This is a genomic window from Mesorhizobium sp. LCM 4576, assembly GCF_001854815.1.
Classification (GTDB): Bacteria; Pseudomonadota; Alphaproteobacteria; order Rhizobiales; family Rhizobiaceae; genus Mesorhizobium; species Mesorhizobium plurifarium.
The window spans coordinates 1-115,343 of record NZ_MDDT01000004.1 but is presented as its reverse complement, the minus strand read 5'-3'; the positions used below and the strand labels follow the sequence as shown (position 1 = coordinate 115,343).

Annotated in this window: 105 protein-coding genes, 1 tRNA gene and 3 pseudogenes (1 of these 109 running past the window's edge); 43 read left to right on the top strand and 66 right to left on the bottom strand. The window is 63.9% G+C overall.

The annotated features are described in order from the left end of the window. The 4 genes from LCM4576_RS00765 to dprA all read left to right on the top strand — a co-directional run. Window positions 1–101, top strand: the 3' portion of a protein-coding gene (locus tag LCM4576_RS00765; protein WP_071029752.1) for an aspartate carbamoyltransferase catalytic subunit. 880 nt of this gene lie to the left of the window's left edge; only the last 101 of its 981 coding nucleotides appear in the window; its start codon lies off the left edge, out of view; it ends in the stop codon at window positions 99–101. Further along, window positions 98–1,384, top strand: coding sequence for a dihydroorotase (locus tag LCM4576_RS00760; protein ID WP_071029750.1), 1,287 nt, complete (start codon window positions 98–100; stop codon window positions 1,382–1,384). Before LCM4576_RS00765 ends, LCM4576_RS00760 begins: the two co-directional genes overlap by 4 nt. 186 nt (window positions 1,385–1,570) lie before the next feature. Continuing rightward, window positions 1,571–2,152 (top strand): glycerol-3-phosphate 1-O-acyltransferase PlsY, encoded by a 582-nt coding sequence (plsY, locus tag LCM4576_RS00755; protein WP_116397854.1) that lies wholly within the window; start codon window positions 1,571–1,573, stop codon window positions 2,150–2,152. Next, on the top strand, window positions 2,149–3,276 hold the full coding sequence (dprA, locus tag LCM4576_RS00750) for a DNA-processing protein DprA (protein WP_071029746.1): 1,128 nt from the start codon (window positions 2,149–2,151) through the stop codon (window positions 3,274–3,276). Before plsY ends, dprA begins: the two co-directional genes overlap by 4 nt. A gap of 32 nt (window positions 3,277–3,308) precedes the next feature. Here dprA and LCM4576_RS00745 read toward each other — a convergent pair whose 3' ends face one another. The 3 genes from LCM4576_RS00745 to LCM4576_RS00730 form a co-directional block, all read right to left on the bottom strand. After that, on the bottom strand, window positions 3,309–4,451 hold the full coding sequence (locus LCM4576_RS00745) for a hypothetical protein (RefSeq protein WP_071029744.1): 1,143 nt from the start codon (window positions 4,449–4,451) through the stop codon (window positions 3,309–3,311). Window positions 4,452–4,863: 412 nt separating this feature from the next. Beyond that, on the bottom strand, window positions 4,864–5,775 hold the full coding sequence (locus tag LCM4576_RS00735; protein WP_071029742.1) for a DUF535 family protein: 912 nt from the start codon (window positions 5,773–5,775) through the stop codon (window positions 4,864–4,866). A gap of 276 nt (window positions 5,776–6,051) precedes the next feature. Further along, a tRNA-Lys gene (locus LCM4576_RS00730) sits at window positions 6,052–6,127 on the bottom strand. A 303-nt stretch (window positions 6,128–6,430) separates the two neighbouring features. Here LCM4576_RS00730 and LCM4576_RS36450 point away from each other — a divergent pair. Then, entirely contained in the window at window positions 6,431–6,883 is a 453-nt protein-coding gene (locus tag LCM4576_RS36450) for a BA14K family protein (protein ID WP_071029740.1), read from the top strand. A 91-nt stretch (window positions 6,884–6,974) separates the two neighbouring features. Here the strand turns inward: LCM4576_RS36450 and LCM4576_RS00720 are convergent, their stop codons facing one another. From LCM4576_RS00720 to LCM4576_RS00640, 17 genes and pseudogenes are all read right to left on the bottom strand, one after another. Next, window positions 6,975–7,451: a DUF6882 domain-containing protein gene (locus LCM4576_RS00720; protein ID WP_041000603.1), complete on the bottom strand. Its 477-nt coding sequence runs from the start codon at window positions 7,449–7,451 to the stop codon at window positions 6,975–6,977. Window positions 7,452–7,477: 26 nt separating this feature from the next. Continuing rightward, window positions 7,478–8,971, bottom strand: a complete 1,494-nt coding sequence (gene glpK, locus LCM4576_RS00715) for a glycerol kinase GlpK (protein ID WP_071029738.1) — start codon at window positions 8,969–8,971, stop codon at window positions 7,478–7,480. Between the two features lie 90 nt (window positions 8,972–9,061). Beyond that, window positions 9,062–10,789 (bottom strand): ABC transporter substrate-binding protein, encoded by a 1,728-nt coding sequence (locus LCM4576_RS00710; protein WP_071029736.1) that lies wholly within the window; start codon window positions 10,787–10,789, stop codon window positions 9,062–9,064. Between the two features lie 77 nt (window positions 10,790–10,866). Beyond that, entirely contained in the window at window positions 10,867–11,154 is a 288-nt protein-coding gene (locus LCM4576_RS00705; RefSeq protein ID WP_040987196.1) for a DUF2160 domain-containing protein, read from the bottom strand. Window positions 11,155–11,156: 2 nt separating this feature from the next. Further along, on the bottom strand, window positions 11,157–12,065 hold the full coding sequence (locus tag LCM4576_RS00700; protein ID WP_071029734.1) for a carbohydrate ABC transporter permease: 909 nt from the start codon (window positions 12,063–12,065) through the stop codon (window positions 11,157–11,159). Between the two features lies 1 nt (window position 12,066). Then, the gene (locus LCM4576_RS00695) at window positions 12,067–12,933 is read right to left on the bottom strand and encodes a carbohydrate ABC transporter permease (protein ID WP_071029732.1); all 867 of its coding nucleotides are present in this window, start codon (window positions 12,931–12,933) and stop codon (window positions 12,067–12,069) included. After that, window positions 12,934–14,001 carry an ABC transporter ATP-binding protein gene (locus tag LCM4576_RS00690; RefSeq protein WP_071029730.1) on the bottom strand — a complete coding sequence of 356 codons (1,068 nt, stop codon included), beginning with the start codon at window positions 13,999–14,001 and terminating at the stop codon, window positions 12,934–12,936. A 10-nt stretch (window positions 14,002–14,011) separates the two neighbouring features. Further along, window positions 14,012–15,091, bottom strand: coding sequence for an ABC transporter ATP-binding protein (locus tag LCM4576_RS00685; RefSeq protein ID WP_071029728.1), 1,080 nt, complete (start codon window positions 15,089–15,091; stop codon window positions 14,012–14,014). Window positions 15,092–15,130: 39 nt separating this feature from the next. Then, complete coding sequence (glpD, locus tag LCM4576_RS00680) at window positions 15,131–16,657, bottom strand: glycerol-3-phosphate dehydrogenase (RefSeq protein WP_071029726.1); 1,527 nt, start codon at window positions 16,655–16,657, stop codon at window positions 15,131–15,133. 126 nt (window positions 16,658–16,783) lie between these two features. After that, a complete protein-coding gene (locus LCM4576_RS00675) occupies window positions 16,784–17,551 on the bottom strand; it encodes a DeoR/GlpR family DNA-binding transcription regulator (RefSeq protein WP_071029724.1) in 768 nt (255 codons plus the stop codon). Window positions 17,552–17,676: 125 nt separating this feature from the next. Beyond that, complete coding sequence (locus tag LCM4576_RS00670) at window positions 17,677–19,089, bottom strand: aspartate aminotransferase family protein (protein WP_071029722.1); 1,413 nt, start codon at window positions 19,087–19,089, stop codon at window positions 17,677–17,679. A 93-nt stretch (window positions 19,090–19,182) separates the two neighbouring features. Next, on the bottom strand, window positions 19,183–19,914 hold the full coding sequence (locus LCM4576_RS00665; RefSeq protein ID WP_071029721.1) for a peptidase: 732 nt from the start codon (window positions 19,912–19,914) through the stop codon (window positions 19,183–19,185). A 134-nt stretch (window positions 19,915–20,048) separates the two neighbouring features. Then, window positions 20,049–20,843: a transglutaminase family protein gene (locus LCM4576_RS00660; RefSeq protein WP_071029719.1), complete on the bottom strand. Its 795-nt coding sequence runs from the start codon at window positions 20,841–20,843 to the stop codon at window positions 20,049–20,051. 21 nt (window positions 20,844–20,864) lie between these two features. Then, complete coding sequence (locus tag LCM4576_RS00655; RefSeq protein WP_040987177.1) at window positions 20,865–21,806, bottom strand: alpha-E domain-containing protein; 942 nt, start codon at window positions 21,804–21,806, stop codon at window positions 20,865–20,867. A gap of 63 nt (window positions 21,807–21,869) precedes the next feature. Then, a pseudogene (locus LCM4576_RS00650) lies at window positions 21,870–22,189 on the bottom strand (four helix bundle protein). 111 nt (window positions 22,190–22,300) lie between these two features. Continuing rightward, window positions 22,301–23,713, bottom strand: a complete 1,413-nt coding sequence (locus LCM4576_RS00645; protein WP_071029717.1) for a circularly permuted type 2 ATP-grasp protein — start codon at window positions 23,711–23,713, stop codon at window positions 22,301–22,303. Between the two features lie 170 nt (window positions 23,714–23,883). Beyond that, the gene (locus LCM4576_RS00640) at window positions 23,884–24,120 is read right to left on the bottom strand and encodes an Lrp/AsnC family transcriptional regulator (RefSeq protein ID WP_027166286.1); all 237 of its coding nucleotides are present in this window, start codon (window positions 24,118–24,120) and stop codon (window positions 23,884–23,886) included. 320 nt (window positions 24,121–24,440) lie between these two features. On the opposite strand from LCM4576_RS00640, the gene LCM4576_RS00635 reads away from it, so the two are divergent. After that, window positions 24,441–24,860, top strand: coding sequence for a DUF4864 domain-containing protein (locus LCM4576_RS00635; RefSeq protein ID WP_041000623.1), 420 nt, complete (start codon window positions 24,441–24,443; stop codon window positions 24,858–24,860). A 49-nt stretch (window positions 24,861–24,909) separates the two neighbouring features. Here LCM4576_RS00635 and LCM4576_RS00630 read toward each other — a convergent pair whose 3' ends face one another. The 8 genes from LCM4576_RS00630 to coaD all read right to left on the bottom strand — a co-directional run bounded on the left by LCM4576_RS00630 (window position 24,910) and on the right by coaD (window position 31,067). After that, entirely contained in the window at window positions 24,910–26,376 is a 1,467-nt protein-coding gene (locus LCM4576_RS00630) for a hypothetical protein (RefSeq protein ID WP_131803199.1), read from the bottom strand. Between the two features lie 93 nt (window positions 26,377–26,469). Next, window positions 26,470–27,600 (bottom strand): tRNA guanosine(34) transglycosylase Tgt, encoded by a 1,131-nt coding sequence (tgt, locus tag LCM4576_RS00625; RefSeq protein WP_071029713.1) that lies wholly within the window; start codon window positions 27,598–27,600, stop codon window positions 26,470–26,472. Beyond that, on the bottom strand, window positions 27,593–27,862 hold the full coding sequence (locus LCM4576_RS00620) for a hypothetical protein (protein WP_071029710.1): 270 nt from the start codon (window positions 27,860–27,862) through the stop codon (window positions 27,593–27,595). Before LCM4576_RS00620 ends, tgt begins: the two co-directional genes overlap by 8 nt. After that, window positions 27,852–28,940 carry a tRNA preQ1(34) S-adenosylmethionine ribosyltransferase-isomerase QueA gene (gene queA, locus LCM4576_RS00615; protein ID WP_071029708.1) on the bottom strand — a complete coding sequence of 363 codons (1,089 nt, stop codon included), beginning with the start codon at window positions 28,938–28,940 and terminating at the stop codon, window positions 27,852–27,854. Before queA ends, LCM4576_RS00620 begins: the two co-directional genes overlap by 11 nt. Next, window positions 28,940–29,389, bottom strand: a complete 450-nt coding sequence (locus LCM4576_RS00610) for a DMT family transporter (RefSeq protein WP_071029706.1) — start codon at window positions 29,387–29,389, stop codon at window positions 28,940–28,942. The genes queA and LCM4576_RS00610 overlap by 1 nt, the downstream gene beginning before the upstream one ends. Window positions 29,390–29,399: 10 nt before the next feature. Further along, entirely contained in the window at window positions 29,400–29,912 is a 513-nt protein-coding gene (locus LCM4576_RS00605; RefSeq protein ID WP_071029704.1) for a peptidylprolyl isomerase, read from the bottom strand. A gap of 30 nt (window positions 29,913–29,942) precedes the next feature. Beyond that, a complete protein-coding gene (locus LCM4576_RS00600) occupies window positions 29,943–30,548 on the bottom strand; it encodes a peptidylprolyl isomerase (RefSeq protein WP_071029702.1) in 606 nt (201 codons plus the stop codon). An 18-nt stretch (window positions 30,549–30,566) separates the two neighbouring features. Beyond that, window positions 30,567–31,067: a pantetheine-phosphate adenylyltransferase gene (coaD, locus tag LCM4576_RS00595; protein WP_071029700.1), complete on the bottom strand. Its 501-nt coding sequence runs from the start codon at window positions 31,065–31,067 to the stop codon at window positions 30,567–30,569. A 208-nt stretch (window positions 31,068–31,275) separates the two neighbouring features. On the opposite strand from coaD, the gene LCM4576_RS35545 reads away from it, so the two are divergent. Beyond that, the gene (locus LCM4576_RS35545) at window positions 31,276–31,428 is read left to right on the top strand and encodes a hypothetical protein (RefSeq protein ID WP_095765297.1); all 153 of its coding nucleotides are present in this window, start codon (window positions 31,276–31,278) and stop codon (window positions 31,426–31,428) included. 50 nt (window positions 31,429–31,478) lie between these two features. On the opposite strand, the gene gyrA is transcribed toward LCM4576_RS35545, so the two are convergent. Then, window positions 31,479–34,265, bottom strand: coding sequence for a DNA gyrase subunit A (gene gyrA / locus LCM4576_RS00590; protein ID WP_071029698.1), 2,787 nt, complete (start codon window positions 34,263–34,265; stop codon window positions 31,479–31,481). 224 nt (window positions 34,266–34,489) lie between these two features. On the opposite strand from gyrA, the gene LCM4576_RS00585 reads away from it, so the two are divergent. Both LCM4576_RS00585 and LCM4576_RS00580 read left to right on the top strand, forming a co-directional pair. Continuing rightward, the gene (locus tag LCM4576_RS00585; RefSeq protein WP_407067351.1) at window positions 34,490–36,166 is read left to right on the top strand and encodes a SulP family inorganic anion transporter; all 1,677 of its coding nucleotides are present in this window, start codon (window positions 34,490–34,492) and stop codon (window positions 36,164–36,166) included. Further along, on the top strand, window positions 36,163–36,786 hold the full coding sequence (locus LCM4576_RS00580) for a ParB-like protein (RefSeq protein WP_071029694.1): 624 nt from the start codon (window positions 36,163–36,165) through the stop codon (window positions 36,784–36,786). Before LCM4576_RS00585 ends, LCM4576_RS00580 begins: the two co-directional genes overlap by 4 nt. An 8-nt stretch (window positions 36,787–36,794) precedes the next feature. Here LCM4576_RS00580 and LCM4576_RS00575 read toward each other — a convergent pair whose 3' ends face one another. After that, window positions 36,795–37,625 (bottom strand): AraC family transcriptional regulator, encoded by an 831-nt coding sequence (locus LCM4576_RS00575; protein WP_071029692.1) that lies wholly within the window; start codon window positions 37,623–37,625, stop codon window positions 36,795–36,797. An 84-nt stretch (window positions 37,626–37,709) separates the two neighbouring features. On the opposite strand from LCM4576_RS00575, the gene LCM4576_RS00570 reads away from it, so the two are divergent. The 3 genes from LCM4576_RS00570 (at window position 37,710) to LCM4576_RS00560 (ending at window position 39,373) form a co-directional block, all read left to right on the top strand. Continuing rightward, entirely contained in the window at window positions 37,710–38,240 is a 531-nt protein-coding gene (locus tag LCM4576_RS00570; protein WP_071029690.1) for a hypothetical protein, read from the top strand. Window positions 38,241–38,272: 32 nt separating this feature from the next. Then, window positions 38,273–38,650: a VOC family protein gene (locus tag LCM4576_RS00565; protein ID WP_041000639.1), complete on the top strand. Its 378-nt coding sequence runs from the start codon at window positions 38,273–38,275 to the stop codon at window positions 38,648–38,650. Window positions 38,651–38,743: 93 nt separating this feature from the next. Next, on the top strand, window positions 38,744–39,373 hold the full coding sequence (locus LCM4576_RS00560; RefSeq protein WP_041000641.1) for a MarC family protein: 630 nt from the start codon (window positions 38,744–38,746) through the stop codon (window positions 39,371–39,373). Between the two features lie 44 nt (window positions 39,374–39,417). Here LCM4576_RS00560 and LCM4576_RS00555 read toward each other — a convergent pair. From LCM4576_RS00555 to ssb, 3 genes and pseudogenes are all read right to left on the bottom strand, one after another. After that, window positions 39,418–39,844: pseudogene (locus LCM4576_RS00555) on the bottom strand (OsmC family protein). Between the two features lie 32 nt (window positions 39,845–39,876). Beyond that, window positions 39,877–40,275, bottom strand: a complete 399-nt coding sequence (locus LCM4576_RS00550) for a DUF2306 domain-containing protein (protein WP_071030110.1) — start codon at window positions 40,273–40,275, stop codon at window positions 39,877–39,879. A 33-nt stretch (window positions 40,276–40,308) separates the two neighbouring features. After that, on the bottom strand, window positions 40,309–40,830 hold the full coding sequence (gene ssb / locus LCM4576_RS00545; RefSeq protein ID WP_071029688.1) for a single-stranded DNA-binding protein: 522 nt from the start codon (window positions 40,828–40,830) through the stop codon (window positions 40,309–40,311). Between the two features lie 237 nt (window positions 40,831–41,067). On the opposite strand from ssb, the gene LCM4576_RS00540 reads away from it, so the two are divergent. The 9 genes from LCM4576_RS00540 to LCM4576_RS00500 all read left to right on the top strand — a co-directional run bounded on the left by LCM4576_RS00540 (window position 41,068) and on the right by LCM4576_RS00500 (window position 49,784). Next, on the top strand, window positions 41,068–41,382 hold the full coding sequence (locus tag LCM4576_RS00540) for a helix-turn-helix transcriptional regulator (RefSeq protein ID WP_040987153.1): 315 nt from the start codon (window positions 41,068–41,070) through the stop codon (window positions 41,380–41,382). Further along, on the top strand, window positions 41,379–41,855 hold the full coding sequence (locus tag LCM4576_RS00535; protein ID WP_071029686.1) for an SRPBCC domain-containing protein: 477 nt from the start codon (window positions 41,379–41,381) through the stop codon (window positions 41,853–41,855). The genes LCM4576_RS00540 and LCM4576_RS00535 overlap by 4 nt, the downstream gene beginning before the upstream one ends. 25 nt (window positions 41,856–41,880) lie before the next feature. Next, entirely contained in the window at window positions 41,881–42,483 is a 603-nt protein-coding gene (locus LCM4576_RS00530) for an ATP-dependent Clp protease proteolytic subunit (protein ID WP_071029684.1), read from the top strand. Between the two features lie 76 nt (window positions 42,484–42,559). Further along, window positions 42,560–42,841: a hypothetical protein gene (locus LCM4576_RS00525; protein ID WP_083354825.1), complete on the top strand. Its 282-nt coding sequence runs from the start codon at window positions 42,560–42,562 to the stop codon at window positions 42,839–42,841. A gap of 1,072 nt (window positions 42,842–43,913) precedes the next feature. Next, window positions 43,914–46,835: an excinuclease ABC subunit UvrA gene (gene uvrA, locus LCM4576_RS00520; protein WP_071029682.1), complete on the top strand. Its 2,922-nt coding sequence runs from the start codon at window positions 43,914–43,916 to the stop codon at window positions 46,833–46,835. Further along, window positions 46,835–47,245, top strand: coding sequence for a DUF302 domain-containing protein (locus LCM4576_RS00515; RefSeq protein WP_198540185.1), 411 nt, complete (start codon window positions 46,835–46,837; stop codon window positions 47,243–47,245). The genes uvrA and LCM4576_RS00515 overlap by 1 nt, the downstream gene beginning before the upstream one ends. Continuing rightward, the gene (locus LCM4576_RS00510) at window positions 47,242–47,703 is read left to right on the top strand and encodes a GNAT family N-acetyltransferase (protein WP_071029678.1); all 462 of its coding nucleotides are present in this window, start codon (window positions 47,242–47,244) and stop codon (window positions 47,701–47,703) included. The genes LCM4576_RS00515 and LCM4576_RS00510 overlap by 4 nt, the downstream gene beginning before the upstream one ends. A 16-nt stretch (window positions 47,704–47,719) precedes the next feature. Next, window positions 47,720–48,526: a DUF72 domain-containing protein gene (locus tag LCM4576_RS00505; RefSeq protein WP_071029676.1), complete on the top strand. Its 807-nt coding sequence runs from the start codon at window positions 47,720–47,722 to the stop codon at window positions 48,524–48,526. A gap of 112 nt (window positions 48,527–48,638) precedes the next feature. Continuing rightward, window positions 48,639–49,784 (top strand): diguanylate cyclase, encoded by a 1,146-nt coding sequence (locus LCM4576_RS00500; RefSeq protein WP_071030106.1) that lies wholly within the window; start codon window positions 48,639–48,641, stop codon window positions 49,782–49,784. 23 nt (window positions 49,785–49,807) lie between these two features. Here the strand turns inward: LCM4576_RS00500 and LCM4576_RS36710 are convergent, their stop codons facing one another. The 6 genes from LCM4576_RS36710 to urtA all read right to left on the bottom strand — a co-directional run bounded on the left by LCM4576_RS36710 (window position 49,808) and on the right by urtA (window position 56,159). Further along, complete coding sequence (locus LCM4576_RS36710) at window positions 49,808–49,984, bottom strand: hypothetical protein (RefSeq protein ID WP_164772243.1); 177 nt, start codon at window positions 49,982–49,984, stop codon at window positions 49,808–49,810. Between the two features lie 312 nt (window positions 49,985–50,296). Then, window positions 50,297–50,992, bottom strand: a complete 696-nt coding sequence (gene urtE, locus LCM4576_RS00495; protein ID WP_071029674.1) for an urea ABC transporter ATP-binding subunit UrtE — start codon at window positions 50,990–50,992, stop codon at window positions 50,297–50,299. 71 nt (window positions 50,993–51,063) lie between these two features. After that, entirely contained in the window at window positions 51,064–51,810 is a 747-nt protein-coding gene (gene urtD / locus LCM4576_RS00490) for an urea ABC transporter ATP-binding protein UrtD (protein ID WP_071029672.1), read from the bottom strand. 6 nt (window positions 51,811–51,816) lie between these two features. Then, window positions 51,817–53,040, bottom strand: coding sequence for an urea ABC transporter permease subunit UrtC (gene urtC, locus LCM4576_RS00485; protein WP_071029670.1), 1,224 nt, complete (start codon window positions 53,038–53,040; stop codon window positions 51,817–51,819). Further along, complete coding sequence (urtB, locus tag LCM4576_RS00480; RefSeq protein ID WP_071029668.1) at window positions 53,037–54,653, bottom strand: urea ABC transporter permease subunit UrtB; 1,617 nt, start codon at window positions 54,651–54,653, stop codon at window positions 53,037–53,039. Before urtB ends, urtC begins: the two co-directional genes overlap by 4 nt. A 195-nt stretch (window positions 54,654–54,848) precedes the next feature. Further along, window positions 54,849–56,159 (bottom strand): urea ABC transporter substrate-binding protein, encoded by a 1,311-nt coding sequence (urtA, locus tag LCM4576_RS00475; protein WP_071029666.1) that lies wholly within the window; start codon window positions 56,157–56,159, stop codon window positions 54,849–54,851. A gap of 307 nt (window positions 56,160–56,466) precedes the next feature. Between urtA and LCM4576_RS00470 the strand changes: the two genes are divergently transcribed. Continuing rightward, window positions 56,467–56,856 (top strand): hypothetical protein, encoded by a 390-nt coding sequence (locus LCM4576_RS00470; protein ID WP_071030104.1) that lies wholly within the window; start codon window positions 56,467–56,469, stop codon window positions 56,854–56,856. A 66-nt stretch (window positions 56,857–56,922) separates the two neighbouring features. Here the strand turns inward: LCM4576_RS00470 and LCM4576_RS00465 are convergent, their stop codons facing one another. From LCM4576_RS00465 to LCM4576_RS00455, 3 genes are all read right to left on the bottom strand, one after another. After that, a complete protein-coding gene (locus LCM4576_RS00465; RefSeq protein WP_071029664.1) occupies window positions 56,923–58,494 on the bottom strand; it encodes a GMC family oxidoreductase in 1,572 nt (523 codons plus the stop codon). 107 nt (window positions 58,495–58,601) lie between these two features. Beyond that, entirely contained in the window at window positions 58,602–59,150 is a 549-nt protein-coding gene (locus LCM4576_RS00460) for a Twin-arginine translocation pathway signal (protein ID WP_071029662.1), read from the bottom strand. Window positions 59,151–59,228: 78 nt separating this feature from the next. Next, window positions 59,229–59,624: a VOC family protein gene (locus LCM4576_RS00455; RefSeq protein ID WP_040987135.1), complete on the bottom strand. Its 396-nt coding sequence runs from the start codon at window positions 59,622–59,624 to the stop codon at window positions 59,229–59,231. On the opposite strand from LCM4576_RS00455, the gene LCM4576_RS36215 reads away from it, so the two are divergent. Both LCM4576_RS36215 and LCM4576_RS00450 read left to right on the top strand, forming a co-directional pair. Next, entirely contained in the window at window positions 59,602–59,805 is a 204-nt protein-coding gene (locus LCM4576_RS36215; protein ID WP_041000670.1) for a hypothetical protein, read from the top strand. The genes LCM4576_RS00455 and LCM4576_RS36215 overlap by 23 nt on opposite strands. A 57-nt stretch (window positions 59,806–59,862) precedes the next feature. After that, window positions 59,863–60,168 carry a ribbon-helix-helix domain-containing protein gene (locus LCM4576_RS00450; protein ID WP_040987133.1) on the top strand — a complete coding sequence of 102 codons (306 nt, stop codon included), beginning with the start codon at window positions 59,863–59,865 and terminating at the stop codon, window positions 60,166–60,168. Here the strand turns inward: LCM4576_RS00450 and LCM4576_RS00445 are convergent. Then, entirely contained in the window at window positions 60,165–60,875 is a 711-nt protein-coding gene (locus LCM4576_RS00445; protein WP_071029660.1) for a purine-nucleoside phosphorylase, read from the bottom strand. The genes LCM4576_RS00450 and LCM4576_RS00445 overlap by 4 nt on opposite strands. A 107-nt stretch (window positions 60,876–60,982) precedes the next feature. Continuing rightward, a complete protein-coding gene (gene cckA, locus LCM4576_RS00440; RefSeq protein ID WP_071029658.1) occupies window positions 60,983–63,565 on the bottom strand; it encodes a cell cycle histidine kinase CckA in 2,583 nt (860 codons plus the stop codon). Window positions 63,566–63,773: 208 nt separating this feature from the next. Here cckA and LCM4576_RS00435 point away from each other — a divergent pair, with 208 nt between their 5' ends. Continuing rightward, window positions 63,774–64,499, top strand: a complete 726-nt coding sequence (locus LCM4576_RS00435; protein WP_071029656.1) for a flagellar biosynthetic protein FliO — start codon at window positions 63,774–63,776, stop codon at window positions 64,497–64,499. Window positions 64,500–64,606: 107 nt separating this feature from the next. Here the strand turns inward: LCM4576_RS00435 and dksA are convergent, their stop codons facing one another. After that, window positions 64,607–65,023: an RNA polymerase-binding protein DksA gene (gene dksA / locus LCM4576_RS00430; protein ID WP_071029653.1), complete on the bottom strand. Its 417-nt coding sequence runs from the start codon at window positions 65,021–65,023 to the stop codon at window positions 64,607–64,609. A gap of 246 nt (window positions 65,024–65,269) precedes the next feature. Between dksA and LCM4576_RS00425 the strand changes: the two genes are divergently transcribed. The 4 genes from LCM4576_RS00425 to LCM4576_RS00410 all read left to right on the top strand — a co-directional run bounded on the left by LCM4576_RS00425 (window position 65,270) and on the right by LCM4576_RS00410 (window position 69,156). Next, entirely contained in the window at window positions 65,270–65,773 is a 504-nt protein-coding gene (locus LCM4576_RS00425; RefSeq protein WP_071029651.1) for a histidine phosphatase family protein, read from the top strand. Window positions 65,774–65,836: 63 nt separating this feature from the next. Next, window positions 65,837–67,309 (top strand): YcjX family protein, encoded by a 1,473-nt coding sequence (locus LCM4576_RS00420; RefSeq protein WP_071029649.1) that lies wholly within the window; start codon window positions 65,837–65,839, stop codon window positions 67,307–67,309. Continuing rightward, window positions 67,306–68,388 (top strand): YcjF family protein, encoded by a 1,083-nt coding sequence (locus tag LCM4576_RS00415; protein ID WP_071029647.1) that lies wholly within the window; start codon window positions 67,306–67,308, stop codon window positions 68,386–68,388. The genes LCM4576_RS00420 and LCM4576_RS00415 overlap by 4 nt, the downstream gene beginning before the upstream one ends. A 213-nt stretch (window positions 68,389–68,601) precedes the next feature. Beyond that, window positions 68,602–69,156 (top strand): hypothetical protein, encoded by a 555-nt coding sequence (locus LCM4576_RS00410; protein ID WP_040981131.1) that lies wholly within the window; start codon window positions 68,602–68,604, stop codon window positions 69,154–69,156. Window positions 69,157–69,202: 46 nt separating this feature from the next. Here LCM4576_RS00410 and LCM4576_RS00405 read toward each other — a convergent pair whose 3' ends face one another. From LCM4576_RS00405 to LCM4576_RS00375, 7 genes are all read right to left on the bottom strand, one after another. Then, window positions 69,203–70,192 carry an ABC transporter ATP-binding protein gene (locus LCM4576_RS00405; RefSeq protein ID WP_071030102.1) on the bottom strand — a complete coding sequence of 330 codons (990 nt, stop codon included), beginning with the start codon at window positions 70,190–70,192 and terminating at the stop codon, window positions 69,203–69,205. Between the two features lie 8 nt (window positions 70,193–70,200). Continuing rightward, window positions 70,201–71,160, bottom strand: a complete 960-nt coding sequence (locus tag LCM4576_RS00400) for an ABC transporter ATP-binding protein (protein WP_071029645.1) — start codon at window positions 71,158–71,160, stop codon at window positions 70,201–70,203. Next, window positions 71,157–72,128: an ABC transporter permease gene (locus LCM4576_RS00395; protein ID WP_071029643.1), complete on the bottom strand. Its 972-nt coding sequence runs from the start codon at window positions 72,126–72,128 to the stop codon at window positions 71,157–71,159. The genes LCM4576_RS00400 and LCM4576_RS00395 overlap by 4 nt, the downstream gene beginning before the upstream one ends. Then, the gene (locus LCM4576_RS00390) at window positions 72,128–73,123 is read right to left on the bottom strand and encodes an ABC transporter permease (protein WP_071029642.1); all 996 of its coding nucleotides are present in this window, start codon (window positions 73,121–73,123) and stop codon (window positions 72,128–72,130) included. The genes LCM4576_RS00395 and LCM4576_RS00390 overlap by 1 nt, the downstream gene beginning before the upstream one ends. A 76-nt stretch (window positions 73,124–73,199) precedes the next feature. Next, window positions 73,200–74,861, bottom strand: a complete 1,662-nt coding sequence (locus LCM4576_RS00385; protein WP_071029640.1) for an ABC transporter substrate-binding protein — start codon at window positions 74,859–74,861, stop codon at window positions 73,200–73,202. 15 nt (window positions 74,862–74,876) lie between these two features. Then, window positions 74,877–75,782 (bottom strand): proline iminopeptidase-family hydrolase, encoded by a 906-nt coding sequence (locus tag LCM4576_RS00380; protein WP_071029638.1) that lies wholly within the window; start codon window positions 75,780–75,782, stop codon window positions 74,877–74,879. A 39-nt stretch (window positions 75,783–75,821) separates the two neighbouring features. Then, on the bottom strand, window positions 75,822–77,336 hold the full coding sequence (locus LCM4576_RS00375) for a leucyl aminopeptidase (RefSeq protein ID WP_071029636.1): 1,515 nt from the start codon (window positions 77,334–77,336) through the stop codon (window positions 75,822–75,824). A 260-nt stretch (window positions 77,337–77,596) separates the two neighbouring features. On the opposite strand from LCM4576_RS00375, the gene LCM4576_RS00370 reads away from it, so the two are divergent. Beyond that, the gene (locus tag LCM4576_RS00370; RefSeq protein WP_071029634.1) at window positions 77,597–78,499 is read left to right on the top strand and encodes a LysR substrate-binding domain-containing protein; all 903 of its coding nucleotides are present in this window, start codon (window positions 77,597–77,599) and stop codon (window positions 78,497–78,499) included. 93 nt (window positions 78,500–78,592) lie between these two features. Here LCM4576_RS00370 and LCM4576_RS00365 read toward each other — a convergent pair whose 3' ends face one another. Continuing rightward, window positions 78,593–78,859, bottom strand: coding sequence for a hypothetical protein (locus tag LCM4576_RS00365; protein WP_071029632.1), 267 nt, complete (start codon window positions 78,857–78,859; stop codon window positions 78,593–78,595). A gap of 276 nt (window positions 78,860–79,135) precedes the next feature. Here LCM4576_RS00365 and LCM4576_RS00360 point away from each other — a divergent pair, with 276 nt between their 5' ends. Further along, entirely contained in the window at window positions 79,136–80,971 is a 1,836-nt protein-coding gene (locus LCM4576_RS00360; protein WP_071030100.1) for a monovalent cation:proton antiporter-2 (CPA2) family protein, read from the top strand. Between the two features lie 10 nt (window positions 80,972–80,981). Continuing rightward, window positions 80,982–81,530: a DUF924 family protein gene (locus tag LCM4576_RS00355; RefSeq protein WP_071029630.1), complete on the top strand. Its 549-nt coding sequence runs from the start codon at window positions 80,982–80,984 to the stop codon at window positions 81,528–81,530. A gap of 69 nt (window positions 81,531–81,599) precedes the next feature. Here the strand turns inward: LCM4576_RS00355 and folK are convergent, their stop codons facing one another. Genes folK through folP form a run of 3 tightly spaced genes read right to left on the bottom strand, consistent with a single transcriptional unit; the run spans window position 81,600 to window position 83,312 of the window. Next, window positions 81,600–82,112: a 2-amino-4-hydroxy-6-hydroxymethyldihydropteridine diphosphokinase gene (gene folK, locus LCM4576_RS00350; protein ID WP_071029628.1), complete on the bottom strand. Its 513-nt coding sequence runs from the start codon at window positions 82,110–82,112 to the stop codon at window positions 81,600–81,602. Continuing rightward, the gene (gene folB / locus LCM4576_RS00345; protein WP_071029626.1) at window positions 82,096–82,455 is read right to left on the bottom strand and encodes a dihydroneopterin aldolase; all 360 of its coding nucleotides are present in this window, start codon (window positions 82,453–82,455) and stop codon (window positions 82,096–82,098) included. Before folB ends, folK begins: the two co-directional genes overlap by 17 nt. 2 nt (window positions 82,456–82,457) lie before the next feature. Beyond that, window positions 82,458–83,312: a dihydropteroate synthase gene (gene folP / locus LCM4576_RS00340; RefSeq protein ID WP_071029624.1), complete on the bottom strand. Its 855-nt coding sequence runs from the start codon at window positions 83,310–83,312 to the stop codon at window positions 82,458–82,460. Between the two features lie 84 nt (window positions 83,313–83,396). On the opposite strand from folP, the gene LCM4576_RS00335 reads away from it, so the two are divergent. Both LCM4576_RS00335 and LCM4576_RS00330 read left to right on the top strand, forming a co-directional pair. After that, window positions 83,397–84,017: a DUF922 domain-containing Zn-dependent protease gene (locus tag LCM4576_RS00335; RefSeq protein ID WP_083361266.1), complete on the top strand. Its 621-nt coding sequence runs from the start codon at window positions 83,397–83,399 to the stop codon at window positions 84,015–84,017. Between the two features lie 205 nt (window positions 84,018–84,222). Then, entirely contained in the window at window positions 84,223–85,707 is a 1,485-nt protein-coding gene (locus tag LCM4576_RS00330) for an MDR family MFS transporter (RefSeq protein ID WP_071029618.1), read from the top strand. A gap of 5 nt (window positions 85,708–85,712) precedes the next feature. On the opposite strand, the pseudogene LCM4576_RS00325 reads toward LCM4576_RS00330, so the two are convergent. The 3 genes and pseudogenes from LCM4576_RS00325 to LCM4576_RS00315 form a co-directional block, all read right to left on the bottom strand. Then, a pseudogene (locus LCM4576_RS00325) lies at window positions 85,713–86,743 on the bottom strand (NAD(P)/FAD-dependent oxidoreductase). Between the two features lie 91 nt (window positions 86,744–86,834). Then, window positions 86,835–87,155 carry a 2Fe-2S iron-sulfur cluster-binding protein gene (locus LCM4576_RS00320; RefSeq protein WP_071029616.1) on the bottom strand — a complete coding sequence of 107 codons (321 nt, stop codon included), beginning with the start codon at window positions 87,153–87,155 and terminating at the stop codon, window positions 86,835–86,837. Between the two features lie 100 nt (window positions 87,156–87,255). Then, entirely contained in the window at window positions 87,256–87,624 is a 369-nt protein-coding gene (locus tag LCM4576_RS00315; RefSeq protein ID WP_071029614.1) for an Hpt domain-containing protein, read from the bottom strand. 301 nt (window positions 87,625–87,925) lie between these two features. On the opposite strand from LCM4576_RS00315, the gene LCM4576_RS00310 reads away from it, so the two are divergent. Next, complete coding sequence (locus tag LCM4576_RS00310; RefSeq protein ID WP_071029612.1) at window positions 87,926–94,333, top strand: kinesin; 6,408 nt, start codon at window positions 87,926–87,928, stop codon at window positions 94,331–94,333. An 87-nt stretch (window positions 94,334–94,420) separates the two neighbouring features. Here LCM4576_RS00310 and LCM4576_RS00305 read toward each other — a convergent pair whose 3' ends face one another. From LCM4576_RS00305 to LCM4576_RS00290, 4 genes are read right to left on the bottom strand one after another with little or no spacing between them, the layout of a single operon-like run. Continuing rightward, window positions 94,421–95,074: an ABC-type transport auxiliary lipoprotein family protein gene (locus tag LCM4576_RS00305; protein WP_244510557.1), complete on the bottom strand. Its 654-nt coding sequence runs from the start codon at window positions 95,072–95,074 to the stop codon at window positions 94,421–94,423. Window positions 95,075–95,111: 37 nt separating this feature from the next. Beyond that, window positions 95,112–96,485 (bottom strand): MlaD family protein, encoded by a 1,374-nt coding sequence (locus tag LCM4576_RS00300; RefSeq protein WP_071029608.1) that lies wholly within the window; start codon window positions 96,483–96,485, stop codon window positions 95,112–95,114. Between the two features lie 14 nt (window positions 96,486–96,499). After that, on the bottom strand, window positions 96,500–97,312 hold the full coding sequence (locus tag LCM4576_RS00295) for an ABC transporter ATP-binding protein (protein WP_071029606.1): 813 nt from the start codon (window positions 97,310–97,312) through the stop codon (window positions 96,500–96,502). A 1-nt stretch (window position 97,313) separates the two neighbouring features. After that, window positions 97,314–98,501 carry an ABC transporter permease gene (locus LCM4576_RS00290; protein ID WP_071029604.1) on the bottom strand — a complete coding sequence of 396 codons (1,188 nt, stop codon included), beginning with the start codon at window positions 98,499–98,501 and terminating at the stop codon, window positions 97,314–97,316. Between the two features lie 77 nt (window positions 98,502–98,578). Here LCM4576_RS00290 and dgcA point away from each other — a divergent pair, with 77 nt between their 5' ends. Then, window positions 98,579–99,562 (top strand): N-acetyl-D-Glu racemase DgcA, encoded by a 984-nt coding sequence (dgcA, locus tag LCM4576_RS00285; RefSeq protein ID WP_071029602.1) that lies wholly within the window; start codon window positions 98,579–98,581, stop codon window positions 99,560–99,562. Here dgcA and LCM4576_RS00280 read toward each other — a convergent pair. Further along, window positions 99,533–100,747, bottom strand: coding sequence for an MFS transporter (locus LCM4576_RS00280; RefSeq protein ID WP_071029600.1), 1,215 nt, complete (start codon window positions 100,745–100,747; stop codon window positions 99,533–99,535). The genes dgcA and LCM4576_RS00280 overlap by 30 nt on opposite strands. Before the next feature lie 188 nt (window positions 100,748–100,935). After that, window positions 100,936–101,766 carry a UDP-2,3-diacylglucosamine diphosphatase gene (locus LCM4576_RS00275; protein ID WP_116397852.1) on the bottom strand — a complete coding sequence of 277 codons (831 nt, stop codon included), beginning with the start codon at window positions 101,764–101,766 and terminating at the stop codon, window positions 100,936–100,938. A gap of 122 nt (window positions 101,767–101,888) precedes the next feature. Between LCM4576_RS00275 and LCM4576_RS00270 the strand changes: the two genes are divergently transcribed. From LCM4576_RS00270 to LCM4576_RS00260, 3 genes are all read left to right on the top strand, one after another. After that, window positions 101,889–102,668 carry an SDR family oxidoreductase gene (locus tag LCM4576_RS00270; RefSeq protein ID WP_071029598.1) on the top strand — a complete coding sequence of 260 codons (780 nt, stop codon included), beginning with the start codon at window positions 101,889–101,891 and terminating at the stop codon, window positions 102,666–102,668. 150 nt (window positions 102,669–102,818) lie between these two features. After that, window positions 102,819–105,143 (top strand): NADP-dependent malic enzyme, encoded by a 2,325-nt coding sequence (locus tag LCM4576_RS00265; protein ID WP_071029595.1) that lies wholly within the window; start codon window positions 102,819–102,821, stop codon window positions 105,141–105,143. Window positions 105,144–105,232: 89 nt separating this feature from the next. Further along, window positions 105,233–106,462 (top strand): DUF2865 domain-containing protein, encoded by a 1,230-nt coding sequence (locus LCM4576_RS00260; RefSeq protein WP_071029593.1) that lies wholly within the window; start codon window positions 105,233–105,235, stop codon window positions 106,460–106,462. Here the strand turns inward: LCM4576_RS00260 and gltX are convergent. After that, the gene (gene gltX / locus LCM4576_RS00255; RefSeq protein WP_071029591.1) at window positions 106,380–107,753 is read right to left on the bottom strand and encodes a glutamate--tRNA ligase; all 1,374 of its coding nucleotides are present in this window, start codon (window positions 107,751–107,753) and stop codon (window positions 106,380–106,382) included. The genes LCM4576_RS00260 and gltX overlap by 83 nt on opposite strands. 711 nt (window positions 107,754–108,464) lie before the next feature. On the opposite strand from gltX, the gene LCM4576_RS00250 reads away from it, so the two are divergent. From LCM4576_RS00250 to LCM4576_RS00235, 4 genes are all read left to right on the top strand, one after another. Next, window positions 108,465–112,241 (top strand): vitamin B12-dependent ribonucleotide reductase, encoded by a 3,777-nt coding sequence (locus LCM4576_RS00250; RefSeq protein WP_071029589.1) that lies wholly within the window; start codon window positions 108,465–108,467, stop codon window positions 112,239–112,241. 468 nt (window positions 112,242–112,709) lie between these two features. Continuing rightward, window positions 112,710–114,242: an adenylate/guanylate cyclase domain-containing protein gene (locus LCM4576_RS00245; protein WP_071029587.1), complete on the top strand. Its 1,533-nt coding sequence runs from the start codon at window positions 112,710–112,712 to the stop codon at window positions 114,240–114,242. Window positions 114,243–114,247: 5 nt separating this feature from the next. After that, entirely contained in the window at window positions 114,248–115,054 is an 807-nt protein-coding gene (locus LCM4576_RS00240) for an E2 domain-containing protein (RefSeq protein ID WP_071029585.1), read from the top strand. Between the two features lie 8 nt (window positions 115,055–115,062). Beyond that, on the top strand, window positions 115,063–115,343 hold a 281-nt coding region (locus LCM4576_RS00235; protein WP_131803198.1), incomplete at its 3' end, for a hypothetical protein.

Sequence of the window (115,343 nt, the reverse complement as noted above, 5' to 3'; positions counted from 1 at the left end):
AGGTGGAGATGGGGGTCGCCGTGCGCATGGCGGTGATGGAAGCGCTGCTTGACCCTCGTCGCAACAATGACGGCCGCAACCATGAGGGGCGCGGCGCATGAGCGTGACCGTCTTCAGCAAGGCGCACATCGTCGACCCGTCGCGCGGCGTGGACGAGATCGGCAGCGTCATCGTCGATGGCCGCAAGATCGTCGCGGCCGGGAAAGCCGCATTGAACCAGGGCGTGCCGGAAGGCGGCWCCGTCGTCGACTGCGCCGGCAAGACGATCATTCCAGGCCTTGTCGACGCGCGCGTCTTCATCGGCGAACCCGGCGGCGAGCATCGCGAGACCATCGCTTCGGCAAGCGTGGCGGCGGCGGCCGGCGGCGTCACCTCCATCGTCATGATGCCCGACACCGATCCGGTGATCGACAACGTGGCGCTGGTCGAATTCGTGCTGCGCACCGCGCGCGACACTGCAAGCGTCAACATCTTTCCGGCGGCCGCGATCACCAAGGGCCTCGAAGGCCGCGAGATGACCGAGTTCGGCCTGCTGCGCGAGGCGGGCGCCGTCGCCTATACCGACGGCCGCCACACCATCGCCAATGCGCTGGTGATGCGCCGCGCGCTCACCTACGCCCGCGATTTCGGCGGCGTCATCGCGCATGAAACGCAGGACGCGAACCTCGCCTCGTCCGGCGTGATGAACGAAGGCCTCTACGCAAGCTGGCTCGGCCTGTCGGGTATTCCGCGCGAGGCGGAACTGATCCCGCTCGAGCGCGACCTGGCATTGGCGCGGCTGACCGGCGGGGCCTATCACGCGGCAAAAATCTCGTCCGCGATGGCGGCCGGCGCGGTGAACCGGGCCAAGACCGATGGCGCCAATGTCACGGCCGGCGTCGCCATCCACAATCTGTCGCTCAACGAGAACGATGTCGGCGAATACCGCACCTTCTTCCGGCTCAACCCGCCCTTGCGCGCCGAAGACGACCGGCTGGCGATGATCGAGGCGATCAAGGACGGCACGGTCGACATCATCGTCTCCTCGCACGACCCGCAGGACGTCGACACCAAGCGCCTGCCCTTTGCCGATGCGGCCGCCGGCGCGATCGGGCTGGAGACGCTGCTTGGCGCGGCACTTCGGCTCTACCACAATGGCGATGTGCCGCTGCTCAGGCTGATCGAGACGCTGTCTACTGCGCCGGCGCGACTGTTCGGCCTGCCGGGTGGCACGCTGCAGCCGGGCGCGCCGGCCGATCTCGCGGTCGTCGATCTCGACGAACCGTGGATCGTCAGCGAAAGCGGACTGCGCTCGCGTTCGAAGAACACCTGCTTCGAAGGCGCGCGCCTGCAGGRCAAAGTCTTGCAGACGATGGTCGCGGGCCGAACAGTGTTTTCAGTATAGCCCATCCATTGCTTTGAGCTCTGCCGGACCCTGTTCGCACAGAGTTGCTTGGCGAACCCTCCCGACTCTACCATTATGACCAGCTGTTGCCCAAGCAGCGCCAGCTCTTGCAAACTATGGTTGCATAAAGCAGATTGTATCAATCTTAAGGCGAGCACCTGGAGCGACAGGAGTATGGGGGAGACAATGGGTTACGCGATTTCGCTCGTCCTCGGCTATCTGCTCGGCTCGATTCCGTTCGGGCTCCTGATTACCCGCGCGGCCGGCCTCGGCGACGTCCGCAAGATCGGCTCGGGCAATATCGGCGCCACCAATGTGCTGAGGACAGGCAACAAGGGCCTTGCTGCCGCGACGCTGCTGCTCGATGCGCTGAAGGGCACGGCGGCGGCGCTGATCGCCGGGCATTTCTCGCTGGACTTCGGACTGTTGGCCGGCTTCGGCGCCTTCCTCGGCCATCTCTTCCCCGTCTGGCTCGGCTTCAAGGGCGGCAAGGGCGTCGCAACCTATCTGGGCGTGCTGCTCGGCTTAGCCTGRCAAGGCATGCTCGTCTTCGCCGTCGTCTGGCTCGCGATGGCCTTCTTGTTCCGCTATTCCTCGCTGGCCGCATTGGCGGCCGCGGTGGTCGTGCCGATCGCGCTCTATTTCATGAGCACGCCGCAGATCGCCGGCCTGTTTGCGCTGATGAGCCTGATCGTCTTCATCAAGCACCGCGCCAACATCTCGCGGCTGCTGGCCGGCACCGAAGGCAAGATCGGRGCGAAGGGATGAGCGCCCCGGCCGCCGGCCCGCGCCTCAGCGACCGGCAGCGGCTTGCCTGGCTTCGCCTGATCCGCACGCCCAATGTCGGCCCGGCTTCGTTTCGCGAGCTGATCAACCGCTTCGGCTCGGCAGAAGCCGCGCTTGAAATGCTGCCCGAGCTGACGATCTCCGGCGGCGCCAATCGCRTCGTGCGCATCCCCTCCATCGCCGAGGCCGAAGCCGAGCTGGACGCCGCCCGGCGCGCCGGCGCCCGCTTCGTCGGCATCGGCGAGGCCGATTATCCGCCCTTGCTGAAAACCCTGGACAATCCGCCGCCGCTGCTGGCGGTGAAAGGCGAAGGCTCGGTCTTCCGGTTGCCGGCGGTGGCGATCGTCGGCGCCCGCAATGCCTCGCTGGCCGGCATCAAGATGGCGCGTCTGCTGGCGGCAGACCTCGGCCGCGAAGGCTACGCCATCGTTTCCGGCCTGGCGCGCGGCATCGACACGGCCGCACACAAAGGCAGCGTTTCGACCGGCACCATCGGCGTGCTGGCCGGCGGGCTCGATGTCCCCTACCCGCCCGAGAATGCCGGCCTGTGCGACGAGATCGCCGATCGCGGTGGCGCCATCGTTTCGGAAATGCCCTTCGCCTGGCAGCCGCGCGCCCAGGATTTTCCGCGTCGCAACCGCCTGGTCGCCGGCATGGCGCTTGGACTGGTGGTGGTCGAGGCAGCGCAACGCTCCGGATCTCTGATCAGCGCGCGCCTCGCCAATGAGATGGGCCGGCTGGTCTTCGCCGTGCCGGGCTCGCCGCTCGATCCGCGCGCCGCCGGCTGCAACGCGCTGCTCAAGGACGGCGTCACGCTAATCACCGAAGCCGCCGACGTGCTCGGCGCGCTGGCGCCGCTTGCCGGCGTCCGTCGCCCGCTGACCACGCCACTTRCCGAGGCGCCCGACATATCCGCCATGTCGCCACCCGGCGAAAMCGACCGCGCCGATGTGCTGGAAGCRCTTGGCCCCACGCCGATCGCGGTGGACGACATTATCCGCCACACGGGCATGAGTGCGGCGCAGATATCGATGGTGCTGCTGGAACTCGACCTCGCGGGACGGCTGGAGCGTCACGCCGGCGGGAATGTGTCGCTGATCGCGTGACCTGCGGCCTTCAGTTCCGGATTTCAGTCCTCCTACCGGAACAAATATTTCGACACTTCCGGATTGCCGCGGCGCCACATCACATTGTCGAGGAAGTAGTGGTGCACATTGATGAAGACCAGCACGATGAAGAAGAACAGCGACGAACCGAGCACCTGCTTGTCGTAGGGGACCAGGGCGGTCAACATGAACGGGATCAGCCAGAAGCCGAGATAGCCGAGGGCGGCGCCTCCGATGATGAATCCCCACACCCGCAGCTTATAGCGAGGGCCGAGGACGGATAGGATTTTCGGCTCCGGATCCCGCGCCGCATCCAGGACGTCACGCTCGACATTGGTCTGATAGCGCCACACCACGGCCAGATATTGCAGCGAGTGCAGCGCCGGCACCACAAGCAGCCAGAGCGGGTTTATCCTGGCGATCAGGATCCAGAGATAGAGGGACGCGACATAGGCAACGATGCCATTATATGGCAGGCCGCCGCCATTTTTTCGCCAACGGCTKGCCAGCATCAGGAGCGTAGCCGCTGTGGATGCGACGGCCGCCGCCAAGACAATGTCGGTGATCCATGAAGGCGCGGCGAAGGTGTAATACTGGAGCCCGTAATACTGTCCCGCTGTCACCGCCGTGTTGGTCTGCAGCCAGGCCAGGATCCACACCGCATAGCTGTTGACGAGCAGCACCTTCTTGTCCCGGTTGTCGAAGAATTTCCGTTTCAGCACGGCATCGACCATCAGCATGCCGTAGCCCTGCTTGACGTAGTGCCAGCCGACGAAGAAGAACATTGCGTTGGCCGCGAAGCCGAGCAGCCGCGTGTTTGACGTCGCCGCGCCATAGGCGAAGAACAGGGCCATGATCGCCGGAACGATGACGCCGGCGAAAATGTAGCGAAGCTGCAGGCTTCGGTCGTAGCCGTCGCCACGCGCCTTCCGGCCGAAATTGCGGTAGAAGATCTGGTAGGAATGGGCGAAATGCGGGTAGTTCACCAGATAGGCCACGACGACCATCGTCGCGGCTAACGAGCCTTCGTATTCATGCGGCACGAAGAACAACGCCGGCAGGATCAGAAACGCGCTGCCGCCGAGCATCAGGAAATCGGCGACCGGGCCGAACAGATATCTGCCGGGCGGCGCCGCTTTACGGGCCGTGGTCTCTACCGAAAGGTCAAGTGCCATTCTGGAGCCTCCCTCGGAGGCCCGAGTTTAGCCATGACCCTGTCCAGGGACAAGTTTGCCGGTGGCCGGCTCTCATTGTCTTGGGGAAAGTCACGCCTCAGGGTAAGGAAGCCCTAGCGATCTTCATCAGCCGCTTTCTGGCTTCTGCCACGCGCTTCTGTTCCGACCGTATGCGGCTGCACAGCGCAAGGTTGATCCCTACGCCACAGTCCTCGTCCAGCATTTCCTTCGCGTGATTGAGAGAAGTCTCCGCGCGCTTTACGCTCTGCCTGGCCCTGGCCAGTTCCAAATTCAGTACGTCCACTGTATCCGCATCCCGAATTGCGGTCCCTTCGAGAGGGAAACAGTCGTACATAACTTTTTGTTCCGATTACCACGGGCATCAAGCTGGCCGGCAATGACGCAAGCGCGGTTATTTCCGAAGCAGAGGCTGGATTGRCGCCTTCACCTGGTCRGTAATTTGATCCTCCAGACGCCATCGCCGGCGCACCMGTGCCCGTTTGTTGGGCTTGTACTCGGTAAGCTCGCGCTGCGCCTTGGCGGTGGGCATGGCGAACATCGAGGGGTCCGTCCGGTGCCCTCCGGACTCCATCCAGAAACCGTCATAGTCGGCGGAGATGCGACGGCGCAAACTGGGGTCGGTTGCAAAGACGTGACCCGCATTCGAGACCGCAAAGAGGCCGGAAAGATTTAGAAACCGGGCAAGCGCCTGCGCCACGAGAAGAAGCAGCGTTTTCGGTCGCATTCCCTCCATGGCGTTCGTCAGGATGCGGGCTTCCTCGAGGCCTTGCGCTCCGGCCGAAACACTCTTGAGCACGCCGATCCAAAGGACCTCGCCCGCTCCCTCGATCTGCAGCAGCGACCTGTCCACGATTGCCAATCCCATTTCGGTGACCGGCCGTCGATCCAGGCAAAGGATGAGGCGCCATTCCGCCTCCCTGTAGAGGCCGCCCTGGCCGCCCAGTTCCACCGTGACTTTCCCTGCCCGGGTTATGACGGCGAACAATTCCAGACCGCCAGTGTGGCTCTCGACCACCGCCGCATCGCTTAGCAAACGGGCCGCCGCCATGTAGTGACCGACCAGGGCCACGGCGCGTTTGCCGCGCTTCAGCCCCACGGTCAGGTAGGGACGGACAACCTTGAGTGGAACCTCCGGATAATGATCGAGGATTGGAGCGAAGGGCTCGGCGCCAAGCTTCAGCCTGACATCGGCGATATCGCGGCGATACAGCCAACGAAGGGCGGCCCACTTGACCGTGTGAACCCACTCGTTGAGCCTGCGACGGAAAGCGGAAGGCGCTCGCCTGCCTCGACGTGACGACACCGCTGCCCCATAATTCTATTCGGCGCGACACCGCTCCTCTGGTGATCGCCGACGGCAAGACTTCAAGGACGGCCAGGTCCGTTCATCCGAGCCATTTCTGTTGCCCAACAAGCCCGATGCCCGAACCGGGCCACCAGCCTGCCCTATCGCGAACCGCGCACCCAAGGCAATTTACAAAAATGTAAAGCGCCGACCGAGCGGCGACGTGATGTTGTGGAGGCGGTTGGACTTGCGGCAATTCGGCAGATGTGGCCGGGCTGTTCGAGCGGTCGTTTTTGGTGAGCGCGATGGGATTCGAACCCATGACCTACTGATTAAAAGTCAGTTGCTCTACCGGCTGAGCTACGCGCTCCCGCGGGCTCAAAACGCCGCCCTCGAAATTGCGCGGAACATAGGGAGAGTGCTGCGGCCGGTCAACCGGAAAAAGATGGGCTTCCAAGGCGGATTTTTTGAATGGATTCGAAGGGGCGCCGGGGGCGTTTGCGAACGGCTTTCGATGYCTGCGCCAATGGCGCGGGTCCGCATTRCTTCAGAAATCCCCGCAATAACAATGGGCCGATGCTGGAACGATAGGCGTCCGTTGGAATGGGAACCATTGCAACCTCGACCCGTTTCGCAAAACAGGGACATCCATCAACCATCGAGGAGAAGATTAATGAACAAGATCGCATCGGGACTGCTGGCAGCCGCTCTCTCGACGTCGTTCGTCGCGGCGGAGATGGTGCCGGTCAACGCTCAGCCAAACTATGTGCCGCAACCCCAGGCCCTGTCGGATGTCCATACCGTGCAGTATCGGGATTGGAGAAGGCATCGCGGCTTCAATCGCGATTTCTCGCGTCGTGGTGACGCTGTCTACTGGAACGGCCATCGCGGCTATCGTGAATATCGCCGCGGCTATCGCCGGCATGGCGACTATTGGTTCCCGCTGGCTGCTTTCGCCACGGGCGCGCTGATCACCGGCGCCWTCGTCAACAGCGAGAACAACCGCGTCTATCGCGGCAACYCGCATGTCCAGTGGTGCTACGACCGCTATCGCTCCTACCGCGCCTCGGACAACACCTTCCAGCCGAACAGCGGTCCGCGTCGGCAGTGCGTGTCGCCCTATTGACGGCCTCCAGTCAGTACCCAGGGTCGTTGACTGAGCCCGTGCCTCGAGAGGCACGGGCTCTCTCGTTTTGATCAGCGAAACGGCCAAGCGGTCAGTTTGCCCATCTGACACTTTTGAAAACCAGATACAGCGCTCCGCCTTCACCCCGCGGAGAGCGGTAAGCGCCAAGCGCATTGCAAACCCGAACCATCGCCGCCGTGAGTTCCCAGCCGAGAGCTTCCAGGTCGCCGCCCGTATCGTCCACATAGGCCCGGGCCAAATTGTCTATGGCTTTTTCCTCGCCGAAGGCCCGAACCAGTTTCGCGTCGCCGAGAAGATTGCCAGGCAGGTTCGAATTGGCCCAAGCCCAGAGCCAATTGCCGGCCTTGGCGCTGGTGGAGCCCGCAATCTGGATTTCCGAAACGACCTTGACGCCGCTCTGGTCGGAAAACACCAGCTTTCCGGCCGTCAAGTCGTAGTCATAACGCGACCAGCTGCCGAGGCGGAAATCCTTCGCCAGGCGAGCGTTCTTGGCGGTGAGCTGTTCAAAGGCCTCATCGCGCCAAGCAGGATACCAATCCGGCTGCATTTCCCCTCGCCCGGTCCCGTAAATCGCTATCGCACGCTCAGCGTTCTGCGCACCGCATCGCGCCATCCGGCGAGCTTCGCCGCGCGCGTTGCGGCGTCCATCTGCGGCTTGAAGCGCCGCTCCAGCGCCCAGCTCTTGGCGAATTCCTTCGCTTTCAGCCAGACACCCGCCTTCGACCCGGCAAGCCAGGCGGCGCCCAGCGCGGTCGTTTCCAGAATTGTCGGACGGTCGACCGGTGCGTCGAGAATGTCGGCTAGCCGCTGCATGGTCCAGTCGGACGCCACCATGCCGCCGTCGACGCGAAGCACCGTCTTGGCCGAGGCGCCTTTCCAGTCCTTGCGCATCGCATCGAGCAGGTCGCGCGTCTGGAAGGCGACCGATTCAAGTGCAGCGCGTGCAAACTCCGCCGGACCTGAATTGCGCGTCAGGCCGAAGATCGCGCCGCGCGCATCCGCGTCCCAATGCGGCGCGCCAAGACCGACGAAGGCCGGCACCAGATAGACTTGTTGCGCCGGATCGGCGGTCGCCGCCAGCGCACCGCTTTGTTCGGCCTTGCCGATCACCTTGATACCATCGCGCAGCCACTGCACGGCGGCGCCCGCGATGAAGATCGAACCCTCCAGCGCATACGTGGTCTTGCCGTTCAGCCTGTAGGCGATCGTGGTGAGCAACCGGTTCCTCGAGCGCACCAGGTCCGTGCCGGTGTTGAGCAGCGCAAAGCAGCCGGTGCCGTAGGTCGACTTCATCATGCCCGGCTCGAAGCAGGCCTGGCCGATCGTCGCCGCATGCTGGTCGCCGRCGACGCCGAGTATTGGCATCTCGGCGCCGAAGAGGCTCTTTTCCGTGGCGCCGAAATCGTCGGCGCAATCCTTCACCTCAGGCAGGATCGCCGCCGGTATGTTCAGGATCGAGAGCAGCTCGTCGTCCCAGACATTCTTCTCGATGTTGTAGACCAAAGTGCGCGAGGCGTTGGTGGCATCGGTGGCGTGCACTTGGCCGCCGGTCAGCCGCCAGATCAGGAAACTGTCGATGGTGCCGGCGAGCAATTCACCCTTCTCGGCGCGCTTCCTCGCACCCTTCACCTTGTCCAGCATCCAGGCGATCTTGGTGCCGGAGAAATAGGGGTCGAGCAGCAGACCGGTCTTCTTCGTGAATTTTTTTTCCAGCCCCTGCTTCTTCAACTTCCGGCAGAGCGGCGCGGTGCGGCGATCCTGCCAGACGATCGCATTGTGGATCGGCTTGCCGGTCGCCCTGTCCCAGACCACGACCGTCTCGCGCTGGTTGGTGATGCCGATCGCCGCGACATCCGATGCCGCGCGGCCGGCCGCTTTCAGCGCCGCCTTCACCGTCGCGACGACGCTCRCCCAGATGTCTTCCGGATCGTGCTCGACCCAACCGGAGGCGGGATAGTGCTGGRCAAATTCCTGCTGGCCGGTGCCGGCGACCTTCATCTTGTCGTCGAACAGGATCRCCCGGGTCGATGTCGTTCCCTGGTCGATCGCCAGCACAAAACCGCTCATTCCGTTTCCTCCACTCTCATGCAACAGGGGAGACGGCCAAGCCGCCTCCCCTGCATTTCCTACACAGGTCCGCAGGCCTGCGTCATCCAGTTACTTCTGCCAGCTCTTCACCAGCTCGTCGTAATTGACGGTGATCGGCTTTTCCTTCTCGTTCTCGATCTTCAGCTGAGGCGCGAGATTGCCTTTCTTGACCGCGTCGGCGTTCCAGTAGGCGAGGTCATGCTCTTCGGCCATCTTCGGGCCGATATCGCCCTGGACGCCCGACTTCTCGATGCGGCTCATGACCTTTTCCTGTTCGGCGCAGAGCGAGTCCATTGCTTCCTGCGCGCTCTTGGCGCCCGACGAAGCATCGCCGATCGCCTGCCACCAGAGCTGCGCCAGCTTCGGATAGTCAGGCACGTTGGTCCCGGTCGGCGACCACTGCACGCGGGYCGGCGAGCGGTAGAACTCGATCAGACCRCCGAGCTTCGGCGCGCGCTCGGTAAAGCTCTTGTCGTGGATCGTGCTCTCGCGGATGAAGGTCAGGCCGACATGGCTCTTCTTCACGTCGACGGTTTTCGAGGTGACGAACTGYGCATAGAGCCAGGCGGCCTTGGCGCGGTCGGTCGGCGTCGACTTCATCAGCGTCCAGGAACCCACGTCCTGGTAGCCGAGCTTCATGCCGTCCTTCCAGTAGACGCCGTGCGGCGACGGGGCCATGCGCCATTTCGGCGTGCCGTCGTCGTTCATCACGGCCTTGGCGCCGGCGTCGACCWTCGAAGCGGTGAAGGCGGTGTACCAGAATATCTGCTGGGCAACCGCGCCCTGCGCCGGAACCGGGCCGGATTCAGAGAAGGTCATGYCCTGCGCTTCGGCGGGAGCGTAGGCCTTCAGCCAGTCGAGATATTTCTGGATCGAGTAGACGGCCGCCGGGCCGTTGGTGTCGCCGCCGCGCGCGGTGCAGGAACCGACAGGACGCGAATTCTCATCGACCTTGATGCCCCACTCGTCGACCGGCAGGCCATTCGGAATGCCCTTGTCGCCATTGCCGGCCATGGAGAGCCACGCATCGGTGAACCGCCAGCCGAGCGACGGGTCCTTCTTGCCGTAGTCCATGTGGCCATAGACCTTCTTGCCGTCGATCTCGCGGCCGGTGAAGAACTCGGCGATGTCCTCATAGGCCGACCAGTTGACCGGAACGCCGAGGTCGTAGCCGTATTTGGCCTTGAAGTCGGCCTTGTTCTTCTCGTCGTTGAACCAGTCGTAGCGGAACCAGTAGAGGTTCGCGAACTGCTGGTCGGGAAGCTGGTAGAGCTTCTTGTCGGGCGCCGTCGTGAACGACGTGYCGATGAAGTCCTTCAGGTCGAGGTTCGGATTGGTGACGTCCTTGCCGTCGCCCGCCATCCAGTCGGTCAGGTTGCGCACCTGCTGGTAGCGCCAGTGCGTGCCGATGAGGTCGGAGTCGTTGACCCAGCCGTCATAGAGGTTCTGTCCCGTCTGCATCTGCGTCTGGATCTTCTCGACGACATCGCCTTCCTGGATCGTGTCGTGCGTCAGCTTGATGCCGGTAATCGCGGAGAAGGCCGGCGCCAGCACTTGCGATTCATAGGAATGGGTGGCGATGGTTTCCGAAACGACCTTGATCTCCATGCCGGCGAACGGCTTCGCGGCATCGATGAACCACTGCATTTCCTTTTCCTGATCGGCGCGCGAAAGCGTCGAAAGGTCGCCTATCTCCTTGTCGAGAAAGGCTTTTGCCTCGTCCATACCGGCATAGGCATTGCCCGCCCCGAGCAATAGGACAAGGGCGGTCGTGGATGTTAGAAATTGCCGTCGCATGTGTCTCCTCCAGTCTTAGGTTTAAAGTGCGATCCGGGGCGGCCGCCAGCACGCGGCCGCTCCGTCTGTTTCTCCCTCTATACGTATCGGAACACGCCAATGGCGTAGACCACGGAGAGAGCGAGAGCCCACCACAGGTTGGGTCCTATCAGACCCAGCCAAGCGAGATGGATGAAGGCGCTGCCGAGCAGCGAAAGGAAAAGGCGGTCGCCGCGCGTCGTCTCGAAGCGCAGCACGCCGACGCGCGGATTGCCGCCGGGCGAGACATATTCCCAGACGCCCATGCCGCAGAGCATCAGCGCAATGACGATGAAGAAGGCCGCCGTCGGCCAGGTCCACGCCATCCACGAAAAGTCGAGGTTCATGGTCAGACCCTTCCCAGGGCGAAGCCCTTGGCGATGTAATTGCGCACGAACCAGATGACCAAGGCGCCGGGGATCAGCGTCAGCACGCCGGCGGCGGCGAGCAGGCCCCAGTCCATGCCGGCGGCAGAGACAGTACGGGYCATGGTGGCGGCGATCGGCTTGGCGTCGGTCGTGGTCAGCGTGCGCGCGATCAGGAGCTCCACCCAGGAGAACATGAAGCAGAAGAAGCAGGCGACGCCGATGCCGCTCGCGATCAGCGGCATGAATATCTTCACGAAGAAGCGCGGGAACGAATAGCCGTCGATATAGGCGGTCTCGTCGATCTCCTTCGGCACGCCGGACATGAAGCCTTCGAGGATCCACACCRCCAGCGGCACGTTGAACAGGCAATGYGCCAGCGCCACGGCGATATGGGTGTCGATGAGACCGAAGGCCGAATAGAGCTGGAAGAACGGCAGCGCGAACACCGCCGGCGGCGCCATGCGGTTGGTGAGCAGCCAGAAGAACAAATGCTTGTCGCCGAGGAAGCGGTAGCGCGAGAAGGCGTAGGCCRCCGGCAGCGCCACGGCGACCGAGATCACCATGTTCATCACCACATAGGTGATCGAGTTGATGTAGCCCGAGTACCAGGAGGCATCTGTGAAGATGGTGCGGTAGTTCGCCAATGTCGGATTGTGCGGGAACAGCGTCATCGACGACACGATCTCCGCATTGGTCTTGAAGCTCATATTGATGAGCCAGTAGATCGGCAGGAGCAGCACGACGAYATAGAGCGTCGGCACGATCCACCACCAGCGCGATTCCTCGCCGCGGCRGCRCATCAGCTTGGYCACCTCGTCCTGCGACAGCGTDCTGCCCACCTCGGTGACCGTCGTTTCGCTCACGCGCGTCGTCTCGTTGGCGCCCACCATCTCAGCGCTCCGCGTCGTAGTTGGTCATCACGGTGTAGAATACCCACGACAACAACAGGATGATCAGGAAGTAGACCAGCGACATGRCCGCCGCCGGACCGAGATCGAATTGGCCGAGCGCCGTCTTGACGAGGTCGATCGACAGGAAGGTCGTCGAATTGCCGGGGCCACCGCCGGTGACGACGAAGGGCTCGGTATAGATCATGAAGCTATCCATGAAGCGCAACAGCACGGCGATCAGAAGCACGCGCTGCATCTTCGGCAACTGGATGTAGCGGAAGACCGCCCAGCGCGACGCGCCATCGATCTTGGCCGCCTGGTAGAACGCGTCTGGAATGGAGACCAGCCCGGCATAGCAGAGCAGCACGACCAGGCTGGTCCAGTGCCAGACATCCATGACGATGACGGTGACCCAGGCGTCGAACGGGTCCTGGACATAGTTGTAGTCGACGCCGAGCGCGTTGACGTAATAGCCGAGCAGGCCGATGTCGTTGCGCCCGAACACCTGCCAGATCGTGCCGACGACATTCCACGGGATGAGCAGCGGCAGCGCCATCAGCACCAGGCAGACCGGCACACCCCAGCCCTTCTTCGGCATGTTGAGCGCGATGAAGATGCCGAGCGGCACCTCGATCGCCAGGATGATGAAGGAGAAGATCAGGTTGCGCACCATCGCTTCCCAGAAGCGGTCGGAGGCGAGCAGCTCTTCGAACCATTCGGTGCCGGCCCAGAAGAAGACGTTGTTGCCGAACGTGTCCTGCACCGAATAGTTGACGACGGTCATCAGCGGGATGACGGCCGAGAACGCCACCAGCACCAGCACCGGCAGGACGAGAAACCAGGCCTTGTTGTTCCAGGTCTTGTCCATCTACGCCCCCATCTCGACACGCCAGGAATCGGCATAGATGTTGATGCCGGCAGGATCGAAGCGGACCTTCGGATCGGCCGGCACTTCGTCGTCCTCGCCGATCACCGCGGCAATTTCCCTGCCCTCCAGATTGGCGCGCACGACCTTGTGGCGGCCGACATCCTCGACCTTGCTGACCCGCACCGCCATGCCTTCACGGCCGAGCCGCACATATTCGGGACGGATGCCGAGCTCGACGGCGCCGCTCTCGGCTTTGGRCACGCCCGGAAGCTCGATGCGTTGCGCGCCGAGCGTCGCCGTCCTGCCATCGAGCGACACCGGTAGCACGTTCATGCCCGGCGAGCCGATGAAATAGCCGACGAAGGTATGGCGCGGCCGCTCGAAGAGCTCGGCAGGCGTGYCGATCTGGACGATCTCGCCGTCATACATGACCACGACACGGTCGGCGAAAGTCAGCGCTTCGGTCTGGTCGTGCGTGACATAGACCATGGTGTAGCCGAAGCGGCGGTGCAGTTGCTTCAACTGCGAGCGCAGCACCCATTTCATATGCGGGTCGATCACCGTCAGCGGCTCGTCGAACAGGATGGCGTTGACGTCGGAGCGCACCAGACCGCGCCCAAGCGAGATCTTCTGCTTCTGGTCGGCGGTGAGCCCGCGCGCCTTCTTCTTCGCCAGCGAAGCGAGATCGATCATGTCGAGCGTCTCGCGCACCTTGCGATCGACATCGGCTTCGGGCACGCGGCGGTTGCGCAGCGGGAAGGCCAGATTGTCGTAGACGGTYATGGTGTCGTAGATGACCGGGAACTGGAACACCTGCGCGATGTTGCGCTCCTGCGTCGACAGATTGGTCACGTCCCGGCCGTTGAACAGCAACCGGCCATGCGAGGGATGCAGCAGGCCCGAAATGATGTTGAGCAAGGTGGTCTTGCCRCAGCCCGAGGGCCCGAGCAGCGCATAGGCGCCGCCATCCTCGAAGGTGTGATGCACTTCCTTCAGCGCGAAATCCGAATCCTTCCGCGGGTTGGGCAGGTAGGAGTGGCGGATATGGTTGACCTCGATGCGCGCCATCGCTTGCTCCTTAGGCCGCGAGCTTCGACGCCGTCACGGCGCGGCCGTTCTGGTCGAAAACCATGAGATGGCGCGGGTCGATGAACACCTCGACCTCGTCGTCCGTCTCGAAATCGAGAATGCCATGCGCAAGCATCACCCAGCGCGCATCGGCGAAATCGAGATGGACGAAGCTCTCCGAGCCGGTGATCTCGGTGATGGTGACCTTGGCCCGCACCGGCACGGCGCTGGCGTTCGGCCGCTCCAGCGACAGATGATGCGGCTGGAATCCGATCGTGTAACTGGCGTCGGCAATGCCGGCGAGCTCTGGCGGCACCGGCAGCTTGACACCGCCTTCGAGCAGGAAGTCCGCGCCCTTCTTGGAGAGCACGATGGTGTTGAGCGGCGGATCGGCGAAGGTCCGTGCCGTCACCAGGTCGACAGGCTTGCGGAACACGTCGACGGTCGGACCGAATTGCGTGACGCGGCCTTCCGAGAGCGTCGCCGTATTGCCGCCGAGCAACAGCGCTTCGTGCGGCTCGGTGGTGGCGTAGACGAAGATGGTGCCGGCGGCGGCGAAGATCTTCGGCAATTCGGCGCGCAATTCCTCGCGCAGCTTGTAGTCGAGATTGGCCAAAGGCTCGTCGAGCAGCACCAGGCTGGCGTTCTTGACGATTGCGCGGGCAAGCGCGGTGCGCTGCTGCTGTCCTCCGGACAGGTTGAGCGGCGTGCGGTCGAGATAAGGCGTCAGCTTCAAGAGCGCCGCCGCGTTGCGCACTTCCTTGTCGATCTTGGCCTGCTCGACGCCGGCGACCCGCAGCGGCGAAGCGATGTTCTCGTAGACGGTCATCGCCGGGTAATTGATGAACTGCTGGTACACCATGGCGACGTTGCGCTTCTGCACCTTCTGTCCGGTGACGTCCTTGCCATCGAACCAGACCGAGCCGGACGTCGGCGCGTCGAGGCCCGCCATCAGCCRCATCAGGCTGGTCTTGCCGGAGAGTGTCGGCCCGAGGAGCACGTTCAGCGAGCCGTGCTGAAGCGTCAGCGACACGTCGCGGATATGCTCCTGCGCGCCCACCGTCTTCGTCACGTTCCTCAGTTCCAGCATCACGCCTCCTCCCAGACCTTGCGCATCAGCGGTCGATCCTCATTCGGCTGCCGCGACGTGACGGTTGCTCAGTCCGCGCATGAATTCTTCCAGTGCCGCCGCCTGCTCGCGGCTGAAATGCAGGCCACGCTTGGTGCGGCGCCACAGCACGTCCTCGGCGGTGACCGCCCATTCGTTGTCGACCAGGTAGCGCACCTCGGCCTCGAAAAGGTCAGCGCCGAAATTGCGGCCGAGATCGGCATTCGACTTGGCGAGCCCGAGCAGCTTTTGCGCGCGCGTGCCGTAAAGCCGGGTCAACCGGCGCGCCAGCCGCTGGTCGAGAAACGGATAGGCGCTCTTCAGGCTGGCGACCTGGGCATCGAAACCGGTCGCGGGGAAATCGCCGCCGGGCAGCGGCGCATCATGCGTCCACGGCTTGCCGCGCTTGCCGAGAAACCCTTCGATCTTCTCCAGCATCGATTCCGCCAGCCGGCGGAACGTCGTGATCTTGCCGCCGAAGGCGTTGACGAGCGGAGCAACGCCCTCCCCGCCATCGGCCTTGAGCACATAGTCGCGCGTCGCTTCCTGGGCCTTCGACGCGCCGTCATCGTAGAGCGGGCGCACGGCGGAATAGGTCCAGACGATGTCGGAGCGCTTGACGGGCTGTGCAAAATACTCGCTCGCCGCGGCGCACAGATAGTCGATCTCGGCATCGGAGATCTTCACGTCATGCGGATCGCCAGGATAGTCGCGGTCGGTGGTGCCGATCAGCGTGAATTCTTCCTCGTAGGGAATGGCGAAGATGATGCGGCCATCCTTGTTCTGGAAGAAATAGGCGCGCGGATCGTCGAACTTCTTGGCGACGACGATGTGGCTGCCTTGCACGAGACGGACATTGTGGACCTCGTTCTGGCCGACGGCGGCCGAAAGCACGTGATCGACCCAGGGTCCGGCGGCGTTGACGAGAAGCCGCGCGCGCACTTCCTCGGTCTCACCGGTCAGCACGTTCTGCACCTTGATGGTCCAGGTCGAACCGTCGCGTCGCGCGCTGACGACCTTGGTGCGGGTGCGAATGACGGCGCCCCGGTCGGCGGCGTCACGCGCATTCAGCGCCACCAGGCGCGCGTCATTGACCCAGCCGTCCGAATATTCGAACGCCTTGCGGAACAACGGCTTCAGCGGCTTGCCGGCCGGATCGCTCGCCATATCCAGCGTCTTCGTCGCCGGCAAGAGTTTGCGCCCGCCGATATGATCGTAAAGGAACAGCCCGAGCCGGATCAGCCAGGCGGGCCTCAGGCCCTTGGCGTAAGGCAGCACGAAGCGCATCGGCCAGATGATGTGCGGCGCGTTCTTCCACAGCACTTCGCGTTCCATCAGCGCTTCGCGCACCAGCCGGAACTCGTAGAATTCGAGATAGCGCAGTCCGCCATGGATGAGCTTGGTCGAGCCGGAGGACGTCCCGCTCGCCAGATCGTTCATTTCCGCGAGGTAAACTGAAAATCCGCGGCCAACGGCGTCGCGGGCGATACCGCAGCCATTGATGCCGCCGCCGATGACGAAAATGTCATGGATCGGAATTGCGTCCAAGGAGTCCTCCAACGATTTCGCATTGCACCATTTTTGTGTTTTACGAAACCGTGTCGGAATTATTTCGAACTCAAACCGAATGTCAAACGAAATATCACAGCTGCGTGAAACAGCCTTGATGCGCCGCTATTCGAGCGCCGTCTCGATCAATCGGACTTCGGTCTCCTCGCAAATCCGGCGAATCGAGGGGATGTCGCAACGATCGGTGATGAAGGTATTCACCTGCGAAAGGTGGCCGATCCGGACTGGCGCCGTGCGCTCGAATTTGGTTCGGTCGGAGACCAGGATGACATGACGCGCGTTGGCGATGATGGCCTGCGCCACCTTCACTTCCCGAAAATCGAAATCGAGCAGCGCGCCGTCATGATCGATCGCCGAGGCACCGATGACCGCGTAATCGACTTTGAAMTGGCGGATGAAATCGACGGCCGCTTCGCCGACAACGCCGCCGTCGGAGCCGCGCACCACACCGCCCGCGATCACCACCTCGATCGTGGGATATATGCGCATCCTATTGGCAACATTGATGTTATTGGTGATGACCATTAGYCCGCTATGGTCGAGCAGCGCCTTGCTGACAGCCTCGGTGGTGGTGCCGATGTTGATGAACAGCGAGGCATTGTCTGGGATTAGCCGCGCCGCCGCGCTGCCGATCGCCTCCTTCTCGTCGGCGGCGATCTTACGGCGCGCCTCATATTCCATGTTCTCGATGCCGGACGGGAACAGTGCGCCGCCATGAATGCGGGTTAGCAGGCGCTGGTCGCACAGATCGTTGAGGTCCTTGCGGATGGTCTGCGGAGTCACATTGAAATGCGTCGCCAGATCCTCGACCAGAACCCGGCCATGGTCCTTCGCCATCTGGATGATTTCGGCATGGCGTGGCGAAAGAAACATCCGGCGTCCTCCATTTTCGTTTTTCTGGTTTATATCGGAAAACGAAAGCGAAGAAAAGGCATAAGCCGGCTAACGAAAATCACCTGATTGCAAAAGGTAAACCGGCGCCGAATGCGTCTGCCGGCTCAGGATAAGCGCCGCGCAATCTCGACTATGACGTCGAACGCAGCGTCGACATCGGCCGCCGTCGATTCGAACTGTCCCGCCTGAAAGCGGATCGCCACGCGCCCGTCGACCCGCGTTTGCGTCAGGTAGATGCGGCCATCGTTGTTGATGGCGTCGACCAGCCGCAGATTGTGCTCGTCCGGATCGGCACCCGAAGGCRCCTGGTGCCGGAACGAGAACAGCGAAAGCATCGGTTCGCTGACGAGCGCGAAATCGGCTTCCTTGGCAAGCCGCGTGGCCAGTCCTTCGCTCCAGGCGACGTGGTTGCGGATCATGGTGCGCAAGCCTTCGAGGCCATGGGYCCGCAGCAGGAACCAGAGTTTGAGCGCGYGGAAGCGGCGCCCGAGCGGCACCGACCATTCCGAATAGTTGATGATGCCGTCATGGCCGCGGGTCTTCAGATAATCCGGCTTGATCGCCAGCGTGCGCACCAGGTCTTCCGGCTGGCGCACGAACTGGATCGAGCAATCGAACTGCGCGCCGAGCCATTTGTGCGGATTGAAGACAATGGAATCGGCGCCTTCGACGCCTGCCCAGAAATGCCTGTATTCCGGGCAGATCATCGCCGACCCGGCCCAGGCGGCGTCGACATGCAGATAGAGCCTGTGCCGCTTCGCGACCGCGGCCACCGCCGCGATGTCATCGGTCCCGCCGGTGCTGGTGCCGCCGACGCAGGCGATGATGCCCGCAGGCAGCAGTCCCGCTTCGCGATCGGCGACGATCGCGGCCTCCAGCGCAGCCGTATCCATGGCACGAAAACGTCCTGAGACCGGGATGCGAACGAGGTTATCCTCGCCGATGCCGGAGACCCAGATGGCGCGATCGATCGAGGTGTGGACCTGGTCGGAGGAATAGACGCGCAGCTTGCTTTGCCCGGCCAGACCCTTTTTGTTGCCCTGCCAATCGAGCGCCCGCTCGCGCATGGTCAAAACCGCCGCAAGCGTCGCCGACGAGGCCGAATCCTGGATGACGCCGGAAAAGCCTTCGGGCAGGCCGAGCGCCTGGCGCATCCAGTCGACGATGCGCGTCTCGAGTTCTGTCGCCGCCGGCGAGGTCTGCCACAGCATGCATTGTGCGGCCATCGCTGAGACCAGATATTCCGCCACGACCGAAACCGGCGCCGCATTGGCCGGAAAATAGGCGAAGAAGCGCGGATGCTGCCAATGCGTCATGCCCGGCACGATCTTTTCTTCGAAATCCGCGAAGATCTTTTCCATCGACTCCGGCGATTCGGGTGGCGAGGCCTCGATGCTTCTGAAAATCTCGCCCGGCGCGATTGCCGGCCGGACCGGGCGGTCGCGCAGGCCGGCGCGGTAATCGACGCCCCAATCGGCCGCCCGCCTCGACCAGTCGCGGAATTCCTCGTTGTCCATATTTTCCTCCCAGCAGCCGTCGAAGGCACGGCCGATTGAGCCGGATTTGATTAACAGGTTAAATATGATGAAGCAACGGCGGGACTGGAACCCCTACCCCGGAAAATCCGGCAGATTTGAAAAAGCGATTTTCAGCGCGTTGGACCAGCCGTCCGAAATGGTGCGGTAGTAAGGATCGTCCTGGCCGATCCGCCGGTTCAGGCCCACTCTGAGCGCATCCTGCTCCAGGAACAGCAGATCGAGAGGCAGCCCGACAGAAAGGTTGGATTTCAGCGTCGAGTCGAACGACAYCAGAAGCAGCTTCACCGTTTCGGCCAGGCTCATTGTCCGGTCATAGGCCCGGATGATGATCGGCTTGCCGTATTTCGTCTCGCCGATCTGGAAGAACGGCGTGTCATCGGTMGACTCGATGAAATTGCCTTCCGGGTAGATCATGAACAGCCGCGGCGGGCTGCCCTTGATCTGGCCGCCGAGAATGAAGGAGGCATTGAAGTAGGAATCCGCCTTGTCGCCGTTCGGCGAGGCATGCTCGATCACTTCCTTGACCGTATCGCCGACCAGCCGCACCGTCTGGTACATGGACGGGGTTCCGAGCAGCTTCGGATGACGATCGCTGACGGCCTTGTTGCGTTCGTCRAGCAGGCTGACCACCGCCTGCGTGGTGGCAAGGTTGCCCRCAGACATCAGCACGATGACGCRCTCGCCGGGCTCTTCCCACACATGCATCTTCTTGAAGGTCGAGATCGAATCCATGCCGGCATTGGTGCGCGTGTCCGACATGAACACGAGCCCGCGATCGATCTTGAGGCCGACGCAATAGGTCATGGTCGCTCTTCTGCCAAAGCAATTCCACGAAAAGCGTGTAGCAGTTTTCTGCCCGGAATTGCGTGAAAACAAAGAGATAGAGCGGTTCGGCGATTCTATCAAACGCTGAACCGCTCCAGCGATTCCAGCGCAGATTACTGCTCTACCGTGACGGTGACGGCAAGCTTCTCTTGCGCCTGCCCCAAGAGTATCCCCGATACCGGCGAGGCGTCACGATAGTCGCGCCCCGTCGCCACCCGCACATAGCGCTCGTCGGGTGAGATACCGTTCGCCGGGTCGAAGGCAACCCATCCKAGCCCAACGACATAGGCCTCGGCCCAGGCATGGCTGGYGGCCTGCTCCACGTCCGCGTCCATCATCAGGTAGCCACTGACATAGCGGGCGGGAAAACCAAGCGTGCCGGCCGCGGCGATGAAGATATGGCTGTGGTCCTGGCAGACTCCGGATTTCAGCGCCAGCGCCTCTTCGGCCGGTGTCACGACGCTGGTCGTGCCCGGCCTGTAGGCGACGCGTTCGCGGATCGCGCCCATCAGCGTGTGCAGCCGCTCGATCTCCGTCCCCTGCCCGACCGCGCCGGCCAATGCGCGTATGCCCTCGCCGGCAGTGGTGAGCGGCGTCTGTTGTGCGAACAGCCAGAGCGGCGCAAAGCCCTGATGCGGGCCCGTCACGCCTGCCGTGTCATGCGTGGTCACGTCGCCCGTGGCCTCGACGGTGATCGAGTTTTGGCCGCTCTCGGCGCTCACCAGCCGGGTGTCGTTGCCGAAATGGTCGGTGAAGCGCACCTCCTCGCGCGCGCCTTCCACCCTGATCGCCCAGGAGCCGACGGTCTGCGTGCGCCCGCTGGAAGGCAGCAGGCGCAGCCGCTGCAGCAGATACTGCACCGGCTGATCGTAGCGGTACTCGGTGCGATGGGTGATCTTGAGCCGCATAGCGCTCGCCCTCGGCTGTGCTCAATAGAACCGATAGTCCTGGGCGATCTCGTCGCCCAGCCTGGTGTTGTCGCGAATGAACTCGGCCAGGAACTCGTGCAAGCCGTGATCGAATATGTCCTTGATCGACCCTCTCTTGAGCAGCGCCTGGATCTTCTCGGCCGTGGCATGGCAGGCATGGCGCTCGCCATAATCGTCGGCAAGGAATTTCAAATGCTCGCCGAGGAAGCGGTAGCAGAAGGTCAGCGAGCGCGGCATGCGCACATTGAGGATCAGATAGTCGGCGATATTGGTTGGCTTATAGTCGGCTTCATAAACCCAGCGATAGGAGCGGTGCGCCGACACCGAGCGCAGGATGGATTCCCACTGATAGTTGTCCAGCGTCGAGCCGACCCAGGACAGCGAAGGTAGGAGCACATAATATTTCACGTCGAGGATGCGCGCGGTGTTGTCGGCGCGCTCGACATAGGTGCCGAGCTGCGAGAAATCGAAGATCTCGTTGCGCAGCATCGTGCCGTAGAAGGAACCGCGGATCAGCGCCGTCTCGCGCTTGATGGCGTCGAGCACCGTCGGCAGGTCGCGCTCGTCGATCGGCCTCGCCAGCATGCGCTTCAGCGACATCCACGCTTCGTTGATGCTTTCCCACGTCTCGCGCGTCAGTGCCGTGCGCACCATGCGGGCATTGTTGCGCGCCGTCTCGATCGACGACATCGTGCTCGACGGGTTCGAGGTATCGCGCAGCAGGAAGTCGGAGACGTTTGCGGCGGTGTAGTCCTGGTATTTCTGGCTGAAGGCGATGTCCGAGCCGGCGCTGAGCAGCACCGAGTTCCACTCTTCGGATGCGTCCTGGGTGCGCGTCAGCGCCATGCGCAGGCCGGCATCGACAAGGCGCGCCATGTTTTCGGCCCGCTCGATATAGCGGTTCATCCAGTAGAGACCGTTGGCGGTGCGGCCGAGAAGCATTTCAGCTTGCTCCAGTGTCGAGCGAATAGCGAATAGCGAGTAGCGAGTAGGGGAAAAAGGACTTCATGACTTTTGTTGCAGGCTCCTGATCATCGAACGCAGCATTTTCCCGATCTCATCAGTTTGGCCAAGCAAGTTGGCGACCTCCGCTTCGACCATCAATCCTACCTCCCCACACAGGATGAGATGTGTTTCCAATTCTTTCAGCGAGCCCTGCGCCGTACGAAGAAATTGAATAAAGACTCCTGTACTTTCTCGTCCATGACCTTCGGCAACGTTCGCGGCGATGGAAGCTGCGAGCGTCGTATCTGAGAGGTCATCCCGTACGCTTCGCTGTTTGGAAAAGCTTTCGTGGCCGAGTAGCAATTCACCGCCAACCTCAAGGCCACCTTCCAAACGATCAGATCTCTGTAGGAATTGATTGCCGTCGTATTCCCCCCTTTTTCCCTATTCCCTATTCCCTATTCCCTATTCCCTATTCGCTATTCGCTCTTTCAATCATCCAACACCCATGTATCTTTCGTCCCTCCGCCTTGCGAAGAGTTGACCACGAGCGAGYCTTCCTTAAGAGCGACACGCGTCAGGCCGCCCGGCACGATCTGGATGCGATCGGAGACCAGCACGTAAGGCCGAAGGTCGACATGGCGGGGCGACAGGCCCTTTTCGGTCAGGATCGGGCAGGTCGACAGCGCCAGCGTCGGCTGGGCGATGTAGTTCGAGGGCTTCGCCTGCAGCTTCTTGGCGAACGCCTCGCATTCCTTCTTGGTCGCCGCCGGACCGACCAGCATRCCATAGCCGCCGGAGCCGTGCACCTCCTTGATCACCAGTTCGCTTATGTGCTCCAGCACATATTTGAGGCTGTCCGGCTCCGAGCAGCGCCAGGTCGGGATGTTGCCCAGGATCGCCTTACGGCCGGTGTAGAACTCGACGATCTCGGGCATATAGGAATAGATCGCCTTGTCGTCGGCGATGCCGGTGCCGGGCGCATTGGCGATGGTGATGTTGCCGGCGCGATAGACATCCATGATGCCCGGCACGCCGAGCGCGGAGTCCGGCCGGAACGTCAGCGGATCGAGGAAGGCGTCATCGACGCGCCGGTAGAGCACGTCGATCTGCTTGTAGCCTTCGGTCGTGCGCATCGCGACATGGCCGTCGACGACGCGCAGATCCTGCCCTTCGACGAGTTGCACGCCCATCTGGTCGGCGAGGAAGGCATGCTCGAAATAGGCTGAGTTGTAGGAACCCGGCGTCAGCACCGCGATGGTCGGCGTGCCTTTAGCGCTTTGCGGCYGCACGGCGGCGAGCGACTGGCGCAGCAGCTGCGGGTAGTTCTCGACCGGCCGCACCTTGATCTTCTGGAACAGCTCCGGAAAGAGCTGCATCATCGTTTCGCGGTTCTCCAGCATGTAGGAGACGCCGGACGGCGTGCGGGCATTGTCCTCCAGCACATAGAACTCGTTCTCCGAAATGCGCACGATGTCGACGCCGATGATGTGCGTATAGACGCCGGCCGGCGGCCTGACGCCGATCATCTCGGGCAGGAAGGCCTCGTTCCGGGCGATCAGATCCTTTGGCACCCGCCCGGCGCGCAGGATCTCCTGGCGGTGGTAGATGTCGTCGAGGAAAGCGTTCAGCGCCTGCACGCGCTGTTCGATGCCTTGCGTCAGCCGCCGCCATTCCTGGCCGGAGAGGATACGCGGGACGATGTCGAAAKGGATCAGCCGTTCGGAAGCTTCCTGCTCGCCATAGACGGCGAAGGTGATGCCGGTCTTGCGGAAGACGCGCTCGGCGTCCTGCATTTTCTGGGTGAGCCTGGCCGGGTCCTGCTCCTTCAGCCAGCGATCGTAAGCCTCATAAGGTCTTCTCAATCCGGAGACTTCCGGAAGCATTTCGTCGAACGCTGCCAATCGCGTACTCCCCTCTGAAGGCCATTTCACTGGCCCCGCCGGAGAAAATCAAGCGCAATCGGTGATTTAGGAAGCCGTGACGRCCACTCTATGCAAATTGCCTAAAATCAAGGCACGGACCRCAAGGCCGGGTCAGCTCCTGCTTTCCGACAGGGCATCGTCAAGGCCCGTCAGAACGCCCGGAAGGTCACGATGGTGAAGGTGTCCTTGATGCCGGGGAGAATCTGCACCCGCTCGTTGACGAAATGGCCAACGTCTTCCTCGTCGTCGACATAGAATTTGGCGAGCAGGTCGTAATTGCCGGCGGTCGAGTAGATCTCGGAGGCGATCTCGGCGTCGGCGAGCGCGCTGGCGACCTCATAGGCCTTGCCCAGATCGCATTTAATCTGCACGAAAAATGCCTTCATTGCCCGGTCCTGCCAGCCTCGGAGCAATTCCAGGAAAAGTGCCTGGCGGTTTTCCGTCCGGAATTGCGTCAAAACAAACAGTTGGAACGGGTCGGCGATTCCCAGGAGCGGATCCATTCCAACGAATAAGCGGCCCTTGTGGCAGACTGCCGCCCGGCTTTCAAGCATCAGGCGGCTCGCGTCCTGGCGACCGCTTGCCGCAATTGCGCAATCGTGGACATCGGCGCCGGCAAGAAATCTTCCGAATATCGTGAAACCGCGGCACCCCGCGCAGCGTATGTTAGGATGTTCCTCGCAACGCGAATTCCCGGAGGCACGCCATGCGCCGCGCTTTGTTCGCACTCACCCTCGTTCCGATATTTCTTGCGTCCATGGCCTTCGCCGGCGACGCCGAGATCAAGGCCGCGCAGACCGTCATCGACAGCCAGTTGAAGGCCTTTATCGCCAATGACGGCGCCACCGCCTACAGTTTCGCCGCGCCGAATGTGAAGCAGATCTTCCCGACCGTCGACACCTTCATGAACATGGTGACGAACGGCTACGCGCCGGTGCGCAAACCCCAGTCTTATTCCTTCGGCAGGGTCGAGCAGACCGCCCCCGGTTCAATCGTCCAGCAGGTGTTGATCGTCGGACCCGACGGAAAGGACTATGAAGCCGTCTATACGTTGCAGCAGCAGCCCGACGGCAGTTTCAAGATCACCGGCTGCAGCCTGCGCGCCTCGACTTCGGTCAGTACCTGAGCAATCGAGGAAAAGCGCGCGATGTCTGGAATTTTGACTGGGCCCGCGCTCAATCCCGGCGCTGATACAGGGTCCAGCCCAGGCCTGAAAGACCCCAACTCGTCGAGGCATCGACACGCTCATAGGCCGACATGCAATCCGGCACGGCGTCGACATGTTGCGGTTGCCGGTCGATGGCGCCTTCGAGGATCAGCCAGGGCGGACGTTCGTCACATATTTTGTCCTTCGCGACAAACGATGCCTGGCGCCCCAGGCGTTTGGCGAAATAGTCGACGATCATGACGGTCCGGAATTCCTGGTTGGTGGCGTAGTCAGCCGCGCCGTCACGCGTCATTTTGTCGACCATCGTGGCGTAGGATCCCCGTCCATATTCGTAGAATGGCAGCAGTAGCGTCGTCGTGCCGGCAAGGATTGCCACCACTGCGGCCGCCGCCAACACTCGATACTTGCCCCCAGCCGCGAAACCACGCCCAAGCAACTCGCCCGCCCACAGCAACATCAATGTTGCCGGAACGAGGAAATAACGCTGAAATTCGGCATTGGGCAGTCGTGCCATTGCCATGACGATGGGCAGCCCCACGATCCCGATCAGATAGAGGCTGGCCCGTCGGTCGCGCCATATGGCGGCGCAGACGCAAACGAGGCCGCATGCGGCGGCAATGCAGACCCAGTCCCCGATCCAATCCGGCACGCCGAACAGATAGCGGATCATTCCGCCATAGCCCTGCGCGAACGCCTGAAGCGAGAATGGCAAGGCGCCGCCGATCCTGAAGCCAAACAGCAGCCTGCCAACAAGCATGCAGGCGGCGAGYGGCAGGACGGCCAGGAAGGCGGGCGCGAAAATCTGRCCGAGCTCGACATTGACCCGATCGAAGCTGCCGGTGCGTCGCCAGATGAGCCAGGCGGTCCAGGCTGCCAGGACAGCCACGGTTTCCACCATGATGAGATGAGACAGAAAGCCGAGGAGGACGATCACCCCGAACGCGATGCCCGAACCCCGTTTGTCGAGCCTGCGTTCCAGGAGCACGACRGCAAGAAGCGTGAACAACACCAGGCCGGCATAGCCTCTCGCTTCCGAGCCGTAGTGAACCATCGGATAGYTGACGGCGAACAGCAGGCTTGTGGCGACAGCGGCCCAGCGGCCGCGAGCAGCAGTCCCTGYGGCAACGACAGYGCCGACACCAAGCGCTATCGACAGCCCGCGCTGAAGCAATGGTGAAGCATCCGGGCCGATCAGATAGAGGTAGATCGAATTGAGGAAATGATTGTTGTCGTGATTTATGCGCCAGAATATCTGGTCGATCGAGGTGAGCGGCTCAAGCAGAACCAGGCTCCAGATCTCGTCCATCCAGAGATCGCCACGCGCGCCGAGCACCCGCAGGACGAGGCCGGCCACCCCGATGACCGCGACCGCTAGTAATACCGTTCCTGTCCATTGTTGGACGACAATAACAGACTCAGAAGAGCCGCCTGCACGCTTGGCCTCGCCTGACGCCGCTTGTCCCGAGATGAGCAAGGTCTCCGCCTTTGCCTGATATCATCCCGGCAATCTGTATAGTCACAGTCGTTTCAAAATAGTTCGCAAATGCTCGGGAGGGCCTGCAGTCGCTCAGCGGACCGGAATATCGCCCCTCGCCCAGCCTTCGGTGATCCCCGCGGCGCGCTCTTCGAAGGCCCCCGCCTCTATAGCCGCGCGGATGTCCTGCATCAGCTTCTGATAATAGGACAGGTTGTTCCAGGTCAGCAGCATGGCGCCGAGCGCTTCCTGCGAGCGCACCAGGTGGTGCAGATAGGCGCGCGAGTAATCACGCGCCGCCGGGCAGTCGCTTTCTTCGTCCAGCGGTCGCGGATCGTCGGCATGGCGGGCGTTCCTGAGATTGACCTTGCCGCGGCGCGTATAGGCAAGGCCATGGCGGCCGGCGCGCGTCGGCATCACGCAGTCGAACATGTCGATGCCGCGCGCCACCGATTTCAATATATCGTCCGGTGTGCCGACGCCCATCAGGTAGCGCGGCCTGTCGGCCGGCAGCTCCGGGCAGGTGATGTCGAGCATCTCCAGCATCACCGACTGCGGCTCGCCGACCGCCAGCCCGCCGACGGCATAGCCTTTCAGGTCCATCGCCTTCAACGCCTGCGCCGAGCGCAGGCGCATCGCCGCGCTGTCGCCGCCCTGGACGATGCCGAACATCGCCTTGCCCGGCTGGTCGCCGAACGCCGCCTTGCACCGCTCGGCCCAACGCAGCGACAATTCCATGGCGCGCTCGATCTCCTTGGGCTTGGCCGGAAGCGCGGTGCATTCGTCGAGCTGCATCTGGATGTCGGAATCGAGCAGTCCCTGGATCTCGATCGACCGCTCGGGCGACATCTCGTAAGGCGCGCCGTCGATATGCGAGCGGAAGGTGACGCCCTGTTCGGTCAATTTCCTGAGCGTCGACAGCGACATGACCTGGAAGCCGCCGCTGTCGGTCAGGATCGGATATGGCCAGCGGGCGAACTCGTGCAGGCCGCCGAGCCTGGCCACGCGCTCGGCGCCGGGCCGCAGCATCAGATGGTAGGTGTTGCCGAGGATGATGTCGRCGCCGACGCCGCGCACCTGGTCCATATACATGGCCTTGACGGTGCCGCCGGTGCCAACCGGCATGAAGGCCGGTGTGCGGATCTCGCCGCGCGGCATCGAGACGAGACCGCGCCGTGCCTTGCCGTCGGTAGCAAGCACCTTGAAGGAAAAAGTCTCAGCCATTGAATTCCTTGTCGTGCACCGGCGCCTCGGGCGCCTGCTCGTCGAGCGATTGCCGGTAGCGAATGCAGCCGCGCATGAATCTCGGCCAGGGCGGCACCGCGATCGACGGCTCGGTCCTTTCCGGCAAAAGGTCCCAGAGATCGGGATGATGCCAGCACAGATCGTGCCCGCTCGTATCGCGATGCGCGCGAATGCCGGCGCGCAGCTTCTTCACTTCCGCGATCAGYCCATCGCGGTCCATTTTCTCGAGGTCATCGTCCATCGCTCGTCTCCGCCCGGTAAAGCAGGCTGGCGTCGCCATAGGAATAGAACCTGTAGCGGTTCTCGATGGCATGCGCATAGGCCGAGCGCATTGTCTCAAGCCCGCTGAAGGCCGAGACCAGCATGAACAGCGTCGAGCGCGGCAGATGGAAATTGGTCATCAGCATGTCGGCCGTGCGAAACCGGTAGCCGGGCGTGATGAAGATGTCGGTGGGTCCGGACCAAGGCTCGATCCTGCCGTCGTCGCGCGCGGCACTTTCCAAAAGCCGCAGCGATGTCGTGCCGACGCAGATGATCCGCCCTCCCCGCGCCCTGGCCGCGTTGAGCGCCGCCGCCGTCTCCGCGCTAACCGAGCCGGTCTCTGCATGCATCTTGTGATCGGCCGTGTCGTCGGCCTTCACCGGCAGGAAGGTTCCGGCGCCGACATGCAACGTGACGAAGCGGCGCTCGATGCCCCTGGCGTCGAGCGCGGCAAACAGCTCCGGCGTGAAATGCAGGCCCGCGGTGGGGGCTGCGACGGCGCCCTCTTCCCTGGCGTAGATGGTCTGGTAATCGGCGCGATCGCGCTCGTCATCGTCGCGCTTCGAGGCGATGTAAGGGGGCAGCGGAATATGGCCGACCGCATGCAGCGCCTCGTCGAGGAATGGCCCGGAAAGATCGAAGCCGAGCAGCGCCTCGCCCGCCTCGCCCTTTTCGAGCACCGTCGCGTCGAGCTGGCCGAGGAAGCAGGAATTCTGGTCATGGCCGAAATGGATGCGGTCGCCGGCGGCGATGCGTTTTCCCGGCCGCATGAAGGCCTGCCAGCGGTCTGGCGCCACGCGCATATGCAGCGTCGCCTCGACCTGCGCCACCGCCTCGCCGCGCTTGCGCATGCCTTTGAGCTGCGCCGGAATGACCTTGGTGTCATTGAACACCAGCACGTCGCCTTGGCGAAGCAGTGACGGCAGATCGGAGACGATGCGGTCCTGCAATGGTTCGCCCGGCTTGACGATCAGCAGCCTGGCGCTGTGGCGCGGCTCTGCCGGGCGAAGCGCGATGCGCTCCTCCGGCAGGTCGAAGTCGAACAGGTCGACTCGCATCAGTAGAGCCGGATGAGCAGYGCCCCGGCAAGCAAGAGCACGGCGCCGGCGACACGGCCAAGCGAGATTTCGCGCACCGCCACGCCCAGGAAACCGGCGCGGTCGATCAGCATGCCGGCGATCAGCTGACCGGCGACCAGGAAGGCCATCAGCGCGGCAGCGCCGATGCGCGGCGTCAGGATCGTCGACAGCGTCACATAAAAGCCGCCGAGCATGCCRCCGGCAATGAACAGCCAGGGCGCCGGCGCTTTCCAGTCGAGCGAGATGCCCTGCAGCTTCACCACCGAGACCGCGATGATGCCGAGCACGATGGCTCCGGACAGGAAGGAGAACGCGGCGGCGGCCACTGGAAGGYCGAGGCCCTTTGCCAATTGCGAATTGATCGGCGCCTGGATGGCGATGAAGGCGCCGGACAGGATTCCGAGCAGGGACCAGACAGCGCCCATCATCGTACCGCCCTTACTTGACGTCGGCCGCGACCTTCAGCGACACGATCTTGTCGGGGTCCTGCACCGGCTCGCCGCGCTTGATCTTGTCGACATTCTCCATGCCTTCGATGACCTGGCCCCACACCGTGTACTGGCGGTTGAGGAAGGCGGCGTCGTCGAAGCAGATGAAGAATTGCGAGWTCGCCGAGTTCGGGTTCTGGGCCCTGGCCATCGAGCAGGCGCCGCGGCCGTGATTGGCGTTGGAGAACTCGGCCTTGAGGTCCGGCTTATCGGAGCCGCCCATGCCCGCGCGCGACGGCGCATAGGTCGGCTTCGAGGAGTTGCCGAACTTGACGTCGCCGGTCTGCGCCATGAAGCCGTCGATGACGCGGTGGAACACCACGCCGTCATAAGCGCCTTCACGCGCCAGCTCCTTGATGCGGGCGACGTGCCCAGGCGCCAGCTCGGGATACATCTCGATGACGACCTGGCCCTTGGTCGTCTCCATGATGAGCGCGTTCTCGCGATCCTTGATCTCAGCCATGTCAGAAAATCCTTTTGAAAATTGAGGGAGTTATTTGCCGTCGGCGGCGATGCGAACCTTGATCATGCGGTCGGGATCGGTGACCGTGCCGTTGTCGGCCTCGTCGCCTTTCTTGATCTTGTCGACGAGCTCCATGCCGCTCTCCACCTTGYCGACGATGGTGTACTGGCCGTCGAGGTTCGGCGCCGGCGCGAACATGATGAAGAATTGCGAGTTCGCCGAGTTCGGGTCCTGCGAGCGGGCCATGCCGACCACRCCGCGCGTGAACTGCTCGCTCTGCGWGAACTCGGCCGGCAGGTCGGGAAGATCAGAACCGCCGGTGCCGACGGCTTGCGGATCGAACCCCTTCTTCATGTTGCCGAACTTGACGTCGCCGGTCTGCGCCATGAAGCCGTCGATGACGCGGTGGAAGGCGACATTGTCATAGGCGCCATCGCGCACCAGCTTCTTGATCTGCGCGACATGGTTGGGCGCCAGATCGGGGCGCAACGCAATGGTCACGTCGCCGTCCTTGAGCGTGATGATCATGGTGTTTTCCTTGTCGGCGGCGAAGGCCGGCCCGGATGCCGAGAAAAGGGATGCCGCGAAAAGGCCGGCAAGCACGACAAGGAACGAAGCGAGCTTCTTCAGCTGCATGAGGATCTCCGGGAAAGCCTATCTGGTGAACTTGGCGTTGAGCGCGCCGGCGACGGCCGCTGRCACGAATGGGCGGATATCGCCGCCCATCGAGGCAATCTGGCGCACGAGTGTGGCGGTAATGGTGCGCACCGAGGGGCTGGCGGGGAGAAAAACCGTCTGCAATTCCGGCGCCATCGTCTCGTTCATRCCGGCCATCTGCATTTCGTAGTCGAGGTCGGTGCCGTCGCGCAGGCCCCTGATCATGATCGAAGCGCCATGCTTGCGGGCCGCGTCGATGACCAGCCCATCGAAGGAAACGACCTTGATGCGGCCGCTGTCCTTGCCGAACTCGGCCTTGGTCGCGGCCTCGATCAGCTCCACGCGTTCCTCGAAGGAAAACAAAGGTTTCTTGCCCGGATGGATGCCGATCGCTGCATAGACGGTGTCGRCCACAGCCAGCGAGGCTTTCAGCACGTCGAGATGGCCGTTGGTCAGCGGGTCGAAGGAGCCGGCGTAAAGGGCGGTGCGTTCGGTCATGGCAGGCTTCTAGAGCAATTCCAGGAAAAGTGTGAGCGGTTTTCCGTGCGGAACTGCGCAAAAAATCCGCGTTTGAACCTTTTCGGCGCCATGAACGACAGATGAACGTGACGATCACGAACGTTTCACGCAGCGTTCACTAGGTTGCCGCTTCAAGGGATGAAACCAAATCCCCATGTCATCGTTGTAAGCCCAGGAGAACACGCAAATGCTGATCTACATGCTTGCCACCGCAATGACCATCGTGATGCTGATCGCGACTGCATTCGGGTTGCACCAGGAAGCAGCGCGGGTGCGCGTCAAGGCCAACACCAAGCGGCTCGATGGTTTCGCTCATCGCAACGTCTACCGTCGCCATTGACCCACCATCACCGCACCGGCCCGGAGGGCCGGTGAAGCCTAAGCCGAGACTTATTCGCCCTCGCCCGTATCGTCCGCGCCAGTCTCGCTCGAAGACACATCTTCCGCCTCCTCGTCAGACTGCGGCTCCGAAATCCGCTCGACCGACACAACCTTCTCGCCTTCGGCCGTGTTGAAGATCGTCACGCCCTTGGTGGCGCGRCTGGCGAAGCGTATGCCGTTGACCGGCACCCGGATGACCGTGCCGCCGTCCGAAACCAGCATGATCTGATCGTCATCGCCGACCGGGAAGGTCGCGACAAGGCGGCCGATCTCGGCCGTCTTGGAAACGTCGGTGGCGCGAATGCCCTTGCCCCCGCGACCGATCATGCGGAAATCGTAGGACGACGAGCGCTTGCCATAGCCATATTCGGTCACCGTCAGCACGAGTTGCTCATGCGCCTTGAGGAACTCGTAACGCTCGTCGGAAAGCTCGGCTTCCTCGCCGACCTCCTCATTGGTGAGCGCAATCTCCTCTTCCTCGCCGGCTCCGCCGGCGGCAAGTCGGCGCTCGGCCGCCGCGCGCTTCAGATAGGCGGCGCGCTCGGCGGGTGACGCATCGACATGCTCGATGATCGACATCGAGATGATGCGGTCGGTCTCGGCCATGCTTATGCCGCGCACGCCGACGGAATTGCGGCTCTGGAAGACGCGCACGTCGGAGACCGGGAAACGGATGYACTGGCCGGAATTCGCCGTCAGGAGCACGTCGTCATTGTCGGTGCAGGTCTCGACGCCGAGGATCTCGTCGCCCTCTTCCTCCAGCTTCATGGCGATCTTGCCATTGCGGTTGACCTGGATGAAGTCGCTGAGCTTGTTGCGGCGCACGGTGYCGCGCGTGGTCGCGAACATCACGTCGAGCTCGCCCCAGCTGGTCTCGTCCTCCGGCAGCGGCATGATCGTGGTGATGCGCTCGCCCTGCTCGAGCGGCAGCATGTTGATCAGCGCCTTGCCGCGCGATTGCGGGTTGCCGATCGGCAGCCGCCAGACCTTTTCCTTGTAGACGATGCCGCGCGAGGAGAAGAACAGCACCGGCGTGTGCGTGTTGGCCACGAACAGCCTTGTGACGAAATCCTCTTCCTTGGTCGACATGCCGGAGCGGCCCTTGCCGCCGCGGCGCTGCGCCCGGTAGAGCGACAGCGGCACGCGCTTGATGTAGCCGGAATGGCTGACGGTGACGACCATKTCCTCGCGCTGGATCAGGTCCTCGTCTTCCATGTCCGCACCGCCCTCGGAGAGCTCGGTGCGGCGCGGGGTGCCGAATTCGTCGCGGACCGCGATGAGCTCGTCCTTGACGATCTGCTGTATGCGTGCGCGCGACGACAAAATATCAAGGAAATCAACGATCTCGGCGCCGATCTTGTTCAACTCGTCGGCGATCTCGTCGCGGCCCAGCGCGGTCAGGCGCTGCAGGCGCAGGTCGAGGATGGCGCGCGCCTGTTCCTCGGAGAGGTTGTAGGTGCCGTCCTCGTTGATGCGGTGACGCGGATCGTCGATCAGCTTGATCAGCGGCGCGACGTCGTGCGACGGCCAGCGCCGTTCCATCAACTGCTCGCGCGCCGTCTGCGGATCGGGCGCGGTGCGGATGAGCTTGATCACCTCGTCGATGTTGGCGACGGCAATCGCCAAGCCGACAAGGACGTGCGCCCGCTCGCGCGCCTTGCGCAACAGGTATTTCGTGCGGCGGCTGATCACCTCCTCGCGGAAACCGACGAAGGCTTTCAGCATGTCGATCAGCGTCATCACTTCCGGCTTRCCGCCGTTGAGCGCCACCATATTGGCGCCGAACGAGGTCTGCAGCGGCGTGAAGCGGTAGAGCTGGTTGAGGATGACGTCGGCGACGGCCTCGCGCTTAAGTTCGATGACGACCCTGTAGCCCTGGCGGTCGCTCTCGTCGCGGATGTCGGAGATGCCGTCGATGCGCTTCTCGCGCACCAGCTCGGCCATCTTCTCGATCATCRCCGCCTTGTTCACCTGATAGGGGATCTCGGTGACGACGATGGATTCGCGGTCGTTGCCGCGCCTTTCGATCTCGACGCGGCCGCGCATGACGATCGAGCCACGGCCGGTGGAATAGGCGCTGTAGATGCCGGAGCGCCCTAACACGATACCACCGGTCGGGAAATCCGGGCCCGGCACGATCTCCATCAGCGCCGGCAGGTCGATCGCCGGATTGTCGATGATCGCCATCGCTCCGTTGCACACTTCGGCGAGGTTGTGCGGCGGAATGTTGGTGGCCATGCCGACGGCGATACCACCCGAACCATTGACCAGAAGGTTCGGGAAGCGCGCCGGCAGTACCTTGGGCTCTTGTTCGGCGCCGTCATAATTGTCCTGGAAATCGACCGTTTCCTTGTCGATATCCTCCAGAAGCTCGTGCGCGACCTTGGTGAGCCGCGACTCGGTGTAGCGCATGGCCGCGGGYGGATCGGCGTCGATGGAGCCGAAATTGCCCTGTCCGTCRATCAGCGGCACGCGCAGCGACCAGTCCTGCGCCATGCGCACCAGCGCGTCGTAGATCGAGGCGTCGCCATGCGGATGGTATTTACCCATCACGTCGCCGACGATGCGCGACGATTTCACATGCTTGCGGTTCCAGTGGTAACCGCCTTCCTGCATGGCGTAGAGAATGCGCCGGTGCACCGGCTTCAGGCCGTCGCGCACGTCGGGCAGCGCACGGCTGACGATCACGCTCATGGCGTAATCGAGATAGGAGCGCTGCATCTCCTCGATGATCGAAATCGGCTCGATGCCGGTGGGGCCGCCGTCCGGCCCGCGCGGTGTCTTCTGGTCGGTCAAATCAGGTCACAATCCAGTCGGGAATCACTGCATGCTTATATAGGAAGCCTCGCCGAAACTCCAATGTCGGCCAGACTTTTCCAGAGACAATTTCGATGGTAATTTCAAATGGATACCGCTGATTGCGACGATATGGCCACGGTCGTTTTCGCCGCCATGCGGCAAGGTCGGTCATGGATCGGGCAAAAACCGCAAGTGCTGTGAACCTGGCCCTGTGRCCACCCTTGCGGGCCCTGAGTGGCTGGAGTGTCAAGGACCTCAACGGCGATCTGACGGCAGGCGTTACGCTGGCCGCGATCGCCATTCCCGAGCAGATGGCGACGGCGCGCCTTGGCGGTTTCGCGCCGGAGATCGGCTTCTTCACCTTCGTCGCCGGCTCCGTCGCCTTCGCGCTGCTCGGCGCCAACCGCCAGCTGTCGGCGGGGGCGGATTCGACGATCACGCCCTTGTTCGTTGGCGGGCTGGCGCTGATCGCCACCTCCGGCTCGCCGCATTATCTGGCGCTGGCGGCCATGCTGGCGCTGATGGTGGGGCTGCTGGTGGCGCTCAGCGGCATTTTCCGCCTCGGCTGGATTGCTGATCTCCTGTCCGTGCCGGTCACGACCGGCTTCCTCGCCGGCATCTCGGTTCACATCATGGTCTCGCAGCTGCCTGGATTGCTCGGCCTGCCGTCGCAAAGCGGCGAAACCCTGCGACGCGTCGGCGAGATCGCCGCTAACATCCATCTCACCAACCTCTGGAGCCTGGCGCTCGGTCTAGGCGTCTTCGCGATTGTCCTCGTCGCCGAGCGCGTCAGCGCGCGCATACCCGCGGCGCTGATCGGCATGGTGCTGGCAACGCTTGCCGTCATCACGCTGGGCCTTAAGAATCGCGGCGTCGAGGTGCTCGGCGCCTTGCCGAACGGGTTTCCGACGCCCGGATTGCCGCTGGTCAGCTTCGAGGACGCGCGGGCTCTCGTCCCGCTCGCGCTGCTGATCGCCATCGTCGTCATGGTGCAGACGGCAGCGACCAGCCGCTCCTTCCCGCCGCGGGACGGCGAAGCGCTCGACGTCAACCGCGACTTCGTCGGCGTCGGCGCGGRCAGCATCCTGTCCGGCCTGTTCGGTGCCTTTGCCGTCAACGCCAGCCCGCCTCGCACGGCCATCGTCGCGCAGACCGGCGGCCGCTCGCAGCTTTCGGGCCTGATTGCGGCAGCAATCGTTCTGGCGCTTGGCGCATTCGGCGGCCGYTTGCTCGCCGATGTGCCGCAGGCGGCGCTGGCCGGCGTGCTGATGTATGTGGCCCAGCGCATCCTGCGCTGGAGGGTGGCCGCAAACGTCTACCGCCAGGCGCCGGTCGAGTTCGCGCTGATCCTGATCACCATGGTCGCCATCGTCGTTCTGCCGATCGAAACCGGCGTCGCGATCGGCATCGGCCTGTCGTTGCTGCACGGCATCTGGGGCTCGACGCGCACGGAGCCTATCGAGCTGGCGCAGGTGCCGGGCACGTCGGTCTGGTGGCCGCCGAGCGGTTCCAGCGCGGGCGAGCAGCGCTCCGGCGTGCTCGTGGCGGCGTTCCAGGCGCCGCTTTCCTTCGTCAACGCCGACCGGTTCAAGCGCGGCTTGAGCGACCTGATCGACGCCAGCGAGGACGTGCAGTTGGTGGTGCTGGAAGCCAGCAACATCGTCGAGATCGACTATACCGCCGCCCAGGCGCTGATCGACACCATCCGCCATTGTCGCGACAAAGGCGCGGTCTTTGCTATCGCCCGCATGGAATCGCTGCGCGCCCAGGCAGCGCTCAAGCGGTTCGGCATCGCCGAGATCGTCGGCGCTGAGCGCATTTTCCACAGCGTCGACGCGGCGATCAAGAAACTTGGTCCGGGCAAACCACAGCTCAAGAAACAGGACAGCCTGCCATGATCGACCCCCGAGTGCCCATTGTCACTCCGGTCCCCGTCGAAGACCTAAGGCCGACGCAGATCACGGTCGGCATGCGTGAGGTTGCGTTGAAGCGCCAGATGATCCGGGCGCAGGACGCAAAGAAGAAAACCGGCGTCTTTCTGGGCAGACACATGGTGCCGGTGGTGCTCGGTCCCAAAAATCGCAACTACGTCACCGATCACCACCATCTCGCCCGCGCCCTGCTCGAGGAAGGCGTCAAGGATGTGCTGGTGACCGTGATCAGCGACCTGTCCGCGCTCGACAAGGACGCCTTTTTCTTCGTTCTGGACAATCGCGGCTGGATGCACCCCTTCGACGAGAACGGTCGGCGCCGCGATTACTCGGCCATTCCAAAGACCATCGGCGAGCTGGTCGATGATCCTTACCGGAGCATGGCGGGCGAGCTGCGCCGTCAGGSCGGCTACGCCAAGGACACGACGCCGTTCAGCGAATTCATCTGGGCGGATTTCCTGCGCCGGCGGATCGATAAGGATGCGGTTGCGAAGAACTTCGACAAGGCGATGAAGCAGGCACTGGTTCTGGCCAAAGGCAAGGATGCGGATTACCTGCCCGGCTGGTGCGGTCCGACGGACGATTGAGTGCAAACCTATCCGGCGCCGGTCCGCTTGGCCCGGTACGCGCCGGGCGCCTCCCCCATTTCGCGCCGGAACCGGCGGTTGAAAGTCGACAGATCGTTGAAGCCAGTATCGAAGGCGATCGTCGAGATCGCGGCGTTCGACGCGCGCAGGCGCACCGCGGCGCGGTGCATCCTCGTCCTCAGCACGAACTGATAGGGCGTCATGCCGGCGACGTGCCGGAAAATGCGCAGGAAATGATATGGGCTGGTCGCCGCGCCGTCGGCGAGCTCGGTCAGCGACAAGGGTCGATCGGCGTTGAGCTCGATCAGCCGCACCGCTTCGGCAACGCGTTTCTGGTCGCGGCGGCTGGGCGTCCGGGCGGGTTTGGAAGAACCGGTCGCGGCCYCAACCACCGCGCCGGCCATGYGCAGGCCGAGTTCCTCGAATGCGTCGCCGTCGCCCGTTTCTCGCGCCGCTTCCGCCTCGGCGAGCAGAGGCGCCAGCGCCGGCAAGGGCGGCAGACGCGGATCGGCGAAACCGAGCCGTTTCACACCCGGCAAGTCGGCCAGGACGCGCTCCAGATAGGCCGGCGAGAAATGGAAGGAGAGGCAGCGGTCGCCAGCGCCGTGCTCATGTCCGCATTCGTAGCAGGCGCCGGGATTTCCGAGCAGGATGGCGCCCGGCGCCAGCATCGCCGTGCCCTGGCGCGTGCGATAGCGGAACGCGCCCCTGGTCACCGCGGCGACGCAGAATCCGCGATGCTCTTCCTCGAATGGCCTGTCGCCGGCGGCCGCCGTGCAAACCACGTCGGACACCTGCCAGCCGGGCCCTGAAGCCAGAGTTTTCTGCGCGGTCGTCATGCCCGAAGATAGCAATTTTTCCCAAGCGACGAACCCTGCCGTGCCCCTATTGCTCGCCCTCTCCTGACAAACGAGGCAGCAACAATGACCGATTCCTTTGCCGAAGCCCTGCACAGCGACGGGCCCAAACCGGACCTCGCCGAAARGCTGAAGCTCTACGGCCGCTTCATCGGCGCCTGGACATTCGACGCCACCCGCATCCTCGAGGACAGCACAAGGCTCACCGGGCGCGGCGAGGTGCATTTCGGCTGGGTTCTGGAAGGCAGGGCCGTGCAGGACGTCTGGATCCTGCCCGCCCGAGACGCCAGCTCCTCCCCGTCGCTCGGGCCATGGACCTTCTATGGCACGACATTGCGCGTCTACGATCCCACCGCCGATGCCTGGCACATCTTCTGGAGCGATCCGCGCAACCAGTATTACAGCCGACAGCTCGGCCGCGCCGAGGGCGACACGATCGTCCAGATCGGCGCCGACGGCACCGGTGCCTCGGTGCGCTGGAGCTTTTCGCGCATCACCGAAAACTCATTCCGCTGGCTCGGCGAGCGTTCGCAGGACAGCGGCTCGACCTGGCGGATGGAGGTCGAATTCCTGGCCCGTCGCGCGACTCCAGCCTGAGCGATCAACCAATTGTAATCATGGAGGAACCAATGCTCGACCATGTCTCGATCGGCGTCCGTGACGCCAATGCTTCGAAACGCTTCTATGACGCAGCGTTGAAGCCGCTCGGCTATTCCTGTCTCAGCCAGTCGCCCGGCTCGCTCGGCTACGGCGCCCAAGCGGTCCAGCTTTGGGTGAATGACGCCGGCCGGCCGGTTCCGGCCGAAGCGGAGTCCGGCCTGCATTTCTGTTTCTCCGCGCCGACACGCGCCAGCGTCGACGCCTTCCACGCGGCAGCATTGCGAGAAGGCGGCAAGGACAACGGCCAGCCCGGGCTCCGAACGGCCTATGGAGACAACTACTACGCCGCCTTCGTCATCGACCCGGATGGCTATCGCCTGGAGGCCTATTGCGGCAGGCCCGAATAGCCGGCTGATTTACCTTCCCGCCTGTTTCCAGCGCCCGGGCTTTGCTCTACCAATTGCGGAGCCTGGGCCTCGCCCGGCGGGAGGGGACCAGCGATGCCGAGTTTCGACAGCCTGTTCAACGCCTTCGTCACCATCCTGGTGACCATCGACCCGCCGGGACTGGCRCCGCTTTTCCTCGCCGTGACGCGCGGCATGAACCGCGAGGAGCGCCAGCAGGTCTCGGTGCGCGCCTCGGTGATCGGCTTCCTGGTGATGGCGCTGTTTGCGATTGCCGGCGCCTCGATCCTGTCGGTGTTCGGCATCACGCTGCCGGCCTTTCGGGTGGCCGGCGGCTTTCTGCTCTTCTTCATCGCCTTCGAAATGGTGTTCGAGCGCCGCCAGGACCGCAAGGAGAAGATCGGCGACGTCGCCATCACCAGGGACATGATCCACAACATCGCCGCCTTCCCGCTGGCGATCCCGCTGATCGCTGGCCCCGGCGCGATTTCGGCGACGGTGCTGTTGTCGGGCCATTTCGAAGGCTTTGCCGCCCAGGCGGCGCTGGTCGGCATCATCTTCCTCTGCCTCGTCATCACCTATCTGGTGTTCGTGCTGTCGGAACGCATCGACCGCATCCTCGGCCAGACCGGCCGCTCGATCCTGACGCGCCTGCTCGGCGTCATCCTGGCGGCCTTGGCGGTGCAATTCGTGGCCGACGGCGTCCGAGCGCTGATGGCCGCTTGAGCGACACCCCTACTGCCTACTGCCTACTGCCTACTGCCTACTGCCTACTTGGCCCCCGTCTCGACCACCTCGAAATCATGCGTGAGCGTCGCCGTCTTCGCCGTCATCGCGCTGGCCGAGCAGTATTTCTCGATCGACAGGTCGATCGCGCGCTTGACCTTGTCATGCGAGAGCGCGCGGCCCTTGACGATGAAATGCATGTGGATGCGGGTGAACACTTTGGGGGTCGGTCTCGGCCCGGTCGGCGTCGAGCTCGACCACGCAATCCTCGACCGCCTCGCGGCCTTTCTCGAGGATGTGGACGACGTCAAAGGCCGAGCAGCCGCCGGTGYCGATCAGCACCAACTCCATCGGGCTCGGCCCCGGCGTCTTGCCATCCGCCCCATGCGCGGTGCCAAGCACGACCTTGTGGCCGCTGCCGGACTCACCGACAAAGGTGCGTTCCTCAACCCATTTGACGCGTGCTTTCAGTTTAATCTTCCTTGAGAAATTCCCGTCCGCACCTACTGGCCGAACACGACGGCATGCATGATCCGGCCAGGCAGTAGCGTGAAGATGCCGGCGCCGACCAGCGCGAACAGATAGAGTTTTATCATGGCGCCGCGATGCGCGGCCACCTTATGCGTATGCGCATACCACGTCGCCAGCGGCACGGTGACCAACACCAGGATCGACAACAGATGGATCGGACTGAACGGCCCGACGAGCCGGATCTGCTGGATCCAGAAGCTGGATATGGCGATGATCAGCATCAGCGCCGCCCAGGCATAACCCAGCGCGCGGTGGCGCACAGTCCCCTTCGGCAGCGCCAATTGGGCGCCGCCGATGGCTAAAGCGGCGAAGGCCGCGAAGGCATGCCATGGGACGGGAGGCGGCGCCGACAGAAGCGGTCCGAGCGACATCGCGCCTTCCTTCAAATGCCCGTTTCGAGACGCTTAGAACGGGATCTCGTCGTCCAGCTCGCGCGACGAGCCGCCGCCACCGCCGCCTCTGGAACCGCCGCCACCACGGCTGAAACCTTCGTTCGGGCCGGACTGGCCGAAATCGGAGCCGCGGCTGCTGCCGCCGCCGGTATAATTGCCGACCTGGCCGCCGCCACCCTCGCCGCGCGCGTCGAGCATCTGTAGCTCGCCGCGGAATTTCTGCAGCACGATCTCGGTCGTGTAGCGGTCGTTGCCGGTCTGGTCCTGCCATTTGCGGGTCTGCAGCTGGCCCTCGACATAGACCTTCATGCCCTTCTTCAAATACTGCTCGGCCACCTTGGCGAGCTGGTCGTTGAAGATCACGACATTATGCCACTCGGTCTTTTCCTTACGCTCGCCCGAGTTCTTGTCGCGCCAGCTTTCCGACGTGGCGACGCGGATGTTGACGACCGGATCGCCGGAATTCAGGCGGCGGATTTCAGGGTCCGCCCCGAGATTGCCGWCCAGAATGACCTTGTTGACGCTACCCGCCATCTTACTTCTCCGCGCTCATCCGAAACAAATTTTAAGTCGCTCACCTTACAGCCTTGGGGTCGCCCATGCCCGCAAAGGCTGGCTTTTCCCACAAGGTTTTTGTTCTCTTTTCGTTCTAGTTGGAACCGTCCTTTCTGTCAAGGAATGTCAGCAAAGGCGGCGCCTGAACGTGTATCTCGATATGGYGATCAAATAGAAGCTTGCCAAATCGATAAGTATCGACTTATGCTTTTATCCATGATCGAGGCAGAGATTTTCCGGGCRCTTGCCGACCCGACGCGCCGCGCCGTTTACGAGCGGCTGACCGCCAGCGAGATGAGCGTGAGCGAGCTGCGCGCCGGCATGAGCGTGTCGCAGCCGGCGGTCTCGCAGCATCTTGCCGTGCTGCGCAGCGCTGGCCTGGTGGTCGAGCGGCGCGCCGGCCGCAACGCCTATTACCGCGCCGATCCGCAAGGGCTCGACCCCCTGCTCGGCTGGATCGAGCGCTACCGCGCCTTCTGGCCGGAACGCATCGAGAAGTTGAAGACGGTTCTGAAAGGAATGGACCAATGACGGCAACCGAAAACCCGACGGTCGACGAGGCGCCGCTCAGCTTCGAATGCGACCTTCCCGATCCGCCGGAAAAAGTCTGGCGGGCACTGACCGAGCCGGAACTGCTCGCCGCCTGGCTGATGCCGAACGACATCAAGGCGGAAGCAGGCAGCCGCTTCGCCTTCGCCGGACCGGATGCGCCGATCGAATGCGAGGTGCTCGAGGCCGAGCCCGGCAGGCTGCTGCGCTACTCCTGGCGCGAGCGGCCCGGCGCGAAGGATGCGGACCAGTTCCCCGCCTTCGACAGCATCGTCACTTTCACGCTTGCCGGCACCGCCTCGGGCGGCACGCATCTCCGCATCGTGCATGACGGCTTCGCGCCGGCCGCGCAGCCGCTCGTCGCTGTTTCCGGCGCCGGCTGCGGGCTTTCGCTTTATGCGCGCAAGAACCCGACCGCCGCCAATGCGCCCTCAATGATGYTGCGCGCGGCCTGATCGATAGAAACAGAGGAAACCCGTCATGAGCATTGCCAATCTTGTGCCGATGGTCATCGAGCAATCGAGCCGCGGCGAGCGCTCCTTCGATATTTTTTCGCGGTTGCTGCGCGAGCGCATCGTCTTCATCAACGGCGAGATCAACGACAACGTCTCGGCGCTGGTTTGCGCCCAGCTTCTGTCGCTTGAATCGGACAATCCCGACAAGGAGATCTCGCTCTACATCAACTCGCCCGGCGGCATGGTGACCAGCGGCTTCGCCATCTACGACACCATGCAWTACATCTCCTGCCCGGTGTCGACGGTGTGCATGGGCTTTGCCGCCTCGATGGGCTCCTTCCTGTTGATGGCAGGCTCGCCGGGGCGCCGTATCGCCCTGCCCAACACCAGGATCGTGCTGCATCAGCCGCTCGGCGGCTTCCAGGGCCAGGCCTCCGACATCCAGCGCCACGCCGAGGACATCGTGCGCACCAAGCAGCATATGACCGAGCTCTACGCCAAGCATTGCGGCCGCACCTATGAGGAGGTCGAGCGCACACTCGACCGCGACTATTTCATGAGCGCCGCGGAAGCCAAGGACTGGGGTCTCGTCGACCACGTCTACGACACGCGCAAGAAAGCGGCCTGACGTCGCGGGCCAGGCGCGCGGCAATTTGATCGCCGCGCGTCTGGCATCGCTCCAGCCGCGTCCCTATAGTCCGCGTATGATCGGATCCGTTCAGCCCAGACATGTGTGCCCTATCCTCGCCGCGCTTGCCGCCGCGCTGATGGCCGGCACCGCGCTTGCCGACGACAGCTCGACGCAGACATTGCCAGGTGTCAGCGACGACTACCGCATCGCCAAGCCGGCGCCGCAGTCGGAGCCGGATGACGCCCAGCCCGCCGGCAACGACGGTTCGTTCAAGATCGGCAACACCGATGTCAGGATCGGCGGCAGCATAACGATCGACATGGCGACGGGCGGCATGAAGCTGCCGAACCGCTGATCGTCCTGCCACGGGAATTTGTCGGATGGGCCGGTGCTTGTCCGCACCATCGGCGAACGTGGCGATTGGCCKAGGCGCCTCTCAGTTCGTCATTTTAGGGCGGAGCAAGGAGCGAAGCGACGCGCGCAGACCATAGAATCCATTCCGTGACATAGAAGCGATGCAGCGATACAGAACTAATTCGGCGCTGTGCTGGAGCCTTTATTCTGCACTGTAGTACCCATCATGAATATCACGGCATGGGGTCTGCGCTCCGCTTCGCGTCGCTCCGCCCTAGAATGACGACGTTGCGAAGGCTCCGGCCAACTGCGAACCTATCATGACCGCAAAAAATGTAAGCCCCATCCCTGCTTTGCAGACGGATGGGGCTTCATGGATCTGAAATCCAACTTTAGCCGGGAGTGGACTGCCGGCGTTCTGTTTCGGATGCAACGCGGCATTCAGCCGACGATCCGACTATCGTCTCTGATTGTAGGGAATCGGCAAGTCACGGTTTGTCGGGCTGGCGTTTCAAGTCTGCCCTGGCACTTATGCCCGCCGCGGCTCCATCTCCGTGTGGAGCCTCAAGGGACTGTCCGGTGGCGTCATGCTCCGCTCCTGGGTCCGTTGCGACAATGTCGTTCGAAGCGCAAATCGCTATCGCCTGCGGCGTCTCGCAGGCCGCCTGTTGGGCGGCGAGGCCATCGAAAGACGGCCGGCTTCGTTGACGGTTTTGAGACTGCTCCCCTGGGTCCGCGACGTCAACCGTCGATAGCCGGTTACCGAAAAATGTGATCGGCAGGAGGTTACGTACGGGTAAGCCGAGTGGCCCTGTGGATCAATGGGACGGGATCGGCGGCACTTGTCTCCACGGCGCCTGGCGCGATTGTTTCCACAGCGCTTTGTCAGGAGCGTGTTCGGCCTTTGTTCTTTCCGCTTGCCCGCTCGCGCGAAAGGCGGTTAAACCCAAGATAGGCTTCTTCCGTCGAGATTGTGGCGTCTCTCGACGCGGCGGCAAAACAACCTACATATAGGATGGCCGGGACGAACCCGCCCAATCCAGCAAATTCCAGATCTGAGGCGGCGACCGGCGATGGCCGACCAAAAATACCTTTCCATTCGCGGGGCGCGCGAACACAATCTCAAGAACGTCGATCTCGACCTGCCGCGTGACAGCCTGATCGTCATGACGGGGCTGTCCGGCTCCGGCAAGTCGTCGCTCGCTTTCGACACCATCTATGCCGAGGGCCAGCGCCGTTACGTCGAAAGCCTGTCGGCCTATGYGCGGCAGTTCCTCGAGATGATGCAGAAACCRGACGTCGACCAGATCGACGGCCTGTCGCCCGCCATCTCGATCGAGCAGAAGACCACCTCGCGCAACCCGCGCTCAACGGTCGGCACCGTCACCGAAATCTACGACTATATGCGCCTGCTTTTCGCGCGCGTCGGCATCCCCTATTCGCCGGCGACAGGCCTGCCGATCGAGAGCCAGACCGTCAGCCAGATGGTCGACCGCGTGCTGGCGCTGGAGGAAGGCACACGTCTCTATCTGCTGGCGCCGATCGTGCGCGGCCGCAAGGGCGAATACCGCAAGGAACTGCTGGAGCTGCAGAAGAAGGGGTTCCAGCGCGTCAAGGTCGACGGCGTCTTCTACGAGATCGCCGACGTGCCGGCGCTGGACAAGAAGTACAAGCACGACATCGACGTGGTCGTCRACCGCATCGTCGTGCGCGGCGATCTGGCGACCAGGCTCGCGGACTCGATGGAGACCGCGCTGAAGCTCGYCGACGGACTGGCCGTGGCCGAGTTCGCCGACCGGCCGCTCGACGCCAGCCTGACCGGCGAGGATTCGGTCAACAAGTCGAAGAACGAGACGCATGAGCGCATCCTGTTCTCGGAAAAGTTTGCGTGCCCGGTCTCCGGCTTCRCCATTCCCGAGATCGAACCCAGGCTGTTCTCCTTCAACAACCCGTTCGGCGCCTGCCCGACTTGCGATGGCCTCGGCAGCCAGCGCGCCATCGATCCCAACCTCGTGGTGCCGGACGAGAACGTCTCGCTGCGCGACGGCGCCATCAGCCCGTGGGCGAAGTCGACCTCGCCCTATTACGCGCAGACGCTTGAGGCGCTGGGCAAGGCCTATGGCTTCAAGCTCGGCGACAAGTTCAAGGATTTGAGCGCCGCGGCTAAAGAAGCCGTGCTGCACGGCACCGGCGAGCGCGAGATCACCTTCCAGTATGACGACGGCCTGCGCTCCTATAAGACCACCAAGACGTTCGAGGGCRTCATCCCCAATCTCGACCGGCGCTGGAAGGAAACGGAATCGGCCTGGATGCGCGAGGAGATCGAGCGCTTCATGTCGGCCACCCCCTGCCCCGCCTGCAACGGCTATCGCCTGAAGCCGGAAGCGCTGGCAGTGAAGATCGCCGGCAAGCACATCGGCGAGGTCACCGAGCTGTCGATCCGCAAGGCCGACCAATGGTTCACCGACCTGCCGGCGCAGCTCAACGAGAAGCAGAACGAGATCGCGGTGCGCGTGCTCAAGGAGATCCGCGAGYGGCTGCGCTTCTTGAACGATGTCGGCCTCGACTATCTGACGCTGTCGCGCAATTCCGGCACGCTGTCGGGCGGCGAGAGCCAGCGCATCCGGCTCGCCTCGCAGATCGGCTCGGGCCTCACCGGCGTGCTCTATGTGCTGGACGAGCCGTCGATCGGCCTGCACCAGCGCGACAATGCGCGCCTTCTCGATACGCTCAAGCACCTGCGCGACATCGGCAACACGGTGATCGTCGTCGAGCATGACGAGGATGCCATCCTGYATGCCGACTATGTCGTCGACATCGGCCCCGCCGCCGGCATCCATGGCGGCCGCATCATCGCGCAGGGCACGCCGCAGCAGATCATGGCCACGCCCGCCTCGATCACCGGCAAGTACCTGTCGGGCGAGCTCGAAGTGACGACGCCGGAAGTGCGCCGCGAAGCCAAGAAGAACCGGCGCATCAAGGTCGTCGGCGCGCGCGGCAACAATCTGAAGAACGTCACGGCCGAGATCCCGCTCGGCACCTTCACCTGCGTCACCGGCGTGTCCGGCGGCGGCAAGTCGACCTTCCTGATCGAGACGCTGTTCAAGGCGGCCTCGCGCCGCATCATGGGCTCGCGCGAGCATCCGGCCGAGCATGACCGCATCGAGGGGCTGGAATTCCTCGACAAGGTCATCGACATCGATCAGTCGCCGATCGGCCGCACGCCGCGCTCCAACCCGGCGACCTATACCGGGGCCTTCACGCCGATCCGCGACTGGTTCGCCGGCTTGCCGGAAGCGAAGGCGCGCGGCTATCAGCCGGGCCGCTTCTCCTTCAACGTCAAGGGCGGCCGCTGCGAGGCCTGCCAGGGCGACGGCGTCATCAAGATCGAGATGCACTTCCTGCCCGACGTCTACGTCACCTGCGACGTCTGCCACGGCAAGCGCTACAACCGCGAGACGCTCGACGTGCTGTTCAAGGGCAAGTCGATCGCCGACGTGCTCGACATGACGGTCGAGGAAGGCGTCGACTTCTTCTCGGCGGTGCCCGGCGTGCGCGACAAGCTGGAGACGCTGAAGCAGGTCGGCCTCGGCTATATCCATATCGGCCAGCAGGCGACGACGTTGTCGGGCGGCGAGGCGCAGCGGATAAAACTCGCCAAGGAACTGTCGCGCAAGGCGACCGGCAAGACGCTCTACATTCTCGACGAGCCGACCACCGGCCTGCATTTCCACGACGTCGCCAAGCTGCTCGAAGTGCTGCACGAGCTGGTCGACCAGGGCAACACGGTGGTGGTCATCGAGCACAATCTCGAGGTGATCAAGACCGCCGACTGGGTGCTTGATCTCGGCCCAGAAGGCGGCGACGGCGGCGGCGAGCTGGTTGCGTCCGGCACCCCGGAAGCGATCGTGCGCGAGAAGCGCAGCTACACCGGCCAGTTCCTGAAGGAGCTTCTGGAGCGGCGCCCCGGAGGCAAACGCGAAGCGGCCGAGTGATGGCAGGACACGGCCTGATCTCCGTCGAAAGCCGCTTCCGCGTCGGTGAAACCATCGACCGGCTGGTCGAGACGGTCACCAGCGCGGGATTACGCGTCTTCGCGCGCATCGACCATGCTGCCGGTGCRCATGAGATCGGCGCGCCGTTGCGGCCAACCGAATTGCTGATCTTCGGCCATCCGAAGGGCGGCACGCCGTTGATGCAGGACCATCAGCTTGCCGGCATCGACCTGCCGATCAAGGCGCTGGCCTGGGAAGACGAACAAGGCAAGGTCTGGCTGTCCTACAACGACGCGCGGTGGCTAGCAGAGCGCCATAGCCTCGGCGACACCAGCCGCGATGCCGTCGCGGCGATTGCCGCCGGCCTGAAGAAGGTTGTCGCGGCCGCTGCCGGGGTGGACCAATCATGAGATTGGCCCGCCCCGACGATCTCGTCGCCGTCGTCGCGCTGACTGCGGATGCCTATGCGCCGTACACACCCATCTTCGGTGGGCCGCCGGTCCCTGTCACCGAGGATTACGCRCCGCGGATCGAGCGCAGCGAGGTCTGGCTGCTGGAAGAAGGATCGGAACTAGCCGGATTGATCGTCCTCGAACGTCATCCCGACCACGCCATGATCTTCAGCGTCGCGGTCGCACCGGCTTTCCAGGGCAGGAAGCTCGGCATCAAATTGCTCGACTTCGCCGACGAGCAGGCGCGGTCGTGGGGCGTGCCGGAGGTGCGGCTCTACACCAATTCGCGCATGGAGCGGAACATAGCGCTCTATGCAGCCTACGGCTATCGCGAAACGGGTCGCCGCGCCAATCCATACCGGCCGGGATGGACCCTGGTGGACATGGTGAAGCCGGTCGACCTAACCGCATTTTGAACGGAGGAGGAAGACGATGACTGCCCAAGGAAAAATCCGCTCCGGCATGGGCGGCTGGACTTTCGAGCCCTGGGATACCTCCTTCTATCCGGAGAAGCTCGCCAAGGCCAAGCAGCTGCACTACGCCAGCCGGCAGGTGCCGAGCATCGAGGTTAACGGCACCTATTATTCCAGCTTCAAGGAACCGACTTTCGTCAAATGGGCCAACGACGCGCCGGACGATTTCGTCTTCTCGCTCAAGGGCAACCGCTTCGTTACCAACCGTCGCGTGCTCGGCGAGGCCGGCGAATCGATGATGCGCTTCCTCGGCTCCGGCGTCGCCGCGCTCGGCGAGAAGCTCGGGCCGATCCTGTGGCAGTTCGCGCCGACCAAGAAATTCGACGCCGACGATTTCGAAGCGTTCCTGAAGCTTCTGCCCGAAAAGCAGGACGGCGTGCCTCTGCGCCACGCGCTGGAAGTGCGCCATGACAGCTTCATCGTGCCGGAATTCCCGGCGCTTGCGCGCAAATACAAGGCCGCGATCGTCTATGCCGACCATGCGAAATATCCGGYGATCGCCGACGTCACCGGCGACTTCGTCTACGCACGCCTGCAGACCGGCAGCGACGACAACCCCGACTGCTACACGCCGAAAGGCCTCGACGAATGGGCGGCGCGGGTGAAGACCTGGGCGGAGGGCAAGCAGCCCGCCGACCTGCCGCGCGCCGACCCTAAGACCGATGCGCCGGTCAAGCCGCGCGACGTGTTCGCCTACTTCATCACCGAAGGCAAGGTGCGCGCCCCGTTCGGCGCCATGGCGCTGATGAAGCGGGTCGCGAACTGACAAGGGCAAACCCCGCAATCTTCGCGGCGATCGTAACGTAATCGATACTTCCTTGCTGCACTAATGGACCTRCGTCAGGTTGCAGAAGCCCGGCGCCGGCAAGGACGCGTGCATGCTGCTCGACTACAATTCATTGCTTCTGGCCGTCGGCTTCTCCGCCGCTTGCCTCAGCCTCACCCTGTTCGGAACCTGGATGGCCGCCCGTTCCGACAAGTTCCTTTTGACCTGGGCAGTCAGCGTGCTGGTCGTGGTGTGCGAAGTCTTTGCCTACGACGCCTATATCGCAAGGCCCGGAACGGCGCTCGGCGTGCTGACGCTGGCGCTGCTCCTGCTCGGCTTCTCCGTCATGCTGGGCGCCGCCCACCAATTCAGGACCAGGCGCTCGCCTTTGCCGCTGATCGCGCTCGGCGCCGGCACTTCCTATGCTCTCGCGCTCCCGCCCATGGCCCATGGCTATGACGGACTGGCCTTCATGCTGGAAAACGCCTTGGCAGCCCTGCTCCTGTTCGGAACCGCCTATGAATATTGGCGGGGCCGCGCGGAAGCGCCCGTCCATCTCATCGGCGTGGCGCTGCTTTACTCGCTGACCGCGGCGTCCTTCGTGCTGTGCGCGGCCGTGCTGGCATGGGACGGCAAGCTCGTCCTCGGCCATGCGCCGAGCAACTGGGCGGAGGATCTGAGCCTCGTCATCGTCATCGCCTCCATGACCGGCATCGGCGCATTGTCGCTGGCGCTCAACCAGGGGCGGCACGCCCGCCATCATCAGCGCGAGGCGCAGACCGACGCCTTGACCGGCTTGCTCAACCGCCGCGCTTTGTTCGACCTGCACGGCAAGGCACCGGTCAGCGCTTTCACGGCGGTGGTGGTGTTCGACCTCGACGGCTTCAAGGCGATCAACGATCAGTTCGGCCACGCCGCCGGCGACGAGGTGCTGAAGGTCTTTGCCCAGGTGCTCTCCGCCGACCTGCGTCCGAATGACTCCGTCGCCCGCATGGGCGGCGAGGAATTCGCCATGGTGCTGAGGCGCACCTTGCCCGAGACGGCCGAGGCGACGGCCGAACGTGTCAGGGCCGCCTTCGCCGCGCGTACCGTCGAGACGGAGACCGGGCCGTTGCGCTGTACGGTCAGCGCCGGCTTCGCCTTCGGCAGCAGCGATGGCATGAGCTTCGACAAGGTCCTCAGCRCCGCCGACAAGGCGCTCTATGCCGCCAAACGCGGCGRCCGCAACCGCGTGCTCGACTTCCGCCGTGCCGGGTGACCTTTACGGCCCCGCGCTCGCCCTCAGTGGTGGGCGATCACTTCGTTGAAGGCGTCGAGATCGACGTAGAAGACCTTGGTCATTTCGCCCAGCAGATCGTCCTCGTCATAGCCCTGCGACATCAGGATGTTGATCGCCGTCATGATATCGTCGCGATCGGTGAGGCGCCGCTTCTGATAGTCCTCGACAAAACGTTCCATCGCCGTCCCCTGGCACGAATCTTTTGGACGCGTTGACCGACAATCACTGCAGGGAAAGCTAGRCAGGCTTGCTTGCGTGGAACTTGCGGGCGGTGTCCGCGCRCCTTCCCCTTCATTCGCGACTGATACGGAAAGCGGCCGACTCACCAAGGCCAAGAAAAGACTAGCATGTGGTATTGAGCACGCCAGAGCGCTCAACAACTTCGTCATCCTTCGGCGCAACGACGCGAAATGGAGCGAAGACCCAAGGATCCATTCCGTTACTTCCGAGCGTCATTTACGGTGTAGAGTTTGGAATGGCGACGACCCAGGCTACACTGTCAGGAACTTGCGCACATCCGCCCTATCGAGGTCTTCCGCCGGACCCGTATGCACGATCTGGCCGCGATCCATGATGTTGACCTCGTCGGCAAGCTCGCGGCAGAAGTCGAGATACTGCTCGACCAGCAGCACCGCGATCCCCRCCTGGTCGCGCAAATAGCGGATGGCGCGGCCGATATCCTTGATGATCGAGGGCTGGATGCCTTCGGTCGGCTCGTCGAGCACCAGGAGCTTCGGCCGCATCACCAGCGCCCGCCCGATGGCGAGCTGCTGCTGCTGACCGCCGGACAGGTCGCCGCCGCGGCGGCCGAGCATCTGCTTGAGCACCGGGAACAGCTCGAAGACATGGGCAGGGATATTGCGGTCTGCGCGCCGCAAAGGCGCGAAGCCGGATTCCAGGTTCTCGCGCACCGTGAGCAGGGGGRAAACCTCCCTGCCCTGCGGCACGAATGCGATGCCCGACCGGGCGCGATCATACGCCGCGCTCCGGTCGAGCGCCTTCCCCTCGAAGGCAACGCTTCCGCTCGTCAGCCGGTGGTGGCCGACGATGGATCTCATCAAACTGGTCTTGCCGACGCCATTGCGGCCGAGCACGCAGGTGATCTTGCCGGCGCCCRCCTTCAGCGAAACGCCGCGCAGCGCCTGGGCGGCGCCGTAATGCAGCGTGGCGTTGGAGACTTCGAGCATGGTCAGCCTCTCCTCCAGCGCTTCAGGAAAGAGAAATCGAAACGGTAGAACGGAACACGCCAGACCATGCTTCACCGCCCCAGATAGACTTCGACGACGCGCTCGTCCGCCGAGACGAAATCGAGCGTGCCTTCCGACAGCACCGAGCCTTCATGCAGGCAGGTGACCTTGACGCCGAGCTCGCGCACGAAATGCATGTCATGCTCGACGACGACCACCGAATGGTCGCGGGCGATGTCCTTGAGCAGGCGCGCGGTCTCCTCGGTCTCGGCATCGGTCATGCCGGCGACTGGCTCGTCGACAAGCAAAAGCTTCGGGTCCTGCGCCAAGAGCATGCCGATCTCCAGCCATTGCTTCTGGCCGTGGCTGAGATTGGCGGCGAGCTCGTCGCGCTTGTCGCCGAGACGGATGACGCCGAGGATGTCGTCGATGCGCCGCGTCTCGGCCGCCGAGCGGCGATGGAACAGCGCCGGGAAAATCGAGCGCGGGCCTTTCAGCGCCAGCATCAGATTGTCCTCGACGCTGTGGCTCTCGAAGACCGTGGGCTTCTGGAATTTGYGGCCGATGCCCATCATGGCGATCTCGGCCTCGTCATGCCGGGTGAGATCCACCTGGCCGTCGAAGAACACCTCGCCTTCGTCCGGCCGTGTCTTGCCGGTGACGATGTCCATCATCGTTGTCTTGCCGGCGCCGTTGGGGCCGATGATCGCGCGCATCTCGCCTTTGTCGAGCACCAGCGACAGGTTGTTGATGGCGCGAAAACCGTCGAAGGAAACCGAGACGCCGTCGAGATAGAGGATGGTGTTCGATTTGCTCATGATCGTTCACTCCGCCGGCTGCGGTTCGGCGCCGGCAGCGGACCAGGCGCCCGGTGTCCTCGCCGCCGAGCGCACGATCTTCGGCTCCGGCGCGTCAGGATCGACCCCGGCCTCGGCGCCAAGCGAAGCCGCGCGCAGCGCCTTGGCCTGGCTGCGCCAGCCGTCCCACATGCCGACGATGCCCTTGGGCAAAAGCAGCGTGACCGCGACGAACAGTCCGCCCAGCGCGAACAGCCAGAATTCCGGCAGCACGCCGGTGAACCAGGATTTGCCGGCATTGACCAGCAGCGCGCCGAGGATCGGGCCGACGATGGTGCCGCGCCCGCCGACGGCGGTCCAGATCACCACCTCGATCGAGTTGGCCGGATCGAATTCGCCCGGATTGATGATGCCGACCTGCGGCACGTAGAGCGCGCCGGYGATGCCGGCCATGATTGCCGAGACGGTGAAGGCGAACAGCTTGACGTTCTCGGCCCGCCAGCCGAGGAAGCGGGTTCGGCTCTCGGCATCGCGCACCGCCATCAGCAGCTTGCCGTATTTGGAGCGCACGATCGCGGCGGTGACGAAGACGGCCAGCGCCAGAGTGACGGCGCTGGCGGCGAACAGCGCCGAGCGCGTCGCGTCGGCCTGCACGTTGAAGCCCAGAATATCCTTGAAGTCGGTCAGGCCGTTGTTGCCGCCGAATCCCATGTCGTTGCGGAAGAAGGCGAGCAGCAGCGCATAGGTCATCGCCTGGGTGATGATCGAGAGATACACGCCGGTGACGCGGCTACGGAAGGCGAACCAGCCGAAGACGAAGGCGAGCAGGCCCGGCACCGCAAGCACCATGAGCGCCGCAAACCAGAAATGATCGAAGCCGTACCAGAACCAGGGCAGCTCCTTGTAGTTCAGGAACACCATGAAATCAGGCAGGATCGGATTGCCGTAGACGCCGCGCGAGCCGATCTGGCGCATCAGATACATGCCCATCGCATAGCCACCGAGCGCGAAGAAGGCGCCGTGGCCAAGCGAAAGGATGCCGCAATAGCCCCAGACGAGATCGAGCGCGAGCGCGAGCAGCGCGTAGCACAGATATTTGCCGACCAGCGCCACGATGTAGGGCGGGATATAGAAGCCGCTTTGCGGCGACACCGCGAGGTTGAGCAGCGGCACGATGATGGCGGCTGCCAGCAAAGCGAGGATGGTGACGGCGATCCGGCGGTCGGCCGAAARGAAGCGCTGCGCGATCATGCTTCCACCGCCCTGCCCTTCAGCGCGAATAGGYCGCGCGGGCGTTTCTGGATGAACAGGATGATCAGCACGAGCACGACGATCTTGCCGAGCACCGCGCCGGCATAGGGCTCGAGGAACTTGTTGACGATGCCGAGCGAGAAGGCGCCGACCAGCGTGCCCCACAGATTGCCGACGCCGCCGAAGACAACGACCATGAAACTGTCGATGATGTAGCCGCGGCCGAGATTGGGCGAGACATTGTCGATCTGGCTGAGCGCCACGCCGGCGATGCCTGCGATGCCGGAGCCGAGCGCGAAGGTCAGCGCGTCGACCCAAGGCGTCCTGATGCCCATCGAGGCGGCCATGCGCCGGTTGGCGGTGACGGCGCGCATCTGCAGCCCCCAGGGCGTGCGCTTCATGACGTAGAGCAGCACCACGAACACGGCGAGCGCGAACACCAGGATCCACAGCCGGTTCCAGGTGATGGCGAGCTGGCCGACATCGAAGGATCCCGACATCCATGACGGGTTGCCGACCTCCTGGTTGGTCGGTCCGAAGATGGTGCGCACCGCCTGCTGCAGGATCAGCGAGACGCCCCAGGTGGCCAGAAGCGTCTCCAGCGGTCGGCCATAGAGGAAGCGAATGATGCCGCGCTCGATCGCCAGCCCAACCAGCCCCGCCACAAGGAAGGCGAGCGGCAGAGCGATCACCAGCGACCAGTCGAACAGGCCGGGAAACGAGGTGCGGATCACCTGCTGGACGACGAAGGTGGTATAGGCGCCGAGCATCACCATCTCGCCATGCGCCATGTTGATGACGCCCATGACGCCGAAGGTGATGGCAAGCCCGATCGCCGCGAGCAGCAGCACCGATCCCAGCRAAATGCCGTACCAGATGTTCTGGCCGGCATCCCACAGCGCCAGCGTCGAATTGATGCTGCCGATGGCAGCCGTTGCCGCATCTTTGACCGATCCCTGCGAACTCGCCTCGACCGAGGTCAGCAGCGACAGCGCATCGCGATCGCCGCGCGCCGCAATAACCGAGATCGCCGCCAGCTTGTCGGCTTCCGGCTTATCGGAAACCAGCACCGACGCCGCGCGAGCCTGCTCGAACAGCGTCTTCACCGCTGGTTCCGTCTCTGCCGCTATCGCGGCGTCGAGCGGCTCGATATTCGCTGCATCGGGCGTCTTGAACATCGTCATCGCCGCGGCAAGGCGCACGCTTGCATCCTTGGCGCGCAAGGTCAGCGTGCCCAGCGCGTCACGGATCGTGYGGCGCAGACCATTGTTGACCTTGATCTTTGTCAAATCGGCCTTGGCGGCATCGGCCACCTTCTCGCCGCTCAGCGGATCRAGCAATTCGATGCCGTCTCCCGCTTCCTTGCCGACGAAGACCTGGGAGTCGCTCTTGCGGATGTAGAGATTGCCGTCGGCCAGCGCCGAGAGCGGGCGCTCGACGGCCGGATCGCCGCTGGCAGTCAGCTCGCGCACGACGGCCTCCGTGGCCGAGAAACCGCTGGCGGCCGCGAATTTGGCGATCGTCGCGCGCAGGTCGGCCTCGGCCGCCTTCGACGGCAACAAGCTCGCCATCGTCAGCAGAAACATCAGACCAATTGCGCGCAGCAGCAGCATTGTCGTCTTCAAGCGGCTTTCTCAAGCAATTCCGGGAAAAGTGCGAAGCGGTTTTCCGTCCGAAATTGCGCAAACCAGGTTTCGGTGACCTTGCCCGGGCGGGTCGAAGAACCTGCCCGGGCAGTTGTCCCGGATCGTGGGGCCACTCCGCGATCCAAGAGACCTTGGAAGCCTGGATCTAGGTCCAGGCCGGGATCAGTTGGTGCCCTTGCCGCCGCACTTCCCCGTCTTGACGTTGAAGTTGCCGCAACTGAGCGGCGCCCGCCAATCGGAGATCAGGTCCTTGGAGTCCGGCAGGTAGTCCGACCACTCGTCGCCCATGACGAGGCCGGGCGTCTGCGAGACGGTCTCGAACTGGCCATCGGCCTGGATCTCGCCGATCAGCACCGGCTTGGTGATGTGGTGGTTCGGCATCATCGTCGAATAGCCGCCGGTCAGGTTCGGCACCGAAACGCCGACCATGGCGTCGATGACCTTGTCCGGGTCGGTGGTGCCGGCCTTCTCGACCGCCTTCACCCACATGTTGAAGCCGATGTAATGGGCTTCCATCGGGTCGTTGGTGGTGCGCTTGTCGTTCTTGATGAACTTGTGCCAGTCGTCGATGAACTTCTTGTTCGCCGGCGTGTCGACGCTTTCAAAGTAGTTCCAGGCGGCGAGATGGCCGACCAGCGGCCCGGTGTCGAGACCGGCGAGTTCCTCCTCACCGACCGAGAAGGCCATGACCGGGATGTCTTCGGCCTTGATGCCCTGGTTGCCGAGTTCCTTGTAGAAGGGCACGTTGGCGTCGCCGTTGACGGTCGAGACCACGGCCGTCTTCTTGCCGGCCGAGCCGAATTTCTTGATCGCCGAGACCTCGGTCTGCCAGTCGGAGAAGCCGAATGGCGTGTAGTTGACCATGATGTCTTCCGCCGGCACGCCCTTCGCCTTCAAATAGGCCTCGAGGATCTTGTTGGTCGTCCGCGGATAGACATAGTCGGTGCCCTCGAGCACCCAGCGCTTCACCGAGCCGCCATCGGCGCTCATCAGATAGTCGACGGCCGGAATGGCCTGCTGGTTCGGGGCAGCGCCGGTGTAGAAGACGTTGCGCTCGCTCTCCTCGCCCTCATACTGGACGGGATAGAACAGGATGTTGTCGAGTTCCGAGAACACCGGCAGCACCGATTTGCGCGACACCGAGGTCCAGCAGCCGAACACAGCCGCGACCTTGTCCTTGGAAATCAGCTCGCGCGCCTTCTCCGCGAACAGCGGCCAGTTGGATGCCGGATCGACGACCACGGCTTCCAGTTTCTTGCCGAGCAGGCCGCCCTTGGCGTTTTGTTCATCGATCAGCATCAGCATGACGTCYTTCAGCGTCGTCTCCGAAATCGCCATGGTCCCCGACAGCGAATGGAGGATGCCGACCTTGATCGTGTCCTCAGCCGCCCTGGCGGAAGCAGACGCCAGCAGACCGGCCGCGACGACGCCCGCCGACAGGATTTTTGTTATTTTCGCGAAGTTACCMCTCATATGACACACTCCCAAGCGTGATTGTTTGCATCGCAATATTAGCGGTGCAAGCGACGTGCCAGACGGGAATGYGCTCAACGAAATTTCGGGATAACGAAGCGATTACAACCGGTTATCCGGCAGCCGGGAAACTTTTCGCATCCGCTGCGATGCAGCGGACTGAGAAAAGTTTACGCAACACTGCCTAGATTTTACCCAAATGGTAAAAATGCCCAAACTTTCATCATACCGGCAAAAGCAGCCTGATCAGCCCTGTTGCGGGCCCATGGCAAAATGGGGCAAGGTCGCCGCGCAAACGAGCAACGTCATGGCCCTGCGCACGATCCTGACCTTCCTGCTTCTGATGTCCGCCGCCGGCGGCGCGCGCGCCGATTTTGCCGACGGCAAGCTGCCGGACGGCGCCTATCACTGCGAGGTCTACCTGCTCGGCCTGTTCCTTGACCTCGGCGTGATCACCATCAAGGGCAGCCTCTATAGCGGTCCGGTAACCTTCGGCGCACCGCCGCCGCCTTACAATTACCAGATGAACCCCAATGGCGAGATCACCTGGCTTGGTCCGCTCGGCGGCTACACAAGCGGCGGCAATTCGATCTCAATGACCCAGGCGACGCTGGACGACCCGAGCGGCCCCTCCTTCGACATCATCATGAAGCAGCAGGACGGCGCCTTCACGGCCTCGACCTGCACCAGAAGATAGCCCGCAGGTTCACATAAAAAAGGCGCGGAACCCTCACGGGTCCCGCGCCAGCAGGCAGTCGGGAGGTCAAATAGTTTTGGCCGACATTTGCGCGGCGATGTAGTCGGCCTGGCGGATCGCCAGCGTCACGATGGTCAACGTCGGATTTTCCGCGGCGCCGGTGGTGAACTGGCTGCCGTCGGAAACGAACAGGTTCTTGATGTCGTGCGACTGKCCGTGCTTGTTGACGACGCCGTCCTCCGGCTTCTCGCTCATCCGGTTGGTGCCGAGATTATGGGTCGAGGGATAAGGCGGCGTCGGGAAGGTCCTGGTCGCGCCGACCGCGGCATAGAGCGCCTGGCCTTGGCTGTAGGCATGGTTGCGCATGGCCTCGTCGTTGGGATGGTCGTCGAAATGGACGTCGGCGATCGGCATGCCGTGCTCGTCCTTCTCATTCTTGTGCAGCGTGATGCGGTTCTCCTCGCGCGGCATGTCCTCGCCGACGATCCACAGGCCCGCCATATGGTCATAATGGTCGAGCGCCGTGGTGAAAGAACGRCCCCAGCCGCCCGGGTTCAGGAAGGCCGCCATGAACGGCAGGCCGAGCGACAGCGTCTCCATCTCATAGCCGCCGACGAAGCCGCGCGACGGATCGTGGCGCGCCTCGTCGCGGATGATGCCGGCCATGGTGGTGCCGCGATACATGTGCACCGGCTTGTCGAAGATGGCATAGACCGAGCCGGTGGTGTGGCGCATGTAGTTCTTGCCCACCTGTCCCGACGAGTTGGCAAGCCCGTGCGGGAATTTTGACGATTCCGAATTGAGCAACAGGCGCGGGCTCTCGATCGAATTGCCGGCGACCGCGACGATGCGGGCCTTCTGCTCCTGCAGCTTGCCGTCCTTGTCGGCATAGACGACGCCGGTCACCTTGCCTGAAGCGTCATGGTTGATCTTGATCGCCATCGAGTTCGGCCGCACCTCCAGATGTCCGGTCGCCTCGCCCTTCGGGATCTCGGTGTAGAGCGTCGACCATTTGGCGCCCCATTTGCAGCCCTGGAAGCAGAAGCCGGTCTGCTGGCAGGAATTGCGGTCGTCGCGCTCGACCGAATTGATGGCCATGTTGCCGGTGTGGCATTCCTTGTAGCCGAGCTTGTCGGCGCCGGCCTTGAGCACCTTGAAATTGTTGTTGCCCGGCAGCCGCGGCCAGTTGTTGGTGCCGGTCACACCCATCTTGGCCTCGGCCTTGGCGTAATAGGGCTCCATCTCGGCCAGCGTCACCGGCCAGTCGAGAAGGTTCGCGCCCTTGACCTTGCCGTAAGTCGTGGCCGCCTTGAACTCATGCTCCTGGAAGCGCAGCGAGGCGCCCGCCCAATGCGTTGTCGAGCCGCYGACCGACTTGACGATCCAGGCCGGCAGGTTCGGGAAATCCTTGGCGACGCGCCAGTCGCCCGAGGTGGTCCGCTTGTCCTTCCAGGCGAGCTGGGCGAAAGAATCCCACTCGTCGTTGATGAAGTCCTCGTATTCGTGGCGGGCGCCCGCCTCGAGGATGACGACGTCGATGCCTTTCTGCGCGAGCTCGTTGCCGAGCGTGCCGCCGCCCGCGCCTGAGCCGATGATGACGACCACGCCGTCATTGTTGAGATCAAATGAAGCTGCCATGGTTTCCTCCCATGAAATCTGTCGAAAAGCGGTTCAGGAGCAATTCCAGGAAAAGTGCGTAGCGGTTTTCCGTCCGGAATTGCGCAAAAACAAAGACTTAGAGCGGCCTACAGCCACTCGATGTCGTTGAAGCCGCGCGCGATGTAGCCGCCCTTGGAATAGGACTCGCCCTCGTAGCCGAAGATCGGCCATACCTCCTTCTGGTTGTAGAGGCTGACGACAAGCCCGCCGCGAACCGCTTGGAAGAACGGCGTCTTCTCGATACCGGTGAGAAGCGCCACTCGCTGCTCCTCCCAGCCAAGCCCGCGATAGCCGCCCTTGCCGGCCTTCTTGTCGAGCTCGGCGATACCCTTCTCGATCAGCTCCTTGTGCRCCGGGTCCTTGGCCGCCGTCTCGTCATGGCCCTTGACGGCAATGGCGTAGTATTTGTCCGGCACCTGATCGTGCGGGTAGATGTCGCGCGCCACCTGGATCAGCGTCGCCATCRTCTCGGGCTTCAGCGCCGAGGTTTCGAGACCCCATGCGTGTTCGGGGCTGATGACCGCGCTGCCGGAGATGATGAGCAGCGCGCCCGCGCCGCCGCGCTTCAGAAGCTCGCGCCGCGAAAGCCCAATCTTCCTCTCATCGACAGCTTTCTTCTCGTAGACTGTGACCATGATTTCCTCCCTACTTGCTGTTCGCACCCCCGCGGGAGTGCCGTTGCTGGCGCCGCGCCTCTCCGCGGCAGATGTCCCCTATTGGAAGCGTCCTCCCCGCTGCAGGACCTCGATCTTGTAGCCGTCGGGATCCTCGATGAAGAAGAAGCGGGCGATCCGCGCCCCGTCGTGGTTGAACTCGACGATCTTCTTCGGGTTGAGACCGAGCGCGCCGATCCGGTCGTGCTCGCTGTCGAGATCGGCGACCGAGACGGCGAGATGGCCGTAGCCGTCGCCGAGTGCATAGGGCTCCGTGCGCCCCTTGTTCACGGTCAGCTCCACCTCGAAAGGCGAACTCTCATTGCTGAGATAGACGAGCGTGAAGGTCTCGAAATCGAGCCGCTGCGCAACCTCGAGGCCGAACGCCTTGTTGTAGAAATCGACGGACCGCGCCTCGTCGAGAACCCTGATCATGGAATGGATCGTCTTCGCCAAATCGGACTCCGTGAGCTCTTCTGCTTTCGAAGCCGATTATGCGCGCCGGCGAAAAATGGTGGTGGCAGCCGATTACCACGTGTGCGGCTTGAAAATGGGTAGTCTCGCCGCGCGTAAGGACGAAAGTCTGATTGCCGTCGGCGGCTATCGGATCGAAAATGACAAGCGCAGGCAGTGTTAAAAAGAGGCGCCARCCAACTCAATCGGCGCCCAAGACAAACAACAACGGGAGGTACCGATGTGCAGAGTCTTTGCCGGACAGGATCCGGAAGGCTACCGGCAGATCAACAGGTCGATCCGCATCGACGGCCATTCGACCAGCATCCAGCTCGAGGCGACATTCTGGGGTCTGCTTGACGAGATCGCCGAGAGCCAGGGACTGACGACCCCGAAATTCATCTCGAAGCTCTACGACGAGGCAATCGAGATCAACGGCCAGATCCCGAACTTCGCCTCCATGCTGCGTACGACCTGCGCGCTCTATCTGCGCGGCCACCGGCCCAACGCCGAGGACCAGGCTGCATTGAAGCGGGAAGCTGCCTAGCTGCTCTCGGCCGCGACTTCGAGCRCCAGCCGGGTCATATCGGTGAAGAGAGCCTGACGCTCCGAATAATCGGTCAGCTCGTCGGTGACGATATGATCCACCACGGTGAGCAGCGACAGCGCCCGCGCGCAGAACTGCGCCGCGATCCGATAGAGCGCGCTGGTCTCCATATCGACCGCCAGCGCTCCGAGYGCCCTCGGCTCGTCGAACCGCGCCCGGCCGCCAGGATGGTGGAACACGTCGCTGCAGATCGTCAGTCCGGCGCTGCAGGYGATACCGAGGTCGGCTGCGCGTCGCAGCGCCAGCGCATGCAGCGCCGGGTCCGGTCCCGCCGGCTGGTACAGCCCGAACACCTGCCCGCTGATTGGGCCCTCGGCCCGCACCTCGCTGGAAATGACCATACCGCGCAGGGGCGCCGCTTCCGACAAGCCRCCGCATGTGCCGGTGCGTATCAGCGTTTTGACGCCATGATAATCGAGCAGTTCGTGGGTGTAGATCAGGAAGGACGAGACGCCGATGCCGGTCGTCTGGATACTGACCGGTTTGCCGCGGAACCGGCCGGTGAAACCCAGTGCGCCTCTTCGGCGATTCACGCAGCGGGGCGCTTCGAGAAACCTCTCCGCCATCCACTGCGCGCGCTCGGGATCACCCGGCAACAGCACCGTTTCCGCATAGTCCCCCCGGCCCGCCTCGATATGCGGCGTCACGCGCTACCATCCCCATAATGGACCCATCCGGCCGCCATCATGACAGGGTGGCCGCAATGCGCAAGCGCTGGCTTACTTAAAGCAATTCCAGGAAACCGCTGAACGTTCTAGGATTCCAGAACGTCCTTGAYGATCGTCGCCAGCTGCTTGAGCGAGAACGGCTTCGGCAGGAAGCCGAAATGCRCATCCGCCGGCAGGTTCTTGGCGAAGGCGTCCTCGGCATAGCCCGAAACGAACAYGAATTTGATGTCCGGCTGACGCTTGCGCAGCTCGCCGAGCAATGTCGGTCCGTCCATCTCCGGCATCACCACGTCCGACACGACGATGTCGACCTTGCCGCCGAGCGCCTCGAACACTTCCAGCGCCTCGACGCCGGACGACGCCTCGTGCACGGTGTAGCCGCGCGAGGTCAGCGCCCGCAYGCCGCCCATGCGCACCGCGTCCTCGTCCTCGACCAGAAGCACCGTGGCCGAGCCGGAAAGGTCTTTCGCGGTGTCGGCCGGCTTCGCCGGGACTGTCGCTGCGGCTGGCGCTTCGCCGGGTTCGGCCTGCTTCTTCATCTCGGCGATGTGGCGCGGCAGGAAGATGCGGAACACCGTGCCCTTACCGACTTCGGAATCGCAGAAGATGAAGCCGCCGGTCTGCTTGATGATGCCGTAGACCATGGACAGGCCGAGGCCGGTGCCCTTGCCCACTTCCTTGGTCGTGAAGAACGGCTCGAAGATCTTCTTCAGCACGTCGGGCGCGATGCCGCTGCCGGTATCCTCGACGTCGACGAGCACATAATCGGCCGGCGTCAGTTCGCGATAGGCGAAGGATCTGCACTCTTCCGCCCTGATGTTGCGGGTGCGCACGGTGAGGTCGCCGCCGCTCGGCATGGCGTCACGCGCATTGACGGCGAGATTGACCACCACCTGCTCGAACTGGCCGATATCGACCTTGACCGGCCAGAGGTCGCGGCCGTGGTCGATCTTGAGCTTGATATCGTTGCCGACAAGGCGAGCCAACAGCATCCTGAGGTCGGCCAGAACGTCAGTCAGGTTGAGCACCTCCGGCCGCAGCGTCTGCTTGCGCGAGAAGGCCAGCAATTGCCGCACGAGYGATGCCGCCCGGTTGGCGTTCTGCTTGATGTTCATGATGTCGGGGAAGGACGGGTCCGACGGCCGGTGGTTGGTCAAGAGAAGGTCGGACGCCATGATGATGGCGGTCAGCACATTGTTGAAGTCGTGCGCGATACCGCCGGCGAGCTGCCCGACCGCCTGCATCTTCTGGCTCTGCGCCATCTGGCCCTCGAGCGCCTTCTGCTCGGTGGTCTCGACCGCATAGACGATGGCCGATTCCTCGGCGCCTTCGCCGCCTGCGCTGTCGGCCACGGCGTTGACGTAGAAGCGGATATGCCGCTCCTCATTGCCGGGCAGCACGGAGTCGATCGGCTCGATATTGGCCTGCCGCTGCCGGGCCTTCTCGAACGCGGCGGCGAAGGCCGGCCGGTCGCGTTCGTGAACGATGGTCTCGAAGCGAACTCGCCGATCGACGGCGTCGCGGTCGACCACGGATGAAAACAACTGCAGGAACGGCGCGTTGGTGCGCAGGATGCGACCGCTCGCATCGACGCCGGCAATGGCCATCGGCGTCGAGTTGAAAAAGCGGGTGAAGCGAACCTCGGAGGCCCTGAGTTCCGCGGAAGCGTCCTCGCCCTGGGTGCGGTTGAGCACGATCGTGCGGGTCGGGCCGTTCAAGCCTTCGCGGCTTGCCGAAACCCGGTGCATGAAGCGCACCGGCAGCGCCTGGCCGCTCATGGTGGTGAGATCGAGGTCAATAACGGCGTTGCGCGTCGTGCCCGGGTCGGCCTTGACCGAACGCACAAGCGCCATGCCGTCGCCGGCGATGATTTCCGGCAGCGTGATGGCGCCCGGCGTGAAGGAGGCAAGGTCGATGCCGAGCCATTCGGCGAGCGTGGCGTTGATATAGGTGACGCGGCCTTCCTGATCGGCCGAGAAGAACCCCGCCGGCGCATGGTCGAGATGGTCGATGGCTTTCTGCAGGTCGAGGAAGAAACGTTCCTGCTCCGCCCGTTCCTGCGAGATGTCGGCGAGCTGCCAGGCCAGCATCGGCAGCCTTTGCCCGGGCATGCTGAAGGCGCGGGCGCGCGCCCGATACCAGCGCGCGCCGGGCTCGGCGCCCGGCTTGATCGACTGCGCCAGCCGGAACTCGCCGTCGCCCGCCTGGCCGTCGCGCAGGCCCGACGCCAGCCGGTAGATTGTCATCGAGGCCTCGGGAACATCCGACAACAGCCCTTCGACGGTCTTGAGGTCGGTGGCCGAGGCGGCGCCCGTCATGTCGGCATAGGCACGGTTGGCGTAGACGACGCGGCCCTTGGTGTCGGTGACCARYAGGCCCTGCGACATGGAGWCGACAAAAGCTTTCGACAGTTCGTCGCCGGTCGACCGCGGCGCGATCTGCACGAAGCCGATCGCGGTCGCGAACAGGAAGCCGACGCCGATCATGGCGAGCACGCCGAGCATGCCGAGCAGGAAAGGATCGCCGAGCCGCTCGCGGAATAGCCCGAAGACGATCGCGGCGCCGGTCAAGACGACGATGAAGACGATGAGCCTGGTAACGGCGCCCGGACGCGTGTTCTGGTCGACGATCGGTACCGGATAGAAATCGCCGCGCGCTTCCTTGGCCATGTTCCCCCTGCTCGTGATTCCGGTGTCCGATGGGCGCGGACGGTCGGTTGAATCACATTCTCCTGTAACGGAAAAGGCCCCGGCGGCAAATGTCCGATAAAATCAACGATTCATGTTTCAAACTGTTCACGATCGGTGATGTGAACTTGCGGCGGGCCGCCGCCGCGGTCTAGTGTCGCCTCACTCGAAAAGGCGATTGGGTGCACCGATGCTGCAGTGGCTGGATAGCGTGGCGGGTCCGGGTTACGTCGCTGCAATCCTGTGGACGTTCGCGGCGCTCATTTTGCTTGTCGTCGTCCTGCTCGTCATCAAGGTGGTTCGCAACCTGACGTTCGGCACCTTCGTGGCCGGCGGCAGGAACCGCAAGACGCGCCTTGCGGTCATGGACGCCACCGCCGTCGACAGCCATCGCCGCCTGGTGCTGGTGCGCCGCGACGACATCGAGCACCTGATCCTGATCGGCGGGCCGACCGATGTCGTGGTCGAACGCGATATCCGGCTCGCAGCGCCTCGCCGCCCGGCGCTGACCGGCGACAGCGGCCAGCCGGCAACCGCGGCGCCGCGCCCGCGCGCGCCGCAGCCGGCACCTCCGCCCGCACCCGCCCCCGTTAGGCAACCGCCGCCTGCCGCCCAGCCAGCCGCCGCAGCACGTCCGCGCGCCCCCGCGCCCGCGCCCGCGGCGCCCAATCCGGCGGTGCCGAGCCAGCCGACGGCGAAGGTCATGCCGTTGTCGGGCTACGGGACGACCAACGGCGCCACCAGATACACGCCGCCGCCCTCGAACGATTCGATCGATGACACGTTGATGCACGAACTCGAAACCTCTCTCGACGAGACGCACGCCCAGCCGGCGGCAAGCAAACCCGCGCCAAAGCCTTCCCTCGATGAGGAGATGACCAAGCTGCTTGGCGAGTTGGGCAACCACAAGCGCTGACCTGACGGCAGCTTGCCAGTAGGCGAGYGGCCCGCGCCTCGGCCTAGGAAACGAAAATGGCCGGAAATCCGGCCATTTTCTGCGTTTTATTACTTATTCGGCTCGCGTCAGTCGTCGCGATAAACCTTCTCGCGGCGCTCATGGCGTTCCTGCGCCTCGATCGACAACGTCGCGATCGGACGCGCATCCAGCCGCTTCAGCGCGATCGGCTCCCCGGTTTCCTCGCAATAGCCGTAGGTGCCTTCGTCTATGCGCTGGAGCRCCGAGTCGATCTTCGAGATGAGCTTGCGCTGGCGGTCGCGGGCGCGCAGTTCGATGGCGCGGTCGGTTTCGGAGGAGGCGCGATCGGCCAGATCGGGGTGGTTGGCGTTTTCCTGCTGCAGGATTTCGAGGGTCTCGCGCGCTTCGCGCAGAATGTCGTTCTTCCAAGTGATAAGCTTTTGACGGAAGTACRATTTTTGCCGTTCGTTCATGAACGGCTCGTCTTCGGAGGGTACGTAATCGGCGGTAACGATGTCGTTCATTCGACTCACCCAACAACCCCAAAATTTGGCGCCTATATATTCGGGGACAAGAGCCTGCACAAGCGCTATCGGCGAGAGTTTCACGCAATTGTTAGTCTCACATGGGTGGCTCCAGCGGCGACGTTGTTTCGACGGCAGAAAACGAATTCGCGCATGATTCGTTGCAGTCGCTGGCATCGGCCATTGTGCAGGACATCGTTCTGGTGACTAATCGCGCTTCGATCCGAAGCGCCATGGGGGTTCCGGTTGAGCAGGCTTTATCTGTTGCGGCATGCCAAGGCCGGCTGGGCGCTGCCCGGTGTGCGCGATTTCGATCGCCCGCTCGACCAGTCCGGCATGGCCGATGCCGAAACGATGGGAGAAGCCATGCGGGCCCGCAACTATGTGCCAGACGTCACGCTTTGCTCCAACGCCAAGCGGGCAAGGCAGACGCTGGAGGGCCTGGCAGGGCGCACCGACACCGGCCGGGTCCTGTTCTTCGACACGCTCTACAGCGAGGATGCGGCCGGCTATCTCGACATTATCCGGAAAAATGGCGGCGCCGACCAGCTTCTGGTGATCGGCCACAACCCCATGACCGAGGACCTGGCCATGGCGGTGTCGGGCGACGGCGATGAAGCGGCGCGCRGCATGATGAACCACGGTTTTCCGACCTCCGGCCTCGCCGTGGTGCGCTTTCCCGGCAATCTTGCGGAGGCGGCGCAAGGCAGCGGCTATCTTGAAGCCTTTCTCACGCCCGCCGACCTTTGAGGCCATTTCAAACGCGCGACCCAAGGCCTATATCGGGCGCGGACGCCCAACCAGAGGCCTGATTTGGCATCATCGCTCACCAATTTCACCGACGAGGCAAGGATTGCGCTCGACACGCTGTCGGGCCGCGCCGCCGGGCTCTTCTCTCCGTCATTGCGTCTTGGCGTCACCGGGCTCTCCCGCGCCGGTAAGACCGTCTTCATCTCCGCCCTCGTCCACAATCTCATCCATGGCGGACGCCTGCCGCTGTTCGAAGCGCAGAAATCCGGCCGCATCGCCCGCGCCTTCCTCGAGGAGCAGCCGGACGACGCCGTTCCGCGTTTCCAGTACGAGGACCATGTCGCGGCTTTGGTGAACGACCGCGTCTGGCCGGACTCGACGCGCGCCATCTCCGAGCTCAGGCTCACCATCGAATATGAGTCGGCTTCCGGCTGGAACCGGTTGTTTTCCGCCGGAAAGCTGTCCATCGATATCGTCGACTATCCCGGCGAATGGTTGCTTGACCTGCCGCTGCTCGGCAAATCCGTCGCCGATTTTTCGCGCGAGGCGGTCGAGCTGGCCGCCCTGCCCGTCCGTTCCGACCTGTCTCAGGCCTGGCGCGAGCTGGCTTCCACCGTCAATCCCGATGCCGACGCCGACGAGATGACGGCGCGCCGTCTCGCCGAGAGCTTCGCCGCCTATCTCAAGGCCTGCAAGCTCGACGACCGCGCGCTGTCGACGCTGCCGCCCGGCCGTTTCCTGATGCCGGGCGATCTCGAAGGTTCTCCGGCGCTCACCTTCGCGCCGCTGATGACATTGGCGCAGGGCCGGCCGCGCTCCGGATCGCTGCAGGCGATGATGGAGCGCCGCTACGAGGCCTATAAGACGCATGTCGTCAAACCGTTCTTTCGCGAGCACATCACCCGCCTCGACCGGCAGATCGTGYTGATCGACGCCATGCAGGCGCTCAATGCCGGCCCGGCCGCCATGGCCGATCTGGAGCGCGCCGTTACCGAGATCCTGTCCTGTTTCCGGCCCGGACGCGGCAATTTCCTCACCGACTTCTTCTCGCGCCGCATCGACCGCATCCTGGTCGCCGCGACCAAGGCGGACCATCTGCATCATGAAAGCCACGACCGGCTGCAGGCGATCGTGCGCCGGCTGACCGACCGGGCCCTGGCGCGGGCGAATTTCAGCGGCGCCGCCGTCGATGTCGTTGCCATGGCCGCGGTCCGCTCGACACGCGAAGGCACGGTGAAACAGGGCCGCGAGACGCTGCCGGTGATCATCGGCACCCCGCTGAAGGGCGAGAAGATCAACGGCGAGACATTCGACGGAAAGACCGAAACCGCCATATTCCCGGGCGATTTGCCGGAAAAGGTGGATGCGGTGTTCGATTCCTCCGGATCGCCGCCGGACAGCACAGAGCCGGCGATCCGCTTCGTGCGCTTCCGCCCGCCGAAGCTCGAACGCACCGCCGAAGGCGTCACGCTGTCCCTGCCGCATATCCGGCTCGACCGCGCGTTGCAGTTCCTGATCGGAGATCATCTGGCATGACCGCGCCCCGCAAACCGGCGGCTTTCCGCATCGAGCCCGAGACCGCGGCTCCGCCGCATCCGCAGCGAAATCGCGGCGCCGAGGAGCAACCGATGCGCCGGCCGCGCGCGGCCAGGGCGGATGTCACGACGGTCATTCCCTCCGAAATCGACGTTTTCGACGAACCGGACATCGAGGCTGCAATCCCGCCGCCGGCGACGGCGCCAAGAAAGTCTTCGCTGCTGGCGCGGCTGTTCCTCGGAGCCCTCAGCGTGCTCGTCTCGCTGGCGGTCGGCCTGTGGGCCGACCAGCTGATCCGCGATCTGTTCGCGCGCGCCGAATGGCTCGGCTGGTTGGCAGCCGGCATGGCGGCGATCGCGCTGCTCTCCTTGCTCGTCATCCTGATCCGCGAATTCCTCGCCATCGCCCGCCTTGCCGAAGTCGAAAAGATGCAGAAGCGGGCTCTTGACGCCGTGGCGCGTGACGATCCCAAGGCAGCGCGCGCCCTGGTTGACGAGCTTTCGGCCTTCGTCGCGGCAAAACCCGAGACCGCCGCCGGTCGGCGTTCGCTCGCCGAATTGCGCGGCGAGATCATCGACGGCGCCAATCTGGTGCGGCTGGCCGAGACCGAAATCCTGTCGCCCCTCGATGCGCGCGCCAAGGTCATGATTCTAGAAGCCGCAAAGCGCGTCTCCCTCATAACGGCGGTCAGCCCCCGCGCGCTGGTCGACATCGCCTATGTCGTGTTCGAGGCCGGGCGCCTGATCCGGCGGCTCTCCGAACTCTACGGCGGCCGTCCGGGCACGCTCGGTTTCTTCCGGCTGGCGCGCGGCGTGCTCGCGCATCTGGCGGTGACAGGCTCGATCGCGGTCGGCGACAGTTTCGTTCAGCAGATCGTTGGCCATGGGCTTGCCGCGAAACTCTCGGCGAAACTCGGCGAAGGCGTGGTCAACGGCATGATGACGGCGCGCATCGGCATCGCGGCGATGGAAACGGCCCGCCCCTTGCCGTTCATCGCCGTGAAGCGCCCCGGCCTCGGCGACTTCCTCTCGGCGCTGACCTCGTTCGCGGCGCGAAAGGACGGTCAAGCGGAAGGATAGGGTAAACGTGAAAACCGCCGCCAGAGCCGGATGATTTCAGGTCGAATCGACCTGAAATCTGAATCCGGCTCTGAGTCAAAGAAGTGGAGCATGATGTCGTCCGAAAACCGCTTCACACTTTTCGGCATCATGCTCCAGTGACGAAGCATTAACCAATCTTCGCCATGGTCGGTCAGGTTCCAAGAACAGACTCTGTCGTGCCGGGTGTCGTCCATGAGAAGCGTAATCTTGTCCTGCGTGCTGCCTGCGACGGTTGCGATTGCCGCGCCGCTCGGATTGGTCGAAAAGGCTTTTGGCGCAGAACCGGACAAGCAGTTCTTCCGCTCCGTCGAAGGCAGATGGGTAGGCCCCGGCGAGATCATCGCCGGCAAGTACAAGGGCACCAAATTCACCTGCGATTTCAACGGATCGACGCCTGCCAGCAAGCTCGGCATGACGCTTGACGGCGGCTGCAGGGTCGGCGTGTTCACGCAAAAGATGTCGGCCAGCGTCGAGCGCAAGGGCCGCGACGGTTACAGGGGCACCTTCATGGGCGGCTCGACCGAAAGCGGAATGGACATTGTCGGCGGCAATGTCGTCGATGCCCAGAAGGTCGTCTTCACGATCAACCGCAAGCAGTTGAACGGCGTCATGCAGGCGCGTGTGCCCGACGGCAATTCGATGACCGTGACGGTGGCCGTGCGCGTCAACGATCAGCTAGTGCCGGTGATCGGCATGAGCCTCAAGCGGATCGACTCCGTCGAAGTCGGCGCCATCGCCAAGAACTGATCCGTCGCGGCCCCGGCAGCCGCGCCCCACTCGCAAAGAAGACGGTTCAGGTCAAAGTCGGGAAATGGCAGGCCACTTTGCGGCCTGCACGGYATTCCTTCAGTTCCGGCCGCTCGGAACGGCAGCGATCCGCCGCGATCGGGCATCGGGGATGGAAACGGCATCCGGACGGCGGCTTGAGAGGACTCGGCACGTCGCCGGTGAGGATGATGCGCTTGCGCGTGCCCGTGGGCGTCGTTTCGACGACAGGAACGGCCGAGATCAGCGCCTGGCTGTAAGGATGGGCCGGTGTGGCAAACACCTCTTCCGCCGGTCCTTCCTCGACGATCGAGCCGAGATACATGACGGCGATGCGGGTCGAGACCTGGCGCACGACGGAAAGGTCGTGAGCGATGAAGATATAGGTGAGCTTCAGCTTCTCCTGCAGGTCGGCGAGCAGGTTGACGATCTGGGCCTGCACCGACACGTCGAGCGCGGAGACGGGCTCGTCCAGCACGACAAGGTCGGGGTTCAACGCGATCGCCCGCGCGATACCGACGCGCTGGCGCTGGCCGCCCGAGAATTCGTGCGGATAGCGCATCACATGGTCCGGCAGCAGTCCGACCAGTTCGAACAGCTCCGCCACCCGCGCGGCGATCTCTTTGGCCGAAAGCTTGCCGTGGATGCGGAGCGGCTCGGCGACGAGATCGCCGACGCGCCGCCGCGGATTGAGCGAGGCCGATGGATCCTGGAAGACCATCTGCAGGCGCCGCCGCAGCGRCCTGAGCTCGGACAGCGACTTCGAGGTGATGTCGTCGCCCTCGAACAGAAGCTTGCCGTCGGTGATGTCGTAGAGCCGCACTAGGCAGCGCGCCAGCGTGGACTTGCCGCATCCGGATTCGCCCACGAGGCCTACCGTCTCGCCGCGCCGCACGGTGAGCGACACGTTGTCCACCRCATGGACGGTCCGCCTGCCCTCCGCGGAAAAACGAGTGCCGATCGAAAACCGTTTTGCCAGCGAGCGCGTCTCGAGGATCGGTCGGTCGGCGTCAATCATTGCTTCGCTCATGCCTGTGCCACCCGAAAACACGCGGCGGCATGCGGGCCGCTGCCGAGACCCGGCCTGCCCGCTTCGCAAGGCTCGTAACGGACCGGACAGCGCGGACCGAAGGCGCAGCCTTGCGGCAGCCGCAGCAGCGATGGCGGTGAACCGGGGATGGCCGGCAGGCGGCGCGGTTTCTGGCCGGTCAGCGGCGGGATCGAGCCGAGCAGCGCGCGCGTATAAGGGTGCCGCGGATCGGAAAACAGCTCCGTGCGGGTGCCGCGCTCCACCACGCGGCCGGCATACATGACCATAACGCGGTCGGCGAGCTCGGAGACGACGCCCATGTCGTGCGTGATGAAGACCACGGCCGACTTATGCTTCGCCCGCAGTTTGCGCACGAGGTCGAGGATGCCGGCCTGCACCGTCACGTCGAGCGCGGTGGTCGGCTCGTCCGCCACCAGCAGCGCCGGATCGCAGGACAAGGCCATCGCGATCACCGCCCGCTGCCGCATGCCGCCGGAAAGCTGGTGCGGATAGCGCGACATGGCCTCGTGCGGATTGGGGAAGTTCACCTCCGCCARCAGCTCTTCGAYGCGCTCCATCGCCTTGGCCTTGCTGATGCCGCGATGCGCGCGGATCTGTTCGGCGATCTGCCAGCCGATCGTGTAGACCGGCGTCAGCGCCGTCATCGGGTCCTGGAAGATCATCGCGATCTCGTTGCCGCGCAGGCGCCTGAGCTCGCGCGCCGGCAAGCCCACCAGCTCACGACCCTTGTAGAGGATCGAGCCTTCGATGGTGRCGTTCGGATCGGTGATAAGCCCCATGACGGCCAGCAGCGACACCGTCTTGCCCGAACCGGATTCGCCGACGACGCCAAGGATCTCGCTTTCCTCGAGATCGAAGGAAACGCCGTCGATGGCCCGCACCGGCCCGTCATGGGTGCGGAAGGACACTTTGAGATCGCGCACCGACAATATCATGATGCCCTCAGGCGCGGATCGAGGAGGATGTAGACGAAATCCACCACCGCGTTGGCGATGACCACGAACATCGACGCATACATGACCGTCGCCATGATCATCGGCAGATCGAGGTTCTGCAGCGCATCATAAGTGAGCTTGCCGATGCCGTGCAGGCCGAACACGACCTCGGTGAGCAAGGCCGAGCCGCCGACCAGCGCGCCGAAGTCGAGACCGAACAGGGTGACGAAGGCGATGAGCGAGGTGCGCAGCGCATGGCGGAACAGGATGCGGGTCTCCGACAGGCCCTTGGCGCGGGCGGTGCGGATATAATCTTCCTGCATGGATTCGATGATAGCCGCGCGCAGCACGCGCCCGTAGATGCCGATATAGAGGATGGCCAGCGTGATCCATGGGATGACCAGCGTGAGAAACCAGCCCTTGGGATCGTCGGAAAAGTTCTTGTAGCCGAGCGGCGGCACCCAGGAGAACGCCCAGCTGTCGTGGTAGCGGCTCTGGGTGATCAGGTTCATCACCTCGCCCAGCCAGTAGACCGGCATGGAAATGCCGAGCAGGCCCAGCGCCATCAGGAGCTTGTCCAGCCAACTGTCGCGGGTGGCCGCCGCGACGATGCCGATGATGATCGAGACGACCACCCACAGGACCGCGGCCCCGAACACCAGCGAAAGCGTGACGGGGATCGAATCCATGACGGCCGGCACCACCTTCCRGCCGCGATTGACGAAGGAGGTCAGGTCGCCGGTGACGAAGATCTTCTCCATCATGCGCGTGTATTGCACATAGAGCGGCTGGTCGAAGCCGAAGCTGTGGCGTACCGCCGCCAGCACCTCCGGCGAGGCGTTGCGGCCGGCGATGCGCGCGGCGGGGTCGGCGCCRGGCGTGGCGAAGAAGATGAGGAAGACGATGACCGAGATGCCGAACATCACGAACAGCATCTGACCGAAACGGCGAAGGATGGCGTAAAGCATCAGTCGCGCCCCAGCCTGACCTTGGAGCGCGGGTCGAGCGCATCGCGAAGACCGTCGCCGAAGACATTGAGCGCCATGACGGAAACGGCGATCGCCAGGCCGGGCACCAGCGCCACCAGCGRCCGCGTGTAGAGCAGCGCCTGGCCGTCCTGGATGATCGTGCCCCRGCTCGCGGCCGGCGGCTGCACGCCGATCGACAGGAAGGAGAGCGCCGATTCCGTCAGCATGTTCAGCGCCATCATCAGCGGCACGAAGACGATGAGCGTGGTGGTGATGTTGGGCAGGATGTCGCGCAGCAGGATGCGCCAGCCCGGCACGCCGAGATTGACCGCGGCGAGCACGAACTCACTGTGGCGCAGCGCCAGGACCTGCCCGCGGATCGGCCGCGCGACATAGGGTATATAGACGATGCCTATGATGATGATCGGCAGCCATAGGCTGCCCGATTGGATCTCGATCGGCCCGATCGCGATGCCTTGCGCGATGGTAACGATGGAAAGCGAGATTGCCAGCAGATAGATCGGGAATGCCCAAAGCACGTCCAGCAGGCGCGACAGCACCGTGTCGGTGATGCCGCCGAAATAGCCGGCGATCAGTCCCGCCAGCGTGCCGAAGATCRGCGTGAAGATGGTCGCGGCGCCGGCGATCAGCAGCGAGTTGAGCCCGCCATAGAGCAACCTCGCCATGACGTCCCGCCCCTGGCTGTCGGCGCCGAGGAAGTAGTTGCCGAGCCGCCAGGTCGGACCGATCGGCGTGTAGCCAAGTCCCAGTCCCTCGGTCGACTGTTCCATCACCGGAACGTCGGCGCCGTCGATCTGGATGACGGCGTCGAGCGTCGAGGCGAACGGATCCGTACCCGCCCATTTCGCGTAGATCGGCGCGCTGAAACAGGCGAGAACGATGATGAGGAACACGGCCAAGGACGCCATGGCGGCCCTGTCCGTTGCCAGCTTCGCAAACGCGACGGCCCAAGGCCCTCGCGTCTTGCGCGGCATGGCGGCGACTTGGCTGGACACGATGTGCTTCCGCGGTTCGTTACTGCACTCAGGGCCCCTTACTGCACCCAGGCCCCTACTGCACCCAGGATTGGGTGATAATCCAGTTGAACTGCGGGTTGAACTTGAAATTGCCGACGCGCTTGCTGACGAAATCAAGCCGCTTCGGCGTGAACAGACCGACCGCCGGCGCCTTGTCTGTGACCTGCTTGTCGATCGCGGCCCACAATTTGTCGGCCGCCTTCTGGTCGGTCACGCCAAGGTCCAGCGCCTTCTGCATCTCAGCATCGATGTCCTTGTCGCAGAAGCCGGAGATGTTGATCGAGGCGTCCGAGCCTTCGCGGAAGGATGCGCAGCTGAACAGGATGTTCAGGAAGTCCGACGCCGCGGGGTAGTCCTTGTACCATTGGGTGACGGACATCTGCACTTTGTTGTTGGTGTTCTGGATATAGGTGAACTGCAGGTTGGACGAGATCGGCTTGACGTCGGCGACATAGCCGATGGTGGTCAGCACGCTCTGCAGATAGACGCCGATCGACCGCGAGATGGCGGTATCCTCGACGATGATGGTCACCTTCTGGCCCTTGGTGCCCGATTCCTCGACCAGCTGCTTGGCCTTGTCGACATCCGGAGCCGACCATTTGGCGCCAGGGTTCTTGGTGAAGGGGCAATAGTCCTCATGTCCGGGGAAGTCCGGCGGCAGGACCTGACAGACCGGCGAGGCCAGCACCTTGCCGCCGAACAGCTTGACCAGCGTGTTGCGGTCGACGGCGTAAGCGACGGCCTGGCGGGCCTTTTCATTGTCGAATGGAGCCATGCGGGTGTTCAGCGGCGCGTACCACCAGGCCGAAAGCGGCGAGATGTGCAGCTGGTCCATGGACTTGCTGCCGAGTTCGCCAAGGCGGTCGCTGGGYAGCGCGTCGAACATCCAGTCCGCCTCGCCGTTCTGGATGGCCGTCACGGCCGCCTCCTCCGACAGGCCGAAATCATACTGCACGACATCCGGATAGCCGTCCGGCTGAGCTTCCTCGCTCCACTGCTTGAAATTGGGGTTGCGGGAAACGGTCATGCCCTTGTTGGGGTCGAAGGCCGAGATCATGTAGGGGCCGGTGCTGGGGATCGGCTTGGAGCCCATATCCTCCGTCGGCGTGTCCGCCGGCAGGATCACGGCATGCGGCAAGGCAAGCTTGTAGAGGATTTCGGCGTCCGGCTTGGTGAGATTGAGGGTGATCGTGCCGGCCGCCTCGTCGGCGACGACACCGCCTTCCAGCGTGCAGCTCTTGGTGTCGGCCAGGCATTTGTCGGCGCCGACGATGCCGGCATAGAAGGTACCCGAGGTCGGCCCGGAGACCTTGAAGATGCGCTGGAAGGAAGCGACGACGTCCTTCACGCCGAGGTCCTGGCCGTTGGAGAACTTGATGCCCTGGCGCAGCTTGAAGGTGAAGGTCTTGCCGTCATTGCTGACCGTGGGCAGCGCCTCGGCCAGGTCGGGAACGATGCTGAAGCCCTCGACGCCCTCGGCCTTGCGGAAGGCGACCAGGCCGTCATAGATCGGCTGGTACATCTGCCAGCCCTGGTCGGTGTAGTTGATGTGCGGATCGAGGGTGCCGGCAGCCGATCGGGCAAGCAGGCGGATGGTGCCGCCACGGTGTTCCTTGAGATATTCGGCCTGCGCCGGAGCGAGCCATGAGCTGGCCAGCAATGAAGCGGCCGACGCCGCCAAAAGCAGTTTCTTCATGTCGTCATTCCCCTTTCAGTTGTCGTTTTCGTCCAGGAAGTCTCCCACCACCCGCATGCAGAGGTCCTGCTCCTCGACATGCGGCATGTGGCTTGAATGCTCGAATATCTGCCAGCGCGATCCCTTGATGCCGTCCTTGAAGGGTTGCACGGTCGCTGGCGTGGCTTCGTCGTAACGGCCGGAGATGAGAAGTGTGGGAACCTCGATGGCCGGCAGGCGGTCGATGACGCTCCAGCTCTTCAGCGTGCCGATGACGTGGAACTCGTTCGGGCCGTTCATCACATTGTAGACGGTCGGATTGCGCACGATCTGGGCGAAAGTCTCCGTCACCTCGGGCGGAAACGGCACGACCCGGCAGACATGCCGTTCGTAGAACCGCATCGTCGCTTCCTGATAGGCCGGATCGTCCGTTGTGCCGGCCTGTTCGTGCTTCGTCAGCGTCTCCTGCACGTCCCTGGGCAGATCGGCGCGCAGCCGATTGGCCTCCTCGACCCAAAGCTTCATGGAAGCCGGCGAGTTGGCGATGGTCAGCGACTTCAGGCCCTTCGGCCGGGTCACGCCATATTCGGCGCCCAGCATGYCGCCCCAGCTCTGCCCGAGCACATGGAAGCCGCCGCGGATGCCGAGATGATCGACGAGGTTTTCCAGCTCATCGATGAACAGCTGGGGCGTCCAGAAATCGGCGCCCTTTTCCGGCAACAAGGTGGAATTGCCGCAGCCCAATTGGTCGTAGTGGATGACGGCGCGGCCGCCTCGGGCAAGAAGCTTGTAGGCGTCGACGTAGTTGTGCGCGGCGCCCGGCCCGCCATGCAGGATGACCACCGGAGCCTTGCCGGCATCGAGCTCGCCGCTGATCCGATACCAGGTTTCGTAGGCGCCGAAGCCGGCCCACCCTTCCTTGCTGACGATCTCGGACGACATCCCGGCTCCCTGTGTGGTTGAAGACATTCTCGTTGTCGCTTAGTTCGCCGCCCRGCCGGACTGCACCCACTCTTCCAGCATCTGCACGCCGAAGGCCGTGGCGCCCTCGCGGCCCAGAGGCCGGTCCTTGTCGGCCAGTTCCTTGCCGGCGATGTCGAGATGCACCCAGGGACGGTCTTCGGTGAAATTGCGCAGGAAGGCGGCGGCATAGGGCGCGTCGCCGTCTTCCATGTCCTTGGCGTGGTGCCGGATATCGGCGAAGGGCGATTRCAGGCCCTCGTCATAGGCCCGGTCGAGCGGCAGTTGCCAGAACCGCTCGCCGACCTTCTCGCCGGCCGCGATCATGCGCGAGGCGATGGTGTCGTCGGTGCTGAACAGACCGGCGAAGACCGAGCCCAGGCCGCGCATCACCGAATAGGTCAGCGTGGCCAGATCGACGATCACCGACGGGTTGAAGCGCGAAGCGGCGTAATAGAGGCAGTCGGCCAGGATGAGGCGCCCTTCCGCATCCGTGTCGAACACCTCCACGGTCTGCCCCGACGCGGTCGTGATGATGTCGCGCGGCTTGAGCGCGGTGCCCGACGGCATGTTCTCGGCAATGCCGAGCACGCCGACGGCATGCACCGGGCTGCCTTGCCGGGCGAGCGCGATCAACAGGCCGACCACGGCGRCGGCGCCGCCCATGTCGGCCTTCATGTCGAACATCTGCTCGCCGCGCTTGATGCACAGGCCGCCGGTGTCGAAGCAGACGCCCTTGCCGACGAAAGCCAGCGGCTGCGCGGGAGCGCCCTTGCCGCGATAGCGCAGGACGGCGACTCGCGGCGGTCGCGCCGAACCGGAGCCGACGGCCAGGATCGCATTCATGCCGAGCTCCTTCAGCCGCGCCGCGTCGAGGATCTCGACATCGATGCCGGCCTCGCGCAGCGGCTCCAGGTGATCGTGGAAATTGTCGGGGTGGAGATGGTTCGGCGGCAGGTTGACCAGGGTGCGCGCATATTCGACGCCGTCAGCGATGGCGTTGATCCGCGCCAGCGCCGCTTTCAGCTCCGGACCGGCCGCGCCGATCATCTGTACGCGCAAAGTGCGGTCGGCGCCTGCCCCCTGACGCCGGTTTCGCATGTCGAAACGATAGCGCCGCAACCGCATGCCGAGCGCAACCCGCGCCAGGATTTCCGCTGCCGGAAGCTCGACACCCGCGAGCGGGTCCAGCACGAGGGTAGCCGCGCATTCGCCCTTGCCTTCCAGATGCGCGGCAAGCAAACCGCCGGCGCGCGCCAGGGAAAGCGTGGTCACGGCCTCGGCCCTGCCCAAAGCCAGCACCACCACGCGACGGACGGACATGGCCTTGGGAGCGATGACGTCGACGCAGGCGCCGGATTGTTCAAGRACGGCCGGGTCGGAACACGCGCGGGACAAGATCCCGTCCATTTCGGCATCGAGCGCCGCTGCCCGTGGGCCAAAACCGTTTTGAGYGGCTTGCAGGATCACGACGACCGAGGTTTCCGCGGAAATCTCGTCCGCCGTCTCGAAGACCGGCGCCGGCGACTGAGGCATAAAGCTCGTTCTCCCATTCCAGGGGCGCCCCCGCCGAGGCTTAACTCGCGTCATACGCAAAGCTTCGCCGGCCAACGGCGGAAACCGGTATCCCGGTCTCCGCCGCTGACGGAACGGCATCGGAGTGCCCAAATAATCGTTTTCGGATGGCGACTTAGTCGCTCTTGCCTTTTGGGTATCCCTGAACCGGCCAGGCGATCAAACGCCAATTTCGCCCAAGTCGATTGACAAAAACTCAACTGACATTTCATGATCGGCCAATGGCCCTGCCCTCGCTCAATGGCATGYGCGCTTTCGAGGCCGCCGCGCGTCTCGGCAGCATCAAGGATGCAGCGGAAGAGCTGCATCTGACGCCCTCGGCCGTCAGCCGCCACATCCGCGCGCTTGAAAGGAACCTCGGCCAGGACCTGTTCGAACGCGGTTTTCGCCAGATCACCCCGACAATCAGGGGCTCATACTACGCGCGCTCTCTTTCGGAGGCATTCGAGGMAATCTGGCGCGCCACCGACGATGTCAGCTTCGTCGACGGGCCGTGGCACGGCAGGACCCAGCGTGTAAGAGTGCTCTGCGTGCCGACCGTCCTGAACCTCTGGCTGGCGGACCGGTTGCCGAATTTCCGGCGACTGCATCCATCCGTGGACCTGGAGATCTCGACGTCGGGCAAGCGCGCCAACTTCGATTTGGCGATTGTCGACGAGTTCGTCTACAAGGCCGGTCCCGCGTTGACGCTGCTGATCCCGCTCCTGCTGACGCCGGTATGCGCACCGTCGCTGCTGGAAGGTCCGGTGCCGCTGCGCTCCCCCGCCGATCTGGTCAACCATCACCTGATCCACGAATGCGARACCATGCGGTGGAAGCGGTGGCTGGAGCAGGAGGGCGTTCTCGACACCACGCCTAAATCCAGCACGACACTCGATGACTGCACCTTGATCATGCGCGAGGTGATAAACGGCGCGGGGATCGCCCTGGCCGACACCATAATGGCCCAGGACCTTCTGCAGCAAGGCAGGCTTGTCGCCCCCTTCAGCGCCCGCCACGCCTATCCCGCCGGCATCTACCTGCACCAGCGCCGCAGCATCGGAAACAAGCCGGGCACCGGCCTGTTCCAGGACTGGCTGCTCGCCGAGATCGCCGACCACAAGCGGACCATGGGTATCGCGTAGCGTATCTCGGAAAGACGTGCCGACCGAAGCGCCGCGTAAGAAAAAAGGCGGCGGCCGACCGGCCACCGCCTTCATATTTGTCGACGGCTGCGCTCAACCCTTGATGGTGGCGGTCAGCTCGTCATAGGCCTTGCAGGYTTCGTCGAGCGTCGTCGCGCCCTGATACTTGGTCGTCACAGCCTGCACCTTGGCGGTCAGATCGGCCGCCTTGCTCGGGTCCTTGGTGATGGCTTCCTGGAGGGCGGCAGCCATGTCCTGCGCCTTCTTGGCGGCGATTTCCTGCGTGCATTCCGGCCCCTTGGAGCAAGCCGAACCGGCCAACGCCGCAACACCGACGGCAACGAGCAAAAACTTCTTCATGTCAATTTTCTCCTCAAAAAAGGCAGCCGCCCATCGCGGCTGCCTCCACTGGCCGAAGCCCAAAGGCCAGAGCCAAGCGTGCCATAACCTCTGATTGTGGCGGCGCGCAACGACCGGGCTGTGTCAACTTGTGTAACACGGTTGCAACAGCCGTTTGCCGCGAAGCCTATCGCTTCGTATCCTGGTGGATGCCCCTGCTCTTCCAGCCAGTCTCCGCGCCCTTGCCTCCCGCTCCCAGGGCATGCAAGGAGTGGGTCAAGCAACGGGATGACAGGCATGGCAGCTGAAGCGTCGAGCAGCGATCTGGTGCAGGTGGTGGCGCTGCTCGCCRCTGGCGTCGTCGCCGTGCCGATCTTTAAGCGCATGGGGCTCGGCTCGATCCTCGGCTATCTCGCCGCCGGCGTCGTCATCGGCCCGTTCGGCCTGCGCATCTTTTCCGAATCGGAAGCGATCCTCCATGTCGCCGAGCTCGGCGTCGTCATGTTCCTGTTCATCATCGGCCTGGAGATGCAGCCCTCGCGGCTCTGGGGGCTGCGGCGCGAGATCTTTGGACTGGGCGCCTTGCAGGTGGGCGTCTGCGCGGTGCTTCTGACCCTGGTCGGACTGGCCGGCGGCTTTCCGATCGCGCAGTCCTTCGTCGCCGGCGCCGGCTTCGTGCTGACCTCGACGGCGATCGTCATGCAGTTGCTGGAGGAGCGCGGCGAGATCGCCACGCCGAAAGGCCAGCGCATCGTCTCCATCCTGCTGCTCGAAGACCTGATGATCGTGCCGCTGCTCGCGCTGGTGGCGTTCCTCGCGCCTGGYGGCGCCGAGACCAGTTTTTCGCAGCGGCTGACCGAAGTCGGCATCGGTATCGCCGCCATCGTCGGTCTGGTCGTGGCCGGCCGTTACCTGCTCAATCCGCTCTTCCGCATCCTGGCCGATGCCCGCGCCCGCGAGGTCATGACCGCCGCCGCGCTGCTGGTGGTGCTGGGATCGGCGCTCGCCATGCAACTCTCCGGCCTGTCGATGGCGATGGGCGCCTTCCTCGCCGGCGTGCTCCTGTCGGAATCGACCTTCCGCCACCAGCTCGAAGCCGATATCGAGCCGTTCCGCGGCATCCTGCTCGGCCTGTTCTTCCTCGCCGTCGGCATGTCGCTCGACCTCGGCGTTGTCGCCCAGAACTGGCAGCTCGTCGCCATTTATGTCGTCGCCTACATGGTCATGAAAGCGGTCGGCATCTACGCCGTCGCGCGCATTCTGAAGAGCGGCCACCGCGAGGCGCTCGAACGCGCCGTCTTCATGGCGCAGGGCGGCGAGTTCGCCTTCGTGCTCTATTCTTCCGCCGCCGCGGTCGGCATCATCGACGRCCAGGCCAATGCCACGCTGACCGCCATTGTCATCATCTCCATGGTGCTGACGCCCTTGGCCATCGTGGCGCTGCGCTACCTCACCCCGCGCGACGAGCAGTCGCTCGACGGCGTCGACATCGCCGAGGGCCTCACCGGCAGCGTGCTCATCATCGGCTTCGGCCGCTTCGGCCAGATAGCCAGCCAGCCGCTTCTGCTGCGCGGGCTGGATGTCTCGATCATCGACAACGAGGTGGAGATGATCCAGGCGGCTGCCGATTTCGGCTTCAAGGTCTATTACGGCGAYGGCACGCGGCTGGACATCCTGCATGCGGCCGGCRCCGGGCGCGCCCGCGCGGTGCTGATCTGCGTCGACAAGCCGGACGCCGCCGTGCGCATCGCGCAACTGATCAAGGCGGAATTCCCTCTGGTCACCATACTGGCGCGCGCCTTCGACCGCGGCACGGCGCTGCAGCTCATTCGGGCCGGCGTCGACTACCAATTGCGTGAGACCTTCGAATCGGCGCTCGTCTTCGGCGGCTCGGCGCTGGAGGCGCTGGGCGTCGATCCCGAGGAAGTCGCCGAGGTCATCGAGGACGTGCGCCGCCGCGACACCGCCCGCTTCGAAACCCAGCTTGCCGAGGGCATCCGCGCCGGCCAGCGTTTCCTCAAGGGCAATATCGGCACGCCGATCCCAACGCCGCTCACCCAGCCGCGCCGCGCCGGCCGGGCGCTGAACCAGGAGACCGCCGTCGTGCTGAACCAGGCAGAAACAAAGAACTGAAGGACAAGGCATGGCAGAACTCGATCCGCGAGCGCCTTCGGTCACCAAATTCTGGCGCGATGCCGGCGAGGACGCCTGGTTCGAGAAGAGCGACGCCTTCGACGCGGATTTCCGCAACCGGTTCCTGGAGTTGCATTACGCCGCCGCGCGGCGCGAATGCGACGACTGGAACGCGCATGCCGAAGGCTCGCTGGCGCTGATGATCCTTCTCGATCAGTTCCCACGCAACTGCTTCCGCGGCAGCGGCCACATGTATGCCACTGACCCACTCGCCCGGTACTTCGCCGACAGGGCGATCGCCGCCGGTCAGGACCTGGAACTGGACGAGCAGCTTCGCGTCTTCCTCTATTTGCCCTTCGAGCATTCCGAATCGCTGGCGGACCAGCAACGGTCGGCCGAGCTGACGGCCGCCAGGGCGCCCGACTATCTGAAATACGCCGAGGAGCACCTGGAGATCGTCCAACGCTTCGGACGCTTCCCGCACCGCAACTTGATGCTTGGCCGCGCGACGACCGCCGAGGAACAAGCTTTCCTGGACGGCGGCGGTTTTTCCGGCTGACCAGCCGGCTTGGAGCAATTCCAGGAAAAGTGTGAGCGGTTTTCCGTCCGGAATTGCGACAATCCAAAATCAGCCGAGCCACCATTCGCGGCCCGACGGCAGCCGCTCGATGCCGGACGTGTCGACGGCTCCGAGCCGTTCCGACACGCTCCTGCCGCCAACCGAAAGCGCGGGCGCGATCTCGGCCAGCGGCGCCAGCACGAAGGYGCGTTCCAGCATGCGCGGATGCGGCACTTCGAGACCGGTCTCGTGGATCACCCGGTCGCCGAACACCAGTATGTCGATGTCGATCAGCCGCRGCCCCCAGCGCTCCTCGCGCACGCGCTTCAGCCGCTTCTCGACGTCGAGGCAAAGGTCGAGCAGCGCGCGTGGCGAAAGCGCCGTCTCGATCGCGGCGGCGGCGTTGAGGAAATCGGGCTGGTCGAGCTTGCCCCAGGGCGGCGTGCGGTAGAGCGAGGAGACGGCGGTGACGCGCGTCGCGTCGTCGCCGTCCAGCATGCGCAATGCCGCGCCCATGGACTTCGCCGGGTCGCCGAGATTGCCGCCGAGGCTGAGGTAGACGGCGCTATTCYGGCCAGACAACGCTCACCTCGACATGATCGAGCACGCCCGGCACCGGGGCGTTCGGCTTGCGCACGGTGATCGCGGCTTTCCTGATCTGCGAGAACCGCGCCGTCAGCGCTTTCGCGACCTCCAGCGCCAGCGCCTCGATCAGGAAGCGGCGATGTCCGGTCACGATCTCCTCGATGACCGAGAAGGYGACGCCGTAATTGACGGTATCCTCGATGGAATCCTCCGTCAGCGGCCGGCTGGGCTCAACCRTCAGTTCGGCATCGACATAGAAACGCTGGCCAAGCGTCTCCTCCTCGTCAAGCACGCCGTGGCGGGCGAAGAAGGCGCAGTTCTTCATGCGGATGACGTACATGATCAGTGTCCGGGAGGAAGCTCGGTTTCGCGGGCAAGCATAGCATCGGTCACCGCCAGCGCGTCCACGTTGATTGCGACATCGTGGACGCGAAACAGGTCGGCTCCTTTCAAGCGCAGGATGACGCTGGTGRCCGCCGTGCCGGCCGCCCGATCGCCAGCCTCGCGCCCCGTCGCGCTGCCGATGAAGCGCTTGCGCGAGGTCCCCGCCATCAGCGGATAGCCGAGCGCCTGAAGCTCGGAGAACCGCGCCATCAGGTCGAGGTTTTCCTCCGCCGTCTCCTTGGCGAAGCCGAAGCCGGCGTCGAGCACGATCTGGCTGTCGGTGACCTTGCCGGCACGCGCGATCTCCAGCGATCTGCGCAGGAACAGGAACTGGTCCTCGATCACGTCAGGCAGCTTCTGCCGTTCGCGCCCGGTATGCATGATGACGAGCCCGGCGCCGGTCTCGGCCGCGACGCGCGCTATGCCGGGCTCGCGCTGCAACCCCCAGACATCGTTGACGATATGGGCGCCGGCGGCGACCGCCCGCCGCGCCGTGTCCTCGCGGTAGGTGTCGACCGAGATCAGCGCCTCGCCGGAAGCCGCGAGCGCGGCGATGACCGGCAGCACGCGGCCCTGCTCTTCTTCAGCGGTGATCGGAGCAAAACCAGGTCGGGTCGATTCCCCGCCGACATCGATGACGGCGGCGCCCTCTTTCACCATGCGGCGCGCCTGCTCCAGCGCCTTCTCGGGCGCGATGAACAGGCCGCCGTCGGAAAAACTGTCCGGGGTCACGTTGAGGATGCCGACGACGACGGCCTTCGGACCGAGGTCGAGATAGCGTCCATGCGCCAGCTGCCATCGCCTTGTCGTCATTGTCCATCAACCATGCGTGATCCGCGCGAAATCAATTCCGTTGCGCTGGCGACGGCCCTAAAGCAAGGTGCGTGAAGAGGCAATATGATGAACCGATCCCTGCTCTGCGCCCTGATGCTCGCATTGACCGCCATGCCGGCGGGCGCGGCCAATCTGGTGAAGACCTACAGCTATTTCAGCGTCGGCGGCCGCACGCTCGACGATATCCAGAACCAACTGTCGAGAAACGGCCCCGAAGTGAAGAGCACCGGCTCGCGGCATCCGGGCGCCACGCAGATGGCCTTCACCACCCGCATCAGCTACGCGCAGAGCGCGGAATCCTGCCGCATCGCCGACGCGGCCGTCACCGTGAAGGTCAAGGTGATCCTCCCCGAATGGCGGCGTCCGCGCAAAGCCGATCCCGACGTCAGGCTGTTCTGGGACACGCTGTCGGCCGACATCAAGCGGCATGAGGAGCGCCATGTCGAGATCGCCAAGAACCATGCGCGCCTGYTCGAGGATGCGCTGAAATCCATCCCTGCGCAAAAGACATGCGAGGAGGCAAAGGCCAAGGCCGCGGCGGTCCAGGCAGCCGAGCTCGCCAGGCACGATCAGGACCAGGTGCGCTTCGACCGCGTCGAAAGCGTCAATTTCGAAAACCGCATCCTCCGACTGATGCGTTACCGGATGGAGCGCGTCGAAGCCGGGCAACTGCCGCCGCCTTGACCTGAGGCAAGCCGCATCCGAGGCCAATTTCGCCCAAGCATGGTGCCAGACCGGGAAAACTTTCGAAGGGCGGTCGAAATCGGACTATATCGAACGACATATAGCGGGGTCGAACACTCGAACCGCCATCCACGATGAGAAATGAAGGCGCGACCGGCCGGAGCCGTTTTGGCGCACTGAGCATCAGCCTTTRAAAGAATGACGCATGGACCAGACCGTCGAGAAACAGGCGATGGCGCCGAAAGCCGCGCCGATGATGAGCGAGAGCGAGAAGAATACCATCATCGCCGGCGTGCTGTTGTCGATGCTTTTGGCGGCGCTTGACCAGACCATCGTCGCCCCCGCCCTGCCGACGATCGCGCGCGCGCTCGGCCATGCCGAGTATCTGCCATGGATCGTCACCGGCTATCTTCTGACCGCGACGGCTGTRGCGCCGCTCTACGGCAAGATCTCCGATGTCTATGGACGCCGGCCGGTCATCCACGCCGRCATCCTCATCTTCCTGCTCGGGTCGCTGGTCAGCGCGCTCGCGCCCAACATGCTGGTGCTGGTCATCGGCCGCGCCATCCAGGGCGCCGGCGGCGGYGGTCTCTTCGCGCTGGCCCAGACGGTCATCGGCGATCTCGTGYCGCCGCGCGAGCGCGCCCGCTACGCGGCCTGGATATCCGGCACCTGGGCGGTGGCCAGCGTCGCAGGTCCTCTGCTTGGTGGCGTCTTTGCCGAACATCTGCACTGGTCGTTGATCTTCTGGATCAACCTGCCGATCGGCTTCCTGGCCATGGCTATCGTCAACAATCCGCTGAAGAAGCTGCCGATCGCGGCTAAGCATCACCGCATCGACGGTTTGGGGGCGGTGCTCCTGRTCATCGCCACCGCGCTGCTGCTCCTGGCGCTCAGTTGGGGCGGCAGCACCTATCCCTGGTTCTCAGGCGAGATTCTCGGGCTCGTGGCCTGCTCGGCCGTGTTCTGGTTCTTCTTCGCGCTGAGGCTGCTGAGAGCGGCCGAGCCTTTGGTCTCGCTCGAAGTGTTGGGCAACCCGATCGTGCTCGCCGGCACGCTGTCGATGTTCCTGCTGCAGGCCGCCAACATCGGCGCGTCGGTCTACCTGCCAGTCTATCTGCAATCGGTCGTCGGGCTTTCGGTGAGCGAATCCRGCACGGCGATGCTCGGCCTCTTGCTCGGCACAGTCGCCGGCGCCGCCTTCAGCGGCCGCATGATCCCGCACTTCGTCCACTACAAGCGCATCGCCATGATCGGCCTCGGCCTGGCGATCGWCTGCATAGGCCTGCTCAGTGCCATTGCGGGACACGCCTCGCTGCTCGAAGTCGAAATCCTGACCACGCTGATCGGCCTGGGCAGCGGCACGACCTTTCCGGTCAGCACCGTCTCGGTCCAGAACGCGGTCGACCGCGCGCATCTCGGTGTCGCGACGGGCGTGCTGACCTTCCTGCGCACGCTGGGCGGCGCGCTCGGCGTCGCCATGCTCGGCGCCGTTGCGCTGGGTTTTGGCCTGCCCTTGGCCGCCGAAGGCTCGCAGACGCACATCCAGCTGACATCGGCAATGCCGTTCGTGATGATCTTCCTTACCGCCGGTATCACGCTCGTGCTGGCGCTGATCACGCTGGCCGTGATGCCTGAAAAGGAATTGCGCGGCCACGACGAGAACGCGGCGCCCGTGCTCGCGGAATGACTTTTTCAGTCGTGGACGCCGAGCTTCTTCTGCAGACTGGTCGACGAGGTCGTGTACTGGAAGACGATGCGCTCGCCCGGGCTGATGACGCGCTTGGCCGCCTGCGCCATCAGCGCCACCTCATGGAAACCTGACAGGATCAGCTTCAGCTTGCCGGGATACCAGTTGATGTCGCCCACCGCAAATATCCCAGGGATCGACGTCTGGAACTTCTCGGTGTCGACCGGGATCAGGTTCTCGTGAAGGTTGAGGCCCATTCGGCGATCGGCCCGAGCTTCATGGTGAGGCCGAAGAACGGCAGCATGCGGGTGCACGGCACGTCGACGTCGCCGTCCGGACCGCCCTTGATGGTCGCCGATGACAGCTGGCCGGCGGCGCCGGCGAGGCCGCTGACCTGGCCGACGAGAAATTGCAGCTGCTTCATCTCCTGCATGGCATACATCTTGTTGACGCTGTCGGGCGCCGCCCTGAATTCCGGGCGGCGATGGACCAGCGTCACGCTTTTGGCGATCGGCTGCAGGTTGAGCGTCCAGTCGAGCGCCGAATCRCCGCCACCGACGATGACGAGGTCGTGCCCGCGAAAATCCTCCATGCGCCGGACGGAATAGAAGACGCTCTTGCCCTCATAGTCCTCGATGCCGGGAATGGGCGGGCGCTTGGGCTGGAACGAGCCGCCGCCGGCGGCGATCACCACCACCTTGGCCTCGAACACCTCGCCTTCATCCGTGGCGACGCGGAAACTGCCGTCCTCGAGCTTTTCAAGGCTCGAAACCATGCGGTTGAAGGTGAACTCCGGCTTGAACGAATGGATCTGCTCCATCAGCTTGTCGACGAGGCCCTGGGCCGAAATCATGGGCCAGCCCGGAATGTCGTAGATCGGCTTTTCCGGGTAGAGCTCTGCGCATTGCCCGCCGGGACGGTCGAGAATGTCGATGAGGTGGCATTTCATGTCGAGCAGCCCGAGCTCGAACACGGCGAACAGGCCGACCGGCCCCGCCCCGACAATGAGAACGTCCGTCTTGATCGTATCGGTCATGCGCTGCGCCCCATTGGGAAATGGTGCGAGACTGCATGAGCTATCGCCTGCTGCCAAGCAGCCAGCGCGAAAGAAAATTGGAAAGTCGGCTTCAGCCTTGCCGTTCAGGCACCCTAACGATCAGGCCGTCCAGCGCCTCGCGCACCTTGATCTGGCAGGAGAGGCGCGAATTCGGCCGGACGTCATAGGYGAAGTCCAGCATGTCCTCTTCCATCGCCTCCGGCTCGCCGACCTCGGCCGTCCAGGCCTCATCGACATAGACATGGCAGGTCGCGCAGGCACAGGCGCCGCCGCATTCGGCTTCGATGCCAGGCACCGCGTTGCGGATCGCGTTTTCCATCACCGTCGAGCCGTTTTCGGCGTCCACGTCAAATCGGGTCCCGTCATGGGCGATGTAAGTCAGCTTGGTCATTAAAGTCACCTGAGGAGTCGCAGCCGAGATAATCACTCCGCCGGACAAGTCAACTGCGGCGCGAAAGCGCCACGAAATGACGTTTTTCAAAAAGTTAATGCTAGCGGCTGATGCCAGCGATGAAATCCCGCACTTCCTCGATCAGCGTGCCGAGCCGCTTGAGCGCGCGGACATCTTCCGGCTGCTTTTCGATGATCGCCGCGCATTCGGCCACCGCAAAGGCGCCGATGCCGCGCGCCGAGCCCTTCAAGCCATGCGCCAGAAGCACCCGCTGCCRCATGTCGGCGTCGGCGATCTGGTCGCGGACGCTGAGCGACTGATGCACGAACAGCGCCAGCACCTCCCGTTCGAGGTCGCGGTCGCCCATTGTCTGACGCGCCAGATGACCGAGATCCACAGGCCGGGTTCCGACGGTTCCGGAGGCATCTCCCCCCGGCATGGAAAACGCAATACCAGTTTCGCCACGCATACGCACTCCAACTCCATCAAGCGGGCAGACGGGCCCGAGAAAATAGGCGACTCCGGTCGCCAAGGGGTTAACGATTGCAGGGGAAAAATGTTGTCACGGAGGCGGCCGGATCACGCTTCCGTTAACCTTATATTTAAAGTTTTACGTATCGCCGGGAATGCATGTTTTCTTTACCCCTGTGTGTCATTACGATACGAAGGTCCATTTTTCAGCCTCCTGCTCGGGATAGACAAGCCAGAATCGGGCCAGAATCAGGCCAAAATCATAAGTCCCGCGGCAGCTAGTACAGGGTAGCGAAGGCATGGCTAAGAAACCAACGACGACCAAGTCTCTCGACAGCGACGTAGCCGCGGAACTGGAAAAGGCGCTCGACCTTGACCTTGCCGGCGACGAAGGCGGCCTCGATATGGCGGCGTCGATGGAGGACCTCGAAGCGCAGATCTCGGCGGCAGCCGACGAGCTGGCGCGCGAGGGCCGTAGCCAGAGGGCGGAGCCGGCAAACAACCCCCAGCCTGCTAGCCCCCAGACTGCCAAGGCCCCCGCGCCCAAGCCGGCCGAACTGCGCCCGGTCGAGCCGCGCAACGGGCAGYCGTCCGGCTTTACGCCTCCCGCAGGCTTCACGCCCGCCAATGACGACCGCCAGAAGGACTACAAGACGCTGCTGCACAGCCTCAACCGGCGTGCGTCGAGCACCGTCTACTGGGTGATCGCCTTTATCTCGCTGGCCTGGATCGCCGGCGCCGGCGGCCTGGCCAATCTTCTGTTCGGCCCCGACATCTGGAAGATCCGCACCTTCGACCAGTTCTTCGCCCGCCCCGAGCTGATCGGCCTGGCGGTTGCCGCGATCGTTCCGGTCATCCTGTTCTGGGCATTCGCCGCCATGATTCGGCGTGCGCAGGAAATGCGCATCGCCGCGCAATCCATGACCGAGGTCGCCTTCCGCCTGGCGGAGCCGGAAAACCTCGCCCAGGACCGCGTCATGATGATCGGCCAGGCCGTTCGCCGCGAGGTGGCGGCGATGGGCGAAGGCATCGAGCGGACGCTCGCCCGCGCCGTGGAGCTCGAAACGCTCGTCCACGGCGAAGTCAGCCAGCTCGAACGCTCCTATTCCGAGAACGAGGCTCGCATCCGTTCGCTGGTCGATGGTCTGGGCAGCGAGCGCGAGGCGGTCGTCACGCATGCCGAGCGCGTGCGCGCCTCGATTGCCAGCGCTCACGAGACGCTGCGCGACGAGATCGGCTCGGCCAGCGACATCATCCGCGACTCGATCCTCAACGCCTCGACCAAGCTGTCGATGACGATCAACAATTCCGGCGACACGCTGATCGATCGCATCAATGAGAGCTCGACGTCGATCTTCGATTCCGTCGAATCGCGCCTGGACAGCATCACCGACCGTCTTTCGACCTCCGGCGAAGCCTTCGCCAGCCTGCTCGATACCCGCATCGCCAAGCTGACCGACACCACGGACGGCCTGACCCGCTCGCTGACCGACTTGCTCGACGACCRCACCAATGGCATGGTCTCGCTGCTCGGCGGCGCGGCGCGCACGCTGAATTCGGAATTCGAAGCGAGCCTCAGCGGCATCGAGCGCACRCTGGCCGAACGCGGTCAGGCGCTGATCAGCGAATTCCAGACCCGCGCCGAGGCGCTCGACACCGGCACGCAGAAGCTCAACRCCGCCCTCGAAGCGCGCGCCCGTCAGATCAACGAGACGATGGTGGAGCGCGCGAAGGAGATCGCCCACGCCTTTGCCGAGAGCAAGGACACGCTGTCGGCGATGATCGATCAGGGCAAGACCCAGATCGGCGCCGATATGGCCGATATCATCTCGTCGACCTCCTCCATGCTCGAAGCCCGCGCCACCGACTTTGCCGGCCGCATGGAAGCGGCCCGGCATGTGGTGTCGCGTTCCTTCGATTCCGACATCCAGCGGCTGGCCGATGCCCGTGTCGGCATCGAGGAAGCCGTCGAAAACCACAGCCGCGCGCTTTCCGAGAGCCGCGAACGCATGGCCGCCGCCATGCAGGAGGACCTGGCGAAATTCGCCGAAGGGCGCGCGGCGATCGATGCCGCCGTCACCAACCAGGTGCAGAAGCTGGCCGAAGGCCGCGGCCTGATCTCACGAGCGCTGGAAGAAGACCTGCGCAAGGTGAACGAATCGCGTGCCGCCATCGATGCATCGCTCGGCAGCCATCTGGAGCAGATTGAGGAAGGCCGTAACCGCCTGTCCCAGGCCTTGAACGAAGACTCCGGCAGACTCGTCCAAGCTCGTACGATGATTGACGAAATGGTCGCCGGTCATGTCGGGAAACTGGCTGAGGGCCGCAACATCCTGGCGCGCGCCCTGGAAGCCGATCTCGGCAAGCTGCAGGACAGCCGCGCCTCGATCGACGGCCTGGTCGCCGGGCAGGTCGAGAAGATCGCCGAGGGCCGCGCCGTGCTCGCCAAGGCGCTCGAAACCGACATCATCGGCATCAGGAACCTGATCGAGACCCACTCGACCAAGCTCGCCGAGGACCGCGGCGAACTCAGCCGCGCGCTTGAAGGCGATCTGAGCGGCATTCGCGGCCTGATCGACAGCCACGCCGGCAAGCTTGCCGAGGACCGCAGCCTGCTGTCGCAGACGCTGGAAGCCGACCTTGCCAAGCTCGCCGAAAGCCGCGCCTCGATCGACGGACTGGTCGCCGGCCAGGTCGAGAAGCTCGCCGAAGGCCGCGACATCCTCAAGCGCGCGCTGGAAGCCGACCTCAACACCATCAAGGGTGCCATTGCGGGACATTCGGACAAGGTGTTGGAGGATCGCGCCCAGCTGTCGAAGGCGCTCGAAGCCGACCTGCAGGCCGTCAGCGGCGCCATCGCCGATCACCAGGACAGGCTCGCGCAGGATCGCTCGACCTTGTCGAAGGCCCTGCAGGATGACCTCCAGACTGTAAGCGGCGCCATCGCCGACCATCAGAACAGGCTCGTTCAGGACCGTTCGGTGCTGTCGAAGTCGCTCGAGGACGATCTCGCCAAGCTGGCGGAGAGCCGCTCCAGCATCGACGGGCTGGTCGCCGGCCAGGTCGAGAAGCTTGCCGAGGGCCGCGACATCCTCAAGCGCGCGCTGGAGGCCGACCTCAACACGATCCAAGGCGCGATCGTCGATCATTCGCAGAAGATCACCGACCACCGCGCCGAGCTTTCGCGTGCGCTCGATGCCGATATGGCCAGCGCCAGCGGCCTCATGCAGACCCATGCCGACCAGCTGTCGCAGAACCGCGCGACGCTGTCCAAGGCGCTGGAGGACGATCTCGCCAAACTTGCCGAGAGCCGCGCCGGCATCGACAGCCTGGTGTCCGGCCAGGTCGAGAAGCTCGCGGAAGGCCGCGACATCCTCAAGCGAGCGCTGGAGGCCGACCTTGCCAAGTTGGCCGAAAGCCGCGCCTCGATCGATGGCCTCGTCGCCGGCCAGGTCGAAAAGCTCGCCGAAGGCCGGGACATCCTCACGCGTGCCCTTGAAGCCGACCTTGCCAAGCTGGCCGAAAGCCGCGCCGGCATCGACGGGCTGGTCGCCGGCCAGGTCGAAAAGCTCGCCGAAGGCCGCGACGTGCTCAGCCGCGCCCTCGAGGCCGATCTCGCCAAGCTGGCCGAAAGCCGCTCCGGCATCGACGGCCTCGTCGCCGGCCAGGTGGAAAAGCTCGCCGAAGGCCGCGATATCCTCAGGCGCGCCCTTGAAGCCGACCTTCAGAAGCTGACCGAAAGCCGCTCCGAGATCGACGACATCATCGCCGGCCATGTCGGCAAGCTGTCCGAAGGCCGCAACATGCTCGCCAAGGCCCTGGAGGACGATCTCGCCAAGCTCGGCGATGCGCGCAAGGACGTCGATCGTTCGGTTTCCGGGCATATCGACCAGATCGCCGCCAGGAGCAGCGACATCTCGGCGGCGATTGCCGCCGACGTCGAGAAGATCGAGCAGGCTTTCAGCCGGCAAACCGGTATCATCGAGGAGCGCGCCGGCACCATGGAGCGTGCGCTGTCGACCGGTGTCGACAATGTCCGCGGCGTGCTGGAAAAGACCGCGGTGTTCGTGGCGGGCGCGCTCCGCGACAAGGTCATGGAAGTCACCAGCGCCCTGCATGAGCAGGCCGGTGCCGCTTTCAGCGACGCCGATCGCAAGATCGCCGAACGCGCTGAGCAGACCTCCGCTGCGCTGCTTGCCAGGGCCGAGGACATCGCCCAGGCCTTCGAGGCGGCCGACCGCCGTCTGCACGAGCGCGCCCAGGACACGTCCAACATGCTGATGGCGCGCGCCGACGATGCTTCGAACGCGCTCATGGCGCGCGCCGAAGAAACCGCCGACAAGCTGTCCACGCGCGCCAGCGAGATCGCCAACACCTTCGACACGGCCGACCAGAAGCTGGTTGCCCGTGCCGTCGAGACGGCCCAGTCGCTTGCCGCGCGTGCCGGCGACATCCTGCGCAATTTCGAGGGCGCCGACGAGCGGCTGTCGATGCGCATCACCGAATCGGCCGAAGCGCTGGCCGCCCGCGCCAGCGATCTCGGCCGCATCTTCGACGCCGCGGACCAGCACCTGATCTCGCGCATTGCTGAAGGCTCGGAGGCATTGTCGTCACGGGCGTCCGAAATTGCCCGCATCTTCGACGATGCAGACAGCCGCCTGGTGTCGCGCATCGCCTCGAGCACCTCGACCATCGGCGAGCATGCCGACACGATCGTCGGCGCCTTCGCCGCCACCGAACAGCGTGTCGCCGACCGCGCCCGCCAGACCGGCCAGGAGCTTGCCGTGCATGCCCGCGAGATCGAGCAGGCGCTGGCCGGCGCCGACGAGCGGCTTGCCGCAAGTGCCGCGGCTGCCGCTTCCCGCGTCGAGGACCAGGTCGCGAGCGTGGAAAGCCGCCTCGCCCACACTGCCGAGACCATGGGCCAGAAGCTCAACGAGCAGGTCTCCAGCGCCGAAGCCCAGCTCATCTCGCGCGCCAACGTCATCGCCGAGACCTTCACGGCGGTCGGCCAGCATATCGGCCAGAGCACCAACGAGGCCGCCAAGACCATCGGCGCCAACACCCGCGAGCTCAACACCATGCTGGCGGCGCGTTCGGCCGAGATGGCGAAGATCCTCGACGAGACGGCCAAGCCGCTGGTCGAGCGTTTCGCCCAGGGCGGTTCCGAACTGCAGCGCAGCATGGAAGAGGTCACCGAAAGGGCGGCCGAGAAGCTACGCAGCGAGAATACGAACCTCGTCAACGCGCTGGCCAGCCGCACCGCCGAGACGCTTTCGGCCGTCGAAGGCGCTCGCTCCTCGCTTTCCGACAGCGTGGCCGATCTCATCGGCCGCATGACGACCTCCAGCGCGCAGCTCGGCCAGCTGATCGAGCAGGCTGCCGTCAATCTYGGCCAGGTCGAGGAACGGCTCTCGGGCAGCACGCAGAGCTTCGCCACGACCACGGAGAAGGCCGCCCAGACCTTCGCCAGCTCGGCGCGTCTGGTCGATTCCAACACGACGCGGCTCACCGACCTGTCCTCGGCGACGCTGCGCGAGGTGGCCTCGATCGCGACCAAGTTCGACGAGCACAGCCGGCTGCTCTCCAGCGCCTCGAACCTGCTCAGCTCCGCGCAGAGCAATCTCGAGCACACGCTGGAGCGTCAGTCCTCGCTGGAAGACCTCGCCGTCGGCCTGGTCAAGAAGTCGGAAGACCTCGAGAAAGTGATGCGTTCCTTCGAAAGCCTCGTCGGCCAGACGATGCAGACCGCGGAGGGGCGCACGATGGAGTCGGCGGAAAAGATCCGCACCGCCATCGCCGAGGTTGTCGATTCGGCGACGCGCCGCTTTGCCGACGCGACCGAGGAGATGCGGCGCACCGCGGGCTCCATCAAGAGYGAGCTGGATCTCACCCGAGCCGAGCTGAAGAAGGGCGTCATCGAGATGCCGGAAGAGGCCAAGGAATCGACCTCGGCCATTCGTCGCGCCGTCGCCGAGCAGATCAACGCGCTCAAGGAACTGTCGGATATCGTTGCGAAATCCGGCCGCAGYGGCTCAAGCGAACAGGGCGAGCCGCGCGGACTGCGCCCTGCTCCGCAGGCGCCGGCCCGCGCCGCCGAGCCGCCRCTGCGCCGCCCGCCGGCGCCTCAGCCGCAGCCGCAACCCACGGCGCGCGCTCCGCAGGCGCCGCTCGCCGAGACCACGTTGCGCGGCACGCTCGACCTGGAGCGTCCCGCCGAAGCGCCGCGCCGGGAGAACGGCAAGACGCCGCAGGGCGGCTGGGTGCGCGACCTGCTGACCAACGCCTCGCGCGAGGAAGAACTGCGGCCGGCAGCGCCGGCGGAAGCGCCGCGCGCGACGCCCGCACAGCGCTCGCCGCTGCACGTGATGGAGTCGCTCAACTCGCTCTCCGTCGACATCGCGCGGGCCATCGACCATGACGCGTCGATCGAGCTCTGGAACCGCTACCGGCGCGGCGAGCGCGACGTGTTCACGCGCCGCCTCTATACGCTGAAGGGCCAGCAGACCTTCGACGAGATCCGCCGCAAGTATCAGGCCGAGGCGGAATTCCGCGCCGCGGTCGACCGCTACTGCGAGGATTTCGAGAAGCTGCTCAAGGATGTCTCGCGCAACGACCGCGACAACATCATGGCGCAGACCTATCTGACGTCCGACACCGGCAAGGTCTACACCATGCTGGCCCACGCCAGCGGCCGGCTGCACTGACGCCGCCAAGCAGAACCGGAACTGAAAAAGGCGGGTCTCGACCCGCCTTTTTCACGCCGTAATTTGATTGCCGGCTTGGCCAGCGCCTCAGATCGTCTGGTCCGTCCAGTGGACGATGTCCTTCGCCGCCTGGCCGAAGGCGCTGTCCAGCGCGCCGACATAAGCCGCATTGCCGCTGCCGGAGACCGGCGCGCTCGCGGTGAAGCTCTTCGAGGCGCGTACCTCGCCGTTGCGGTCGTTGAGGATGYGCACGAACAGATCGACGTCGGCATGCTCGCCGCCATCGACGCGCACCTCGAAGGAACGCACCTCGACGATGATCTGGTAGTCGATCGCCAGCCCCTCGCCCGGCTTGCCGACGCCGGCAAAGCTGCCGGAGCGCTGGAAGGTTTCGGCTAGCCTCGCCTGCACGATCAGCGGCAGCCGGTCGGCCCATTGCGCGCCCTTCAGGAACTGGATCGAGCTGTCGGAAGGCCTGATGACGATGTTCTGGCTATCGAGCGCCTTGAGCGCCGATGGCTGGGCTATCAGGATCTGGCGACGGCTGTGGGCACGCACGTCGACCGACGGCGCGGACAATTCGAACGTGTCGAGCGGCGCCGGCTTGCCGCCCAGGGCCGCGCAGYCGGCAAGCGAAAGCACCAGCAACGCCGCCGCGGATGATCTGAAACTCCCCGCTACCACCCTGACCGACTTCACGCGCGATCCCCGTTGTCCCCGGATCCTACGATCAACCCGCATTTGCGGTTCATTTTCTTGGCGGTCGCGGCGGCCGAAGTCAACGCCGTGCCCTTCCATCGAACTGCCGGACCTCGCCGTCGCCGCCGGACAGGATGCGCTGCGGATTGCGGCTGAGGTCGGTCACCGCCTCCTCGATGCGGTTGATCGAGCGGCGGCTGTCCTGCACCAGCGCCTCGACGTTCTGCAGACCCTGGCCGGAGAAGCGCGACAGGTTGTCGACGATGGTGCCGAGGCGGGAGTTCAGCGTGTCGGCCACCTGCTTGAAGGATTTCAACGTCGCCCTGGCATCGRCCATCACGCCGTTGGCCTCACCGGAGCCAAGGAGATTGTCGACCTTGGCCAGGATGCCGTCGACGCGCACCGAGGCGTCGTTGAGGCGCTGCGCAAGCTGGCGGGCATTCTTGATCGTGTCATTGATGTCGTCGGAGCGGTTGGCGATCTTGTCGGTGACCTTGGCGATGTCGGAAGCCGCCTTGTCGGCGCTGACACTGGCCTTCTGGATGTTGGCCAAAGCGGCCTTGACGTCGGCCGGATCGATGCCGTCGAGCACGCCGTTGACTTTGGCCAGTGTCCCTTGCGTCTGCTTGGCGAAATCGTTGATCGAGCCGACCGCCGTGTTGACGTTGCCGATGACGGTGTCGAACTGCTTCGAGGTCTCCTTCAGGTTCGCCGTCACCGTGTCGACATTGGCCACGATGCTTTTGATCTGGTCCTTGTCGACGGAATTAAGCAGGCCTTCGGCGGCCTTCAGCGTGCTGTCGAGCCGGCCCGAGACATTCTTCAATTGATCCGAAAGCGAGCTCACCGCCGTCAGGAACTTGTCGATGCCGTCGGAATTCTTGGCCAGCGCGTCCGAGAAGGTCTCGACATTCTTGACCGTCTGCGTCAGCGGGCCGCGAACGTCCTTGGTGAAGCCTTCGAGCTCGCTCAGCACCTTGTCGGCGCGCGTGAAAATGTTCTGCGCCGTCTGCAGAAGATTGGTGACCGCCGACGGGTTGGCGGTTATCTCTGGGATCCTGCCCTCTTTCTCCGCCTCGTCGAGCAGCTTCGCTTCCTTGGGGTCGGCGCCGCGGAGCTCGATATTGGYCTGGCCAGTCAAGCCAGCCAGGCCGATATCGGCCTGTGTCGACTTGGTGATGGGCGTCATGCGGTCGATCTCGGTGTCGGCGATGGCCACCGTCGGATTGTCGACGTCGATATAGACCCGTTTGACGTCACCGACCTTGACGCCGTTGAACAGCACGAAGCTGCCGCGGCCGAGGCCTGAGGCCGAACCTGGAATGCGCACGCGCAGCATTGTCGTTTCGCCTCTGTCGCCGATCGCCGCGGTCCAATAGACGAAGGCGAAAGCCGCCAGGATCGCTCCCAGCGTGAAGATGCCGACAATAACGTAGTTGGCTCTTGTTTCCATCGACCCACTTATGGCTATGCGCGCGCCGCAAGATCAAGTTGCCGGGCGCGTTTTCCGCGGAAATAGGATTTCACCCACGGCTCCTCGCTCTTCAGCATGTCGTCGATCGTGCCTTCGACCAGCACCCGCTTCTTTCCGAGCACCGCGACGTGGTCGCAGGCGGTGAACAGCGTGTCGAGATCGTGCGTGACCATGTAGACGGTCAGATCCATCGTGTCGCGCAGCTTGACGACAAGCTCGTCGAATTCGGCCGCGCTGATCGGATCGAGCCCCGATGTCGGCTCGTCGAGAAAGACGATGTCGGGGTCGAGCGCCAAGGCGCGCGCCAGCGCGGCGCGCTTGATCATGCCGCCGGACAGCTCGGAGGGAAATTTCTGTGCRGCGTCGGCCGGCAATCCGACYAGCTCGATCTTGAGCATGGCGAGTTCGTCCATCAGCGCCCTGGGCAGGTCGAGATATTCGCGCATCGGCACCTGCACGTTTTCCAGCACGGTCAGCGCCGAAAACAGCGCGCCATGCTGGAAAAGGACGCCGAGCCGCATGTCGATGCGTAAACGGTCTGCGTCGCTTGCCTTGTCGACGTCGACGCCGAACAGTTTGATCGTCCCCGATTGCTTCGGCATCAGTCCCAATATCGTGCGCAACAGCACCGATTTGCCGGCGCCCGAAGCGCCGACGAAGCCGAGGATTTCCCCACGCTTGATGTCGAGCGAAAGCTTGTCGAGGATCAGCTTGTCGTCGATGGCGACGGTGACGTCGCGCACCGAAAGCACGATTTCATCGTCATGCGCGTCCTGCGCTGCTGTGGCGCCGTTGCCGTCCGCCATCTCAGAACCCGATCGCTGCGTAGAACATGGCGAAAAGCCCGTCGAGGATGATGACGACGAAGATCGACTTCACCACCGACGCGGTCACGTGGAGGCCGAGCGATTCAGCGCTTCCGCCGACTTTCATGCCCTCGACCGATGCGATGATGCCGATGATCAGGGCCATGAACGGCGCCTTGATCAGGCCGGCGAAGATGGTGCTGAGATCGATGGCCACGCGCAGCCTGTCGATGAACGCTGCCGGCGGAATGTYGGAATAGAGCCAGGCAGCGACGATGYCGCCGGCAAGGGCCGCGAAATTGGCGATGATGGTGAGGCAAGGCAGCCCGATCACCAGCGCGACGAGTCGCGGAAAGACCAGCACGCCGATCGGGTTGAGGCCGATCACCTTCAGCGCGTCGACCTCCTCGCGCATCTTCATCGAGCCGATCTCGGCGGTGATGGCGCTGCCCGAACGTCCCGCGAGCATGATCGCCGTCATCAGCACGCCGAGCTCGCGCAGGATGAGCACGCCGACAAGGTCGACGACGAAGATGTTGGCGCCGAAATAGCTGAGCTGGTAGGCGCCCTGCTGGGCGACGATGGCGCCGACGATCGCCGACATCAGCACCACCACCGGTATGGCGCCGACGCCCATGCGATCGATCTGGTTGAAGATCGCGGCGGGATTGACCGCGTGACCGCGTCCGAGCTTCATCTGCGCGCCGCGGATCGTGGCGCCGAGGATGTTCATCGAGGCCAGGAAGTCGTCGCGCATCTCGTAGACGCGGCGGCCGACCAATTCCAGAGCGCGCAGGATGATGTTGGGCGGGCCGGCCGATCCCGATTCGGGCTCGCGCCRCACCGCGTCGCCGACAGCGCCAAGCAGGATCGAGGCGATCTCGCTCTGGCCCTGCAAATGGACCTCGACGCCTTTCTTCTCGAAGGCGCTGGCCAGCCTGTCGATCAGCCAGGCGCCGGCGGTGTCCATCTTCTCGATGTGGGAGAGATCAAGCATCAGCTGTTTCGCGCCGCTTCTCTGCTCGATCTTGCGCATGTCGGCATCGACCGCCGCGACGGTGCGCGTCGTCCACACGCCGGAAAAGGCGCAGCCGAGCACACCACCTTCCTCGCCCACGGCAACGCGCGGCCGGTGCTCGGCGTCCTTGGCGGYCTCGCCGCTTGCGTCGCGTTTGCGGATGGTCAACATGGCGTCCTGTTTAGCGTGACGGGACTGGCGTGTCGATTTGCCGGCAGACCGGTGTCRCACAGCCGGAGAAGAAAATTATGGTGCGTGTCATTTCGGTCGAAATGGAGCGATTCCCGATCGCCGGCACCTTCACCATCTCACGCGGATCCAAAACCGAGGCCGAAGTCATCACCGTAACGATCACCGACAAGGGACGTTCCGGTCGCGGCGAGTGCGTGCCTTACAAGCGCTACGGCGAGACCATGGAGGGGGTGCGCGCGGCCATCGAAGCCATGCGCGATCCCATCATCGCCGGCATCGACCGGACCGCTCTGCTCGCGGCCATGCCGGCGGGCGCCGCGCGAAACGCCATCGATTGCGCGCTTTGGGACCTGGAAGCCAAGCTGACCGGCACGCCGGTGGCGGCGGCGATCGGCATCCTTCCGACCAGGCCGCTGGAGACCGCCTACACGCTGTCGCTCGCCGAGCCGGAAGCCATGGCGGCGCAGGCGCGCGCCAATGCCGCGCGGCCCTTGCTCAAGGTCAAGATCGGCGGCGACAACGACATGGCGAGAATCCGCGCCGTAACCGAGGCCGCTCCCGAAAGCCGCATCATCCTCGATGCCAATGAGGGCTGGACGCATGAAAATGTCGAGGCGAACCTTGCCTTCGCCGCRCAGCATGGCATCGCGCTCGTCGAGCAGCCGCTGCCGGCCGGCAAGGACGAGATCCTGCGCCGGATCGCGCATCCGGTGCCGGTCTGCGCCGATGAAAGCGTGCATGCGGCGAAGGACCTCGACGCGCTGGTCGGTCTCTACGACGCCGTCAACATCAAGCTCGACAAGTCCGGCGGCCTGACGGAGGCGCTGAAATTGCGCAACCGAGCCCGCGACCTGGGCTTCGGCATCATGGTGGGTTGCATGGTCGGCACCTCGCTCGCCATGGCGCCGGCGGTGCTCCTGGCGCAGGGCGCCGACTTCGTCGACCTCGACGGTCCGCTGCTGCTTGCGCATGATCGCGAGCCTGGCCTCGTCTACCGGGGATCGCTCGTTTCACCCCCTGACAGGGTGCTTTGGGGCTGAGCGGGAAGCGAGGCCTATCAGCACCACGCCGACGATCGCGATCGGGATCATCGCCCAGAAACCGTCGACGCCCAGGCGGTCGTAGAGCGGGCCGGACGCGAGCGTCACCGCCGCCATGAAGAAGCCGTTGAAGAAATAGGCGATGCCTTGCGCAGCACCCGTGCGCTCCTCGGAAACCGTCTCGCCGATCATCTTCTGCAGGCCGATCAACACCATCGCCACCGAAACCGAATGCAGCGACTGGACAAGGAAGAAGCCCGCGACGCCAAGCCCAAGCGGCCAGACCAGTGGAAAGGCGATCCAGCGCACGATCGAGCCGATACCGGCGATCACCATCACCCTGACCACCGAGGTGGAAGCAAAAATACGGTTGAAAAACAGGAACATGCAGACTTCGGACACCACGCCCCAGGCCCATAGCAGGCCAACGACGGAATCGCCGATGCCGATCGACTTCCAGTAGATCGACACGAAGCCGTAGAGGAAGGCGTGGCTGGCGGTGATGATGCCGACGCCGAGCGTGAAATAGAGGAAATATGYGTTGAAGAGGCTCGGCGCCTTATGCTGGATCTCGGTGRCTGACAGCGGCGAGGCCTTGCGAGGCCGCCCCATGCGCGGCGCCCATAGCCCTGCGGCCAGAGCCGCGCCGATTGCTATGAAGATGATGACCGGAACGGCCTGCGGACCCGTGGCCGAAAGGATGAAGCYGCCCACGACATTGGCGCCAAGATAGGAGATCGAGCCCCATTTTCGCATGGCGGTGTAATTGGAGCCGAAGCGCCGCACGCCCGATAGCGCCAGCGAATCGGCCATCGGCGAATGCGGCGTCCAGACGATCGTCAGCAAAAGCGACACGGCAAGCACGATGGCGTAGGTGGCCGGCAGGAAATAGCCCGCGGAGACGACCATCGAGGCCGCCACCAGTACGATGTAGACATTGGCGCGGTCTTTCGCCCGGTCGGCAAGCRCCGTCAGCATCGGCGTCGTCACCACGCGCAGGAACATCGGCGCAGCCAGGATGACGGCGATCTGCTCGGCATGAAAGCCTTTCGACTGCAGCCAGAGCGGAAAATAAGGCAGATGCGTGCCCTGCGACACGAACAAGGTCGCGAAGATCAGGCTCATGCGCAGTTCGAAATGGCAGGGCTTGACGAGTTGCTCGGGCGACAGGGGCGGCAGCGACATGAATCGATCCAATTACGCTGCAATCGACAGCCTGCAACGCGTCTCGATCCCTAACATGCRGCAAAGCGCGGCGGAACTGTCTGGACCAATCGATCAAGGGYAAAGCTGTTGACGAACGAGGCTCGGGAGCGCGGCCCGCTCAATGTCAACGCAACGAAAGGGTCAGGCTGAACCGGGGGCGGCGGCGTTCAGGCCGCTTGAGCCGCCCTGCCCTTGAGATCGACGAGGTCGACCGGCACCAGCACATCCTTGCCGGTCGAAGATTCGGGCAGCACATGCGCCCAGGTCAGGATCTCCATGCGGCCGTCGAAGTGCTCGACCACCGCCGTGCAGCTTTCCACCCAGTCGCCGGTGTTGATGTACTGCACATCGCCATAGCTTTCGATGGCGGYGTGATGGATGTGGCCGCAGATCACGCCGTCGACATGCGAGCGCCGCGCTTCTTCCGAAAGCACCGTCTGGAACGAACCGATGAAGTTCACAGCCTTCTTCACCTTGACCTTGGCCCAGGACGAGAACGACCAGTAAGGCAAGYCGAGCAGGTGACGCAGCTTGGTCACCACCCGGTTGATCAGCATCRCCGTGTCATAGGCATAGTCGCCGAGATAGGCGAGCCAGCGCTGGTTGTGCACCACCGTATCGAACTGGTCGCCATGGATGACCAGCAGGCGCCGGCCGGCCGCGGTCTCGTGGATGGCGCGGTCGGCGACGACGATGCCGCCGAAATGCACGCCCTGGAACTGGCGGGCGAATTCGTCGTGATTGCCGGCGATATAGGTGATCGAAGCGCCCTTGCGCGCCTTGCGCAGCAGCTTTTGCACCACGTCGTTGTGGCTCTGCGGCCAGTGCCAGCTGCGCCGCAGCCGCCAGCCGTCGACGATATCGCCGACCAGATAGATGATCTCGGCATCGTGATAGCGCAGGAAATCGATCAGGAAATCGGCCTTGGCCGCTTTCGAGCCGAGATGCACGTCGGAAATGAACAGGGCGCGGAAGGTGCGGGGCTCTGGGTTTGACATCACGATTTACCCTTTGCTTTCGCGTGCCTATGCCCCGATTCATGCAACAACCRTATGACGGTTGCGGTTGGTCCAGCCCAGGCGCTAGCTTGGCACCGGCAAAGCACCAGGAGAAAATCACCATGGATCTCGGCATTCGCGGCAAGAAGGCCATCGTCTGCGCCTCGAGCAAGGGACTTGGAAAAGGCTGYGCCATGGCGCTGGCCGAGGCGGGCGTCGACCTCGTCGTCAACGGGCGCAACGCCGAGCTTCTGGCTAGGACCGCTGCTGAAATTCGCGAAAAATTCGGCGTCAAGGTGATCGAGGTCGCCGGCGACGTGTCGAAGCCCGAGGTGCAGAAGGCGCTGCTTGCCGCCTGCCCTGATCCCGATATCCTGGTCAACAACAATGGCGGCCCGCCGCTGCGCGATTTCCGCGAGCTCGACCGCGCCAAGATCCTCGAGGGCGTGACGCAGAACATGGTGACGCCGATCGAGCTGATCCAGGCGATGATCGACGGCATGGCTAAGCGCGGCTTCGGCCGCATCGTCAACATCACCTCGCTGTCGGTCTATGTGCCGATCCCCGGCCTCGACCTGTCGTCCGGCGCGCGTGCCGGACTGACCTCGTTCCTCGCCGGCGTGGCGCGCACGGTGATCGACCGCAACGTCACCATCAACAGCCTGCTGCCCGGCAAGCTCGACACCGACCGGTTGCGCGGCCCGCATGAGGCAGGCACGCAAGAAGATCCGGCCGCGGCCGCCGCGCGCAAGGCCCGTATTAGCGCCGACGTGCCGGCGAAACGTCTCGGCACGCCGGAGGAATTCGGCCAGATCTGCGCCTTCCTCTGCTCGGTCCATGCCGGCTACCTCACCGGCCAGAACATCCCGGTCGACGGCGGCCTTTACGTCAGCGCCTTCTGAGCATCGCCTGAGGCTCTCCAGCCAACCAGCTGGAATCGGTAGATTATTTGCGCTCCGGCATTGTGAAGCCGGAGCCTGCGATTTGCGGTCGCGAAAAATCGCGGGCGCATGCTAAAAGGCTCCAAACCAGCATCGCAGGGAGGGGCCGCAATGGACGGCGAGAACAAGAAACCGGCCCGGTCGGACCTCGACGAGGCCGCCCTCTTCTTCCACAAGCACCCGAAGCCGGGAAAGCTCGAGATCCAGGCGACGAAGCCGCTCGGCAACCAGCGCGACCTGGCGCTCGCCTATTCACCGGGCGTYGCCGCGCCCTGCCTCGAGATCCGCGATGATCCGGCGACCGCCGCCGACTACACCGCCCGCGCCAATCTCGTCGGCGTCGTCTCCAACGGCTCCGCGGTCCTCGGACTCGGCAATATCGGCCCGCTCGCCTCCAAGCCAGTGATGGAAGGCAAGGCGGTGCTGTTCAAGAAATTCGCCGGCATCGACGTCTTCGACATCGAGATCGACGCGCCCGGGATCGAGCGCATGGTCGAGACGGTGGCCGCGCTCGAGCCGACTTTCGGCGGTATCAACCTCGAGGACATCAAGGCGCCGGAATGTTTCGAGGTCGAAGAGGCGCTCAAGGCCCGCATGGGCATTCCGGTCTTCCACGACGACCAGCATGGCACGGCGATCATCGTCGCCGCCGCTGTGCTCAACGGGCTGGAACTGGCCGGCAAGGCGATTTCCAACATCAAGATCGTCACCTCGGGCGCGGGTGCGGCAGCACTTGCCTGCCTCAACCTTCTGGTCTCGCTCGGCGCCAGGGTGGAAAACATCTGGGTCACCGACCGTTTCGGCGTCGCCTACAGGGGCCGCGTCGAGGAGATGGATCGCTGGAAAGACCCTTATGTGAAGGACACCGAGGCGCGCACGCTGGCCGATGTCATTCCCGGCGCCGACGTTTTCCTCGGCCTCTCCGCCGCCGGCGTGCTGAAGCCGGAGCTCCTGCAGCACATGGCGCCGAAACCGCTGATCCTGGCTTTGGCCAACCCCAATCCGGAGATCATGCCGGAAGTGGCGCGCGCCGCGCGCCCGGACGCCATGATCTGCACCGGCCGCTCGGATTTTCCCAATCAAGTCAACAACGTGCTCTGTTTCCCTTACATCTTCCGCGGCGCGCTGGACTGCGGCGCCAGCGCCATCAACGAGGAGATGAAGATGGCGGCGGTCAGGGCGATCGCCGCCCTTGCCCGCGAGGAGCCTTCCGATGTCGCGGCACGCGCCTATTCCGGCGAGACGCCGATATTCGGTCCCGATTTCCTGATCCCCTCGCCCTTCGATCCGCGCCTGATCCTGCGCATCGCGCCGGCGGTGGCGAAGGCTGCCTGCGACACCGGCGTCGCGACGCGGCCGATCGCCGACTTCGCCGCCTATATCGACAAGCTCAACCGCTTCGTCTTCCGCTCCGGCCTGGTGATGAAGCCGGTGTTCTCCTCGGCCAAGACATCGAGCACCAAGCGCGTCATCTATGCCGACGGCGAGGACGAGCGCGTGCTGCGCGCAGCACAAGTGGTGCTGGAGGAAGRCATTGCCGAACCGACCCTGATCGGCCGCCCGCATGTGGTGGAGGTGCGCCTGAAGCGTTACGGCCTGCGCATCCGGCCGGGCGTCGATTTCGCCCTGATCAATCCAGAGGATGATCCGCGCTACCGCCACTATGTCGACCTTTTGATCGAGCTTGCCGGCCGGCGCGGCGTGACGACGGAAGCCGCCCGCACCATGGTGCGCACCAACAATACGGTGATCGCGGCGCTCGCGCTGAGGCGTGGCGACGCGGATGCAATGATATGCGGGCTCGAAGGTCGCTTCGAGCGGCATTTGCGCAATGTCTCGCTGATCATAGGGCCGCGCGCCGGCGTCAAGGATCGCGATCTGTCGACGCTCTCCATGTTGATTTCGCAGCGGGGCATCGTCTTTCTCACCGATACCTATGTCTCCATCGATCCAACGGCGGAGGAGATCGCCGAGATGACAGTTCTGGCGGCGGAGGAGATCAGGCGTTTCGGCCTGGAGCCCAAGGCCGCCCTGCTCTCGTTTTCGGATTTCGGTTCGCGTGACGCGCCGAGCGCCTTCAAGATGCGGCAGGCCGCCGCGATCCTGGCGCGCATCGCGCCCGACCTTGAATGCGACGGCGAGATGCATGCCGATACAGCACTTTCGCAACATCTGCGCCAGCGCGTCTATCCGCATTCCAGGTTGAAGGGCGAAGCCAATCTGCTGGTCTTCCCGAACCTCGATTCGGCCAACATCACACTGACGGCGCTGGGCGCCATGATGGATGCGCTGCATGTCGGACCGATCCTGCTCGGCACCGACAAGCCCGCGCATATATTGACGCCGTCGGTGACCTCGCGCGGCGTCGTCAACATGACCGCGCTGGCCGTGGTCGAGGCCGCGCACAAGGCGCAGGCGCTTGTCGATCTGAATTGAGGCGGCGCACCAAGCACCGGTGCAGACTAGGGAACAGTTAACCACGAACGCGGTAGTTTCCGGCCAAGGGCAATCGGGATTCCAGGCGGATGAAGGGGTTGAAGCTGATGCATCTTGCGGCGCTGCTTGCAGCGCTTGCAGGTTCAGCTCTCGCCGTCACGCAATCCCAGGCGGCTTCTCGCATATGCAGGCAACTCGAAGCCGAGCTCGCCGCGGCACGCGGCGGTGGCGGGGGGCCCGGCATCGTGCGCAAATATGACGATGCCATCCAGCGCCAGCGCGAGCAACTGGCCAAGGCCCGCGGCCGGGCAAGCGACGCCAATTGCGGCTTCACGCTGTTTTCGCGCAATGTCAGCCAATGCGCGGCGATCAACGCCTCGATCGAGCGGATGAACGCCAATCTCGACACGTTGCAGGCCAAGCGCGAGCGACTATCCGCCGGCGGCGGCACGCGGCGCGACCGCAGCCGCATCCTGGYGGCGCTCGATGCCAATGGCTGCCGCGGCGACGAGCCCCCGCTCCGCCGGGCGCCGCTTCAGGAGGAGGCTTCCCGCGACAATGGCGGCGGCAATCTGTTCGAGCAGCTTTTCGGGCGCCAGGACCAGCAGCTCGAAACGCCCGATGCCCCTGACATGCCGGACGCGGCGGACGTACCTGCCGATGATCCCAGCGTGCGCAATATCCGCCGCATCATCAACCAGCCGGACGGCATGGACCTGCCCAGGTTGGGCGGCGGGTTCCGCACCATGTGCGTGCGCACCTGCGACGGCTATTTCTTCCCGATGTCCAACGCCGCCTCCGTCGGCGATTTCGAGCGCGACCAGAAGAACTGCGAATCGAGCTGCCCCGGCACCGAGATGCAGGTCTTCTATTCGCGCGGAATGGACGACGATTCGGGATCGATGACCTCCTCGGTCACCGGGCAACCCTACAGCGAGCTGCCGACCGCCTATCTCTACAAGCAGGCCAATTACTCGCGCCCGCCGAGTTGCGGGTGCAACGCCCAGGCCGGCAATTTCACGATCATCGGCGGTAACCCGCCCAATCCCGAACAGTCGCAACCGGACGGCGGGGCAGCGCCCTTCATTCCCGTACCGGCGRCCAAGCCCGATCCGGGCGCCGATCCCGAGACGCTCGCCAATGCCGAAGGCGGGCTCGACCTGGACGCGATCAAGCGGCTGACCACCAAGGTACCGGTGTCGCCGGTCTCGGCGCTGCCGCCGGATCAGCGCAAGGTCAGGGTCGTCGGGCCAGCGTTCCTTCCCGACCCATCAGCGGCAATAGATCTGAAAGCTCCGGCCCCGAAGTCCGCCCGGTAAGCGCCAGCCGCAGCGGCATGAACAACGGCTTGCCCTTGCGCCCCGTGGCTTCCCTGATCTTGCCGGTCCAGTCCTTCCAGACCGTGCCGTTCCACGGCTCCTCCGGCAGCAGCTCGAACGCCTGATTGAGGAAGTCGCGGTCCTCGCCGGAAAAGTCGGCCGGCTCCTGCGGACCCTCGTTCAGGATGCGCCACCAGGCGACYGCGTCCGACAGGYGGTCGAGATTGCCRCGCACCGCCAGCCAGAACGGCTCGGCCTTGTCGCCGGAAATGCCCAGCACCATCAGCCGGTCGCGCGCTTCCTCGAACGGCATATGATGCATCAGCGTGCGGTTGAGCACGAAGAGCTCGTCCGGGTCGAATTTCGAGGYCGACTTGGAGGTCGCCGCCGGGTCGAAATGGCCGGCAAGCTCGTTGAGGTCGTGCGCGGCGGTGACATTCTCCGATGTGCCGACGAGCACGGCCAGCGAGGCGACCGCCATCGGCTCGATGCCGTCCTCGCGCAGGCTTTCGATGGACAGCGCGCCGGTGCGCTTCGACAGCCCCTCACCCGACACGGTGGTGAGCAGGYTATGGTGGCCGAAGATCGGCGGCTCGGCGCCGAGCGCCTTGAAGATGGCGATCTGCACGCCGGTGTTGGTGACATGGTCGTCGCCGCGGATGATGTGGCTTACGCCCATCTCGATATCGTCGACCACCGAAGGCAGCGTGTAGAGATAGGTGCCGTCCTCGCGCACCAGGACGGGGTCCGACAGCGAGGCGAGATCGACGGTCTCCTCGCCACGCACAAGGTCGTTCCAATGCACCTCGGTGCGCTCCGGCTGCAGCGGATCGCTGGTGAAGTTGGGCAGCAGGAAGCGCCAGTGCGGTTTGCGTCCGTCCGACTGGTATTCGGCCACCTGCTCCGGCGTCAGCGTCAGCGCCTCGCGGCCATAGACAGGCGGCAGGCCGCGCGTGCGGCGCACCTTGCGGCGCAGGTCGAGCTCTTCCGGCGTCTCGTAGCAGGCATAGAGCACGCGAGCCGCCTTCAGCCGCTCGACCGCCGCGTCATAGATCTCGAAGCGGCGCGACTGGTACTCGGTGACGTCCGGGAAGATGCCCAGCCAATGCAGGTCATAAAGAATGGAATCGGCATATTCCTGCTTCGAGCGGGCGATATCGGTGTCGTCGAAGCGCTGGATGAAACGACCCTTGTTGTTCATGGCGAAAAGCCAGTTGAACAGCGCGGTGCGCGCATTGCCGATATGGATGCGGCCGGTCGGCGATGGAGCAAAACGTACGGTAACTGTCATGAGCGGGGCGTAGCGGATGCTTTTGGTGTTGACAAGGCGCGCCCCCGCGCGAACGCAACAGATAGTGCAAGCCAGCTAAAATGAAAAGCCGCTGCCCGACACGGCTTCCTGGCGGCCTGACAAACGGCGTCAAGTGCCTGCAAACCCGGGCTTGTTATGTCCCCGTTATCCACATGTGTGACACACAAGATGTTGGGGTCACAAAAGCTACAAAAACGAATCCTTGACGGGTCGGAACGAGTCGCTTTTTATGGGCCATGCGCTCCTGTTGCGGGCGTGACCGGAGAGTTTAGAGGCCGGTCTTTTTTCCCGGATTTTGTGCGTTTTGCCCACATTTCCGCCCGTTCACGAGGCCGGCGGAAGCGTTGGGATCTTTATGGCTTGGGTGGGCGAAAGGGAGAATTGTCGGCCTGGAAAAAATGATCTGTTAACACTATATTTAGCGTTTGCAGGCAGGCTGGACCCTAGATAGTGTGAACCTCCCTCTTCCGAGGRAATCGACCAAAGTTTCAGTTGAGGGACCCGCGGGGGTCGGCCTGYAGCCCGGGCAAATGTCCGGCCAGGTGTTTTGCTGTCTGCATGGCGGCGCCCGCGACGAGGAGAATGCCGGCGTCACCGCGATGCCGGCAAACGGCGGACCGTGCTTTTCGCCATGTGGGGCAGAAATCCCCGGGGAAAAGCGCTATATATAGAGACAAAGGGACCGGACCAATGCGCATCGAGCGTCGCTTCACCAAGCCAGAGCAATCAGCCTATGCGGAGATCGAATTCCGCAAGGCTTTGTCGGAGATCAAGAATCCCGACGGCTCGGTGGTGTTCCGCCTCGACAACATCGATGTGCCGGCGCAATTCAGCCAGGTCGCGGCCGATATCCTGGCCCAGAAATATTTCCGCAAGGCCGGCGTGCCGGCGCGCCTGAAGAAGGTCGAGGAGAACGACGTCCCCTCCTTCCTGTGGCGCTCGGTTGCCGACGAGGCCGAGCTCGCCAAGCTGCCCGAGGCCGAGCGCTATGGTTCGGAGACCGACGCCCGCCAGGTCTTCGATCGCCTCTCCGGCACCTGGACCTATTGGGGCTGGAAGGGCGGCTATTTCAAATCCGAGGAAGACGCGCGCGCCTTCCGCGACGAGCTTGCCTATATGCTCGCCACCCAGCGCGTCGCGCCGAACTCGCCGCAATGGTTCAACACCGGCCTGCACTGGGCCTATGGCATCGACGGCCCGAGCCAGGGCCACTTCTATGTCGACCCCTTCACCGGCAAGCTGACCAAGTCGAAGTCGGCTTACGAGCACCCGCAGCCGCATGCCTGCTTCATCCAGAGCGTGCAGGACGACCTCGTCAACGAGGGCGGCATCATGGACCTGTGGGTGCGCGAGGCGCGCCTGTTCAAATACGGCTCCGGCACCGGCTCGAACTTCTCGATGCTGCGCGGCGAAGGCGAGAAGCTTTCCGGCGGCGGCCGCTCGTCCGGCCTGATGAGCTTCCTCAAGATCGGCGACCGCGCGGCCGGCGCCATCAAGTCGGGCGGCACGACGCGCCGCGCGGCAAAAATGGTCATCGTCGACGCCGACCATCCCGACATCGAGCAATTCATCGACTGGAAGGTCAATGAGGAGCAGAAGGTCGCCTCGCTGGTGACCGGCTCGAAGATCGTCAAGAAGCACCTCGAAGCCATCATGAAGGCCTGCGTCAATTGCGAAGGCGATGGCGACGACTGCTTCGACCCGGCGCTGAACACCGCGCTGAAGCGCGAGATCAAGGCGGCCAAGAAGGACGCCGTGCCGGAGAACTACATCTACCGCGTCATCCAGTTCGCCCGTCAGGGCTACACCTCGATGTCGTTCAAGACCTACGACACCGACTGGGATTCCGACGCCTACCTCACCGTCTCCGGCCAGAACTCCAACAACTCGGTGTCGCTGAAGGACAATTTCCTGCGCGCCGTGGAGACCGATGGCGACTGGCAGCTCACCGCCCGCAAGGACGGCAAGGTGCTGAAGACGCTGAAGGCGCGCGACCTGTGGGAAAAGATCGGCTACGCCGCCTGGGCGTCGGCCGACCCGGGCCTGCACTTCAACACGACGATGAACGACTGRCACACCTGCGCGTCGGCCGGTGCGATCCGGGCCTCCAACCMGTGCTCGGAATACATGTTCCTCGACGACACGGCCTGCAACCTCGCCTCGATCAACCTCCTGCCCTACCGCAAGGAAGACGGCACGATCGACATCGCCGCTTACGAGCACACCGTGCGGCTATGGACCGTCGTGCTCGAGATCTCGGTGATGATGGCGCAGTTCCCATCCAAGGAGATCGCCAAGCTCTCCTACGACTACCGCACGCTCGGCCTCGGCTACGCCAATATCGGCGGCCTCTTGATGACCTCGGGCATTCCCTACGACTCCGACGAGGGCCGCGCGATCTGCGCCGCGCTCACCGCGATCATGACCGGCGTCGCCTACTCGACCTCGGCCGAGATGGCTTCCGAACTCGGCGCCTTCCCGGACTATGATCGCAACGCCCAGAACATGCTGCGCGTCATGCGCAACCATCRCCGCGCCGCCTATGGCGACAAGGACGGCTACGAGAAGCTTGCCGTCAACCCGGTGCCGCTGGTCGCTGCCGACCTGAAGCAGCAGGCGCTGGCCGAGCATGCCCGCGCCGCCTGGGACCGCGCCATCGAGCTCGGCGAGGAGCATGGCTACCGCAACGCGCAGGCGACCGTGATCGCGCCGACCGGCACGATCGGCCTCGTCATGGACTGCGACACCACCGGCATCGAGCCCGACTTCGCCCTGGTGAAGTTCAAGAAGCTCGCCGGCGGCGGCTATTTCAAGATCATCAACCGCGCCGTGCCGGAGGCGCTGAGGACGCTTGGCTATTCCGAAAGCCAGATCGCCGAGATCGAGGCCTATGCCGTCGGCCACGGCAACCTCAACCAGGCGCCCGGCATCAACCCGTCCTCGCTGAAGGCCAAGGGCTTCACCGACGAGAAGATCGCGGCACTGAACGCGGCGCTGAAGTCGGCCTTCGACATCAAGTTCGTGTTCAACCAGTGGACGCTGGGCGCCGACTGGGTGAAGGAGACGCTCGGCTTCACCGACGAGCAGCTCTCAGACGTTTCCTTCGAGATGCTGCCGGCGCTGGGCTTCTCCAGGAAGGACATCGACGCCGCCAACATCCATGTCTGCGGTGCCATGACGCTCGAAGGCGCGCCCTTCCTCAAGGCCGAACACCTGCCGGTGTTCGACTGCGCCAGCCCGTGCGGCAAGATCGGCAAGCGTTCGCTGTCGATCAACAGCCACATCCTGATGATGGCGGCGGCGCAACCCTTCATCTCGGGCGCCATCTCCAAAACCATCAACATGCCGAACGAGGCGACGGTCGAGGACGCCAAGAACGCCTATATGCTGTCCTGGAAGCTGGCGCTGAAGGCGAACGCGCTCTATCGCGACGGCTCGAAACTGTCGCAGCCGCTCAACGCCTCGCTGCTCGCCGATGACGACGGGGATGAGGACGAGGCGGTCGAGCAGTTCATCGCCGCGCCCGCCGCGCAGCGCGCCGTGCAGGTGACGGAAAAGATCGTCGAGCGTGTGGTGGAACGCCTCTACCGCGACCGCGAGAAGTTGCCGAACCGCCGCAAGGGCTACACGCAGAAGGCCGTCGTCGGCGGCCACAAGGTGTATCTCAGGACCGGCGAGTTCGACGACGGCCGCCTGGGCGAGATCTTCATCGACATGCACAAGGAAGGTGCTGCCTTCCGCGCGATGATGAACAACTTCGCCATCGCGATCTCGCTCGGCCTGCAGTACGGCGTGCCGCTCGACGAATATGTCGAGGCCTTCACCTTCACCAAGTTCGAGCCGGCCGGCATGGTGCAGGGCAACGACGCGATCAAGAACGCCACGTCGATCCTCGACTACGTGTTCCGCGAGCTGGCCGTCTCCTATCTCGGCCGCCACGACCTCGCCCATGTCGACCAGTCGGACTTCGACAAGACGGCGCTCGGCCGCGGCATCACCGAAGGCAAAGCGACGCCCTTCTCCAAGGGCCTCTATCGCGGCGCCTCGCCGGTGAAGCTGGTGAGCGRCATCGGCAGCGAGCCGAAGGGCTTTGGCGGCTCAACGTCGACGCCGGCCCCTGCCCGCGCGGCGCCGACCGCCTTCGCCGGCTCCAACGTGCTGGCGCTGAAGCCGGCCAGCGACGAGGCGCTCGCCTACAAGCGCGACTATGAGGAGCGCGCCCGGGAACTGGCCGAGGACATGGTGGAAGAAGAAGCTGAGGCCGCCGGCGGCGCCGAGGCTCTGTTCACCGACGCCGCCGCCAACGAGGCGGCCGAAGCGAAGAAGCTCGCCGCGACAAGGCGCCAGCAGTCGCTGCTCCAGGGCTACACCGGCAACGAATGCTCCGAGTGCCACAACTTCACCATGGTGCGGAACGGCACCTGCGAGAAGTGCGACACCTGTGGTTCGACGAGCGGGTGCAGCTGATCGACCCCAATGAAATGGTGCAACACTCAAAGTTTTGTACCTACAAGCCAATGTTTTGTACTTGGAGCGGCCAGACGGCCGCTCCTGACAAAGTCAGAAGGTAAGCAACGGATCGTGAAAGAAATGCATCGGCTGCGGTGCAACGAGCGAAAGACGTTACGCGACGCACCGCCCCATCCCTGACGCGTCACTGAATCTCGCTCAACGTCAAGGTAGATCGCTCATTCGGCACACGAAGTCTGCTCACCTCCGGCGGTAGGCCGAAAAAACACAGTTTCCCGGGCGCTTTTCGTGCCCGGGAATGCCAAAGGGAACAAATCGGGAATTGAACGCATTCCGCGCGAAATAAAGACCGCACAATCAACCGGATTGATTTCGTCGCAGCGCGGCGTTCCGGGGTGAACTCACTTAATTTCATTGTCAGGTAGCTGGGCGATCCCCAGCGCCCTTGTCGATAGGAGTAGGGGTATGTCGAACAACTGGAAATACGATCGCGCGAAGGAAGCGATCGACGCCCGCATCAAGGAAGTCGAGTCCGTCACCGTGGTGGACTACAAGCGGGACACCTCGCTGACATCGATACCGACAAACAAGGCCTACCGCATGGATGCGGTTCACCTCTACGTCGACATCCTCAACCTGCGGGGTATGCTGGAAAGCACGCAGTCCGAAGGCGAGACCTGCCATAAGCGAACGCTGCGCTTCCTCAATCTGCATTATCGGGCTGTTCATCGCATCCTCGCCGCGTCCGACGCAATTCGCGTAGACTTCCACAACCAGCGGCTCCACGCCRTCGTCGCCAAGCCGTACGGCGACAACGCGGAAGGAGATCGCGTCAACCGTGCTGTCRCCATCGCGCAGCTGATCAGCGACGTTCTGCTCGAGACAGGCGATGACGACGAGAACATCCCGGCAGCCGAGGTTCGGATCGGCATCGACAGCGGCCGGGCGCTAGCCGTAAACAACGGCCGGAGCGGCAACCGCGAACCGCTCTTCTTGGGTCGCCCCGCCAACATGGCAGCGAAGATCGCATCGAACGGGAGCGACACGGGCATCTATCTGAGCAACGAGGCGAGGAAGGCAATCGGGCTCGAGGAGCTTGACGAGGAAGACGTCCCGCTCACGCCGCTCACTGAGGCCGAGATCGCGGATTGCCAGGATGCCGCCGACCTTGGATTGAGCAAGGACTCCGTGGTGTCCGACTGGCGTGCTGACAACAAGAACAACCCGATCGGCGCTTTCGCGTTCACGCGAGCCACTCCTCCTTTGCGCGACCTTGATATCTCGGCTCTTACGCCTGGAAACTCGAAGCGGATGGACACGGTTTCGGTGTACGCCGATATCGACAATTTCACGGCATATGTCGACGCACATATCGATGACGAYCCGGAAGACGTCGTCCGCTGTCTCCATGTCATCCGTTCGGAACTCGACCGGGTCCTTTCCTCCGATTTCTCGGGGCGGCGTATTCGCTTCATCGGCGACTGCATCCACGGCCACGTGATGGAAGGAACAGCCTACCAGACGTATACCGAGGATACGGTGTCGACCTCTGCCCTGTGTGCCGGAGGATTGCGCAGCAGCTTCGATCTGGCGCTCGAAAGGCTTGGAGCGAATGACGTGGATACAGACGACCTGGGGCTAGCCATAGGCTTTGAATTCRGCCCGACGGCGATTACCCGACTCGGCATGCAGGGCGGGCGCGTCCGTTGTTCCACAGGTCGCGCCATCCTCGATTCAGAAGCCGAGCAGAAGCGCTGCAGTGGCGAGCAAACCGCGATCGGGAAGGCGGCGTATGACGCTGGTCCGGAATCTGTACGGGCGCTCTTCGGCTCCTCGCGTCGAAAGTCAGGACTGACCTACGACGTGGTGCTTGAGGCACTCACCGCAGAAGGCGACAAGGTGGCCAAAGCAGCGTATGCCGCGGCTTATGCCGTAAGTAGCCCAGCCATTGCCAGGGCTGCCGAGGAACCGTTCCGCCMACACTCGGAGGGACGCTGACGGCAATGTCGGCCCTCGCCCTCCTGGCCGAGACTGCACGCGACAACCACTCGGATCTCGTGAGCCTGAACGACAATGTTGCGATCTTTGCCGTTCAGCCAGCCAACGCATCCGGCGCACCCGCAACGCGGTTTCTCATCAAGGTCATTGATGCTGGAGACAAGATAGTCGCGAAGGAGGTAAAAAAAGAACACCTCCCCTCCTTCTGCCCGGAGCGCCACATCAATTTTGACGGCACGTTCTGCCTTTACTGGGCGGAGGTAGAACCGCATGACATCACGGACGCGGAAGCCGCCGGGCGATGGTGGGGAAAGTTGCTCATTTTCCTTCTCAGGCAACGTACGGCGRCAGCGCTTCGCAGCTGGCCCGGAAAAGGCGAGGCTCGTGCTCACGGACCCGAAGCCGCGAGGTACCAAGCGGTCGCTGAAGCCAGCGCCTCAAAGCTCAGCAAGGCTTTCGAGAAGGCACTGAAGGAAGGGTGTCTGACGACATCGCGAAGGAGGCTTGGCGGCCACGATCGACTGCGGCTCCTGCTCGACGGCAGGAGGCTGCTTACAGTCGACATGGAGAGCGGCCACGTGATGACCCTACGGCAAAGGTGCAAGTGTGACCGAGGAAGCGGGTTGCCGCTGGTGGCATGCTCCGACCATGCGCAGGTGTTTGCCGATCTCGCGGCGTCGCTTGAAGGCTGGCGCCTGGCCGAGGCGAAATTCTTCGACAGCTTCAAGGATACGTCCCTGAAGTGCTGTGGAACGATGGACGAGTGTCCCCTCCGGGACCTTGTCGGCACTGCACTGGCTAAAGCCGCATAGGAATTGCGATGGCTAAGAACGATCAGCAGGAGAGCTATGAAAAGACCTTGGCTGCCAACCATGGTCGCATGATGGACCTCGTGAAATTCGCGGAAGCCAAGAATGCCGCACTGCTCACGTTTTGCTCCGTTTGGATGGGAACCATTATCGGAATCCTTCGCTCCACGGATGAGCCTCCAATGGGCTATCSAACTGCCTTCCTGGTGGCGCTTCCGCTTCTGGCCGTGGCAGCAGTGATAACGCTGACGTCCTTCCTTCCAAGATTGCTGCACCATCTTCGCCCTGAACG

Excerpts from the sequence above, each read along its gene's own strand:
- LCM4576_RS00720 (WP_041000603.1), bottom strand. The coding sequence starts at position 7,451 with ATGCAGCCGGATTGGTATCCTGCTTGGCGCGATGAGGCCTTTGAACAG.
- LCM4576_RS00705 (WP_040987196.1), bottom strand. The coding sequence starts at position 11,154 with ATGAACCTCGACTTTTCGTGGATGGCGTGGACCTGGCCGACGGCGGCC.
- LCM4576_RS00655 (WP_040987177.1), bottom strand. The coding sequence starts at position 21,806 with ATGCTTCTCGGCCGCACCGCCAACGGTCTCTACTGGATGAACCGCTAT.
- LCM4576_RS00640 (WP_027166286.1), bottom strand. The coding sequence starts at position 24,120 with ATGAAGGCATTTTTCGTGCAGATTAAATGCGATCTGGGCAAGGCCTAT.
- LCM4576_RS00635 (WP_041000623.1), top strand. The coding sequence starts at position 24,441 with ATGCGCCGCGCTTTGTTCGCACTCACCCTCGTTCCGATATTTCTTGCG.
- queA (WP_071029708.1), bottom strand. The coding sequence starts at position 28,940 with ATGCGAGTCGACCTGTTCGACTTCGACCTGCCGGAGGAGCGCATCGCG.
- LCM4576_RS35545 (WP_095765297.1), top strand. The coding sequence starts at position 31,276 with ATGCTGATCTACATGCTTGCCACCGCAATGACCATCGTGATGCTGATC.
- LCM4576_RS00565 (WP_041000639.1), top strand. The coding sequence starts at position 38,273 with ATGCTCGACCATGTCTCGATCGGCGTCCGTGACGCCAATGCTTCGAAA.
- LCM4576_RS00550 (WP_071030110.1), bottom strand. The coding sequence starts at position 40,275 with ATGTCGCTCGGACCGCTTCTGTCGGCGCCGCCTCCCGTCCCATGGCAT.
- LCM4576_RS00525 (WP_083354825.1), top strand. The coding sequence starts at position 42,560 with ATGATCGGATCCGTTCAGCCCAGACATGTGTGCCCTATCCTCGCCGCG.
- LCM4576_RS36710 (WP_164772243.1), bottom strand. The coding sequence starts at position 49,984 with ATGGAACGTTTTGTCGAGGACTATCAGAAGCGGCGCCTCACCGATCGC.
- LCM4576_RS00470 (WP_071030104.1), top strand. The coding sequence starts at position 56,467 with ATGGCCCTGCGCACGATCCTGACCTTCCTGCTTCTGATGTCCGCCGCC.
- LCM4576_RS36215 (WP_041000670.1), top strand. The coding sequence starts at position 59,602 with ATGGAATGGATCGTCTTCGCCAAATCGGACTCCGTGAGCTCTTCTGCT.
- LCM4576_RS00450 (WP_040987133.1), top strand. The coding sequence starts at position 59,863 with ATGTGCAGAGTCTTTGCCGGACAGGATCCGGAAGGCTACCGGCAGATC.
- LCM4576_RS00435 (WP_071029656.1), top strand. The coding sequence starts at position 63,774 with ATGCTGCAGTGGCTGGATAGCGTGGCGGGTCCGGGTTACGTCGCTGCA.
- LCM4576_RS00415 (WP_071029647.1), top strand. The coding sequence starts at position 67,306 with ATGACCGCGCCCCGCAAACCGGCGGCTTTCCGCATCGAGCCCGAGACC.
- LCM4576_RS00410 (WP_040981131.1), top strand. The coding sequence starts at position 68,602 with ATGAGAAGCGTAATCTTGTCCTGCGTGCTGCCTGCGACGGTTGCGATT.
- LCM4576_RS00355 (WP_071029630.1), top strand. The coding sequence starts at position 80,982 with ATGGCAGAACTCGATCCGCGAGCGCCTTCGGTCACCAAATTCTGGCGC.